This is a genomic window from Nocardioides sp. NBC_00850 (assembly GCF_045207335.1).
Classification (GTDB): Bacteria; Actinomycetota; Actinomycetes; order Propionibacteriales; family Nocardioidaceae; genus Nocardioides.
Window position 1 is genome coordinate 904,450 of sequence record NZ_CP108845.1, and the last position, 103,051, is coordinate 1,007,500.

The 103,051-nt window shown below is 68.3% G+C and carries 109 protein-coding genes (1 of these 109 cut by a window edge); 71 read left to right on the plus strand and 38 right to left on the minus strand.

Annotated elements, in window-relative coordinates:
- From rnpA to OH802_RS04410, 4 genes are all read left to right on the plus strand, one after another.
- Positions 1-233: the 3' portion of a ribonuclease P protein component gene (gene rnpA, locus OH802_RS04395; protein ID WP_406025467.1), read on the plus strand. The gene continues 121 nt to the left of window position 1, outside the view; only the last 233 of its 354 coding nucleotides appear in the window; its start codon lies beyond the left edge, outside the window; it ends in the stop codon at positions 231-233.
- Entirely contained in the window at positions 230-511 is a 282-nt protein-coding gene (yidD, locus tag OH802_RS04400; RefSeq protein ID WP_406025469.1) for a membrane protein insertion efficiency factor YidD, read from the plus strand. The genes rnpA and yidD overlap by 4 nt, the downstream gene beginning before the upstream one ends.
- A 61-nt stretch (positions 512-572) precedes the next feature.
- Complete coding sequence (gene yidC, locus OH802_RS04405; RefSeq protein ID WP_406025471.1) at positions 573-1,562, plus strand: membrane protein insertase YidC; 990 nt, start codon at positions 573-575, stop codon at positions 1,560-1,562.
- Positions 1,559-2,080, plus strand: a complete 522-nt coding sequence (locus OH802_RS04410) for a protein jag (protein ID WP_406025473.1) — start codon at positions 1,559-1,561, stop codon at positions 2,078-2,080. Before yidC ends, OH802_RS04410 begins: the two co-directional genes overlap by 4 nt.
- A gap of 114 nt (positions 2,081-2,194) precedes the next feature.
- Here OH802_RS04410 and OH802_RS04415 read toward each other — a convergent pair whose 3' ends face one another.
- Both OH802_RS04415 and OH802_RS04420 read right to left on the minus strand, forming a co-directional pair.
- Positions 2,195-2,950, minus strand: coding sequence for a L,D-transpeptidase family protein (locus tag OH802_RS04415; protein ID WP_406025475.1), 756 nt, complete (start codon positions 2,948-2,950; stop codon positions 2,195-2,197).
- A gap of 459 nt (positions 2,951-3,409) precedes the next feature.
- Positions 3,410-3,739: a GIY-YIG nuclease family protein gene (locus tag OH802_RS04420; RefSeq protein ID WP_355231294.1), complete on the minus strand. Its 330-nt coding sequence runs from the start codon at positions 3,737-3,739 to the stop codon at positions 3,410-3,412.
- Positions 3,740-4,033: 294 nt separating this feature from the next.
- On the opposite strand from OH802_RS04420, the gene rsmG reads away from it, so the two are divergent.
- From rsmG to OH802_RS04435, 3 genes are all read left to right on the plus strand, one after another.
- The gene (gene rsmG, locus OH802_RS04425; protein WP_406025478.1) at positions 4,034-4,774 is read left to right on the plus strand and encodes a 16S rRNA (guanine(527)-N(7))-methyltransferase RsmG; all 741 of its coding nucleotides are present in this window, start codon (positions 4,034-4,036) and stop codon (positions 4,772-4,774) included.
- An 89-nt stretch (positions 4,775-4,863) separates the two neighbouring features.
- A complete protein-coding gene (locus tag OH802_RS04430; RefSeq protein ID WP_406025480.1) occupies positions 4,864-5,856 on the plus strand; it encodes a ParA family protein in 993 nt (330 codons plus the stop codon).
- A gap of 123 nt (positions 5,857-5,979) precedes the next feature.
- Positions 5,980-7,020 (plus strand): ParB/RepB/Spo0J family partition protein, encoded by a 1,041-nt coding sequence (locus tag OH802_RS04435; RefSeq protein WP_406025482.1) that lies wholly within the window; start codon positions 5,980-5,982, stop codon positions 7,018-7,020.
- A gap of 210 nt (positions 7,021-7,230) precedes the next feature.
- On the opposite strand, the gene OH802_RS04440 is transcribed toward OH802_RS04435, so the two are convergent.
- Positions 7,231-8,547, minus strand: coding sequence for a PLP-dependent aminotransferase family protein (locus OH802_RS04440; protein ID WP_406025484.1), 1,317 nt, complete (start codon positions 8,545-8,547; stop codon positions 7,231-7,233).
- 67 nt (positions 8,548-8,614) lie between these two features.
- Here OH802_RS04440 and OH802_RS04445 point away from each other — a divergent pair, with 67 nt between their 5' ends.
- Both OH802_RS04445 and OH802_RS04450 read left to right on the plus strand, forming a co-directional pair.
- Positions 8,615-9,271, plus strand: a complete 657-nt coding sequence (locus OH802_RS04445) for a GNAT family N-acetyltransferase (RefSeq protein ID WP_355231304.1) — start codon at positions 8,615-8,617, stop codon at positions 9,269-9,271.
- A 157-nt stretch (positions 9,272-9,428) separates the two neighbouring features.
- Positions 9,429-9,602, plus strand: a complete 174-nt coding sequence (locus OH802_RS04450) for a hypothetical protein (protein ID WP_406025487.1) — start codon at positions 9,429-9,431, stop codon at positions 9,600-9,602.
- 50 nt (positions 9,603-9,652) lie between these two features.
- Here OH802_RS04450 and trxA read toward each other — a convergent pair whose 3' ends face one another.
- A complete protein-coding gene (gene trxA / locus OH802_RS04455) occupies positions 9,653-9,982 on the minus strand; it encodes a thioredoxin (RefSeq protein ID WP_271188326.1) in 330 nt (109 codons plus the stop codon).
- 123 nt (positions 9,983-10,105) lie between these two features.
- The gene (gene trxB / locus OH802_RS04460) at positions 10,106-11,080 is read right to left on the minus strand and encodes a thioredoxin-disulfide reductase (RefSeq protein WP_406025489.1); all 975 of its coding nucleotides are present in this window, start codon (positions 11,078-11,080) and stop codon (positions 10,106-10,108) included.
- A 434-nt stretch (positions 11,081-11,514) separates the two neighbouring features.
- On the opposite strand from trxB, the gene OH802_RS04465 reads away from it, so the two are divergent.
- Entirely contained in the window at positions 11,515-12,120 is a 606-nt protein-coding gene (locus OH802_RS04465) for a hypothetical protein (RefSeq protein WP_406025491.1), read from the plus strand.
- A 394-nt stretch (positions 12,121-12,514) separates the two neighbouring features.
- On the opposite strand, the gene OH802_RS04470 is transcribed toward OH802_RS04465, so the two are convergent.
- The 4 genes from OH802_RS04470 to OH802_RS04485 all read right to left on the minus strand — a co-directional run bounded on the left by OH802_RS04470 (position 12,515) and on the right by OH802_RS04485 (position 18,549).
- Positions 12,515-12,664, minus strand: coding sequence for an ATP-binding protein (locus OH802_RS04470; RefSeq protein WP_406025493.1), 150 nt, complete (start codon positions 12,662-12,664; stop codon positions 12,515-12,517).
- Positions 12,665-12,919: 255 nt separating this feature from the next.
- A complete protein-coding gene (locus tag OH802_RS04475) occupies positions 12,920-14,659 on the minus strand; it encodes a hypothetical protein (protein ID WP_406025495.1) in 1,740 nt (579 codons plus the stop codon).
- A 69-nt stretch (positions 14,660-14,728) separates the two neighbouring features.
- Entirely contained in the window at positions 14,729-16,363 is a 1,635-nt protein-coding gene (murJ, locus tag OH802_RS04480) for a murein biosynthesis integral membrane protein MurJ (protein WP_406025497.1), read from the minus strand.
- Entirely contained in the window at positions 16,360-18,549 is a 2,190-nt protein-coding gene (locus OH802_RS04485; protein WP_406025499.1) for a DUF6049 family protein, read from the minus strand. Before OH802_RS04485 ends, murJ begins: the two co-directional genes overlap by 4 nt.
- Before the next feature lie 50 nt (positions 18,550-18,599).
- Here OH802_RS04485 and OH802_RS04490 point away from each other — a divergent pair, with 50 nt between their 5' ends.
- From OH802_RS04490 to OH802_RS04500, 3 genes are all read left to right on the plus strand, one after another.
- Positions 18,600-20,051 (plus strand): CCA tRNA nucleotidyltransferase, encoded by a 1,452-nt coding sequence (locus tag OH802_RS04490; protein WP_406025501.1) that lies wholly within the window; start codon positions 18,600-18,602, stop codon positions 20,049-20,051.
- 126 nt (positions 20,052-20,177) lie between these two features.
- Positions 20,178-22,850 (plus strand): calcium-binding protein, encoded by a 2,673-nt coding sequence (locus tag OH802_RS04495; RefSeq protein WP_406025503.1) that lies wholly within the window; start codon positions 20,178-20,180, stop codon positions 22,848-22,850.
- Positions 22,851-22,924: 74 nt separating this feature from the next.
- Positions 22,925-23,380 carry an SRPBCC family protein gene (locus tag OH802_RS04500; protein ID WP_406025505.1) on the plus strand — a complete coding sequence of 152 codons (456 nt, stop codon included), beginning with the start codon at positions 22,925-22,927 and terminating at the stop codon, positions 23,378-23,380.
- A 15-nt stretch (positions 23,381-23,395) separates the two neighbouring features.
- Here the strand turns inward: OH802_RS04500 and OH802_RS04505 are convergent, their stop codons facing one another.
- Positions 23,396-24,673, minus strand: a complete 1,278-nt coding sequence (locus tag OH802_RS04505) for a helix-turn-helix domain-containing protein (RefSeq protein ID WP_406025507.1) — start codon at positions 24,671-24,673, stop codon at positions 23,396-23,398.
- Between the two features lie 152 nt (positions 24,674-24,825).
- Here OH802_RS04505 and OH802_RS04510 point away from each other — a divergent pair, with 152 nt between their 5' ends.
- Genes OH802_RS04510 through OH802_RS04520 form a run of 3 tightly spaced genes read left to right on the plus strand, consistent with a single transcriptional unit; the run spans position 24,826 to position 27,871 of the window.
- Positions 24,826-25,947 carry a hypothetical protein gene (locus tag OH802_RS04510; protein WP_406025509.1) on the plus strand — a complete coding sequence of 374 codons (1,122 nt, stop codon included), beginning with the start codon at positions 24,826-24,828 and terminating at the stop codon, positions 25,945-25,947.
- Entirely contained in the window at positions 25,944-26,651 is a 708-nt protein-coding gene (locus tag OH802_RS04515; RefSeq protein WP_406025511.1) for an ABC transporter ATP-binding protein, read from the plus strand. The genes OH802_RS04510 and OH802_RS04515 overlap by 4 nt, the downstream gene beginning before the upstream one ends.
- Positions 26,648-27,871, plus strand: coding sequence for an ABC transporter permease (locus OH802_RS04520; protein ID WP_406025513.1), 1,224 nt, complete (start codon positions 26,648-26,650; stop codon positions 27,869-27,871). The genes OH802_RS04515 and OH802_RS04520 overlap by 4 nt, the downstream gene beginning before the upstream one ends.
- A gap of 51 nt (positions 27,872-27,922) precedes the next feature.
- On the opposite strand, the gene OH802_RS04525 is transcribed toward OH802_RS04520, so the two are convergent.
- Together OH802_RS04525 and OH802_RS04530 are read right to left on the minus strand one after the other, a co-directional pair.
- Positions 27,923-29,005 (minus strand): inositol-3-phosphate synthase, encoded by a 1,083-nt coding sequence (locus OH802_RS04525; RefSeq protein WP_406025515.1) that lies wholly within the window; start codon positions 29,003-29,005, stop codon positions 27,923-27,925.
- A gap of 46 nt (positions 29,006-29,051) precedes the next feature.
- The gene (locus OH802_RS04530) at positions 29,052-29,702 is read right to left on the minus strand and encodes a PadR family transcriptional regulator (protein WP_350665392.1); all 651 of its coding nucleotides are present in this window, start codon (positions 29,700-29,702) and stop codon (positions 29,052-29,054) included.
- 562 nt (positions 29,703-30,264) lie between these two features.
- Here OH802_RS04530 and OH802_RS04535 point away from each other — a divergent pair.
- Together OH802_RS04535 and OH802_RS04540 are read left to right on the plus strand one after the other, a co-directional pair.
- A complete protein-coding gene (locus OH802_RS04535) occupies positions 30,265-32,802 on the plus strand; it encodes a transglycosylase domain-containing protein (RefSeq protein ID WP_406025517.1) in 2,538 nt (845 codons plus the stop codon).
- Between the two features lie 12 nt (positions 32,803-32,814).
- A complete protein-coding gene (locus OH802_RS04540) occupies positions 32,815-34,251 on the plus strand; it encodes a glycosyltransferase family 87 protein (protein ID WP_406025519.1) in 1,437 nt (478 codons plus the stop codon).
- Here the strand turns inward: OH802_RS04540 and OH802_RS04545 are convergent.
- Together OH802_RS04545 and OH802_RS04550 are read right to left on the minus strand one after the other, a co-directional pair.
- On the minus strand, positions 34,209-35,261 hold the full coding sequence (locus tag OH802_RS04545; protein ID WP_406025521.1) for an alanine racemase: 1,053 nt from the start codon (positions 35,259-35,261) through the stop codon (positions 34,209-34,211). The two genes, OH802_RS04540 and OH802_RS04545, sit on opposite strands and share 43 nt — an antisense overlap.
- Before the next feature lie 7 nt (positions 35,262-35,268).
- Complete coding sequence (locus OH802_RS04550) at positions 35,269-36,432, minus strand: lipid II:glycine glycyltransferase FemX (RefSeq protein WP_406025523.1); 1,164 nt, start codon at positions 36,430-36,432, stop codon at positions 35,269-35,271.
- Between the two features lie 256 nt (positions 36,433-36,688).
- On the opposite strand from OH802_RS04550, the gene OH802_RS04555 reads away from it, so the two are divergent.
- From OH802_RS04555 to OH802_RS04570, 4 genes are all read left to right on the plus strand, one after another.
- Complete coding sequence (locus OH802_RS04555) at positions 36,689-37,300, plus strand: RNA polymerase sigma factor (protein ID WP_406025525.1); 612 nt, start codon at positions 36,689-36,691, stop codon at positions 37,298-37,300.
- A complete protein-coding gene (locus OH802_RS04560) occupies positions 37,300-37,809 on the plus strand; it encodes a hypothetical protein (protein ID WP_160158716.1) in 510 nt (169 codons plus the stop codon). Before OH802_RS04555 ends, OH802_RS04560 begins: the two co-directional genes overlap by 1 nt.
- A 13-nt stretch (positions 37,810-37,822) precedes the next feature.
- The gene (locus tag OH802_RS04565; RefSeq protein WP_406025527.1) at positions 37,823-39,337 is read left to right on the plus strand and encodes a S8 family peptidase; all 1,515 of its coding nucleotides are present in this window, start codon (positions 37,823-37,825) and stop codon (positions 39,335-39,337) included.
- A 530-nt stretch (positions 39,338-39,867) separates the two neighbouring features.
- Positions 39,868-41,760 carry a CHAT domain-containing protein gene (locus tag OH802_RS04570; RefSeq protein WP_406025529.1) on the plus strand — a complete coding sequence of 631 codons (1,893 nt, stop codon included), beginning with the start codon at positions 39,868-39,870 and terminating at the stop codon, positions 41,758-41,760.
- Positions 41,761-41,980: 220 nt separating this feature from the next.
- Here the strand turns inward: OH802_RS04570 and OH802_RS04575 are convergent, their stop codons facing one another.
- The 3 genes from OH802_RS04575 to OH802_RS04585 form a co-directional block, all read right to left on the minus strand.
- Positions 41,981-42,601, minus strand: a complete 621-nt coding sequence (locus OH802_RS04575) for a DUF5317 family protein (protein WP_406025531.1) — start codon at positions 42,599-42,601, stop codon at positions 41,981-41,983.
- A gap of 394 nt (positions 42,602-42,995) precedes the next feature.
- Complete coding sequence (locus tag OH802_RS04580; RefSeq protein ID WP_406025533.1) at positions 42,996-45,053, minus strand: acyltransferase family protein; 2,058 nt, start codon at positions 45,051-45,053, stop codon at positions 42,996-42,998.
- A gap of 203 nt (positions 45,054-45,256) precedes the next feature.
- A complete protein-coding gene (locus OH802_RS04585; RefSeq protein WP_406025535.1) occupies positions 45,257-46,051 on the minus strand; it encodes a deoxyribonuclease IV in 795 nt (264 codons plus the stop codon).
- Between the two features lie 72 nt (positions 46,052-46,123).
- On the opposite strand from OH802_RS04585, the gene OH802_RS04590 reads away from it, so the two are divergent.
- From OH802_RS04590 to rplI, 7 genes are all read left to right on the plus strand, one after another.
- The gene (locus OH802_RS04590) at positions 46,124-46,444 is read left to right on the plus strand and encodes a metal-sensitive transcriptional regulator (RefSeq protein ID WP_008355454.1); all 321 of its coding nucleotides are present in this window, start codon (positions 46,124-46,126) and stop codon (positions 46,442-46,444) included.
- Between the two features lie 33 nt (positions 46,445-46,477).
- Entirely contained in the window at positions 46,478-46,681 is a 204-nt protein-coding gene (locus OH802_RS04595; protein ID WP_141801970.1) for a heavy-metal-associated domain-containing protein, read from the plus strand.
- 5 nt (positions 46,682-46,686) lie between these two features.
- A complete protein-coding gene (locus OH802_RS04600; protein ID WP_406025538.1) occupies positions 46,687-49,845 on the plus strand; it encodes a heavy metal translocating P-type ATPase in 3,159 nt (1,052 codons plus the stop codon).
- A 103-nt stretch (positions 49,846-49,948) separates the two neighbouring features.
- Positions 49,949-50,236, plus strand: coding sequence for a 30S ribosomal protein S6 (gene rpsF, locus OH802_RS04605; RefSeq protein WP_091044123.1), 288 nt, complete (start codon positions 49,949-49,951; stop codon positions 50,234-50,236).
- 124 nt (positions 50,237-50,360) lie between these two features.
- The gene (locus tag OH802_RS04610) at positions 50,361-50,963 is read left to right on the plus strand and encodes a single-stranded DNA-binding protein (protein ID WP_406025541.1); all 603 of its coding nucleotides are present in this window, start codon (positions 50,361-50,363) and stop codon (positions 50,961-50,963) included.
- Positions 50,964-51,034: 71 nt separating this feature from the next.
- Positions 51,035-51,271 (plus strand): 30S ribosomal protein S18, encoded by a 237-nt coding sequence (rpsR, locus tag OH802_RS04615; protein ID WP_008355445.1) that lies wholly within the window; start codon positions 51,035-51,037, stop codon positions 51,269-51,271.
- A gap of 11 nt (positions 51,272-51,282) precedes the next feature.
- A complete protein-coding gene (gene rplI / locus OH802_RS04620; protein ID WP_141801967.1) occupies positions 51,283-51,735 on the plus strand; it encodes a 50S ribosomal protein L9 in 453 nt (150 codons plus the stop codon).
- Between the two features lie 51 nt (positions 51,736-51,786).
- On the opposite strand, the gene OH802_RS04625 is transcribed toward rplI, so the two are convergent.
- The gene (locus OH802_RS04625; RefSeq protein WP_406025545.1) at positions 51,787-52,362 is read right to left on the minus strand and encodes a DinB family protein; all 576 of its coding nucleotides are present in this window, start codon (positions 52,360-52,362) and stop codon (positions 51,787-51,789) included.
- A 69-nt stretch (positions 52,363-52,431) separates the two neighbouring features.
- Complete coding sequence (locus tag OH802_RS04630) at positions 52,432-53,787, minus strand: MATE family efflux transporter (RefSeq protein WP_406025547.1); 1,356 nt, start codon at positions 53,785-53,787, stop codon at positions 52,432-52,434.
- 612 nt (positions 53,788-54,399) lie between these two features.
- Here OH802_RS04630 and dnaB point away from each other — a divergent pair.
- Positions 54,400-55,689 (plus strand): replicative DNA helicase, encoded by a 1,290-nt coding sequence (gene dnaB, locus OH802_RS04635; RefSeq protein ID WP_406029233.1) that lies wholly within the window; start codon positions 54,400-54,402, stop codon positions 55,687-55,689.
- A gap of 29 nt (positions 55,690-55,718) precedes the next feature.
- On the opposite strand, the gene OH802_RS04640 is transcribed toward dnaB, so the two are convergent.
- Positions 55,719-56,765 carry a ferritin-like protein gene (locus tag OH802_RS04640; RefSeq protein WP_406025549.1) on the minus strand — a complete coding sequence of 349 codons (1,047 nt, stop codon included), beginning with the start codon at positions 56,763-56,765 and terminating at the stop codon, positions 55,719-55,721.
- Between the two features lie 190 nt (positions 56,766-56,955).
- On the opposite strand from OH802_RS04640, the gene OH802_RS04645 reads away from it, so the two are divergent.
- The 3 genes from OH802_RS04645 to OH802_RS04655 all read left to right on the plus strand — a co-directional run bounded on the left by OH802_RS04645 (position 56,956) and on the right by OH802_RS04655 (position 59,144).
- Complete coding sequence (locus OH802_RS04645) at positions 56,956-57,714, plus strand: SDR family oxidoreductase (RefSeq protein WP_406025551.1); 759 nt, start codon at positions 56,956-56,958, stop codon at positions 57,712-57,714.
- A 98-nt stretch (positions 57,715-57,812) separates the two neighbouring features.
- A complete protein-coding gene (locus OH802_RS04650) occupies positions 57,813-58,718 on the plus strand; it encodes an RNA polymerase sigma-70 factor (protein WP_406025553.1) in 906 nt (301 codons plus the stop codon).
- Between the two features lie 45 nt (positions 58,719-58,763).
- Positions 58,764-59,144 carry a hypothetical protein gene (locus OH802_RS04655; RefSeq protein ID WP_406025555.1) on the plus strand — a complete coding sequence of 127 codons (381 nt, stop codon included), beginning with the start codon at positions 58,764-58,766 and terminating at the stop codon, positions 59,142-59,144.
- A gap of 49 nt (positions 59,145-59,193) precedes the next feature.
- Here OH802_RS04655 and OH802_RS04660 read toward each other — a convergent pair whose 3' ends face one another.
- Positions 59,194-59,562 (minus strand): cupin domain-containing protein, encoded by a 369-nt coding sequence (locus OH802_RS04660; RefSeq protein WP_406025557.1) that lies wholly within the window; start codon positions 59,560-59,562, stop codon positions 59,194-59,196.
- A gap of 96 nt (positions 59,563-59,658) precedes the next feature.
- A complete protein-coding gene (locus OH802_RS04665) occupies positions 59,659-60,366 on the minus strand; it encodes a GntR family transcriptional regulator (protein WP_406025559.1) in 708 nt (235 codons plus the stop codon).
- Between the two features lie 121 nt (positions 60,367-60,487).
- On the opposite strand from OH802_RS04665, the gene manD reads away from it, so the two are divergent.
- From manD to OH802_RS04695, 6 genes are all read left to right on the plus strand, one after another.
- Entirely contained in the window at positions 60,488-61,696 is a 1,209-nt protein-coding gene (gene manD, locus OH802_RS04670; protein ID WP_406025561.1) for a D-mannonate dehydratase ManD, read from the plus strand.
- A gap of 6 nt (positions 61,697-61,702) precedes the next feature.
- Complete coding sequence (locus OH802_RS04675) at positions 61,703-63,172, plus strand: mannitol dehydrogenase family protein (protein ID WP_406025563.1); 1,470 nt, start codon at positions 61,703-61,705, stop codon at positions 63,170-63,172.
- 110 nt (positions 63,173-63,282) lie between these two features.
- Positions 63,283-64,656 carry an MFS transporter gene (locus OH802_RS04680; RefSeq protein ID WP_406025565.1) on the plus strand — a complete coding sequence of 458 codons (1,374 nt, stop codon included), beginning with the start codon at positions 63,283-63,285 and terminating at the stop codon, positions 64,654-64,656.
- Positions 64,653-65,699, plus strand: a complete 1,047-nt coding sequence (locus tag OH802_RS04685; RefSeq protein WP_406025567.1) for an L-idonate 5-dehydrogenase — start codon at positions 64,653-64,655, stop codon at positions 65,697-65,699. The genes OH802_RS04680 and OH802_RS04685 overlap by 4 nt, the downstream gene beginning before the upstream one ends.
- The gene (locus tag OH802_RS04690; RefSeq protein ID WP_406025569.1) at positions 65,696-66,709 is read left to right on the plus strand and encodes a sugar kinase; all 1,014 of its coding nucleotides are present in this window, start codon (positions 65,696-65,698) and stop codon (positions 66,707-66,709) included. The genes OH802_RS04685 and OH802_RS04690 overlap by 4 nt, the downstream gene beginning before the upstream one ends.
- A complete protein-coding gene (locus tag OH802_RS04695; protein WP_406025571.1) occupies positions 66,706-67,392 on the plus strand; it encodes a bifunctional 4-hydroxy-2-oxoglutarate aldolase/2-dehydro-3-deoxy-phosphogluconate aldolase in 687 nt (228 codons plus the stop codon). The genes OH802_RS04690 and OH802_RS04695 overlap by 4 nt, the downstream gene beginning before the upstream one ends.
- Here OH802_RS04695 and OH802_RS04700 read toward each other — a convergent pair.
- On the minus strand, positions 67,387-67,989 hold the full coding sequence (locus OH802_RS04700; RefSeq protein WP_406025573.1) for a TetR/AcrR family transcriptional regulator: 603 nt from the start codon (positions 67,987-67,989) through the stop codon (positions 67,387-67,389). The genes OH802_RS04695 and OH802_RS04700 overlap by 6 nt on opposite strands.
- Positions 67,990-68,062: 73 nt before the next feature.
- Between OH802_RS04700 and OH802_RS04705 the strand changes: the two genes are divergently transcribed.
- Both OH802_RS04705 and OH802_RS04710 read left to right on the plus strand, forming a co-directional pair.
- Entirely contained in the window at positions 68,063-68,563 is a 501-nt protein-coding gene (locus OH802_RS04705) for a DUF1992 domain-containing protein (protein ID WP_406025574.1), read from the plus strand.
- 39 nt (positions 68,564-68,602) lie between these two features.
- Positions 68,603-68,950 carry a hypothetical protein gene (locus tag OH802_RS04710; RefSeq protein ID WP_406025576.1) on the plus strand — a complete coding sequence of 116 codons (348 nt, stop codon included), beginning with the start codon at positions 68,603-68,605 and terminating at the stop codon, positions 68,948-68,950.
- Here the strand turns inward: OH802_RS04710 and OH802_RS04715 are convergent.
- From OH802_RS04715 to OH802_RS04725, 3 genes are all read right to left on the minus strand, one after another.
- Positions 68,947-69,387 (minus strand): iron chaperone, encoded by a 441-nt coding sequence (locus OH802_RS04715; RefSeq protein ID WP_406025578.1) that lies wholly within the window; start codon positions 69,385-69,387, stop codon positions 68,947-68,949. The genes OH802_RS04710 and OH802_RS04715 overlap by 4 nt on opposite strands.
- 75 nt (positions 69,388-69,462) lie before the next feature.
- Positions 69,463-70,104 carry a class I SAM-dependent methyltransferase gene (locus OH802_RS04720; RefSeq protein ID WP_406025580.1) on the minus strand — a complete coding sequence of 214 codons (642 nt, stop codon included), beginning with the start codon at positions 70,102-70,104 and terminating at the stop codon, positions 69,463-69,465.
- 16 nt (positions 70,105-70,120) lie between these two features.
- Entirely contained in the window at positions 70,121-70,852 is a 732-nt protein-coding gene (locus OH802_RS04725; protein WP_406025582.1) for an IclR family transcriptional regulator, read from the minus strand.
- A 152-nt stretch (positions 70,853-71,004) separates the two neighbouring features.
- Here OH802_RS04725 and OH802_RS04730 point away from each other — a divergent pair, with 152 nt between their 5' ends.
- From OH802_RS04730 to OH802_RS04775, 10 genes are all read left to right on the plus strand, one after another.
- Positions 71,005-71,565, plus strand: a complete 561-nt coding sequence (locus tag OH802_RS04730; protein ID WP_406025583.1) for a tripartite tricarboxylate transporter TctB family protein — start codon at positions 71,005-71,007, stop codon at positions 71,563-71,565.
- A gap of 4 nt (positions 71,566-71,569) precedes the next feature.
- Entirely contained in the window at positions 71,570-73,075 is a 1,506-nt protein-coding gene (locus OH802_RS04735) for a tripartite tricarboxylate transporter permease (protein WP_406025585.1), read from the plus strand.
- Between the two features lie 34 nt (positions 73,076-73,109).
- Positions 73,110-74,105, plus strand: a complete 996-nt coding sequence (locus OH802_RS04740; protein ID WP_406025587.1) for a Bug family tripartite tricarboxylate transporter substrate binding protein — start codon at positions 73,110-73,112, stop codon at positions 74,103-74,105.
- On the plus strand, positions 74,105-74,788 hold the full coding sequence (locus OH802_RS04745; RefSeq protein ID WP_406025589.1) for a methyltransferase: 684 nt from the start codon (positions 74,105-74,107) through the stop codon (positions 74,786-74,788). The genes OH802_RS04740 and OH802_RS04745 overlap by 1 nt, the downstream gene beginning before the upstream one ends.
- Positions 74,785-75,186 (plus strand): universal stress protein, encoded by a 402-nt coding sequence (locus OH802_RS04750; RefSeq protein ID WP_406025591.1) that lies wholly within the window; start codon positions 74,785-74,787, stop codon positions 75,184-75,186. Before OH802_RS04745 ends, OH802_RS04750 begins: the two co-directional genes overlap by 4 nt.
- Positions 75,187-75,219: 33 nt before the next feature.
- The gene (locus OH802_RS04755) at positions 75,220-76,038 is read left to right on the plus strand and encodes a DUF1932 domain-containing protein (protein ID WP_406025593.1); all 819 of its coding nucleotides are present in this window, start codon (positions 75,220-75,222) and stop codon (positions 76,036-76,038) included.
- Positions 76,035-77,378: a TRAP transporter large permease subunit gene (locus OH802_RS04760; protein ID WP_406025595.1), complete on the plus strand. Its 1,344-nt coding sequence runs from the start codon at positions 76,035-76,037 to the stop codon at positions 77,376-77,378. Before OH802_RS04755 ends, OH802_RS04760 begins: the two co-directional genes overlap by 4 nt.
- 15 nt (positions 77,379-77,393) lie before the next feature.
- Positions 77,394-77,642, plus strand: coding sequence for a hypothetical protein (locus OH802_RS04765; protein ID WP_406025597.1), 249 nt, complete (start codon positions 77,394-77,396; stop codon positions 77,640-77,642).
- Positions 77,639-78,616, plus strand: coding sequence for a cyclase family protein (locus OH802_RS04770; protein WP_406025599.1), 978 nt, complete (start codon positions 77,639-77,641; stop codon positions 78,614-78,616). Before OH802_RS04765 ends, OH802_RS04770 begins: the two co-directional genes overlap by 4 nt.
- A gap of 74 nt (positions 78,617-78,690) precedes the next feature.
- A complete protein-coding gene (locus OH802_RS04775; RefSeq protein WP_406025602.1) occupies positions 78,691-79,401 on the plus strand; it encodes a CPBP family intramembrane glutamic endopeptidase in 711 nt (236 codons plus the stop codon).
- A 4-nt stretch (positions 79,402-79,405) separates the two neighbouring features.
- Here OH802_RS04775 and OH802_RS04780 read toward each other — a convergent pair whose 3' ends face one another.
- The 3 genes from OH802_RS04780 to OH802_RS04790 are packed head-to-tail and all read right to left on the minus strand — an operon-like array spanning position 79,406 to position 81,590.
- Positions 79,406-80,317 carry an NAD(P)H-binding protein gene (locus tag OH802_RS04780; RefSeq protein ID WP_406025604.1) on the minus strand — a complete coding sequence of 304 codons (912 nt, stop codon included), beginning with the start codon at positions 80,315-80,317 and terminating at the stop codon, positions 79,406-79,408.
- Positions 80,318-80,326: 9 nt separating this feature from the next.
- Positions 80,327-80,710 (minus strand): pyridoxamine 5'-phosphate oxidase, encoded by a 384-nt coding sequence (locus tag OH802_RS04785; protein WP_406025606.1) that lies wholly within the window; start codon positions 80,708-80,710, stop codon positions 80,327-80,329.
- 10 nt (positions 80,711-80,720) lie between these two features.
- A complete protein-coding gene (locus OH802_RS04790; RefSeq protein WP_406025608.1) occupies positions 80,721-81,590 on the minus strand; it encodes a helix-turn-helix transcriptional regulator in 870 nt (289 codons plus the stop codon).
- A 141-nt stretch (positions 81,591-81,731) separates the two neighbouring features.
- Here OH802_RS04790 and OH802_RS04795 point away from each other — a divergent pair, with 141 nt between their 5' ends.
- The 4 genes from OH802_RS04795 (at position 81,732) to OH802_RS04810 (ending at position 84,814) form a co-directional block, all read left to right on the plus strand.
- Positions 81,732-82,586, plus strand: coding sequence for an SDR family oxidoreductase (locus OH802_RS04795; RefSeq protein WP_406025610.1), 855 nt, complete (start codon positions 81,732-81,734; stop codon positions 82,584-82,586).
- A 102-nt stretch (positions 82,587-82,688) separates the two neighbouring features.
- A complete protein-coding gene (locus OH802_RS04800; protein ID WP_406025612.1) occupies positions 82,689-83,360 on the plus strand; it encodes an enoyl-CoA hydratase-related protein in 672 nt (223 codons plus the stop codon).
- A gap of 7 nt (positions 83,361-83,367) precedes the next feature.
- Positions 83,368-84,021, plus strand: coding sequence for a TetR/AcrR family transcriptional regulator (locus OH802_RS04805; RefSeq protein WP_406025614.1), 654 nt, complete (start codon positions 83,368-83,370; stop codon positions 84,019-84,021).
- 4 nt (positions 84,022-84,025) lie between these two features.
- Positions 84,026-84,814, plus strand: a complete 789-nt coding sequence (locus OH802_RS04810; RefSeq protein ID WP_406025616.1) for a pentapeptide repeat-containing protein — start codon at positions 84,026-84,028, stop codon at positions 84,812-84,814.
- Between the two features lie 65 nt (positions 84,815-84,879).
- Here the strand turns inward: OH802_RS04810 and OH802_RS04815 are convergent, their stop codons facing one another.
- Both OH802_RS04815 and OH802_RS04820 read right to left on the minus strand, forming a co-directional pair.
- On the minus strand, positions 84,880-85,926 hold the full coding sequence (locus OH802_RS04815; protein WP_378818060.1) for an NAD(P)-dependent alcohol dehydrogenase: 1,047 nt from the start codon (positions 85,924-85,926) through the stop codon (positions 84,880-84,882).
- 32 nt (positions 85,927-85,958) lie between these two features.
- Entirely contained in the window at positions 85,959-86,417 is a 459-nt protein-coding gene (locus OH802_RS04820) for a MerR family transcriptional regulator (protein WP_406025619.1), read from the minus strand.
- A 104-nt stretch (positions 86,418-86,521) separates the two neighbouring features.
- Between OH802_RS04820 and OH802_RS04825 the strand changes: the two genes are divergently transcribed.
- The 9 genes from OH802_RS04825 to OH802_RS04865 all read left to right on the plus strand — a co-directional run bounded on the left by OH802_RS04825 (position 86,522) and on the right by OH802_RS04865 (position 93,091).
- A complete protein-coding gene (locus OH802_RS04825; RefSeq protein ID WP_406025621.1) occupies positions 86,522-86,911 on the plus strand; it encodes a DUF1801 domain-containing protein in 390 nt (129 codons plus the stop codon).
- Positions 86,912-87,022: 111 nt separating this feature from the next.
- Positions 87,023-87,820, plus strand: coding sequence for an ABC transporter ATP-binding protein (locus OH802_RS04830; RefSeq protein WP_406025623.1), 798 nt, complete (start codon positions 87,023-87,025; stop codon positions 87,818-87,820).
- Positions 87,817-88,581, plus strand: a complete 765-nt coding sequence (locus OH802_RS04835; protein WP_406025625.1) for an ABC transporter permease — start codon at positions 87,817-87,819, stop codon at positions 88,579-88,581. Before OH802_RS04830 ends, OH802_RS04835 begins: the two co-directional genes overlap by 4 nt.
- A gap of 40 nt (positions 88,582-88,621) precedes the next feature.
- Positions 88,622-89,395 (plus strand): MerR family transcriptional regulator, encoded by a 774-nt coding sequence (locus OH802_RS04840; protein ID WP_406025627.1) that lies wholly within the window; start codon positions 88,622-88,624, stop codon positions 89,393-89,395.
- Positions 89,396-89,494: 99 nt separating this feature from the next.
- On the plus strand, positions 89,495-89,974 hold the full coding sequence (locus OH802_RS04845; RefSeq protein WP_141801934.1) for an SRPBCC domain-containing protein: 480 nt from the start codon (positions 89,495-89,497) through the stop codon (positions 89,972-89,974).
- Positions 89,971-90,315 (plus strand): ArsR/SmtB family transcription factor, encoded by a 345-nt coding sequence (locus tag OH802_RS04850; protein WP_406025630.1) that lies wholly within the window; start codon positions 89,971-89,973, stop codon positions 90,313-90,315. The genes OH802_RS04845 and OH802_RS04850 overlap by 4 nt, the downstream gene beginning before the upstream one ends.
- Positions 90,316-90,446: 131 nt before the next feature.
- Positions 90,447-91,964 carry a glycerol kinase GlpK gene (gene glpK / locus OH802_RS04855; RefSeq protein ID WP_406025632.1) on the plus strand — a complete coding sequence of 506 codons (1,518 nt, stop codon included), beginning with the start codon at positions 90,447-90,449 and terminating at the stop codon, positions 91,962-91,964.
- A gap of 135 nt (positions 91,965-92,099) precedes the next feature.
- A complete protein-coding gene (locus OH802_RS04860) occupies positions 92,100-92,693 on the plus strand; it encodes a hypothetical protein (protein WP_406025634.1) in 594 nt (197 codons plus the stop codon).
- 11 nt (positions 92,694-92,704) lie between these two features.
- Complete coding sequence (locus tag OH802_RS04865) at positions 92,705-93,091, plus strand: VOC family protein (protein ID WP_406025636.1); 387 nt, start codon at positions 92,705-92,707, stop codon at positions 93,089-93,091.
- Positions 93,092-93,114: 23 nt separating this feature from the next.
- Here OH802_RS04865 and bfr read toward each other — a convergent pair whose 3' ends face one another.
- A complete protein-coding gene (gene bfr, locus OH802_RS04870; RefSeq protein ID WP_141801930.1) occupies positions 93,115-93,603 on the minus strand; it encodes a bacterioferritin in 489 nt (162 codons plus the stop codon).
- Between the two features lie 88 nt (positions 93,604-93,691).
- A complete protein-coding gene (locus tag OH802_RS04875) occupies positions 93,692-93,895 on the minus strand; it encodes a (2Fe-2S)-binding protein (RefSeq protein WP_160026189.1) in 204 nt (67 codons plus the stop codon).
- A 135-nt stretch (positions 93,896-94,030) separates the two neighbouring features.
- Between OH802_RS04875 and OH802_RS04880 the strand changes: the two genes are divergently transcribed.
- Both OH802_RS04880 and OH802_RS04885 read left to right on the plus strand, forming a co-directional pair.
- Complete coding sequence (locus OH802_RS04880) at positions 94,031-95,443, plus strand: flavin-containing monooxygenase (protein ID WP_406025639.1); 1,413 nt, start codon at positions 94,031-94,033, stop codon at positions 95,441-95,443.
- 72 nt (positions 95,444-95,515) lie between these two features.
- A complete protein-coding gene (locus OH802_RS04885; RefSeq protein ID WP_141790972.1) occupies positions 95,516-95,734 on the plus strand; it encodes a hypothetical protein in 219 nt (72 codons plus the stop codon).
- A 73-nt stretch (positions 95,735-95,807) separates the two neighbouring features.
- On the opposite strand, the gene OH802_RS04890 is transcribed toward OH802_RS04885, so the two are convergent.
- Complete coding sequence (locus tag OH802_RS04890; RefSeq protein WP_406025642.1) at positions 95,808-96,479, minus strand: Rid family hydrolase; 672 nt, start codon at positions 96,477-96,479, stop codon at positions 95,808-95,810.
- Positions 96,479-98,062: a flavin monoamine oxidase family protein gene (locus OH802_RS04895; RefSeq protein ID WP_406025644.1), complete on the minus strand. Its 1,584-nt coding sequence runs from the start codon at positions 98,060-98,062 to the stop codon at positions 96,479-96,481. Before OH802_RS04895 ends, OH802_RS04890 begins: the two co-directional genes overlap by 1 nt.
- A gap of 123 nt (positions 98,063-98,185) precedes the next feature.
- On the opposite strand from OH802_RS04895, the gene OH802_RS04900 reads away from it, so the two are divergent.
- Positions 98,186-98,680 (plus strand): GNAT family N-acetyltransferase, encoded by a 495-nt coding sequence (locus OH802_RS04900; protein ID WP_406025646.1) that lies wholly within the window; start codon positions 98,186-98,188, stop codon positions 98,678-98,680.
- Between the two features lie 16 nt (positions 98,681-98,696).
- Here the strand turns inward: OH802_RS04900 and OH802_RS04905 are convergent, their stop codons facing one another.
- Positions 98,697-99,542 (minus strand): NAD(P)H-binding protein, encoded by an 846-nt coding sequence (locus tag OH802_RS04905; RefSeq protein ID WP_406025648.1) that lies wholly within the window; start codon positions 99,540-99,542, stop codon positions 98,697-98,699.
- 91 nt (positions 99,543-99,633) lie between these two features.
- On the opposite strand from OH802_RS04905, the gene OH802_RS04910 reads away from it, so the two are divergent.
- On the plus strand, positions 99,634-100,011 hold the full coding sequence (locus tag OH802_RS04910) for a helix-turn-helix domain-containing protein (protein ID WP_350717688.1): 378 nt from the start codon (positions 99,634-99,636) through the stop codon (positions 100,009-100,011).
- Here the strand turns inward: OH802_RS04910 and OH802_RS04915 are convergent.
- Positions 100,000-100,470, minus strand: a complete 471-nt coding sequence (locus OH802_RS04915; protein WP_406025651.1) for a winged helix-turn-helix transcriptional regulator — start codon at positions 100,468-100,470, stop codon at positions 100,000-100,002. The two genes, OH802_RS04910 and OH802_RS04915, sit on opposite strands and share 12 nt — an antisense overlap.
- A 92-nt stretch (positions 100,471-100,562) precedes the next feature.
- On the opposite strand from OH802_RS04915, the gene OH802_RS04920 reads away from it, so the two are divergent.
- Together OH802_RS04920 and OH802_RS04925 are read left to right on the plus strand one after the other, a co-directional pair.
- Positions 100,563-101,153 (plus strand): dihydrofolate reductase family protein, encoded by a 591-nt coding sequence (locus tag OH802_RS04920; protein WP_406025653.1) that lies wholly within the window; start codon positions 100,563-100,565, stop codon positions 101,151-101,153.
- A gap of 20 nt (positions 101,154-101,173) precedes the next feature.
- The gene (locus OH802_RS04925; protein WP_406025655.1) at positions 101,174-101,569 is read left to right on the plus strand and encodes a TIGR03618 family F420-dependent PPOX class oxidoreductase; all 396 of its coding nucleotides are present in this window, start codon (positions 101,174-101,176) and stop codon (positions 101,567-101,569) included.
- A 13-nt stretch (positions 101,570-101,582) separates the two neighbouring features.
- Here the strand turns inward: OH802_RS04925 and OH802_RS04930 are convergent, their stop codons facing one another.
- Positions 101,583-102,152, minus strand: a complete 570-nt coding sequence (locus OH802_RS04930) for a TetR-like C-terminal domain-containing protein (protein ID WP_406025657.1) — start codon at positions 102,150-102,152, stop codon at positions 101,583-101,585.
- Between the two features lie 47 nt (positions 102,153-102,199).
- On the opposite strand from OH802_RS04930, the gene OH802_RS04935 reads away from it, so the two are divergent.
- Positions 102,200-102,568, plus strand: coding sequence for a VOC family protein (locus OH802_RS04935; RefSeq protein ID WP_355020452.1), 369 nt, complete (start codon positions 102,200-102,202; stop codon positions 102,566-102,568).
- Positions 102,569-103,051 lie beyond the last annotated feature (483 nt).

A 103,051-nucleotide genomic window follows, 5' to 3' on the forward strand; every position in this document is an offset into this window, starting at 1 on the left:
CTGCCGACCGGGAGGGCGAGCCGCAGGTGGGCTTCGTGGTGAGCAAGGCCGTCGGTCCGGCCGTCGTCCGGAATCGCGTGAAGCGCAGACTGCGTCACCAGGCCCGGGAGTCCCTGAGCGGACTCCCGGGCTCTGCTGTGCTTGTGGTCCGTGCGCTTCCTGCCGCCGCCGACGCCGACTACGACGCCCTGGGCGCCGATCTGCGGCGCTGCCTGGAGCGAGTGCTCCGATGAGTACTGCGGTCCGCGTCGTACGTGGCGGTGTCGACAAGTTCAACCACCTGGTCGCGGCCGTCCTGATCGGACTGCTTCACGTGTGGCGGACTCTGATCAGTCCGCTCTACGGCGATGTGTGTCGCTACTACCCGTCGTGCTCGGCGTACGGGCTCGAGGCCGTCAGGACGCACGGCCCCTGGCGCGGGAGCTGGCTGACGGCGCGCCGTCTGGCCCGTTGCGTCCCCTGGGCCAAGACCCGGGGCTTCGATCCCGTACCGACCCCGAAGAAATTTTGAAGAGACCCTGAAGACCTGGTCCGTGTAAGTGCGGACTCCCCAAACCGAGGAGCCTGATTCCGTGGGAGCCATAGGCGATCTGTTCGGATGGATCGCAACACCGCTGTATTACGCCATCTCGGGCATCCTGCTCGTCTGGCAGAAGGCGTTCTCGTACGTCATCCCGTCTGAAGGTTGGCAGTGGGCCCTGGCCATCGTCGGCCTGACCGTGACCATCCGCGCGCTGCTGATTCCGCTGTTCGTGAAGCAGATCAACTCCAGCCGCAACATGCAGCTGCTGCAGCCGAAGGTCAAGGAGCTGCAGAAGAAGTACGGTCACGACCGCGAGAAGCTCGCCAACGAGACCATGAAGCTCTACAAGGACTCGGGCACCAACCCGTTCGCGTCCTGCCTGCCGCTGCTGCTGCAGATGCCGATCTTCTTCGTGCTGTTCCGCATGCTCGAGCACGCCTCGAAGGGTGACGGCAAGGGCTTCCTGACCGACGCGGCCGCGCACGAGTTCGCCACCTCGACCTGGCTCGGCTCGCTGCTCTCCGACCAGTTCACGACCGCCGATCACATGTCGACTCGGATCCTCACCGGGTTCCTGGTCGTGGCGATGATCGCCACCACCTTCCTCACCCAGCGTCAGCTGATGTCGAAGAACATGCCGGCGGACGCCATGACCGGTCAGTACGCCCAGCAGCAGAAGCTCCTGCTCTATGTGCTGCCCGTCGTGTTCGCCGTCGGCGGTATCGCCTTCCCGGTCGGAACGATCCTCTACTGGACCTCCTCCAACCTGTGGACGATGGGCCAGCAGTTCTACGTGATCCGCAACAACCCCGCACCGGGGACGCCGGCGTTCGATGCCAAGCAGGAGCGCGACCGGGAGAAGCGCCGCAAGAAGGGTCTGCCCGACGCGGAGATCGACATCGCCGAGGCCAACGAGGCGGCGGCCGAGAAGCGGCCTGCGAAGCGCACCCAGCCCAAGAGCCAGACCAGGAGCCAGCGGAAGAAGGCCGGCACGAGCGCCGGTCGCTCCACGACCCAGAAGGACGGGGGAACCAAGTGACGACTCAGGATGTGAGCGAGACCGAGACCGAGACTGTGGAGGAGGTCAGCGAAGAGACGCGCCTCAAGCAGCTCGAGCAGGAAGGTGACATCGCGGCCGACTACCTCGAGGAGCTCCTCGACATCGCCGACCTCGATGGCGACCTCGACATGGACGTCGAGGGCGACCGTGCCGCCGTCTCGATCGTCGGTGGCGACCTGCAGCAGCTGGTCGGCCGCCACGGCGAGGTCCTGGACGCGCTCCAGGAGCTGACCCGGCTCGCCGTCTACCGCGAGACCGGCGAGCGGTCCCGCCTGATGCTGGACGTCGGTGGCTACCGTGCCGACCGTCGCTCGACGCTCATGGCGCTCGCCGAGGAGACCGTCGCGAAGGTCAAGGAGTCCGGTGCCCCGGTCTCGCTCAAGCCGATGTCGCCCTTCGAGCGGAAAGTCGTCCACGACGCCGTCGCCGCCGCCGGGCTCACCTCCGAGTCCTCCGGTGTCGAGCCGCAGCGTTACGTGGTCGTCCTGCCTGAGTGACGCTGACACAACAAAGAGATCGCCCCTCGTGCCGTGTGGCACGAGGGGCGATCTCTTTGTTTCACGTGGAACGGGCTGGATCGGTGGTCGAGCTTGTCGAGACCACCGGGGCAGCTAGGACCAGTAGACGACGACCCGGTCACCGACGCGGATCTGGTCGAAGACCCACGCGATCGACGACTTGTTGCGTACGTTCACGCAGCCGTGGGAGCAGCCGTTGTAGCCGCGGGCAGCGAAGTCGGACGAGTAGTGCACCGCCTGGCCGCCGTTGAAGAACATCGCGTACGGCATCGGCGTGTGGTAGATCGAGGAGACGTGGTTGCGGCTCTTCCGGTAGACCTTGAACGCGCCCTCGCGGGTCTTGGTGTCGGAGCAACCGAAGCGAGCATCCATCGCCCGGACGATCTTGCCGGCGCGTACGTAGCGCATCCGGCGGTCGGTCTTGTCGACGCAGAGCACGCGGCCGGTGAGGCAGCGACGGTCGAGGTTGTAGAGCTTGGCATCGGTCGGGGTGCTCGTCACCGAGCGGAGCCGGTCGAGCGTGCGCTGGTTGACCTTGCCGGTGATGGCCAGACGCTGGTTGCGCTGGAAGACCTTCACAGCGCCGGTCGTCTTCGAGCCGTAGTTGCCGGTGACCCGGCCGCTGTAGATGCTCCGCTCCTTGAGGCGCGCCTGGATCTTGCGCACCCCGAGACCGGTCGAGCCCTGCTGGTAGAGGACGGTGTACGCCGTGTGCAGGCCGATCTGCCCGACGGAGGCCGACGGTGCAGTGGCCTGGGCGCTGCTCGGCGCCGCGATCGAGCCCAGGGAGAATCCCAAGGCGAGGATGGTGGTGAGGAAGATCGCCACCGGGGTTCTACGGACGTTCACATCAGCTCCGTGGGTCATGGATGGTGGCCCGGTCGCACGGGCCGCTGGAGTCGCACCCCGAGTGCGACGTTCTACGACTAAGACGTTCGAGCAGCGTGCGCGGTTGCATCAGATTCGCGAGGCTGCTCGCGGACTTTAGCGCACCTGACGCCCCGACGACGCCTTTGGGAACCCTTCTGCGGATTCGTTGGGCTGACGTTCTTCCAGGCGTCTCCAAAGGGGTGTGTTTCACGTGAAACGGGGTGGTCATCGAGCCTGTCGAGATGACCATGCGCGCGTGCAGGACGTGGTCTCGACAGGCTCGACCACCGGGTCGCCTACGACACCGCGCGGGTACACATGTTGTGGTCTCGGCAGGCTCGACCACCGCGGTCATCGAGCGCGTACGTGCGGTGGTCTCGACAAGCTCGACCACCGGTCATCGAGCTTGTCGAGATGACATCGCGCGCGACATGTAGGTCATCGAGCCTGTCGAGATGACCGTTGCTGCGGAGTAGGTAACGGGTGTGGGGTCGTCGACGTGTTGGCCAGGCGTGGGAGTTCGCCGAGCTCTCCTCGGATGAGCGCGAGCCGCTTGGCCCGACCCCAGTTCTGGATCTGTTTCTCCCGCATGAACGCGTGCTCGACGTTGTCGTACTGCTCGTACCAGACGAGCTCCACGGGTAGGCGATGTCGGGTGTACTCCGAACCGAGGCCGACTCGGTGCTCGGTCATGCGGCGTTCGAGGTCTGTCGTGCTGCCGACGTAGAGAGTCCGGTCGGCGCAGAGGAGCATGTATGTGTAAGCCATGTCCTCATCATGAGCGGCACCACCGACAGTCCCGGAGGTCGAGCTCGGCGAGACCTATGTTCATCGGGGTGGTGGTCTCGACAAGCTCGACCACCGGTCATCGAGCTTGTCGAGGTGACTCGGACGTACGCGGGATGGTCTCGACAGGCTCGACCACCGGGGTGGGGTGGTCTCGACAGGCTCGACCATCGGTCATCGAGCTTGTCGAGATGACCGGGACGTACGTGCTGTGGTCTCGACAAGCTCGACCACCAAGAGTTCTTGGTTGTGCGTTTCACGTGAAACAGTTTGTGTGTGAGCGAGGAACGTGGGGACTTGGCGGGTCTGGGCGAGGTGGACCCTCGGGCGGAGAAGGTCTTTCCGGCGGATCGGCTGGAGCTCGCGGAGAGGTATGCCGCCTGGCTGGCCGACGCGGGGGTCGTGCGCGGTCTGATCGGACCGCGGGAGGTTCCGCGGCTGTGGGATCGGCACATCCTCAACTGCGCGGTGCTGGGCGAGGTGATCCCCGAGGGAGTCGCGGTGGCGGACATCGGGTCCGGTGCGGGACTCCCCGGTCTTGTCCTCGCGATCGCTCGCCCGGATCTGCACATCACGCTGATCGAGCCGCTGCTGCGGCGTACGACCTTTCTCGAAGAGGTCGCCGAGGATCTGGGGCTCGAGAACGTGACGGTGCTGCGGGGGAGGGCGGATGCCTTCCACGGCGAGCTCGGGTTCGACGTGGTGACCTCGCGAGCCGTGGCCGGTTTGGGCAAGCTGCTCGACTGGTCGATGCCGTTGGTCGTCCCCACGGGCGCGCTCGTCGCGATGAAGGGGTCGAGCATCGAGGCGGAGATCGAGGAGGCAGACGCGACGTTGAAGAAGTGGGGATGCGCGCCGCCGGCGGTCTCCGAGCTCGGTGTAGGCGTTTTGGAGACGACAACTGTCGCGGTTCGGGTGGTTTGGTCGGATCCCGCACGGGTAGATTGGCCGCCGGTCCCGAAGGGCGGCCAGAAGGGGCCCAAGGGCGGGTCTCGAAAGAAGAAGCGCCGCCGCTGAAGGTGGTCGAGCTTGTCGAGACCACGAGATTTCGGGCGTGAGACGTCATCTCGACAAGCTCGATGACCGAACGATGAGGATGAGGAAACATGCCGTACGACGACGAGAGCGCACAGAACGCCGTTTCACGTGAAACCGACGAACCGGTGTCGATCAGGCTCCGTACGGCCGGGGACATCGCGTCCTTCGAGAACGACTTCGACACGGAGGCGACGCCGCTGGCGGCTGCTGCCGAGCACACGCTCCTGGCGCGTGGTGCGGCGAGCAACCGGCCGCCGTTGCCGCGCCCGGCGAGCACGCGCGTGATCGTCTCCGCCAACCAGAAGGGCGGCGTCGGCAAGACCACCTCGACGGTGAACATCGCCGCGGCTCTGGCGCAGCTCGGCCAGAAGGTTCTGGTCATCGACCTCGACCCGCAGGGCAACGCCTGCACCGCGTTCGACGTCGACCACTTCCAGGGCACCCCGGGGACGTACGAAGTCCTGGTCGAGGGGGCCAGCCTCGAGAACGTCGTGGTTCCGGTCCCGAAGCTCGAGGGTCTCGAGCTGGTGCCGGCGACCATCGACCTGGCCGGTGCCGAGGTCGAGCTCGTCGAGGAGGACGGACGTGAGCAGCGCCTGAAGGAGGCGCTGGCCAGGTCTCCCCGTGTGGGTGACGCGGAGGACCGGTGGGACTACGTCCTCATCGACTGCCCGCCGTCACTGGGCCTGCTCACGGTCAACGCGCTCGTCGCGAGCACCGAGGTGATGATCCCGATCCAGGCGGAGTATTACGCGCTGGAGGGTCTGGGACAGCTCCTCAAGACCGTCGAGATGGTGCGCGCCGCGCTGAACCCGACGCTCAAGGTCTCCTCGATGCTGATCACGATGTACGACGCCCGCACCCGCCTCGCGTCGCAGGTCGCCGAGGAGGTGCGTGAGCACTTCGGTGACACGGTCATGCGCACGTTCATCCCCCGCGCCGTGCGCGTGTCCGAGGCGCCGTCGTTCGGGCAGACGGTGATGACGTACGACCCCGGCTCGCCGGGTGCGCTGAGCTATCTCGAGGCCGCCAAGGAACTCGCCAAACAGGGCGACCAGTGACGATGAAGGACCCGGTGGTCGAGCCTGTCGAGACCACCACAATTGCGACATCAGACGTGGTCATCTCGACAAGCTCGATACACCGCTCGACAAGCTCGACCACCGACAATGGGGGACACAGAAATGAGTAAGCAGCCGCCGAAGCGTGGTCTCGGACGAGGGCTGGGATCGCTGATCCCGACCGCTCCACCCGCTGGCGGAAACGAGTCGGCGGACAGCGCTTCTGTCCAGCCGGACGTCCGTCATTCGGACCTTTCCGCTGGAGCGACTTCTGGCCCATCCCTGGACCCCAGGTCCACCGCCTCGGCGGAAGGCCGCCAGATCGAGAATTCGGATCTGGCGCCCGTCGACGGCGCATATTTCGCCGAGCTGCCGGTCAAGCAGATCCACCCCAACCACGTGCAGCCTCGTCAGGTCTTCGACGAGGACGCGATGGCCGAACTGGTCCATTCGATCAATGAAATCGGCCTTCTGCAGCCGATCGTGGTCCGGAAAGTGGCGGCCGACTCCTACGAGCTGGTCATGGGTGAGCGCCGGTGGCGCGCCACTCAGCAGGCGGGCCTCGACGTCATCCCGGCGATCGTCCGCGAGACCGACGACACCGACATGCTCCGGGACGCGCTCCTGGAGAACCTCCACCGCTCGCAGCTGAACCCCCTCGAGGAGGCGGCCGCCTACCAGCAGCTGCTCAACGACTTCGAGTGCACCCACGACGAGCTCGCCCAGCGGATCGGTCGATCGCGGCCACAGATCTCCAACACGATCCGGCTCCTGAAGCTGTCCCCGTCGGTCCAGCGCCGGGTCGCCGCCGGCGTGCTCTCGGCCGGTCACGCCCGGGCGCTGCTCGCCGTCGACGGCGAGGCCCAGCAGGACAAGCTGGCTCAGAAGGTGGTCGCGGAGGGCATCTCCGTACGCGGCCTCGAGGAGATCGTCGCCCTGGGCGATCCTGACGGCGACGCCTTCGCCACGCCGCGCGTGAGGCGAGCCAAGCCGACTGCTCCTGGGCTCAAGGAGATCTCCGACAAGCTCTCGGACCGCTTCGACACCCGGGTCAAGGTCGATCTGGGCCGCTCCAAGGGCAAGATCACCGTCGAGTTCGCCACCCTGGACGACCTGCGCCGGATCGTCGAGCTGATGTCGCCCGCGCCGGACGAATCCATTTAGGCATTAAGCGCTAAAGCGCTTTGTCGACAAATAGATTTCTCTGGTCCTCGAGCGCAGCCGCCCGGTCATCGAACTTGTCGAGATGCCCCTCGTGACCGGACGAGTGGTCTCGACAAGCTCGACCACCGGGAGTGCCCGGTCATCGAGCTTGTCGAGATGACCTTTGTGCCAGAACGGGTGGTCTCGACAAGCTCGACCACCTCGGCTGAGCTACTGCGTGTTCGTCGAGGGGTGCTCGGCGCCGCGGATGGGGAGACCTGGGATCGGGCCGGTGGCACCGAACGTCTCCAGGAGCTCCATCTCGGCCTCGATGACACCGGCCAGGCGGCGTACGCCTTCTCGGATCCGCTCCGGGGTGGGATAGCAGTAGGAGATCCGCATCGAGGAGGCGCCGAAGCCGTCGGCGAAGAAGCCGGTGCCGGGTACGAACGCGACTCGCGAGGTGACCGCGCGGGGCAGCATCGCCTTGCTGTCGATGCCGGAGGGCAGCGTCAGCCAGACGAAGAAGCCGCCGTCGGGCTTGGTCCACGTGCACGCCGCGGGCATGTAGGCCTCGAGTGCGTCGAGCATGGCGTCGCGGCGCTCGCGGTACATCTCCCGCATCTGCTTGATCTGGCCCTGCCAGTCGTGGTTGGAGAGGTAGGCGGAGACGGCCATCTGGTTGAACGGCGGCGGACAGAGCGTCGCGGACTCCTGGGCGAGGACCAGCTTCTCGCGGATCGCGGATGGGGCCAGCGCCCAGCCGACCCGCAGGCCGGGGGAGAACGTCTTGGAGAAGGAGCCGAGGTAGATGACGCCCGGGTCCTGGGCCCGCATCGCCGGGCGGGGCTCGTCGTCGAAGCCGAGGAGGCCGTAGGGGTTGTCCTCGAGGACCAGGATGTCGTGGCGCCGGCAGATCTCGAGAATCTCGGTGCGGCGCTCGGGCGTCATGGTGACGCCGGTCGGGTTCTGGAAGTTCGGGATCGTGTAGAGGAACTTCACCCTGCGGCCGGAGGCCTTGGTGGACACGATCGCCTGCTCGAGCGCGCTCGGGATCAGGCCGCTGGCGTCGACCTCGGCGTGCACGATGTCGCACTGGTAGCCCTTGAAGACACCGAGAGCACCGACGTACGAAGGAGCCTCACAGATCACGACGTCGCCAGGGTCGCAGAAGACGCGGGTGACCAGGTCGACGGCCTGCTGGGAGCCGACGGTGACGACGACGTCGTCGGGGTGGGCCTCGATGCCCTCCAGGCGCATGACCTCGCAGATCTGCTCGCGCAGGACCGGATCGCCCTGGCCGCCGCCGTACTGCAGGGCGGTCGGGCCCTGGGTCAGGATGAGGTCCTTGATCGAGTCGCCGACCACGTCCAGCGGGAGGCTGGAGATGTTGGGCATGCCGCCTGCGAGCGAGACCACCTCGGGACGGGCTGCCACGGCGAAGAGGGCCCGGACCTCCGAGACCGTCATGCCTGCCGTGCGCGCGGCGTAGCGGTCCGCGTACGGGTCGAGGCGGGATGATGTTGCGCGCTGGGGAAGATCAGTCATGGTGTCACCATCATGAAGGATCGCATACGCTGGTGACAGACCCTTAACCCAGGATCAATGGTGAGACATGGCACGCCGCATCCTGCCCCTGACGCTGGATCTCTTCTCCGAGGTCCCGGCGCCGTGCCGCGCGTGCCTGTTCTGGGAGCGTGATCCAGTCGGCCATCGCCGCGTCGACTCGTCGCAGTCGATCGGGGTCAAGGAGGCGTGGATCTCCGAGGTGCTTCGCGAATGGGGATCGTGCGGCCGGGTGGCCGTGGTGGACGGTACGCCGGCGGGGTTCGTGCTCTACGCGCCGCCGGTCTTCGTTCCGCGGGTCGCCTCCTTCCCGTCCGGACCGGTCTCCGCCGATGCCGTCCTGATGACCACGGTGTGGATCGACCCGCGTCGAGCCGGCGGCGGGATCGGCCGGATGCTGGTGCAGGGAATGGCCCGTGACCTGGTCCAACGCGGTCAGTTCCGGGCGATCGAGGCGTTCGGCGACGTGGGGCCGATGAGCGGGATCCACGGTCGCCGCTGCGCTGCCCCGGCCGACTTCCTCGGACGGGTCGGGTTCAAGACCCACCGGGACCACCCCACCGTCCCGCGGATGCGGATGGACCTGAAACAGACGGTCACCTGGATCGACGACTTCGAGTCCGCCTGGGAGCGGTTGCGGGAGGTCGTACGCCCACGCAGCCACCCGTCGCCTGCCTCCACCGAGCTTCATCGCGACGGCGAGTGAATGTTTCCCGTGAAACGGTGGTCGAGCCGGTGGTCTAGCCGGTGGTCGAGCCGGTGGTCGAGCCTGTCGAGACCACGAACCCTCGCGGTGGTCGAGCCTGTCGAGACCACGAACCCTCGCGGTGGTCGAGCCTGTCGAGACCATCAACCCTCACCCGGTGGTCGAGCTTGTCGAGACCATCAACCCTCACCCGGTGGTCGAGCTTCCGGTGGTCGAGCTTGTCGAGACCACTAAAGCCTCCGCCACAACTGCAGTCTCGCCCGCCGTTTGTGCCAACTCGCCCGCCACAACTGACGTCTCGGCCGACGCAAGTGACGTCTCGATGAAATGACGCTGGCCCGCCACCTCAACAGGTGGCGGGCCAGCGTGTGACAGCTGGTGTCAGCCGATGAACTCCTGCAGCTCCTTGAGGAGCGCGGCCTTCGGCTTGGCGCCGACGATGGACTTCACGACCTCGCCGCCCTGGTAGACGTTGATGGTCGGGATGCCGGTCACGCGGTAGGTGGAGGGGGTGACCGGGTTCTCGTCGACGTTCATCTTGGTGAAGGTGACCTTGTCACCGTGCTCGCCGGCGAGCTCCTCGAGGATCGGGGAGACCTGACGGCACGGGCCGCACCACTCGGCCCAGAAGTCGACCAGGACGGGCTTGTCGGACTTCAGGACCGTTGAGTCGAACTCGGCGTCGGTCACGGCGGAGATGTTGTCAGCCACGATGGGTTTCCTTCTTGGTAGGGACGGTTAGAGGAGGTCTGTGGTCAGAACGCTGGGCCTGTGTCGCACATTCCCGGCGCCCGGTCATCGAGCTTGTCGAGATGACAACCGTAGCCGCGGCGATCAGGCCGAGACGGCAGCCGCCTCGGCGTGGGCCTGGTGGGCGAGGAACTTCTCGGCGTCGAGCGCGGCCTGGCAACCGGTGCCGGCAGCGGTGATCGCCTGACGGTAGACGTGGTCGACCAGGTCACCGGCGGCGAAGACGCCCTCGATGTTGGTGGCCGTGGTGCCGTCCTTGGTGAGGACGTAGCCGTCGTCGTCGAGGTCGACCTGGCCGGTGAGCAGCTCGGACCGCGGGATGTGGCCGATCGCGATGAACAGGCCGGCGCACTCGAGGTCGCGCAGCTCGCCGGTCTTGGTGTCCTTGACGGTGATGCTCTCCACGGAGAGCTCGCCGTTGATGGACTCGACCACGGAGTTCCAGGCGATCTCGAGCTTCGGGTCGGCGAAGGCGCGCTCCTGCATGATCTTGGAGGCGCGCAACTCGTCACGGCGTACGAGCAGGGTGACCGAGGAGCCGAAGCGGGTCAGGAAGAGGGCCTCCTCCAGGGCGGAGTCGCCGCCGCCGACCACCACGATGGGCTTCTGCCGGAAGAAGAAGCCGTCGCAGGTGGCACACCAGGAGACGCCCTTGCCAGAGAGCTCGTCCTCGCGGGGCAGGTCGAGCTTCTTGTAGCCCGAGCCGGTCGCCAGGATGACGGACCTCGCGTAGTGGGTGTCGGTCGCGGTCTTGATGACCTTCACCGGGCCGGTCAGGTCCATCTCGATAACGTCGTCGGGCTCGAGCTCAGCACCGAAACGCTCCGCCTGGGCACGCATGTTGTCCATCAGCTCCGGACCCATGATGCCGTCACGGAAACCGGGGAAGTTCTCCACCTCGGTGGTGTTCATCAGGGCACCGCCGGCGGTCACCGACCCCTCGAAGACGAGAGGCTGCAGTCCGGCGCGGGCGCTGTAGACCGCTGCGGTGTAGCCCGACGGGCCAGAACCCACGACGATCACGTTGCGGGGGTCGGTCGGGGACGACGGGGTCGGCATCTTTGGCTCCTCAGGTGTGGCTGGCGAAATGCACAACAGATCGTAGGCCACGTACATTCCTTGGTCCTGAACGCGGAGACGCAGCACCCTCGGGGGCATGTCTGGACGTACGTGTGGCGATTGCACACTCGGCCAACCGGAGCGGAGTCGGATGTGTACATGGGTGGACAGTCAAGAACCGAGCGCGCCCGACCCGAAATTTTGCAGCAGTCCCAGGCCCGTCGGCACGCGAAGACGGTAGGGAGTAGCCGGGTTGCTCGCCATCGGTATCGCGACAGGACTGCAGCAAGCGGTACCACCATGCGTCCGCGCAGGTTCTGCGCCGCACTGATCACGCGAAAGTGCGTACAACAAGTCTTTTTGCCAGTTATCGTTCCGGGCCACCGGGTCACGGGCGAAACGTTCACCCGACCCCAACTGCATAGGAGGCCATCTTGAGAAGAAAATTCGCGGGCGCGTCGGCACGCCCCGTTGCGGCGCTGATCGCCGCTCTAGTGATGTGTGTTGGACCATCTGCATTTGCACCTGCATCTGCTGTGCCAGTCCAGGTCCCAACAGCCATCGCCTCGGGGGATCCATTTGCTGACTTGGCCGGCGACAGTTTACTGACTGTCAAGGAGGCCTCCGAACGCCTCGAGTCCGGGGGAATCGGGACCATGGCGAACACGAACGTGTATTGTGCCATCCTCGACGGCAGTTTCGGCTGCAAAACTGGCTACAACAATGAGGATGGGCTTGTCGTTGCAGCCGCCTACGAGAATCGCTGGTTCAACAGCCAGAACGACGGATTCGTTGTAATTATCTTCAACCCCAAGTATTCGGTGGGTTGCACCTCCACGACCAGCGACTTTGAGGGCGGGGCAAACTTCGGGTCCGCCTATCAAGACAGGGTTTCGTCCATCAAAACCTTCAGCGGCTGTGACATCAGCCTGTGGTCCCGTAGAGACCTTCAATTCGAGGGCACGTCGTGGATCGATTCGGAGGACGACCTGTCCCCCTCTGGTTGGAACAACCAGGCGCAATCTTTCGAGATCTCGTGACCTCGTAGCGTGAGTGCCCGTCCGCCAGCATCGGACGGGCACGAGCTCTACCAGACGTCGGGCTCCGGACATGCTCGACTCAATGGACCGAGGCGGTGTCCGCTCTCAGCCAAGCGCCAGCGATTCATGGTCCTGCGGCCGAGCGGGTGGCGCAATGTCGCGGCTGCCCGTGAGTGGGTGTATTGAGGTCGAACCGGGAAGATCTGGTCGCGCGGCTACAGGACCTATCGCAATGGCGAGGCGGTCGAGTTCGTCCCGCCGCCGACAACGTATCGCCTGGCCGTGCGGGAGATCAGCAACCGGTGCTATCTCAAGACGAGCGGATCCGTGTCGGCAACGCTCGAAAACGAAGCCGATGCGACGCTCGAAAACGAGGCCACCGGTTCGTCCGTTCCTAGTCTGCCGTGTCTTGGGTTCTGATGCTGGGTAGGGTCTCGATGCCGCGGTTGCGTAGCCGGTAGCTGGCGCCCTTCAGGGTGAGGACGTCGGCGTGGTGGACGACGCGGTCGATCATCGCGGCAGCGACGGCCTGATCACCGAACACGCCTCCCCAGCCGCTGAAGGGTAGGTTGGATGTCAGGATCAGCGAGGTGTTCGTAGCGGCTGCTGACCAGCTAGAACAGGTTCGCCGCGTCTTGCACGAAGGGCAGGTAGCCCACCTCGTCGACGATGATCAGTCCGCAGCGACGTAGCCGGGCCAGTTCGTTGGGAGTCGGCCTAGGACACCAACTCGGCGTACTTCTCAAGTGTGCGTCTGAGGCGCTGCCCTGATGGGAATCTGCTGCTTGCTTGCCATTTTCTAGGCCGTCGGCGTCCCGAAGACTTCGATCTCCTTGACTTCGGTGCGGTAACCGCCGGGGACCTGGGGCAGGCCGGTCATCCATACGAGTACGTAGTTGCCCTCGGGGGCGCCGTCGACCTTGATCTCGCCCTCGGTGCCAACGCTGCCCTTGGCGGCGGGTGCGCCGGTCGGGTCGTTGGTCCACGGGGAGTCGCCGACGTAGATCTCGACGTCGGTGGGCTCCCCGATCATGTTGAACTTCAGGGAGTCGATGGCGTACTCGTCCTTGAGGTTGAGCACCAGCCCGACACCAGGCTTGAGCGAGCGAGGACGGTCGCCGATCTGGTCGTTGTATCGGGCCGTACGCCACGCCAGCCCGTTCGGGTCGCCGTCGACCACGAGGTCGACGAGGTCGGGAGTCTCGGTGGGCGGGACGCCGTGAGGGTCGAGGTCCTTGGCGGCGATGCCCTTGATGGGGGTCGGCTTGGCCTCAGCGGTGGTGTCGCCGCCGTTGTTGCCGGTGCCGGGGTTCTCTGCGGTCGTTTCGGGGTCGTCGCCGATGATGTTCCAGGCGATCGAGCCGGCGATGAGGACGAGCACCACGAGGGCGACACCCATCGCGATGCGGAGCCAGCTGGCGCCGGGCTTGTCGTTGTAGTCCGGCTCCTCTGCAATCGGTACGTTGGCGCCGGTCCACGGGCCCTGCCAGCCGTTGTAGGAGGCATCGGGGGCCACCGGACGCCGGGCGGCGGGAGGAGCCTGCTGCGGGCGCTGCGGCGCCACGTAGCCCGGGGTCTCGTCGGCGAACAGCGGTTTCGACGGGGTCGGGTCCTGCATCGGCGGCGGCGAGGACGGACGCTGGCGCTGAGGGCGTACGGCATCGGGGGCCACGCCGATGGCGTTCGACGCCGCCTGGGCCTCGGCCGGCTCGAGCTCGGTCGGCGCGGCCATCGCCTGGGTCTCCTCGTTGACGGCCGAGGGCCGGTTGAGCGGAGCGGTCGGCTCCCCGGAGAAGCCGGCGAGCGCGGAGTGCAGCTCGGCCGCGGTCAGCGGCGGCATGTCGGCGCCGCTGCCCAGCACCCGGTCGCACAGGTCGTCGAGGGGACGCGGCACACCGGCGCGTACCTGCCGGGGACGGAGCACACGGCCGTGGTCACGCGGCGCGGGAGGCATCGAGGACAGCGTCTCGCCGGCCCACTTGCCGGTCAGGGCGGCGTAGAGGACGCCGACGGCGTCGACACGGTCGCGACGCTGGGAGTCACGCGTGTCGGGGTCGATCCCGTGCAGCGCGGCGTCGACACCGAAGCCGATGACGCGCACCGCGCCGAGGTCGTCGAGCAGCACGGCCTCGGGGTTGAGCCGGCCGTGGGCATGGCCCTGGTCGTGGGCCAGGACCAGCAGGTCGGCGACCTCGGAGGCGATCCAGGCGGCCTGCTGCGGCGGCAGCGGACCACCGGCGGCCAGCGCGTTCTCCAGCGACGCGCCCTCGCCCCACTCGTTGACGACGTACGCAACCTGGTCGGTCTGGGCGGCGTCGAGGACGCGCAGCATCCGGGGGTCACCGACGGCAGCGGAGTTGCGGGCCGCGGCCATCAGGCGCGGCGCTCGCTCGTCGCGGGCGTCGAGGACGTGCACGGCAACCGGGCGGCCGAGCACCGCGTCCTGGGCGCGCCAGAAGCGTCCCTCACGGGACTCGCTCAGCAGATCCGTCAGCTGGTATCTGCCGGCGAGGACGTCGCCTGATTGCGTGAACTCCATATCGGACCCATTCTTTCAGACCGTGCCAGACAGTGAGGAGGCTGTCCGATGGTGGTCAAGGACTGGTGCTCAACGACGCAGCCGTCGGGCGACCTGTTGCACCATCGTGTTCAGCTCCTTGACCTGGGCAGCCTGCGCCCCGAGGAGCAGCATGCCGAGATGTAGCGCCCCGACGATAGCGGCACCGATCAAGGCCAGCACCATCGTCGGCTCGTCGTTGATCATGCCCAGCGCCGTGCGGAGCAGCCATGCGGCGGCAGCGGCGACAGCTGTCACCATGACCAGGCGGGCGAGGAACCCGAGCAGCCCGCGACCGTCCAGGTCTCCGAGCGTGCGCTTCAGCACGACGTACGAGACGACGGAGCCGACCAGGTAGGACAGCGTGTAGGCGGCGGCGAGCGCGGGCGCGGTGTACTCCGCGGAGACGGCCCTGGTCAGCAGCAGCGCGGCGACGATGTTGGTGGTGGCGACCGAGCACTGGATGAAGAAGACGGTGCGGTTCTGCTCCAGCGAGTAGAAGCCGCGCAGCAGCAGGTAGTGGATCGTGAAGAAGACCAGCCCAGCAGCGAAGACCGACAGTGTCGGGGCGTATTGACGGTACGAGTCGGCGCCGGCGCCGTAGCCGAACAGGAGCTGGGCGATGTCCACGGAGAGCACTGGGAGCAGCGCGGCGATCGGGATCACGATGGCGAGCGCGTTGCGCAGCTGCCTGGAGAGCGTACGTCCCAGCTCGGACAGCTCGCCGGCGGCGCCGTACCGCGACAGTAGCGGCAGAATCGCCGTGGCCAGGGAGACCGTGATGATCGAGTGCGGGACCTGGGTGACCAGGAAGCTGTTGGTGTAAACCGTGTAGCCGGAACTGGCCTCCGCACCTTCCGAGGCGAGGTTGACCACGATCGTGTACGCCACCTGGTTCACGATCACGAAGAGCACCGTCCACACGGCCAGCCGACCGGTATGGGACAGACCGGCGCCGCGGAAGTCGAAACGCGGGCGGTAGCGCACGCCGGTCTTGTGCAGCACCGGCAGGAGCAGCAGGAACTGGAGGACGATGCCGAGAGTCGAGCCCAGACCCAGCAGGGCCTCCTGGCCAGTCGTGAACCCACCGGTCGATGCGGGACCGAAGACGAACAGGTAAACCGCCAGGGTCGAGATGGCGATGATGTTGTTGGCGATCGGGGCCCACATCATCGGGCCGAAGCTGCCGCGGGAGTTGAGAACCTGCCCTACCAGCACGAACATCCCATAGAAGAAGACCTGCGGCAGGCACCACCGAGCGAAGTCGATGGCCGACTCCAGTTCGGCCGCGTTCGCCGCGAGGTACCACCCGTCGCCGAGGTAGAGGTTCATCAATAACGGCGCACCGAGCACCAGGACGATCGTGACGACGCCGAGAAAGAGACCCGCCAGCGTGATGATGCGGTTGGTATAGGCCGCCCCGCCGTCTTCGTCCTTCTTCTGCGCCTTTACCAGCTGAGGAACGAGCACCGCGTTGAAGACGCCGCCCGCCAGCAGGATGTAGAGCATGTTGGGGACGGTGTTGGCGATGTTGAAGGCGTCGGCATGCATGCCGTTACCCAGCGCCGCGACCAGGAGCGCGGAGCGGATGAACCCGCTGGCCCGGGAGAAGAGCGTCCCCGCGGCCATCACGGCGCTGTTGGCCAGGACCGAGCTCCCGCCGGACTTCTGCTCGGTGGCTGTCACAACACTCCTGACGTACGTGCTTTCTTGGCTTTCATGATGCGCCGGGTGAGACGAACGGCGATCGCCGCGAACAGTAGCGCGCAGCCGGTCCCGACGAACCACCAGATCACTCCGCTCACCTGCGAGGGGCGGATCGGGACGGAGGCGTGGGCGCCCAGCGGGTTGCCCTTGGTGTCGGTGACGACGATCAGGGCGGTGTGGGTGCCGGTGTCGCGCATGCTCGCGGCGAGGTTGAAGCTGGCCTTGGAGTTGGCGTCGAGCTGGACGGGCTCGGAGGTCGCGACCCGCAGCGACTCGTCGGTGATCGCGTCCAGCCGCACCGTGACGGGCTCGTCGAGCTCGTTGCTCAGGGTGACCTGGAACTCGCCGCCCTTCATGCTGGAGAGGATCACCTTCGGCGGTACGGCCACGGTGACCGAGCTCAGCTCGGAGCTGACCTGGCTGAGCGCGTCGGCGGCCGGGTCGGCGTCGCCCTTGCGGGCGGAGTAGGAGGTCGAGGTCAGCGCCTCGTTGACGATGTCGGACGCGACCTCGTCGTTGTGGGTCAGGATCCGCTGCAGCATCTCGCCGGCGCCGATGAGCTCGTTGGCCGTGTCGATCCGGTCGGTGGAGATCTCGGCCTTCATCTCTCGGCGGGGGTAGCGGAGCTTGTCGGCGGTGATCGATGTCGGCTTGTGCCCGGCGACGGCCTCGTCCAGGGTCGAGGACGAGATCCAGGCGGCCTTGTTCCACGGGGTGACGAACGAGGCAGCGCTCTGTGGAGGGTGCCAGCCGTCGGGAAGGACTGCGATGAGCGGCTTGCCGGAGCCGCGGAGCAGGGCCGCCTCGGCGACGAGACGCTGGCGTACCGAGATCGCGTCGATGGGGTCGTTGGGTCCGGGCCCGCCGGCGGCGGCGCTGGAGGAGGTCACGATCATCTGGTGACCGTCGAGGTCGGCGATGACCGGCGTGGTGCCGCGGAGCATCCTGTCGCTGACCAGGTTGACCGCGCCTGGCTCGAGCAGGTTGACCGCGGCGCGGTCGAGGTAGCCGGTCGGCGGAGCGACGGCCGAGGTCGCCTTGATGCCGAGCTCGGCGAGCGCCTGGGCGGTGTGCTCACGCGCCGTGGCCAGCAGGTCGGGGTCGGTCGTGGCGAGCGCGGACAGGTCCGGATCGGCGTACGGGAGGGCGAGCAGGTTGTGGCCGGCGAGCGCGTCCTCGAGGCGACCCAGCCAGACCGTCGCGGCCTTCTGCGCGGCCTCGGCCTCCTCGTCGAGCGCCTTCTCGGCGTCGGTGTCGGTGCTGGGCGAGGGGCTCGGCAGCAGCGCGGAGGCCGAGGGCGAGGCACTCTGGCTGCCGCTCTCCTCCGGCTCCTCCTCACCCTCGTCCGTCGGCGCCAGGTTGCGGGCGGGATTGCCCTCGGCGAGGTTGCGTACGGCATCGATCAGCGCGGGGTCGATGGCCCAGGTCAGATCGGGCATCTCGGCGCCGGTCTCGAGCATCCGGAAGAGGCGTCCGCCGACGCCCAGGTCGCGGGTCCAGCCCGGGAGGTAGTTCACGCTGCCGTCGCCGTTGTAGACCACGCTGCGCCGCAGCGGCATGACCAGGGACACCTTCTCGGCCTTGGCCTTCTTGTTGGGCTCCTTGACCAGCGGCAGGAAGGTGCGTGCCCGACCGTCGGCGGTGTTCGGCGTGGTGGAGCCGAGCGCGTGGACCCCGAACCAGTAGACCCCGGGCTCGGTGACATCCAGCAGCTTGCGCGGCACCGAGAGCGACCACGAGTAGGTCTCGCCGGGCGCGAGGTCGGGGATCGCTGCGTACGTCCCCTCGGTCACGATCCGCTCGCCGACCAGCGAGTCCGCGGGCATCTCGGCGGCCTCGGCCAGCTCCTCGGAGGTGGTCATCGGCGTGTCGCCGACGAACGGGTAGACCTTGACGCCGTGCCACTCCTCATCGGTGGTGTTGGTGACCTTGCCGCGGAGGGTGATCCGGCCCTTGGTGCGGCCGTCGAGGCTGACCGTGTCGAGCTCGTCGATGCTCATCGCGAGCGGGTCGGGCTCGGCGGTCTCCTCCGCGGCCCGGGCAGGCGCGGCCAGCGTGGTCGCGGACAGCATCAGCAGAAGGGGTGCCAGCAGCACCAGGACGAGTGCGGCGGTGACTCGCCCACGTGGCCGTGGCGGCCTCGCCTGATGCTGGCGGACTGGCATGACTTCGAGAATATCTTTCAGGGGGTGCGGTCCTCGTAGACTGCGGCGTTGTGTCCGACAGCCAGCTTCCCCCGATCAGCGTCGCCGATGTTCAGCGATCGGTGACTGCTGAACTGGACCGTATCGCACCGGTCATCGACTCCCTAGGTGAGGTCTTCGCTCGCTCGGGCTTCGAGCTGGCGCTCGTCGGCGGCCCGGTCCGCGACGCGATGCTCGGCCGGCCGCACAACGACCTCGACTTCGCCACCTCGGCCCGCCCCGAGGAGACCGAGAAGATCCTGCGTACGTGGGGCGAGGCGCTGTGGGACATGGGCCGCGACTTCGGCACCATCGGCACCCGCAAGGGCCCGTGGCAGATCGAGGTCACCACCTACCGCTCCGAGGCCTACGCCGCCGACTCCCGCAAGCCCGCGGTGGCCTACGGGACATCGCTGGCCGACGATCTCGTACGCCGCGACTTCACCGTCAACGCGATGGCGGTGCGGCTTCCTGGCCGTGAGGTCGTCGACCTCTACGGCGGCGTCGTCGACCTGGCGACCCGGGTGCTGCGTACGCCGGGGACGCCGGAGGCGTCGTTCTCCGACGACCCGCTGCGGATGATGCGGGCGGCACGGTTCGCCGCCCAGCTCGGTTTCACGGTCGCGCCCGAGGTCGTCGCCGCGATGAAGGACATGGCATCGCGGATCTCGATCATCTCCGCCGAGCGGGTCCGCGACGAGCTGGTGAAGCTGATCTGCGCGCCGTACCCGCGGCGTGGCCTCTCGCTGCTGGTCGAGACCGGTCTGGCCGAGCTGGTGCTGCCCGAGCTGACCGCGCTGCGGATGGAGCGCGACGAGCACAACCGGCACAAGGACGTCTACGAGCACACGCTGACCGTGCTCGAGCAGTCGATCGACCAGGAGGCGCGTCTCGGTGGGGGCCCCGACTTCGTGTCGCGGTTCGCGGCGCTGATGCACGACGTCGGCAAGCCGCGCACCCGAAAGTTCCACGACGACGGGACGGTCTCGTTCCACCACCACGACGTCGTCGGCGCCAAGATGACCCGCAAGCGGATGAAGGCGCTGCGCTTCTCCAACGACGAGATCGAGGCGGTCTCCTCGCTCGTCGAGCTGCACCTGCGTTTCCACGGCTACGGCGACGGTGAATGGACCGACTCCGCGGTCCGTCGTTATGTGAGGGATGCCGGAGACCAGCTCCAGCGGCTCCACGTGCTCACCCGCGCCGACTGCACCACCCGCAACCGCCGCAAGGCCGACCGCCTCGCCCGCACCTACGACGCCCTCGAGGCCCGCATCGAGCGGATCTCCGAGGAGGAGGAGCTCGCCGCCCTCCGTCCCGCGCTCGACGGCAACCAGATCATGTCGCTCCTCGACATCCCTCCCGGGCGCGAGGTCGGGGCGGCGTACAAGTTCCTCATGGACCTACGCCTCGACGAAGGAATCCTCTCCGAGGACGAGGCCGCCAAGCGGCTCCTCGACTGGTGGTCCGAGCGTTCAGGATGACCCGTTCGGGCTATGTCCACGGGGGCATCTCGGCAATACGTTGAGCAGTCGCGCAGCCGTCGATCACCGAAGTGCGTGCGTCCCACCCTGATCCGGCTCGGAGGCCTTCTCGTGTCACGCCCTCGCATGTCGATGTACGCCGCGCTCGTGCCGCTCGGTGTCGCCGCCATCAGTTTCGTCCTCACGTCCCCGGCCGGTGCCGACGATGTGTCGCAGAGCACCTGTGCGGGCCTGGCGGTAACCGTCGACCTGAGTCAGGAGGGCGCGGCACCGACAGAAGGCGACGATGTCATTCTCGGCACGCCGAACGTCGACACCATCCATGGTCTCGGCGGCGACGATGTCATCTGTGGCCTCGGCGGAGGCACGGGCTCCACGACTCCGCTGAATATGGACCTGATCTACGGCGATGCGGGGAACGATCGGCTCATCGGATCCCCGGGCAATGACGCGTTGCTCGGTGGTCCCGGAAGCGACAAGATTGAAGCCGGATCCGGCGGAGACCTGTTCTATCCGGGGATGGGTGACGACACGATCACCGTTGAAGGCTCCGGCATGGCCGACCGAGTCCTCTATTCCGACGTGCCGGTCGGAGTCCGCGTCGACACCGCATTGTGTGGCGCTCAGATCGGTTCAGTGGCGACGTCCCAAGACACCGGTGCGGGCATGGACAGCATCCCGTGTTCGGTCACCCATGTGACAGGAAGCCCGCAAGATGATCACCTCGCTCGTCGAGACAACGTCCACGAGATGCTTTCAGGCGGGCTCGGTGACGACGTCCTCTACGGCGCGGACATGGTGGATCCCGAGTGGGTCACGAATGGCTCCTACTTCGGCGGGGAGGGCGCTGACACGCTCGACTTCAGCCGGGTCGACCATCCTGTGGAGCTGATCGCAGAGCCTCGGTCGGAGACCATCTATTACCAATCCGGTGCAGGGAAGATCAATGTCAACGATGTCGAGAACCTCGTCGGATCCCCGGCAGCCGATCGTCTTTATGCAGGGCCAGAGCCCGCGGTTCTCGACGGTGGCCCAGGAGATGACTGGCTCCGCGGTGGCCCTGCCGTAGACACGTTTGTGGATCCGACGGCAAACGTCGTCTCCGGAGCGACGACGGCAGTCACCATCGACGGCACCGTCGGCACCTTCAGCAGCGGGGACGCATTCACGGTGGCTCCAGGAGTCAAGGTCTGGGGATCCGGTGGCAACGACGTCATCTACTCGGGGCGGCTGTGCACTGTTCACGGCAATAGCGGGGACGACACGTTCGTGATCGATGCCGCAGTCGCGCCCGATTGCGCGCCCGGCGAGCAAGGAAGTCTCACCGGTGGCGACGTCGGGGATCGGCTCAGCCTGGCCGGTCTGACTGAGCCGGCGACGTACGCCTTGGGCGACGCTGCTCTGACCACTCCGACGAAGACCATCGCCATGCCGGCGGTCAAGGGCCTCGCGCTGGTCGGCACCCGCTTCGATGACATCCTCAGCGGTGACGCCGAAGACAACACGATCGATGGCGGACCGGGAAACGACGTCATCCGAGGTGGTGCGGGCCAGGACACCGCGTCGTATGAGTCGGCCGGGGCAGGTGTCACGGCCTCGGTGACGAAGGCGACTGGGGGCGGTGGCAGCGACACGATGGCCGACATCGAGAACCTGACCGGAAGCCGCTATCGCGACAACCTCACCGGTGACGCATTGGCGAATGTGTTGCGTGGCGGCGACGGCGACGATCTGCTGTCGGGTGGTGTGGGTGCAAACATGATCAGCGGTGGCGTCGGAAACGACACGGTGGTCAGCGGAAACGGCGATGAGAGCCTGGCGTGCGACACCGGGACCGACACTGTCTCGTACGCCACCGCCGGATCATCGATCAGGTTCACCGACGCGAGTCCCCATTCGGCGTTCAACGTCACTGGTGGTGGCGGCAACGACCGAGCGTTCAGCTGCGAGAACGTGACCGGCTCGAGCTTCAACGACCAGATCACCGGCAACGGCGGTAGCAACGTGCTGAGCGGTGGCGGTGGCCATGACACCATCAACGGTGGTGGAGGCGCAGACACGGTGTCTGGTGGCGACGGCAATGACACGCTCTACGGCAGTACGGGCAATGATCGGGTGCTCGGTGGGACGGGCAACGACAACCTTCGTGGCAACGCTGACAACGACGCGGTCGACGGCGGCAGCGGAACCGATACCGCCTTCTACGACTACGCGACGGGCCGAGTCACGGCTTCGATGAGCCGCGCCACTGGTGGCGGCGTCGGTAGCGACACGGTGGCAGGCGTCGAGAACATCACCGGTGGCGGGTACGCGGACAATCTGACGGGCAACGGCGCTGCCAACGTGATCGTCGGCGGCGCCGGCAACGACACGCTGGTCGGTGCCGGGGGCAACGACAGGTTGCTCGGCGGCAGTGGAAGCGATGTCCTGCGCGGCGATTCCGGCAACGACTCGGTCGATGGCGGATCAGGCACTGACAGGGCGAGCTTCACCACTGCGACCGGGCGTGTCACCTCGACCATGACGTCGGCATCCGGCGGGGCCGGTTCGGACAGGATGTCCGCGATCGAGAACGTCACCGGCGGTGCGTACGCCGACCGGTTGACCGGTAGCGGCGCCGCGAACATGATCCAGGGTGGCGGGGGTGCCGACTATCTGTACGGTGCCGGCGGCGCCGACAGGCTCTACGGCAACGGGAGCGACGACCGTCTGTACGGCGGCACCGGCAGCGACTACGGCGACGGCGGGACCGGACGTGATGTCGCGTACTCGATCGAACGTCGCCGGAACATCCCCTGACCGAACGGTTCCGGCCCGGTTGACATCTGGTCGCATACTGTCCATCGAGCCATACTGACGGTACGGTTCCGCGTATGACGACGATCACAGATCTCGAGGCAACGACCGCCATCAATGCGACCCCGGCTCAGGTGTGGGCCGCGATCACGGACCTGCCGCGGATGGCTTCGTGGAGCCCGCAGGTGGTGAAGACCGTGGTGTTCGGCCAGGTCAAGGACGGCACTCGCTTCTTCAACATCAACCGTCAGGGCTGGAAGCACTGGCCGACCAATGCCAAGGTCGTACGCTTCACGCCCCACTCCGACTTCGCGTTCCGAGTCGCCGAGAACACGACGATCTGGTCCTTCCAGATCGAGGAGGCCGCTGAAGGGTCCCTGGTCACCCACCGCCGCGAGACCCCGGACGGCATCTCAGCGCTCTCCCGCTCGCTGACGAATGCGGTGCTTGGCGGTCAGGAGAAGTTCACCGAGGAGCTGCGTACGGGCATGGCCACGACGCTCGCCAAGCTCAAGGCCGACCTCGAGGGCTGATCCGATCGGCAGCGGTCAGGTGCGGGCGTTGGTGGTCCACCGGTAGACGGTGCGCTGGCTGACGCCCAACTTGGCAGCCACATCCGGCACCCGGGCGCCGGCGCGGACCAGGACCCTGGCGGCCTGGGCGTTGTCGTTTGGCAGATTCGCGAGCAGGTCGTCGATCTCATCAGGGAACGTGTCGGGGTAGTCCATCGCCGGCTCGGGGTCGGGGATGTTCTCGGGGAACGGGATCCGGTCGAGCAGGGTGCCGTCGGCCTCGGCAGGCTTGGTGGCGGTGCGGCCGTTGCTGAACTCGGGGGCCATCCCGGCGCCCGGGGCGACCTCGGCGGCGGTGCGGGCGGCCTCGGTCACCCGGCTCGAGACCCGCGGGCGCGTATCGGTGGTGGCGAGGGCGGAGGCCATCTCGCGGGTCCGGATCTCGCGTGGCGGCTGCACCTCACGGGGCATGTCGGCGAGGTCGTTCGGCACCGGCTCGTCGTTCGGCTCGTCGTGCTGCTCGGGCGGCTCGGTGATCTGCTCGGCAGAGACCCGCTCCACCACGGGCACGCTGAGCGCCTCGTGGATGTCGGGCAGGGTGATCGGGAGCCGGTCGGCCTGGCGGGTGCCCTCGGCGACGGCGGCGAAAGCGTCGACCCACTGGGTGATCTGGTCGCGCATCGCGCCCGGCGCGACCGACCGCAGCGCCACCGCCTCGGCGCGCCAGTAGCGCTTCTGCGCGCGCTCCAGCTTCCGGCGGGAGGAGGCCGTACGCTTCCGCACCGCCGTGTCGCGAGCCCGGCGCCACTCGACGCGGGTGGCCAGGAGGGCGTGCATCCGGGCGCCCATCCGCAGGTCGGACCAGGAGCGTTCCATGGCGAGGTGGCGGTCACCGACGAGCGCGAGGTGCCACATCAGAGCCGCCAGGAGCGGCACGATGAACCGGAACGCGGCGGCGGTGGCGGCGTGGCCGAGGTGGATCTCGTGCCAGCCGGCGAAGAACCCGGACGCCGCAGACAGCAGCCAGGTCAGGGTCAGCAGCGTCTGAGCCGGCCGGTCCTGCTGGGCCGCCTCGCGGGCCATCAGAGCGACGGTGACCAGCGAGAGCTCGAAGACGCCGGCGAAGGCATAGGCGTTGATCGCGCCCATGGCGAGCACGTCCCGCCCGAAGCCGACCATGGCGACGTACGCGGCGGCCGTCGAGATCAGCGCGACCGAGACCGCGCCGAAGAGGATGAGGCCGCGACCCCCTCCTGTCGAACTCCTGCCGGTCGGGGTCGTCCGTTCGTGGGTCGTGTCGTTGTCGGGACGCATCGTGGGGGTCTCCCGTGCCTGAGGCGATCGATCGTTCGGGTCCCGGAGTCTAGGGGATCAAACACGTGTTCGAGACATACGTGGATGGAGTGTTGACAAGCCCGGTGGAAATTCGGCGGCCGCGACCCAGATCACAGGGCTACAGTCCGTTCATGTCGAAGACGGCGGTGCGCCGCGTACTTTTCAAGTCGTTCTGGGCCGTGATCGGCCTGGTCATCGCGGTGAGCCTCTTCAAGCTGGCGTTCACCGGCTCGACGCAGGATGCCGACGGGGCGCCACTGACGCCGACCGGGAAGATCCCGCCGGAGGAGGTCGTCGTCGAGAAGGGCACCATCTCCAACGCGCTCACGGTCGACGGGACGATCGTGATCGACAAGCCGGTCTCCGCCACCAGCTCGGTCACCGGCGTGCTGGCGCACAGGTTCGCCGAGACCGGCGCCAAGGTGAAGAAGGGCGACAAGCTCTTCCAGGTCCGCGCCGAGGAGGAGCCCGCCGAGGCCGAGCCCGCCGAAGAGCCGGTCGAGGAGGAGCCCGGGAACGTCGATGACGCCGCCGGCGACGGCGATCGCGACGACGCACCGGTCGAGCCGCCGACGCCCAAGCCCGTCTATCACTGGTACACGGTCGTCGCGCCCGCCACCGGCATCGTCGGCAACTACGCCGCCGAGCTGATGGGCGAGGTGACCGAGGACGGGGTGGTCGTCTCGATCCGTCCCACGACCTTCCACGCGGTCGGCGCGATCTCGCCGCTGGACCGCTACCGGCTGGCCAGCAACCCGGACCGGGCCACGGTGACCATCGAGAGCGGCCCGAAGCCGTTCACCTGCACCGACCTGAGCATCGGCGACGCGGCGACCGAGACGATCACCAGCGACGAGCCCGAGGGCGAGATGATGGAAGGGGAGCCGGGAGCCGAGGGCGACTCGGGGGCAGGCGCCCGGATCAGCTGCCTGGTGCCGGAGAAGGTCACCGTCTTCGACGGTCTGACCATGACCATGGCCATCGACGCCGGCAAGAGCGACGGCGACGTCGTCACCATCCCCGTCACAGCAGTCACCGGTCTGGTCGGCGACGGCGCCGTCTGGGTCGTCGGTGAGGACGGAACCCCGACCGAGCAGCCGGTCAAGCTCGGTGTCACCGACGGCAAGCTCGTCGAGGTCACCAGCGGGCTGAAGGCCGGCGACTCGGTCCTGCGGTACGTCCCGGGCTCGAAGGAGTCTGGCGGCGGGATGGGCGATGGGATGACCGAGGAGATGCCGGCGGGGGAGATGTGAGCGCGGAGGAGCTGCTGAGGCTCACCGGCGTGGCCCGCACGGTCGAGCTCCCCGACGGCGAGGACCTGCACATCCTGACCAGCGTCGACCTCGACGTGAGCCGCGGCGACCATGTCGGCATCGTCGGCCGCTCCGGCACCGGCAAGTCGACGCTGCTGAACCTGCTAGGCCTGCTGGACCGGCCCACCGGCGGCACCCTGGAATGGGCAGGTCGCAATGTCACCGACATCAGCAACCACCAGGCCGCCCGGATCCGCGGCCGGGACGTCGGGTTCGTCTTCCAGCAGTTCAACCTGCTGCCGGGGCGTACGGCCCTGGAGAACGTGATGGCCCCGCTCCTGTACGCCTCGGGCAAGGAGTTCTGGCAGCGGCGCCGGATCGCGGCGACGATGCTCGACAAGGTCGGTCTCGGCGACCGGCTCGACGCGATGCCGCAGTTCCTCTCGGGCGGTGAGCAGCAGCGCATCGCGATCGCCCGCGCCCTGGTCCGGACGCCGTCGGTCGTGCTGGCCGACGAGCCGACCGGGGCGCTCGACGTCGAGACCGGCGCGATGGTGATGAAGCTGCTCGACCAGGCGACGTACGACTCCGGCGCGGCGCTGATCACGATCACCCACGACCAGAACGTCGCCGCCCTGGCCAGGCGGCGGTTCCGGCTCGCCGAGGGACGGCTGCACCCACTGACCGAGGAGGCAGCGGCGTGAGAAGCAACCTGGCGCGTCTCGTCACCGGCCTGGCCGCCTCGACCGTCGAGGCATGGCAGGAGCTGCGCATCCACCGGCTCCGGGTGCTGTTGTCGCTGGTCGGGGTGGCGGTGGCCGTCGCCTCGATCACCGCGACCGTCGCGGCCGGCCAGATCGCGAAGCAGATGTTCACCGAGTCCTACGAGGTCGACGGACGGCCGGCGCACATCTCGGTCATGGCCTACGACCCCCAAAGCGGCATGCCGCTCTCCGTCGAGCGGGTCCGGCCCGCGTTCCAGACGGTCGCGGAGCGGTTCGACGTGAAGTACGCGTCGGCGAGGATCTCCGCCTACGACATCAAGGCGACCACCGCGAGCAGCAGCAAGCGGGTCGAGCTGATGGGGGTCGACCCTGCGTATGCTGCCATCCACCGGGTCGTGGTGCCGCAGGGCCGCTGGCTGCAGGCCTCGGACGAGGAGCGCCTCTCCCCGGCGCTCGTGGTCGACGAGACGTTCCTGAAGAAGCTCGGTCTGCGGGGCACGCAGCTGCCGACGTCGGTGGACCTGAAAGGCCAGGGGATGTCGGTGACCGCCACGATCATCGGCGTCACGAGCCTGCGGGGCTACGGCACGCCACGCGCGTTCATGCTGGCCGACTCGCTGGAGCACTGGCAGGCCGGAGCCCCCACGGACGCCAGCTACGAGATGTGGGTGCCGATCGACGGCGCCGACGAGCTCGCCGGCGAGATCGGCATGGCGATGCGCGCCGAGCTCCCGGGACTCCAGGTCGATGCCCAGCGCGACGACTACATGGCGTGGGGCGGTGAGGACCCGATCGGCCCGATCAAGTGGGTGATCATCGGGATCGCCGGGATCATCCTGCTGCTCGGCGCCCTGAGCCTGCTCAACATCGCCCTGGTCACCATCCAGCAGCGGATCCGGGAGATCGGGATCCGGCGCAGCTTCGGGGCGACCACGGGGCGGGTGTTCTTCTCGGTGCTGATGGAGAGCGTCGTGGCCACCGTCGTCGCTGGCGTGGTCGGCGTGCTCCTGGCCGTGGCCGCCGTCAAGAACCCGCTGGTGCAGAAGTATGTCCTCCAGGGCATCGACGACGTCCCGCCCTTCCCGCTCTCGGCGGCGTTCCTCGGCCTCGCCGTCGCCCTCGCGGTCGGCGCGATCGCGGGCATCCTCCCGGCGATGATCGCCGCGCGGGTGAAGATCATCGACGCGATCCGCTTCTGAAATGCGACTGCCCCGGGTGCCAGGCACCCGGGGCAGCTCAACAGCAGAGGGTCACTCGCCGCGGATGAACGCCTCCAGCTGAACGCGACCCTCGGTGTCCTCGATCTGAACCGGCGGGCTCTTCATGAGGTAGGCCGAGGCCGGGATGATCGGGCCGCCGATGCCGCGGTCCTTGGCGATCTTGGCGGCACGGACGGCGTCGATGATGATGCCGGCGGAGTTGGGGGAGTCCCAGACCTCGAGCTTGTACTCCAGGTTGAGCGGGACATCACCGAACGCGCGGCCCTCGAGCCGGACGTACGCCCACTTGCGATCATCGAGCCACTGCACGTAGTCGGACGGGCCGATGTGCACGTTCCGGCTGTCGATCTTGTCGGCCAGCTCGCCGGTCAGGTTCGACGTCACGGCCTGGGTCTTGGAGACCTTCTTGGACTCCAGGCGCTCGCGCTCGAGCATGTTCTTGAAGTCCATGTTGCCGCCGACGTTGAGCTGGTACGTACGGTCCAGCGCGACGCCGCGGTCCTCGAACAGCTTGGCCATGACGCGGTGGGTGATGGTGGCACCGACCTGCGACTTGATGTCGTCACCGACGATCGGGACGCCGGCGGCCTCGAATTTCGCGGCCCACTCGGGGTCGGAGGCGATGAAGACCGGCAGCGCGTTGACGAAGGCGACGCCCGCGTCGATCGCGCACTGGGCGTAGAACTTGTCCGCCTCTTCCGAGCCGACCGGAAGGTAGGAGACGAGGACGTCGACCTCCTTCTCGCGAAGGATCGAGACCACGTCCACGGGGTCGAGGCCCGACTCGGAGATGGTCTGCCGGTAGTACTTGCCCAGACCGTCGAGCGTGGGACCACGCTGGACCTCGACGCCCTTGAACGGGACGTCGGCGATCTTGATGGTGTTGTTCTCGGAGGCGTTGATCGCCTCGGAGAGGTCCTTGCCGACCTTCTTGTCGTCGACGTCGAAGGCGGCGACGAACTCGACGTCAGAGACGTGGTAGTCGCCGAACTTGACGTGCATGAGGCCCGGGACGCTGCCCGCCGGGTCGGCGTCCCTGTAGTACTCCACACCCTGGACCAGGGAGCTGGCGCAGTTGCCGACTCCCGCGATTGCTACACGAACCGAACCCATTCGGGGCTCCTTCCAATACTCCTGGCCGTCACCGGCCAGGAGGTCATCACTCGTTCTCTTGGCTGCTCTGCGCTGTGCGCGAGACGTCCGCTTCGTCGCGTACGCCATCGTCATCCCCCAGATCCCCCCGACCCGCTGCCTGCTCGTCGTTCGCAGGCCTGGGGTTGCGTTCGGCGTCGATCAGAGAGGAGAGCCATCGGACCTCCCGCTCGACCGACTCGACGCCGTGACGCTGAAGCTCGCGGGCGTAGGAGTCGACCTCTTTCTGGGTCATGGCAAGCTCGCGTTGAACCCGGTCGAGCCGCTCCTGGAGCCGGCTGCGACGTCCTTCGAGGACGCGAAGCCTGATCTCCATGTCGGTGCGACCGAAGAACGCGAACCTGATGTCGAAGTTGTCGTCCTCCCAAGCCATCGGACCGACCTCGGACATGAGCTGGGTGAACTCACGCTCTCCGGCAGGCGTCAGCTGGTAGACGATCCGCGGCCGCCGGGTCACCGGCGTGACGGACTGCGCCTCCTCTTCGATGAGGTGCTTGCGCAGCATCTTCTTCAGAGCCGGGTAGAGCGAGCCGTACGACAGCACTCGCCCCCAGCCCAGCATCAGGTTGAGCCGCTTGCGCAGCTCGTAGCCATGCATAGGCGACTCGTGCAGCAGCCCAAGGACTGCCAACTCGATCGTCTCTGCGCGACGTGCCATACGACCTATCGTACCGATATATCCGTGATGGCAAATAGAGACCTAAGTCTTGTCTGATTACGTCTGAAGAGACCACTTCGATGCAACCGTCACCGAACTGTTGACGTCGGGTGACTTGGGGCGCGCTGGGCGTGGATGCGGGAGCGCTAGCGTCGATTGCGTACGCTGATGGCTGCCGTTCACCTACCCGAGGAACCACCCGGGGAAGTCAGGCAAGCGTCGCGCGTCAGGTTGATGGGATTCCCTCGGGGGGATTCAGCGACGTCGGGGGATTGTCAGTGTCAGCCCGTCCGGTCACGTGCCGGGCAGTCACAGGAGCAGTGCAACACCCGTGAGCGACCCATCCGGCGGCTTTTCTCAAAGGCCCAGCCCCCGTAGCGCCAGTCCCCGTCGATCCAATCTCGGTGGGCAGCAAGGACGACCCCAGGGCGGACCGCGCCCACCGCAGGGTGGTCCGGGCGGTCGTCCGCCGGCACCGCGCCGCCCCCAGGGCGGTCCGCAGGGTTCTCCGCAGGGCCAGCCATCAGGCGGCCGTCCTCAGCCCCGTGGCGCCCAGCGCCCGATGCCTCCCGGTGGTCCCCGTCCCGGGCAGCGCCAGCCCTACCCCGGCCCCCGTCGTCCCGGCGAGCCGCCGGTCGACCGCCTCGGCCAACGGCCCGCGGGTCCCGATCAGGGTGGTCCCGGTCGCCAGAAGCGTGACCCCAAGGCCGCCTTCGGCGCGGCGTTGGACCGGTTCAACGACCCGGAGGTCGACAAGAAGGGCCTGGCGGTCCGGATCGGCAAGGCCGCGGCGATCTTCGCCCTGGTCATGGCGCTGATCGGCAGCGCGGCGGTGATCATCTCCTACAACATGATCTCGGTCCCCAGCGCCAACGCGGCGTTCCAGGCCGAGTCGAGCTTCGTCTACTACGCCGGCGGCAAGAAGGAGGTCGGCCGTTTCCAGGCGGGCGACCAGAACCGTGACGCGCTGAGCGTGGACGAGATGCCCGCGCTCGTGAAGGACGCGGCCGTGGCCGCCGAGGACCGCAGCTTCTACGAGAACAACGGCATCGACCTCAAGGGCATCGCGCGCACGCTCTTCTCCAACGCCACCACCGGCAGCCAGGGCGGCGCCTCGACGATCACCCAGCAGTACGTCAAGAACCTCTACCTGACCCAGGAGCGCACCTACTCGCGCAAGGTCAAGGAAGCGGTGATCTCGCTCAAGATCAGCCGGCAGAAGTCCAAGGACGAGATCCTCACCGGCTACCTCAACACCGTCTACTTCGGACGCGGTGCCTACGGCGTCCAGGCCGCGGCGAAGACCTACTTCCGCAAGTCGGCCCAGGACCTCGACATCAAGGAGGCCGCAGCCCTCACCGCGATCCTCAACAACCCGAACGGGTTCGACCCGGAGAAGGCCGGCGCGGACGCCGGTGGCACCGAACTGTTGGGCCGCTATCAGTACGTCCTCAAGGGCATGGGCGAGCTCAAGGCCCAGGGCAAGGCGCTCAGCGACTACGACGAGGCGACCCTCGAGAAGGCGAAGGCGGCGCTGCCCAAGTTCCCCAAGCCGAAGGGCGACAGCCGTCTCGGTGGCCAGAAGGGTCACGCGCTCACTCTGGTGAAGAACGAGCTGAAGTCCCTCAAGAACGAGAACGGCGAGCCCCTCTTCACCGAGGAGGAGATCGACAGCAAGGGACTGAAGGTCACCACCACGCTCAGCGCGAAGGCGATGAAGGCCGCGGAGGATGCCGTCAGAGACGTACGTCCTGAGGACAAGAAGGCGGTCAACGCCAAGCACCCGGAGAACGAGCTGCACGTGGGCGCCGCCACGGTCGATGTGAAGACCGGTGCGCTCAAGGGCTTCTACGGCGGCCAGGACTACCTCGACTCCCAGATCAACTGGGCGGCCTCGGGCGGCATGGCCGGTTCGACGATGAAGCCGTTCACGCTCGCCGCGGCGCTCGAGGCTGGCTACTCGCTCAAGGACACCTGGACCGGTGAGGGTGGTCTGGAGTACGCCGGGGGTGGCACGGTCCGAAACTCAGGTCAGAGCGACGCGGACCCAACGGGTCACAGTTACGGCAAGCACATCACCGGGATCAAGGCGATGGAGGAGTCGGTCAACACCTCCTTCGTCCAGATGTCGGCCGCGCTGCCCAACGGCAGCGAAGATGTCTACGACATGGCGGTCAAGGCCGGCCTGCCACCGGACGAGCAGCACGCAGAGAACGCGCCTGCCGACTACCGCTCGATCCCGGCCTACTCGGTCGACTTCGACCCGAACAACTATCTGCTCACGCTGGGTCGTCAGGCGATCAGCCCGATCAACATGGCCAACGCCTACGCGACCATCGCCAACGGCGGCGTGCGCAACACCGTCCACCTCGTCTCGAAGGTGGTCAACGCGGAGGGCGAGGTCGTCTACGAGTGGGACCAGCGTGACGGCGAGGAGCGGGCGATGTCCGAGGACGCCGCCGACGACACCTCCTACGCCCTGCAGCAGGTCGTGAAGGACGGCACCGGCCAGACGGCCGGCGTGATCAACCAGCCGGCCGCCGGCAAGACCGGCACCGCGACCAACCAGAACGACGACGTCTCGTCGGCATGGTTCGCGGGCTACACGCCCCAGCTGTCCACCGCAGTCATGTACGTTCGCGGCAAGGGCTCCGGCAAGCTGGACGGCTGGCTCGACTCCTATTTCGGAGCCGGGTACCCCGCCGAGACGTGGGCCAAGATCATGGGCACGCTGACCGACGACCTCGACCTCGAGGAGTTCCCGGAGCCGGCCTGGATGGACGGCGAGGCGCCCCAGGACGGTCACGAGCCGTCGCTGACCACCACCCCGACGCCGACTCCGACGCCGTCTGAGGACTGCTCCAAGAAGGACGAGCGCAAGGGTCTCTGCATCCCGATCGAGGAGCCTGAGGAGACCCAGAGTCCCACGGACGGCGCCACCGATGGCGAGCCGGGCGCGACAGCGACCCCGGATGAGCCCGAGGCGACCGACCCGACCGTCACCGAGACCGCGTGTGACTGGTTCGGCGACTGCGAGTCGTCCTCCCCGCCGGCTGATGGCAATAATGGGGGCGGCAATGGCGGAACCACCACCGAATAGGGCACTACTTTCGTGACAGATGGTCCAGTGACCGCCCCGGCGGCGGAGGATCCGGTCGTCAGGACCGCCTCCACCGCGGTGGGCGGTCCTCTCGGCGGGCTCGCGCACGGCCGACGGCGCTGGTTCAGCGCGGTCGGCCTGGTGCTGCTCCTGACCGCGCTGACCTTCGCGATCGGGATGGTCTCCAAGCAGACCTGCTACAACGCCACCTGGACCAACGGCGACACCAGATACACCCACTTCTGCTACTCCGACCTGCCCTATCTCTACGTCGACCGGGGCCTGGCCGAGCACGAGTGGCCCTACTCCTCCGATCCCGAGGTCCGGGCGCGCTACCAGCAGGTGATGGAGTATCCGGTCGGCATCTCCTACTACGCCTGGGCCACGTCCCACGTCACCGACTGGCTGACCGACACCCCCGACGAGGACGAGCGCCATCTCGTGGAGACCTCGAGCTTCTGGGGCCTGCCCGGCATGCACCACGAGATCCGGGTCTTCATCATCGTCAACGTGATCGGCTTCGCGGTCGCGGCGCTGCTCTCCGCCTGGTTCCTGGCGCGTACGCACCGCCGACGGCCCTGGGACGCGGCCGCGTTCGCGCTCGCTCCGGTGCTGGCGGCGACCGGGATCATCAACTGGGACATGTTGGCGGTCGTCTTCGTGGCCGGCGCGCTGTGGGCGTGGTCGCGCGACCGGCCGCTGCTGACCGGCATCCTCATCGGGCTCGGCTGCGCGACCAAGCTCTACCCGCTCTTCCTGCTCGGCGGGCTCGTGGTGATCTGCGTCCGGCGCCGCCGCTACTACGACCTGGCGGTCGCCGCCCTGGCGACGGTCCTCGCCTGGGTGCTCGCCAACCTCCCCGCGATGGCCACCGGCCTGGAGGAGTGGAAGGTCTTCTGGAGCTTCAACTCCGAGCGCGGCCCCGACCTCGGTTCGCTGTGGCTCGTGTTCCAGCAGGCCACCGACGCGACGATCTCGGCACAGACGGTCAACCTCGTCTCCTGGGCCTTCTTCATCGCCTGGTGCAGCGGCGTACTCATCATCGGTCTGACGGCCCATGAGACACCGCGGCTGGCGCAGCTCGGCTTCCTGATCGTCGCCGGGTTTCTCCTGGTCAACAAGGTGTATTCACCGCAGTACGTCCTGTGGCTGCTGCCGCTGGCCGTACTCGCCGTGCCGCGCTGGCGTGACCAGCTCATCTGGCAGGCCGGTGAGCTCTTCTACTTCGTCGCGGTCTGGTGGTATCTCGCCGACCTGCTGGCCAGCAGCGGCGGTGACCAGCCCGTCTACTGGTTCGCGATCATCGCCCGGGTCGCCGCCGAGATCTACCTGATCGCGGTCGTGGTCCGAGAGATCTATGAGCCGTGGCGCGATCCGGTCCGGTGGACCGAGGCCCGCGCGGAGACTCAGGAATCCAGGACGATCTCGTCGAACGAGGTCGCGGTGTAACGCACCCGCACCTCGAGCTCCTCGCCGACCTCCGGCACACGCGCGCCCGACGGAAGCATGAGCATCGACTCCTGCATGTGCGGCGGCTCGGCGAACCAGAGCGCCTTGCCGTCGAGCGTGTACGGCGAGCGCGACTGCCCCATGGCGTCGAGCCCACCGCGGGCGACCGCGAGGGCCCGGGAACGCAGGTGGGTGTCGCCCAGCGGCGCCTCGAGCCCGATCCCGTGGGCGGTGCCGCCGGAGGCGACGACCAGATGACCCGCGCGCATCGCGGTGCGGCCGCGGTAGCCGTAGGAGTATCCCCGCTCGAGCGGGTGCACGTCCTCGACGGTCGCGGTCACGGTGAGCGCGCCGCGGTCACCGAGCCAGAGCGCGGTGCCGACGCGGGGCCGGAAGGTGATGTCGCCGTAGGCCGCGCGCAGCTGGGCGAGCTCGTTGGCGCTCAGGTGGGAGACCCACACCGTCTTCGCCTCGGCACCCACGACGGCGTCCATCTGGGCGCGTACCTCGGCAAGCGAACCGCCGTCGAGGCCGAAGTGCATGGTGATGCCCTCGAAGCGGGCGTGCTCACGGGCGACCGTGGCGGTCGGCCACAGGTCGCTCGGCGTCATCCCGTGGCGCCGCATCGAGGTGACCAGCTCGAGGATGACGCGCGCGCCGGGCTGGCGCTCCAGCAGCAGCGGAAGGTCCTCGGGGCGGCTGATCGTGTGGATCACCCTGTCGGCGATCTCCGGGTTGATCTCGGGCGAGTAGGGCCGCCACGGGGTCAGGACGTAGATCGATCCGCTGAACCGGGTCGCGACCTCCCACACCTCGTTGTAGGTGCCGACCGCGAGCGTGTCGACGCCGGTGCCGAGGCTGGTGAGCCACTCGGTCTGGTGGGCGAGCTTGCGCAGGGTGAGGCCGTAGCCGTTGCCCTTCGCCACCGGGACCAGGCCAGGCGTCGCCTCGGCGAAGGTCTGGACGTGCTTGCGCCAGCGATCGGCGTCAACGGTCAGTTTCAGCGGCATACGGAGATCAGCGCCTCTTCATGTAGACATCGAAGGCCGTGTAGATCGGCTTGTTCAGCGGCAGGTCCCACTCCCCGGCGTACTCCACCGCCTGGCCACCGGTGCCGACCTTGAACTGGATCAGCCCCACGTGGGAGTCGTCGGTGGAGAGCGTCGGAGTGATGCCGCGCAGGTCGTAGGTGGTCGCGCCGGCGGCCATGGCGTCCTGGATCATCGCCCACTGGAGGGCGTTGGAGCCACGTACGTCTCGCTTCTCGGTCGAGGAGGCGCCGTAGGAGTACCAGGCGTACTGACCGACGCGGACCATGATCGTGGCGGCGACCAGGTCGCCCTCGTGCCGCGCCAGGAAGAGCTTGATCCGCTCCGGGTCCTCGTTCGACATCGCCCAGAACATGGTGCTGAAGTAGCTGCGCTGCCGGGGCGTGAAGTGGTCGCGGGCCGCGGTGTGGACGTAGAGATCGTGGAAGGCGCTCAGGTCACCCTCGAAGTCGCCGTCCGCCGGGTCGACGGGGGAGGCGACGGTCACCTCGACGCCCATCTTGGCGGCCTTCTTGATGTTGCGGCGCCAGAGCTGGTTCATCCCCTTGAGGACCTCGTCCTCGGTCTTCGGGGTGCCGTCCTCGTGGGCCAGCGGAATGACGAAGTTGTATTGCGGCTGCCCTGCGCCGAAGCCGTCCTCGGGGGACTGAAGCCGCCAACCCGCCGCCCTGAGCTGCGAGACGACGCGCGCGCCGGTGGCGTCGCGATGTGTCGGGGTGAGCTGGTTGAGTCGTTGCACGGTGTCGTCGGCGATGCCGTCCTTCACCTGCGCCGCGCTCCAGGTCGCCGTGGTGACCGGCGGGCCGATCCGGATGCCGAAGGCACCGTTCTTCTTCAGGTACGCCGCCAGCGGATCCAGCCACGGAGCGAGATCGCCCGACCAGTCGATGCTCGGACCTTCCGGCAGGTAGGCGAGGGTGAACCGCTCCAGCTTCGGGACCGGCCGGTGCAGCACCAGCGCGGCGCCGACGAGGGCTCCGCCCTGCAGGCTGTCGAACCATCCGATCGACTCCGAGCGCCACTCGGTCTTGACCCTGGCCCACGACGGGGTCTGGAGGAAGCTCACGCTGGGTTGCTTCTCGATGAAGGCGAGATGCTCCGCAGCGGTGATGGGGCGCACGGTGAGACTCACCCGCAGAAGGCTACCCGCTCCGGCGGTAGGGTCGAATCCGCCCCAATGTGGGGACAATCGGCGGCAATCGCGCCGCTCCCTAGTGAGTCATGCCCGCTGAGCCGCTATTGTCGGCGACCAGATGTATCACGGCTGGCGCCTGGGCCTCCTTATAGTCGTGACAGCAACTATGACCACCACGATGGCGCGCCCGCGCGTCGTCTGGCCCCCCAACGGCTCGCCGCCGATGCGGAGGCCGCCGGTCGAGGAGGGGACTGTGACACGGGTACCACGGGGGATCGGTCATGCCGACGCACCCGTGACCGTATGGTCCCGGGCCACGGCCGACTTCGACCGCTGGCTCAGCGGTGACTCCGCCGCTCTCGACGAGTTGGTCGCGACGATGACCCCCGTCCTGTGGCAGGTCGCCCGCTCCTACCGGCTCACCCAGGAGCAGGCCGAGGACGTCGTCCAGAACACCTGGCTCACCTTCGTACGCAAGCACTCCTCGATCCTCGACACCGCGGCCGTCGGCGCCTGGCTCACTCTGACCACGCGCCGCGAGGCCTGGCGGGTCGCGAAGCGATCCGGGCGTGACGTACCTGTGGAGGACGAGGCGCTCGAGTCCCGCGTCCCGACACAGCGCTCGGCGGAGTCGCTGGTCGTCGAGGGCGACCGCAACTCCCTCATCTGGGCGGCCGTGGAGGGCTTGCCCGAGCGATGCCGGCGGTTGCTGCGTGTGATCGCCTTCTCCGACCGGCCCGACTACGCCGGCCTGGCCGAAGAGCTCCAGATGCCCATCGGCAGCATCGGCCCCACCCGCGGCCGCTGTCTCGGGAAGCTGCGGGACGCACTTCGGGCTGTGCTCGATGAAGGGGAGGTGTCGTGATGGGTCGCTCGGAGGAGCCCACTCGCGAAGAGCTGTTGGGTCTGGTTCGACAGGCTTATGTTGCCGGTGATCCGGTTCCTGGTGGCCTGATCTCCCGGATGCAGGCGGCCGCCGCCGGCGCCGCCGAGGAGTCCGGGCTCGGTCTCGACCTGGAGCTGATGCTCCTGGTGGAGTCCTCGGGTGCCGAGGCGGCCGGAGTACGCTCCGCCGCCCCTGCCTCCGCCCGCTCTGCCTACACACTGCGCTTCGCGCAGTCCGGCGTCGACGTGCTCGTACGCGTCGCATCCGACACCGACACCACCGCCCGCCTCGACGGCTGGGTGGTCCCCGGCTCGCCCATGACCGTCCGCGCCGTCCGCGCCGACGACGTCCGTACGCCGATCGTCGCTGTCACCCTCGGGGCCTCGGGTCGCTTCGAGCTCACCTCGTTGCCCGCCGGCCTCATCCGGCTCCGCTTCGAGCCCGCCGACGGTTCGTCCGCCTTCCTGACCCCCACGTTCGAGATCTGACCCAGGAGTAACAGTGCGTCCCAAGCGTGAGCCCCGACTGTCGGTGCCGTACAGGTCCGACGCCCGCATCCTCGACCCGACCAATGCCGTGGCTGTGGACGGCGTCACTGCCGGTACCACGATCTACTCCTCGACCACGCTCCTGATCTCCAAGTCGGTCGACTTCGAAGACACGTTCCGGCGGATCAAGAACATTGCTCGGTCTCTGCATTGGCGTGTCGACGCCGAGCCGGAGCCTGCGCACGCCGTTGACCTCCGTTTCGGTGTCCGGCGAGTCAGCCTCGGAGTGGTCCCTGGAAAGGCAGTTGCGGCCCCGGACGCTTGGACGCTCCTTCAGTTTCTGCGCGCTGAAGGAGAAGACGGCGCGCAAGGGGTGAGCTTGGAGCACGTTCTCGTTCCGGTGCCGCTCAATGACCCGCACCCGCTCAATGACCCGCACCCGCTGAACGACCCGCACCCGCTAAACGATCCCCACCCCCTCAACGACCCGCACCCGAGCTCCGGGTACGACCCGTTGGGAACAGGCGGTCGTCAACCGGTAGCGTACGTCGGCTCGGCTCCTTACCGACGAAGCGATGATGACCTTGACGGCCGGTCGCGACCCGTGGTGGCCGTTCTCGACACGGGGTGCGGCCAGCACCCGTGGCTCGACTTCGTCGATCGGGACGTACGCCTCGGCGACCATCAGATCGGATGGCCCTCAAGTGTTCCGGACTCGGAGATCGACGGCGACCAGGTTGGCGGACTGGACGGGCTGATTGATCCGATGGCGGGTCACGGCACCTTCATCGCAGGCCTCGTTCATCAGGCATGTCCCAACGCCGACATCTATGCGTGGCGAATCGTTCCGCCGAATGGCCCCGTTGCCGAGTACGGCTGGCTGACGGCCCTCGCTCAGATTGCTGACCTGGTGCACCTCTATCGCCAAGGGGATCCGCGTGGGCGTCGGATCGACGTGCTCAGCCTGTCGATCGGTTACTACCACGAGACTCCCGAGGATGCGCTCTTCGATCCGATGCTTCACGAGATCCTTGCCGATCTTGCGGCCAACGGGACGCTGGTCGTTTGCTCCGCCGGCAACGACGCGACATCGAGGCCGAACTTCCCCGCAGCCTTTGCGCCATGGAGCGAGGGAGAGGGTCCTTGCTCGGCGTCGGACAAGGCGTTGCCGATCGTCTCAGTGGGAGCCCTCAACCCCAACGGGACGGACGCGATCTTCAGCAACGCTGGACCGTGGGTGCGTGCGTACGACATCGGGGCTGGAGTCGTGAGTACCTTCCCCGCCAGCTTCGACGGCGGTTATCAAGCGAGCGTCGCATCCGAGTTCTCTGGTCGAAGGCGGGAGACGTTGGATCCTGACGACTTCGGCGGCGGATTCGGAACCTGGAGCGGTACGTCGTTTGCGGCACCGTTGCTCGCCGGCCGAATTGCTCAGCACCTCTTTGACAATGGTCACCCCGGGGATGTCACGCAGGACATCGATCGCGCCTGGGCCGCCATCGAAGTCCTCACTACGCTCAAGCAATGACTTCCGACGATCCGGACGAGCTGCACAAGCAGGGCGTCGCGGCGCTCAGGTCAGGCGATTTCGACAGCGCGAGGGCGCTCTTGGGACGAGCCCTGAGTCTCGCAACCGCTCCTGAAGTCCTCGCTCGGATCGAGTCGTCGCTGGCGTACCTCGAAGTCGATGACTCCAACCTGAGCGTGGCGTTGGAGAAAAGTGATCGAGCGCTTGAGTTCGACGTTGAGGGCTCCACACGAGGTGTACTTCTCGCGCAGCGTGCCCTGCTCTTACGGCGGGCCGGCCGTGCGGCGGAAGCATTGGAGACCTTTGGCGACGCCATCTCATCACTCGAAGGTCTCGACCTGGCCAAGGCTTACCTCAACCGAGGCACGGTTCATCTAGATCGCAATGACATTGTGCGAGCCATAGAGGACTTTGACTCGGCTGCAGATCGATACCGATCAGTTGGCGAGCAGGTTTTGGCTGCGCAAGCAGATCACAACCGGGCGTACGCACTGTTTCTTTCGGGCGACCTTCCAGGGGCACTTGCCTTGATGGAGGCTGCCTATCGCCTATTGGCCGATGCCGGATATCTGGTGACGGCGGTGTGCAACGCGGACCGGGCCGAGGTGCTGATGGCGGCGGGGCTGACCCGGCAGGGTGGCGAGATGCTTAGGCAAGCGGCCGAGGCGTACGGATCGAAGGGGCAGCGCCAGCGGCAGGGGGAGGCAGAGCTGGCGCTGGCGTCGCACCTGGTTGCGACCGACCCGGCCGAGGCGAAGCGTGTGGCGCGCTCCGCGCTGGGATGGTTCGAAGAGGCCAAAGCGCCAGGGCTGGCGTTGCGGGCGCGGGCCGTGGCGTTCGAGGCGGCGGTGACCGCCCGCGAGGATCCGAGTGAGGACGGCGAGGCGCTGGCGGGTCCGCTCGAGGAACAGGGCCTGAATTGGCCGGCGCTCCGGGTGCGCTTGCAGGCCCGGCTCGCGCGCATTCGTTCGGCTGAGAACGCTGGCCTACCGACGAGACCGGCGAGCGGCCGGGTCATCGGCCCGGTCCCGCCGGAGGCGCCCATCGACATCCGTCTGCTGGAGCGAGAGCTCCGAGCCGAACTGGCGGTAGCCGCGGGACGAGCCGTTGCTGGGCTCCGCGAGCTTCGGGCCGGGCTCGACGACTTCCATCTGTGGCAGAGCTCGTTCGGCAGCCTGGACCTGCAGACCAACGTCGCCGGACACGGACGCACGTTGGCCAGGCGCGGCTTGGAGTTGGCCGTCGAGTCCGGCGAGACCGACGCGCTCTTCGAGTGGTCGGAGCGATCGCGGATGGTGGCCTCGCGGGTCCAGCCAGTGCGGCCACCGTCCGACCCCCAGCTCGCCGCCGACCTGGCCGAGCTTCGCGGTGAGGTGACGCCCGAGCGCGAGGCCGAGCTGCGTGAGCAGATCCGGCAGCGGGCCTGGCGGGTCAAGGGGTCGGGCCAGGTCTCTGAGCCGATCTCCTTGCCTGACCTGCGCGAACGCATCGGCAACCATGCGCTCGTCGCCTATGTCGTCGCCGCCGGACGGATCGTCGCCGTCGTCGCGACCGACGACTCGTCCACCCGGATCGATCTCGGCGAGCAGGCTGCGCTTGGGTCCCTGCTCGGCGGCCTGTTGCCCGACCTCGACGTCGCTGCGACCGACCTCCCGGGCCCGCTCGGCGCCGCGGTGCGGGGTGACCTCACCGCTCGGCTCCAGCAGCTATCCGATCTGCTCGTCGCCCCGGTTCTCGACAGGATCGGCGACCGTCCTGTCGTCCTGACTCCCTCCGCCGTTCTGGCGACGGTGCCGTGGACGTTGCTGTCCGGCTTCACCGGCCGACCGGTGACGGTTGCCCAGAGCGCCACCGCGTGGCTGAGTCGCGCCGACACCCCGCTGCGAGCCACGACGGCCGGGTTCGTCGCAGGGCCGCGGGTCATGCGAGCCGCCGACGAGGTCACCAAGAGCGCCACCGCCTGGTCGACCGCGCACACGCTCATCGGCGCCGACGCCACCGCGACAGCGGTCTCCGCGCTGGCGGCCGAGGTCGACGTACTTCACCTGGCCGCCCACGGCCACCACTCCGCCGACAACCCACTCTTCTCGGGTCTCGAGCTCGCAGACGGGACCTGGTACGGCTACGACATCGACGGCCTCTCCGCCGTACCCGACGTCGTGCTCCTCTCCGCCTGCGAGGTCGGACGTTCGACCATCCGTTGGGGCGAGGAGCTGATCGGGCTGGTCGGAGCCTGGTTGCATGCCGGTGCCCGCGCTGTGATCGCCTCGCCTGCCGTCGTGGCCGATGAGGCAGCGTACGAGGTCTTCAGCCGTCTCCACGGCGCCCTCGCGAAGGGCCTGGCCCCGGCCGAGGCCCTCGCCGAGTCCCTTCCTGCAGCAACCGCGGACGCTCCGCCGGCGCCGTTCGTCTGCTTCTCGTAGGTCGAGGCTACGAGGATCGGCGTCGTGGTGGGCAAGGACCTTTTGGCCCCGCCCACCCGACGTGCTGCTCTAGTTGGGCTCGTTGTGTGGGGCTGCGAGGGCGTAGATCGCCAGCGCAGTTGGCACGATCGTGGCGCCTGCGAGGTACATACGTGCCTTCAGGTCGTCGAACTTCATTGGTTCCTCCTCTCGTGGGGTAGAGATGGAGATCGGTGCGAGATCACACCGACGGCTGGACGGACCCGTCACTGGCGTTGACTGGACCTGACACTGCCTCGGCGCGGGGCCGAGAGCAGGCGACGATCAGCAGCACGAGGCCGAAGAACAGAAAGACGTCTCCGATGCTCAAGACCTTCATCAGCACGGGGACCGGGATCAGGTCTGCGAGCGGGGTCCAGAACGGCGACACGTCCTCGAGGCGGATGTAGCCGGGCGCATCGGTGGCCAGATCCGCGTGGGTGTAACCAGCAATACGTGCCCCGGAAATGCTGTACGGCATCGCCCCGAGGAACGCGATCGGGATGGCGTTCGACATTGTCCCGAGCGGGATCAGCGACAGCGCCCAGCGACCCGTTGCCTGATTCCCTAGCGACCGGTTCAGCCAGGAGAAGGTCAGGGCGACGACGATGATGAAGACGGCGTATATGCGCCGCTCGGTGGCCTCCGGAACCTGATCCGGCCACCAGCCGCGGTAATGCACGAACTGGAGTGCAGCAGCGATGGCGATCAGCCACGTACCGCGGATTCTCTTCAGTGACAGCGCGACGTTCGGGCGGGCGACGATGATGAGACCGACGATTGCTGGCAGCACCATCAGCGTGAGCATTCCTGGGCCGGGCATGCGAAGCAGGCTAGTGGCGTTGCGCCGCACCCGGGGGAGGAACGAGGCAACTCGTCTCGGGCTGGCGGAGGTGCTGACGGTCGGCCTGAGCACGGCGGCGAGAAAATTCTTGAAGACCTTGTATCAACAGGTCTGCCGCGTACTCCTTGGGACTGTCCGGACCGAGATTCGGGGGAATTCGGTTCGGACGCTGGCGCCGCCGCCTTGGGGGAGGCAGGCGGTTTCGGGGCCGCAGCGTGGGTTGGGCAAGAGGGGGATGCCCAACCTGCGTCGGCCCGAGACGTGGGCCGGGCGGGGCGGTGAGGGGATTGACTGCCCCGCCCGGCAACTTTCGATTCTCCCGCTCCGGAACCGCTACGGCAATGGTTCCGTCAGCCCAGAACTGAAATGTGTTCTAGGCGGAACGGTCGAGACGGCCGAGGCGCTTCCCGAGCGCCGGGGTGACCCGGTCGACCCAGGTCGCGGTGATGTGGGAGTCGTCGTAGTAGGTGACGACGTCGCCGACGACGAGCGGGCAGCGCTCGGAGCAGACCAGGTCGACGATGTCGACGTACGCCGCCTCGGTCCCCTTGAGCGCGTCCTGGGTCACCTCGTTGGAGTCGACCTCGGTGCCGTCGGCCTTCACCACGCAGTCCTCGAGGAGGTTGCGGGCGTCGGAGAGGCACTCCCCGGGGTCGTTGTCGACGGAGGGGACGTCGGCGAAGACGCGTACGTCCGGAGTGATCCTCTCGAAAGCACTGACGCCGTGGCGCACGCCCTCACGCCACTGCTCCTCGGTCGAGACGCCGTCGCGTTCCTCCATGTCGAGCATGCCGCGGGCGCCGACGACGATCGTGTCCGGGTTCAGCTCGGTGATCTGCTCGTTGGTCCACTTCCGGAAGTCCTCGCACTCGGCGACGGTCATCTTCGAGGACTTCTGCTTCACGCCGTACGCGGCGCAGCCGAGCTTCACAAACGGGACCAGCTTCACGTGCTGGCGCTCGGCGAGGGTGTCGAGGGCGGGCAGCCACATCCCGATGTGGGAGTCGCCGACGACTGCGACGGTGCGATCGGCCTTGCCATCGCCGTAGATGCAGTCGCCGTCGAGCTTCGTCTCGCCGTAGCCCGCATAGCAGTAGCCACCGCGCTCGGCCCACGAGTCGGTCGCGTCGAACTCGACCTCGGGCGGCAACGGAGCACCCTCCTCGGCGGCCTCGACGGTGGTCTTCAGTACGCCGGTGACCGGCTTGTCGTCGGTCTCGAGAACGTCCGGGTTCTCCTGGAACCATTCCTCTGCGTTGGCCTTGGCGACGTCGACCTGATAGCCGGCGTACGCCTGCGAGCTCGTGCCCGCGACCAGTGCGAGGGCAGCGGCGGCGGGCCAGAGGGCGAGCGCGCGACGGCCCTTGGTGAGATGCGGGAGCTTGTGGCGCTGGAAGGGCATCTCGATCCAGTGGTAGCTCGCCGCGGAGGCGGCCAGGATGAGCGCCATCATGATCAGCAGCTGGCGTACGCCGCCGCCGGGGATCGCCTCGGGGGCGAGGATCAGGATCGGCCAGTGCCACAGGTAGAGGCTGAACGAGATGTCACCCAGGTAGCGCAGCGGCTGCTTCGAGAGCAGCCAGCCGGTCGGGGTGGCGGGGCCGGCGACCAGGAGCGCGACCGTGGCGAGCACCGGGACCAGGGCGTGCCAGCCCGGGAAGTGAGTGGCCTCGCTGAAGTTGGCGGTGGCGTAGACGAGGGTGCCGACCCCGGCGACGCCGAGGGCTGCCGCGGCGAGCCGACCGGTCCGCGTCGCGCTCGTCGCGACCTGCAGGCGACCCGCGAGGCAGGCGAGCAGGGCGCCGGCGGCGAGCTCGAACGCCCGGGCGGGGGTGGAGAAGTAGGCCGTGGTCGGGTCGACGCTGGTGGCGTGCAGCGACCAGGCGAGGCTGACCACCGCAACGAGCGCGGCGAGCGCGGTGATCGCGCGACGCCGGTGGTGCTTCGGGATCCAGAGAGCAACGGCGAGCACCAACAGCGGCCAGACGACGTAGAACTGCTCCTCGACCGAGAGCGACCAGTAGTGCTGGAACGGGGAGGGCGCGGCGTTGTTGAAGTAGTCGACGGCCTCCTTGGCGAAGTGCACGTTGGCCAGGAAGACCGCCGCCCAGCCGGCGTCGCCCGCGATCTGGTCGGTGCGGGTCTGGGGCAGGACGATCGCGCTGTAGGTGAGTACGACCAGCATCGTCGCGGTCGCCGCCGGCAGGATCCGGCGGGCGCGGCGGGCGTAGAACTGGCTGATGCTGACCGTGCCGCTGCGGTCGGTCTCACGCAGCAGCAGGGTGGTGATCAGGAACCCGGACAGGACGAAGAAGACGTCGACTCCGACGAACCCTCCCTCGAACCCCGAGAGCCCCGCGTGTCCTGCGATCACCAGACCGACAGCGACGGCACGGAGACCTTGAACATCGGCGCGCCAGTTCGAACTCATTCGGAGGACGATATGTCAATGGCCCTGTTGGGTCATAGCCGACGGTCCCACTGGGCGGTCCAATTCTCAGCCGAATCTTCAGTTCTGGCGAGCGAAACCGCAGCTGTGGCGAACGAATCTTCGGTCGTGGCGGACCAATGTGCTGATTCGTCCGCCAGAACTCAAGACTCGGCTGACAGAAGTGAAGATTCGGTGAGAATCGGTCAGAGTCGGTCGCGGAGCCAGGCGAAGTCGCTCGCGTGCTCTGCGGCGCCGCCCGGGGTCTCGCAGATCACCGGGGCGCCGGCGTCGCGGACCACGCCGGCCAGCAGGTCGGGGTCGATGCGGCCGGCGCCGAAGTTGGCGTGGCGGTCGGCGCCGGAGTCGAACTCGTCGCGGGAGTCGTTGCAGTGGACCAGGTCGATCCGGCCGGTGATCTTGCGTACGTCCTCGACGACCGTCTCGAGCGGGTTGCCACCGGCGTGGGCGTGGCAGGTGTCGAGGCAGAAGCCGACGTTCTCTGCGCCTTCGGCGGTGGAGATGGCTTCCCAGACGCCGGCGATCCGGTCGAGGTAGCGCGCCATCGCGTTGTCGCCTCCCGCGGTGTTCTCGATCAGGAGCGGGACCTTGATGTCGGTCGCCTCGATCGCCTTACGCCAGTTGTCGAAGCCCTTCGACGGGTCGTCGTCCTTGTTGACGTGGCCGCCGTGGACGATCAGGCCCTTGGCGCCGACCTCGGCCGCGGTGTCCATGTGCTGCTGGAGGAGCTTGCGGCTCGGGATCCGGATCCGGTTGTTCGTCGTGGCGACGTTGATGATGTAGGGCGCGTGGACGTAGAGATCGACACCCTGCTCCTCCGCGCGGGCCTTGAGGGCGGCTGCGCCGTCGGCGTACGTCACCACCGGGCCCTTGTAGGACTGGGGATCGCCCAGGAAGAACTGCACCAGCCTCGCGCCGCGCGCGGTCGCCTCGGCGACGGGGTCGGTCTGGTCTACGTGGGCACCGATCGCAACAGCCATGGGCCCAGTCTAGGACGCGGCACCGACATCCTTCGGCTTGACTTCATACCTTACGGGGGTATGGTAGGCGGCATGGACGAGCACACCGGGCCCGAAGGCCACGCGGATCACGGATACCTCCACAACAAGAACAAAGAGGCCTATCTCAAGCGCCTCAAGCGCATCGAAGGTCAGGTGCGCGGGCTGCAGCGGATGGTCGAGGACGAGGCCTACTGCATCGACATCCTCACCCAGGTCTCCGCTTCGACCAAGGCGCTCCAGGCGGTCGCTCTCGGACTGCTCGACGAGCACCTCGGTCACTGCGTCGCCGGCGCGGTCCAGAACGGTGGCGCCGAGGCCGACGAGAAGCTCGCCGAGGCCTCCGCTGCCATCGCCCGCCTCGTCCGGTCCTGATTGTCAACAATCCAACAACCCAGAGAGACTCTCATGAGCACCCAGAACTTCACTGTCGTCGGTATGACCTGCGGACACTGCGCCTCCTCCGTCACCGAAGAGGTCACCGAGATCGCCGGCGTGAGCAACGTCGACGTCGACCTGGCCTCGGGCAACGTCACCGTCACCGCCGCTGAGCCGATCTCGGACGACGCCATTCGTGCGGCCGTCGAGGAGGCCGGCTACTCGCTGGCCTGATCATGATGACCCCCACCGCCGCGAACCCGACCGAGCAACAGCTCGAGATCGAGGGCATGACCTGCGCGAGCTGCGTGCGCCGCGTCACCAAGGCCATCAGCCGTGTCGAGGGTGTCGAGGACGCCAACGTCAACCTCGCCACCGAGACCGCCCTCGTTCACTTCGACCCCACCCGCACCGACCTCGCCGAGATCAGCGCCGCCATCGAGAAGGCGGGCTACCAGGCTGTCCTGAGATCGTCGACTGTCGACAATCCACAGGAGCCTGAGGTCGAGGGCGACCGGGACGTACGCCGCGAGACAGAGCTCGTCCAGCTCAAACGGCGGTGGGTCACGGCCCTGGCGGTGGGGCTCGGCCTGATGGCGTTGATGTACGTCCCGCTCCCCGTCGACGCCATGGAGCCGGTCATGTCGATCGTGCTCGTGGTCGCCGCGGTCACGCAGTGGTGGGCGGGCCGTGACATCTACGTCGCGGCGGTTCGAGGCGCACGCCACGGATCGGTCGACATGAACACCCTGGTCACGCTCGGCACCGGCATCGCCTTCGCCTACAGCGCCTTCGTGACCCTGTGGATGGGGCAGGCCGAGGCGTGGGGCCTGCCGCTCCACCTCTACTTCGAGACCGCCCTGGTCATCGTCGCGCTGGTGCTGATGGGCCGCTGGCTCGAGGCCCGCGCCAAGTCGCGTACGGCCGATGCGGTCAAGGCCCTCGTCGGTCTGATGCCGGAGACGGCCACGGTGATCCGCAACGGCCGTGACGTCACGGTCCCGGTTGCGAACCTGCAGGTCAGCGACCGGATTCGCGTACGCGCCGGGGAGAAGATCCCGGTCGACGGCCGCATCGTCGCCGGGGCGTCCTACGTCGACGAGTCCATGCTCACCGGTGAGAGCGACCCGGTGCGGAAGACCGAGGGCGACATCGTCATCGGCGCGACGATCAACCAGACCGGCTCGTTCGAGATCGAGGCGACAGCGGTCGGCGCCGAGACCACGCTGGCGCAGATCATCGCGATGGTCGAGTCGGCCCAGGGCTCCGGCACCAAGCTGCAGCGCCTCGCCGACCGGGTCTCGGCCGTGTTCGTGCCTGCTGTCCTCGTCGTCGCAGCGCTGACCTTCATCGGTTGGCTGGTCCTCGGCCCCGACGCCGAGCGTCTGACCAGTGCCGTCACCGCAGCCATCGCGGTCCTCATCATCGCCTGCCCCTGCGCCCTCGGCCTGGCCACGCCGGCCGCCGTCATGGTCGGCGCCGGCCGCGCCGCCGAGCTCGGCGTACTCGTCGGCTCGGGCGAGACCCTGGAGCGCGCCCGCTCGGTCACCGCCATCGTCTTCGACAAGACCGGCACGATCACCCACGGCAAGCCCGAGGTCTCCGACATCACCCCGGCTCCGGGCTGGACCCACGACGAACTGGTCCGGATCGCCGCAGCCGCCGAGACCGGCAGCGATCACCCTCTCGCCACCGCCCTTCGAGCGCGCGCCGGGGCCTCGTCCGACGCCGTGGACGTGCAGGTCTCGGCGTTCGAGGCCCACCCGGGCCGCGGGATCAGCGCGTACGTCGACGGGCGCCGGGTCGTCGTCGGCAACTCGGCGATGCTGGCCGAGGAGGGCGTCGACGCCACCGACAACGGCTCCGTCCTGATCGCGGTCGACGGTGCGTACGCCGGGTCGATCCGGGTCGCGGACCAGGTCCGCGACGAGGCGAAGGAGACGGTGCGCCTGCTCGAGGACTCGGGCGTCGAGGTGCACATCCTCAGCGGCGACGCCGCCGCGACGGTGGCGAAGGTGGCCGACGAGGTCGGCGTACGTCACGCCGCCGGCGGTCTGCTGCCCGAGCAGAAGCTCGCCCGAATCCAGCAGCTCCAGGACGAGGGCAAGGTCGTCGCGATGGTCGGCGACGGGATCAACGACGCCCCGGCGCTGGCCCAGGCCGACGTCGGGATCGCGATCGGCACCGGCACCGACGTCGCCCTGGCCGCCTCCGACATCACCCTCGTCGGCGGCGACCTCCGCGGCGTGGTCACCGCGCTGGCGCTCTCCCGCCGCACCGTCGCGACGATCAAGCAGGGCCTGTTCTGGGCGTTCGCCTACAACGTGCTCCTCATCCCCGTCGCCGCGCTCGCCCTTCTCGACCCGGTCCTCGCCGGCGCCGCGATGGCGATGAGCTCGGTCAGCGTGGTCACCAACGCGCTGCGCCTGCGTGGCTTCCGCCGTCCCGAGACGCCCGAGGCGTACGCCGGCCGGGGCTTCGTCACCCGCGTTCGCGACGGTGGATATCTCCTGGTCACGGCCGTGATCGCGATCTCGATCGGGGCCGGCCTGACGTACCTGTCACGCACCGAGCCGGCGCAGCGCGGGATGAACGGCATCCTGGAGTGGGCGCAGGGGATGAGCCCGATGCGGCCGTCGATGACGGAGATGCACGAGGTCGACATCGCCCCCGTCGCCTCCGCCGAGTCGGGCATCGACGTCGCGATCACGCGGCGCGAGGGCGGGCTCCGGTTCCTCGTCACGGACGCCGCGACCGGTGATCCGGTGACCGACCTCGGTCGCACCCACCAGGCCTGGATGCACGTCATCGTGACCAGCCAGGACCTCTCCTGGTTCCGCCACCTCCACGCCGAGCCGACCGGCCGTCCGGGCGAGCTCGAGACCGACGTGACCTTCCCCGCCGGAGGCACCTACCGCGTCGACACCGAGTTCCGCCGCCGGGCCGACATGGCCGATGTGCTCGACCGGCAGCAGCTCACCGTCGAAGGTACGCAGCCCCCGGCCGTTCCGCTGGAGGCGAGCCCGAGATCGTCGACTGTCGACAATCTCACCGTCACGCTCGAGGGCACGCCCGTTGCCGACCAGCAGAGCGACCTGCACTTCGGGTTCGAGGACAGCACCGGGAAGGTTGTCGACGATCTACAGCCCTACCTCGGCGCGGCCGGCCACGTCGTGGTCATGAGCGCGGACGGCGAGACGTTCGTGCACGGCCACGCCGAAGGCGACGAGCTGGCGGTCCCCGGCGCCTCGTTCGGGCCCGAGCTCGGGCTCCACCTGGACGTACCGAAGGCTGGTCTCTACCGCCTCTGGGCCCAGTTCCGGCTCGGCGACGGCGAGGTGATCACGGTGCCGTTCACGGTCGAGGCCGTGGATTCGGCCACCGAAACCGCTGGTTGATACCCTGACTCGTCCCTCTCCACAGACGGAGATGGGACATCGCATCAGCCCTCCTGCCATGGAGAGACCATGGCCGCCGAGTCCGTAGGAGGTGGAGAACGCTATGCGCGCCTATGAAGTAATGGTGATCCTCGAGCCCAGCCTCGATGAGCGCACCGTCGCCCCGACCCTTGACAAGTTCCTGAAGGTCGTCACCACTGATGGTGGCACCGTCGAGAACGTTGACGTCTGGGGCCGCCGTCGTCTGGCCTATGAGGTCAACAAGAACGCCGAGGGCATCTACGCCGTCGTCAACCTGACCGCCGAGCCCAAGACCGTTCTGGAGCTCGACCGCCAGCTTGGCCTCAACGAGCAGATCCTGCGTACGAAGGTCATCCGTCCGTCCAAGTGACGCGGATGTCACCGTCGGTAATTGTCGGTGCGGGGTCCTATGTTTGGACCCACACGGCCAGTTCACATTTATTTGGAACTCCTGAACCGACACCGACACCCAGATCAGACTCAAGGGAGATCTCATGGCAGGCGACACCGTCATCACCGTGATCGGCAACCTCACCGACGACCCGGAGCTTCGCTTCACGCCGTCGGGTGCAGCCGTTGCCAACTTCACGATTGCTTCGACGCCCAGCAGCTTCAACCGCCAGACCAACGCGTGGGAGGACGGGGAGACCCTCTTCCTGCGCTGCTCGATCTGGCGCCAGGCTGCTGAGAACGTCGCCGAGTCCCTGCAGCGCGGCATGCGTGTCGTCGCTCAGGGTCGCCTGAAGTCGAGGTCCTACGAGACGCGTGAGGGCGAGAAGCGCACTGTCTTCGAGCTCGAGTGCGACGAGATCGGTCCCTCGCTCCGCTACGCGACCGCCAAGGTCACCAAGGCCAGCCGCCAGTCCGGCGGCCAGGGTGGCGGCGGCGGTTACAACCAGGGTGGCGGCGGCGGTGGCTACAACCAGGGTGGTGGCTATGGCGGCCCCCAGGGTGGTGGCGGCCAGCAGGCTCCGGCCGGTGGCAACGACCCGTGGGCCTCGCCGGCTCCGCAGCAGCCCGCCAACGCGGGCGGCGGCGCGCCGGCCAACGACCCGTGGGCGACCCCGGGCGTGGGCAACGACGAGCCTCCCTTCTGATCAACAGATCCACATTCCGAATCCCTCAACCATTCCGGCGCTCGCCGGGCTTCTAGAAAGGAAGCACCACAATGGCCAAGGCAGTGATTCGCAAGCCTAAGAAGAAGGTTTGCCAGTTCTGCAAGGAGAAGGCGACCGGTGTCGACTACAAGGACGCCACCCTCCTCCGTAAGTTCATCTCCGACCGCGGCAAGATCCGTGCCCGTCGCGTGACCGGCAACTGCGTCCAGCACCAGCGCGACGTGGCCATCGCCGTCAAGAACGCGCGCGAGGTTGCTCTGCTGCCCTACACCTCCACCGGTCGCTGAGGAGGATCGACATGGCTACCAAGATCATCCTTCAGCAGGAGGTCACCGGGCTGGGTTCCGCCGGTGACGTCGTCGAGGTCAAGGACGGCTACGCCCGCAACTACCTGATCCCGCGTGGCGACGCCATCCGTTGGTCCCGCGGCGCCGAGTCGCAGGCCGACTCGATCAAGGCTGCGCGCTCGGCTCGCTCCGTGCGCGACGAGGCTCACGCCGCCGAGATCAAGGGCAAGCTCGAGGCCAACACGGTCAACGTGAAGGTCCGCTCCGGCAAGGACGGCCGCCTCTACGGCGCCGTCACCGCCGCCGACATCGCCGCCGCGGTCTCCGAGACCACCGGCGAGTCGATCGACAAGCGCACCATCGCGCTGGGCAACCCGATCAAGGCGCTCGGTGCTCACGAGGTCTCCGTCAAGCTCCACGACGAGGTGTCCGCCAAGCTGGCCCTCAACGTGGTCCCCGCTTGATCTAGGGATTCACTCAGGCCCGCCTCCTCAGGGAGGCGGGCCTGTTCGTTTTCAGAACTTGTTCGCGAGGTCGGTCAGCTTGGCGACGTACGCCGGCCAGTCGTACGCCGGCGGGACGTTGTCGCCGGGCTTGCGCCAGCCGACGGCGCCGTCGGCCTCTTCCCGGAGGATGTCGGCCTGTCCGCCGTGACCGGCGAGGTCGGCGAAGAGGTGCACCAGGATCTGGTGGAGGGTGACTTCCTCGTTGCCCCAGTGCGGCACATGGCCGATGGCGTCCAGCGGCAGCGCCTCGACCGTCTCGTCACCGTGGGCGATGACCCGGCGGTAGAGGTCGATGATGCCCTCGATCGTTTCGTCCTCGGTGGCATACCAGTCCGCCTGCGGGTCGATGTCGAACCGCTCGTCCGGGATCAGCTCCTCGGGATGCGGGAACGGACGCCCGAACGTGTCCCCGAGATAGACGGCCTCGACCCCGGTGACGTGCTTGATGATGCCGAGAAGGTTGGTGCCGGTCGGCGTACGCGGCAGCCGCGCGTCCCGCTCCGAGAGGCCCTCGACCTTGGAGATCAGCGCCTCGCGGCGAGCGTCGATGTACGTCTTCAAGGTGGTCTTCGGGTCGGTCGCCATGGGACGACCTTGGCGTGCGCCCGGGCTGGGCACAAGTGAGTATGTGGGACCGATGCCTAGAAACGGGGCTCAGGCGCCGGTGACCAGCCAGCGGTCGCTTCGCGCACGGAGCGTCAGCACCACGAAGCGGGCGCCCATGAAGCCGACCGCGAAGGTGATCCACACCCACACCAGCCCGCCGCCGAGGGCGACGGCCAGCGCGACGAGCGGGACATAGGCGACGAGGGTCCAGACCCCGCCCCAGGCCAGGTAGCGCCCGTCGCCGGCGCCGATGAGCACCCCGTCGAGCACGAAGACGACGCCCGCGATCGGCTGGGCGATCGCCGCCACGATCACCACCGGCACCAACAGCTCCCGCACCGCCTGGTCCTCGGTGAAGAGTGCGCCGAGGAACGGGGACAGAGCAGCCAGGAGTACGCCGGCCACGACTCCGATCACGACGCCCCACCACACCATCCGGGCCGTGATGGCCCGGGTCTCCCGGGTGTCGCCGGCCCCGAGCGACCGCCCGGTCAGCGCCTGCGCGGCGATCGCGATCGCATCGAGCACGAACGCCAGGAAAGTCCACAGCGTGAAGGCGATCTGGTGGGTCGCCAGGGCGACGGCCTGGTCGCCGACGGCGAGATGGGTGACGGCGTACGTCGTGACCAGCAGCGCCATGCGCAGCGTCAGCGTGCGGACCACGAGGGCCACGCCGGCCCGCGCGGAGGCCCGGATCCCGGGCGCATCCGGGCGCAGCGGCACGCCTTGGCCGCGGGCGGCCCGCACCACGACGTACGTCAGCATCCCGGCCGCCAGCACCTGCGCGATCACCGAGCCGATCGCCGAACCGGCGATGCCCAGCCCGGCGCCGTAGACGAGGGCGAGGTTGAGCACGATGTTGAGTACATTGGCCACGACCGCCGCGACCAGCGGCGTCTTGGTGTCCTGCAGTCCACGGAGCACGCCGGTGGCCGCGAGCATCACCAGCAGCGGTGTCACCCCGAGGACGGCGATCCGGAGGTAGGTGGTCGCGGGGCCGACGACCTCGTCGCCTGCGCCGACCGCCCGGCTGAGCGGCTCGGCCAGGACCATCACCGGGATCGTGACGACGACCCCGATGATGACTGCGAGCCAGATCCCGTCGATGCCCTGCCGGAGCGCCCCGGCGGTGTCGCCCGCGCCGATGCGGCGGGCGACCGATGCTGTGGTGCCGTACGCGAGGAAGACGCAGAGCCCGACGATCGTCTGGAGTACGACGCCCGCGACACCGAGGCCGGCGAGCTCGCGGGTGCCGAGGTGGCCGACGATCGCGGAGTCCGCCAGCAGGAAGAGCGGCTCGGCGACGAGGGCCAGAAAGGCGGGGATCGCGAGCCGCCAGATCTCCTTGTCGAGGCCTCGGCGGTCGGTCTTCGAGTAGCTCTTCGCATCCGCCCGGCTCGTCACGGTCTCAAGGTTAAACACCGTCGGCGCGAGGCGTTGTTCAGGGCAGGTGGAAAACCTGTGGAAAACGTCGTTGCGGCGCTATGTCGACAAAACGCCCAAGGGGGTACGACGATCTCGGCGGAGAATCCCGGCGGGGTGCCGACTTTCTTTCGTCCACAGCCTATGGATTGTAAAGTTGCAGGTCAGGCCGACTTTACCAATCCTGTGGAACCAGTTATGCACAGGCACTTCCCCAGGCTGTTCACATTGACCAGGGTGTCGTCCACCGCTATCCCCTGGTTATCCCCAGGGCCTGTGGATAACCCTCTGTCGCCGATGTGGTCTGCGACGTAGGGTCGCGGAGACTTGAGGGTGTCGTCGACGGTCGGCCCAGAACTGTGTGAGCAGAACTGTCGGTGCCCACCCGTAGCGTGGGACCGAATCGACCGAGATCACGCCGCGACGATCCGCAGACCACGGAGGGGCAAGGGAATGAGCGTCACTGAGACCGGCTCGATGGGCGGTCCGGGCGACTTCCCGGAGCCGCCGTTCGAGGAGTGGGGCGACGGCCCCGCGGCGTACGAACCGGGCAACGCCCCGCGCGCGGTCAACGACCGCACGCCACCGCAGGACATGGCTGCCGAGCAGGCTGTCCTCGGCTCCATGCTGATCTCGAAGGACGCCATCGCCGACGTCTCCGAGACGCTGCGCGGCACCGACTTCTACCGCCCGACGCACGAGACCATCTACGACGCGATCATCGACCTCTACGGTCGTGGTGAGCCCGCCGACATGGTCACCGTCGCCGACGAGCTGCGCCGCAAGGCGGAGCTGGAGCGCATCGGTGGCGCCCCTTACCTGCACACCCTCGCCTCCAACGTCCCGATCGCCGCCAACGCGGGTTACTACGGCGAGATCGTCCGGGAGAAGTCGGTCCTGCGCCGGCTGGTCGAGGCCGGCACCAAGATCGTGCAGATCGGCTATGCCGGCGAGGGCGAGGTCGACAACATCGTCGACGAGGCCCAGGCCGAGGTCTTCAAGCTCACCGACAAGCGCTCGGGTGAGGACTACTCCCCGCTCGCCGACATCATGGACGGCGTCCTCGACGAGATCGAGGCGATCTCCAACCGCGAGGCCGGTCTCTACGGCGTACCCACGGGCTTCGCCGACTTCGACGAGCTCACCAACGGCTTCCACGGCGGGCAGATGATCATCGTCGCGGCTCGACCCGCGATGGGTAAGTCGACCCTGGCTCTCGACTTCTGTCGCGCGGCCTCGATCCACAACAACCTGACCAGCGTCTTCTTCAGCCTGGAGATGAGCCGCTCCGAGATCACCATGCGTCTCCTCTCGGCCGAGGCCAAGGTGCCGCTCAACCACATCCGCAACGGCAACATGTCCGACGACGACTGGAACAAGCTGGCCCGCAAGATGGGCGAGGTCTCCAGCGCGCCGATGTTCATCGACGACAGCCCGAACATGACGATGATGGAGATCCGGAGCAAGGCCAGAAGGCTCAAGCAGCGCCACGATCTCCGGCTCATCGTCATCGACTACCTCCAGCTGATGAGCTCCGGCAAGAAGGTCGAGTCCCGTCAGCTCGAGGTCTCTGAGTTCTCCCGTCAGATCAAGCTGCTGGCCAAGGAGCTCGAGGTCCCGATCATCGCGCTGTCCCAGCTCAACCGTGGTTCCGAGCAGCGCGCCGACAAGCGCCCGGCCGTCTCCGACCTCCGTGAGTCGGGCTCGCTGGAGCAGGACGCCGACATGGTCGTCCTCCTCCACCGCGACGACGTCTACGAGAAGGAGTCGACCCGCCCCGGCGAGGCTGACGTGATCATCGCCAAGCACCGCAACGGCCCCACCCGAGACCTCGTCGTCGCCTTCCAGGGCCACTACAGCCGTTTCGTCGACATGGCCCACTGACTCCGGCGAGGACCCGCCAGAGCCGCGCTTCAGTTGCGTTGCTCGAGTGGCACGTACTCGAAGGACGGACCGGCGGTGGTCTTCCCGTCACCGGTCGGCATCTTCATCAGCGCCATCGCCTGCTTGCGGAGCCCGAACATGGCGCCGACAGCGTCCTGCATCTGGCTGGGATCGCCGTTGAAGGCCTGCTCGAGCAGGTAAAGAACCAGGCTGTAGGTCTGGTTGAACTCCTCTTGGGCGACGCGGATGGGGCTGCCCTTCGGATAGTCCGCGGTACGCGGGTTGGGCCGCATCGGCAGGACACCGTCGAAGTCGATCGAGATCTCCTTGCCGGTCGGTCCGGACTGCGGTGTGTCGCCGGTCTGGTAGCGGCGGCCCAGGCGGAGCTCCTGGAACCTGTAGTAGTGCGCGACCTCGTCCCGGTCGGGGTGGAAGACGTCGCGATCGCCGTCCCACACGTTCGTACGCGCAGCACCCTCGCCCTGCTCGACGATCTCCGCCAGCGCGGCCGACGCGGACTTCAGGTCGACGACCGGCAGCACCCCGCCGCCTCCACCCCTGAGGTGGAACTCGCCGATCTGCCGTGCCGGGTCGCCGCTGAACACGTTCTCCTCGCCCAGCTGGTCGCACAGTGTGCGCAGGCCAGCCTCGATCGCGGCGTAGAACTGCCCGATCGTCTGATACTCGTCGCTCTGCGCCGGCGCGTCCACGGATGCCGGCTCCTCGATGCGTAGGAACAGGTCGAGCGCTTCGGGGCCGAACGGGACGAGATGGACGTGGACGGACCGGTCGCCGTGGGGCAGCGGATGGGGGTACGCCGGCAGCAGCTCCGGCGCGTCCAGCTTGGGAGAGCCGCCGACGGCGTTGAGCAGGTTCGCGGCCAGCGCCAGATGGATCATCTCCTCGGCAAGGACCGTGCCGACGACCTGGGCGGCCTCGGGGTTGCGGGCCGGGTCCAGGGAGTAGAGCGCGCACAGGTAGGGCGGAATCGTCGCGTGCTCGAGCTCGATCGCCCACTGCAGGTGGCGGCGGAGATCGTCGATCGTGTCGATGGCGTGGGCGCCTTGGGTTTCCATGAGGTACCTCGGTTCGTCAGGTCGGTGTCTCCAGTCAGGACCGGACCGGCCCTCGGTTTGTGACGAAGACCGGAAGAGGACGGCCGATCGCATCCGCCGCCGGACCTTCTGTCACAAACCGCAGGCCTGTCCGGTCCTGACTGGTGAGCGACGTTCCGGATCGGCCGGGGCGCGAGATGGAAGGAACACCATGAAGATCGTCGTGATCGGCGGAACTGGCCTGATCGGCTCGAAGCTCGTCCGGAAGCTGGCCGAGCACGGCCACGAAGCGGTGCCCGCGTCACCCGACTCGGGCGTGAACACCCTGACCGGCGAAGGGCTGGCCGAGGTGTTGGAGGGCGCTGAGGTCCTGGTCGACGTCTCGAACTCGCCCTCGTTCGCCGACGATGCCGTGCTGCACTTCTTCCGTACGTCCACCGGGAACCTCCTCGCCGCCGAGGAGGAGGCCGGGGTCGGACACCACGTCGCGTTGTCGGTGGTCGGCACCGAGCGCCTCGCCGAAAGCGGCTACTTCCGCGCGAAGATCGAGCAGGAGAGGCTGATCAAGGAGTCCGGACGGCCGTACTCGATCGTGCACGCCACGCAGTTCTTCGAGTTCGTGGGCAGCATCGCCCAAGCGGCTACCGAGGGAAACACGGTCCGTCTCTCGGATGCGCGGATCCAACCCATCGCAGGCGAGGACGTGGCCGCCGCGGTTGGCCGAGTCTCCGTGGGTACGCCGCTGAACGGCACTGTCGAGGTGGCCGGCCCCGAGCAGTTCGGTCTCGACGAGCTGATCCGCACCGGGCTGAGCTACCGCGGTGACGCCCGCGAGGTCGTCGCCGACCCGGAGGCGCGCTACTTCGGTGCGCTGCTGGACAAGGACATGCTCCTGCCGGGTCCCGACGCGCAGTTGTCGGACACCCGGTTCGCCGACTGGCTGCCGCTGAACCCGCCGCCGGCGAAGTGACCACGAGCGATCACGATCGTCGTGCGGCGGCACTCTGAGAGCCTCTAGAGTTTGGCTGGTGCCGGACGGCGATCGAGAGATGACGGTGGGGGCGTGGGATGACGGATTCCGAGGTGCGTGAGCTCGGTGACGCGGAGGATCTCGAGGCGGCCACCGCTGTCTTCACCCAGGTGCGGCCGCGCCTGTTCGGGATTGCGTATCGCATGCTCAGCAGCGTCACCGAGGCCGAGGACCTGGTGCAGGACGTGTGGCTGCGCTGGCAGGCGTACGACCGGTCCACGGTGGTCAACCCGGAGGCGTTCTTGGCGACCACCACCACCCGGCTGGCCATCAACGTCCTCCAGTCGGCGTGGAAACGGCGCGAGACCTACATCGGGCCGTGGCTGCCCGAACCGGTCGACACCGGGTCGGACCCGTACCTGGGTGCCGAGCGGGCCGAGGCTCTGCAGTTCGCCTCCCTGCTGCTGATGGAGAAGCTCACCCCGAGCGAACGCGCCGCCTACGTCCTGCGAGAAGCCTTCGAATACTCCTACGCGCAGATCGCGGACATCCTGTCCTCGACCGAACCAGCCGTACGTCAGCTGGTCAGCCGGGCACGCAAGCACATCGCCAGCGAGCGGCGGGCGCCGGTGGCCGTGGAAGAGCAGCGGGAGCTGCTGACCACGTTCCTCACCGCTGCCCGCGCCGGCGACCTGACCGCGTTGGAGCGGCTCTTCACACCGGATGTGACCAGCCTGTCCGACGGCAACGGCCGGACGGGTATCGCCCGTACGCCGCTCGTCGGCGCGGAGCGGGTGGCGAAGTTCCTCAAGGCGATCTCCACCTGGTTCTGGGACGGCGTCGAGGTGCGCTGGACGACCACGAACGGACAGACGTCTGCCGTGCTCGTCCGCGACGGCTCCGCGTACGGCCTGGTCACCGTCGGCGCCACTGCCGAAGGCATCGATCAGGTGCTCTGGCTGGTCAACCCCGAGAAGAACAAGGGCGTGTCCGCCGCAGGCTGAGTCGCCGATGGACACACCTGCGACCGCGAGAGAACGGGGCACGATGTGCGCACATCCTGGGGTCCGCTCGATCGACACGACCTGGTCGTCCGCAGGTTCGCCGAAGCCTGTGGCAGGGGAGACGTCACCGCGCTCACCGCCGTCCTGGGCGTCGAGGTCGTCGGCACCTGCGACTCCGGTGGACTCGTACCCGGCCCTGACGAGCCTCTGCACGGTCAGGCGGAGGTCGCCCGCTTGGTCACGACGCTGTGCAGGCGGGCCGGTGTCGACCTGGCCGTCGAGTCCGTCAACGGCCGCGCCGGGCTGGTCCTGCGCCGTGGCTCTCGTGCTGTCGCGGTCATCGGCGCGGAGACGGCCGGGTACGAGATCGCGACGCTGTGGATCGTGCTCAATCCGACCAAGCTGGGCGACTGGCATCGCAGTTGACCGGGCCCGTACGGCGCACGCCGTACGGGCCCGGTCAGTTCAGTTCAGTTCAGCTCCGCGACCATCCCTTCGCCTGGAGCTCCTGCTCGGACACGAACTCGAGCATCGGCTTGCCCGGATCGCAGAGCATCGTGACGGTGAACCGCACCGGGATGTCGTCACGGCTGTTGCCGTCCTGGTAGTGGATGACGTCCCCGCCCGGCTCCCAGAACGCCTCGCCGGCACGGACGACCCGCGGCGGCTCGCCCTCGAGCTCGAACACCATCTCGCCCTCCAGTACGTAGCCGAAGGCCGGTCCGGGGTGGCGGTGCGGCGGGGTGCCGGGGTCGCCCGGCGGGTACTCGATGACGATCGTCATCGCGTGCGCCCCCTCCGGGATGAAGGGCGGTTTCGCTTCCTGAAGCACGGTCAATGACATGGGAGTCCTCCTCGATGAACGGTGCACCCGATAGACCGGACAGCGAGGCGATCTGTGACTCCTGAGAGCGACGGCTACGCCGCGGCGTGCCCCGAATCACTCCCAGACGGCCACGCTGCGCCTGACAGGCACCTTGCCGTCGTCGGTGACGAAGAGTTCCGGCGAGCGCTGGCGGACCTTCTCGATGTCCTCGAAGACGAGCCGCAGGTGGACGCGCATCGCGTCGCGTGCCGCGCTGAGGTTGCCGGACCTCACCGCGTCGAAGATCTCCCGGTGCTGCACGACGAACGGTTGTGGGCTCGTCTCGTAGAGCCCCAGCCGGCGGGCTCGGTCGAGGTGGCCCTTGGCTGCTACGACAGTGGACCATGCGCGCCCGTGGCCGCTCAGGCGCAGCAGCCCGTGGTGGAAAGCCTCGTCGAGGTTGAAGAACTCCTCGTTGTCGATCGAGGGCGATGACTGGCGCGCGAGGTTGGTCTCCAGGTCGGCGACGATGTCGGGATCGAGCTGGTCGGGGACATCGTCGAGAGCGGCGAGCTCGACGGCCTCGCGGAGGAACTGCGCGTCGGTGACGCTCTCCTGATCCACCCGCGAGACGAAGGAGCCCACCTTCGGGAAGACGCGGACCAGACCCTCTTCGGCGAGCAGGATGAGGCTCTCGCGAACCGGTGTGCGGCTGACTCCGAGAGCAGCCGCGAGGTCGTTCTCGGACAGCGGAGTGCCGGGCGGCAGCTCCAGAGTCAGCACCTTGCGTCGCAGCGTCTCGTAGACGATCCGCCGGTTGGACCGCTTGGTGGCTTCCCCCATGCCCTCAGTCTATGGCCATCGATGCCCACTGACACACATGTGACGGTTGACACAGCCTGGATGGCAGTGCTTGTATACAAGTACTGCACACAACGGGACGAAGGAACGAGAGAGGTTGTCCATGGCCAAGATCGAGCGTGCCGAGGTCTTCATCGCCTCCCCAGGCAGGAACTTCGTCACCCTGAGGATCACCACCTCCGACGGAGTCACCGGCTTGGGCGATGCGACGCTCAACGGTCGCGAGCTGGCCGTCGCCAGCTATCTCCGTGACCACGTGGTGCCGCTCCTCATCGGGCGTGACCCCGACCGCATCGAGGACATGTGGCAGTACCTCTACCGAGGTGCCTACTGGCGGCGCGGCCCGGTCACGATGACGGCCATCGCCGCGGTGGACACCGCCCTGTGGGACATCAAGGGCAAGATCGCCGGCCAGCCGGTCTACCAGTTGCTCGGCGGCCGGTGCCGGGACGGCGTGATGGTCTACGGCCACGCCAGCGGGGCCGACGTACCCGCCCTCATCGACGACGTGGCGCGCTTCCGCGACCAGGGCTTCAAAGCGATCCGGGCGCAGGCGGCGGTGCCGGAGATCGGGGGCTCCTACGGCGTACGCAAGGGCAGTGTCTACGAACCGGCCGCCACGTCGCTACCCGACGAGCAGCCCTGGTCCACCGAGGCCTACCTCGACTTCGCCCCCACCTACCTCGAGGCGGTACGCGACCGTTTCGGGTTCGACTTCCACCTGCTCCACGACATCCACCACCGGCTGAGCCCGATCGAGGCCGCACGGTTCGGGAAGAGCGTCGAGGACTGTCGACTGTTCTGGATGGAGGACCCCACACCCGCAGAGCACCAGGATGCCTTCCGGCTCATCCGGCAGCACACCACGACGCCCATCGCTGTGGGGGAGGCGCTCTCCTCGATCTGGGATGTGCAGCACCTCATCACGGAGCAACTGATCGACTACGTACGCACGACCGTGGTCCACGCCGGCGGCATCACCCACCTGCGCAGGATCTTCGACCTGGCCGCGCTCTACCAGGTCCGCACCGGTTCCCATGGTGCCACCGACCTGTCCCCGGTGACGCTGGCCGCAGCCGTGCACGTCGACCTCTCCGTACCGAACTTCGGCATCCAGGAGTGGATGCCGCACGTGCCGGAGACCATGGAGGTCTTCCGCAGCACCGTCTCCTACTCCGACGGCATGCTCGATGTCGCGGAGGCGCCCGGCCTCGGTGTGGAGTACGACGAGAAGGCGGCCGACCGGTTCCCCTACGACCCGCGCTATCTACCCGTAGCGCGTCGCCTCGACGGCTCCGTCCACGACTGGTGACCTGACGTGGACCGCCTCTCCCTGCGCACCCTCGCCCGGCTCGCCCCTGAGCAGCGCCCGCGCGTCGACCCCCGCGAGTTCAAACCACGGATCCTCCATTTCGGACTGGGCGCCTTTCACCGGGCCCACCAGGCGGACTACACGGAGGAGACCGCCGCCCGCTCCGGTGACGGCCGTGGCATCGTCGCGGTCGTGCCCCGCCAGGCAGGTCTGGCGGACCAGGCAGCGGCGCAGGACGGACTGTTCTCGCTCACGACGCTGGCCGCCGACGCCCGCCCTGCGCGTGTCGTCGGCTCGGTCGTGGAGACCCTCGACATGCAGCGTCGGGGAGGGGCGGTCGATGCCCTAATGGCCGCTCCCGAGCTCGCGACCGTCACGATCACCGTCACCGAGAAGGGCTACGCCCGCCGTCCCCGCGGGGGCCTGGACCGCAGCGCCCCGGGTATCGAGCAGGACCTCGCCGCCACGGCTGGCGACGGACCGATGACCACGGTCGTAGGGCGGCTGGCCTCCGGGCTGCTCGAGCGGTTCCGCGGCTCGGGCGCCGCCATCGACCTGGTCTCCTGCGACAACACCGCGGACAACGGAGCCGCGCTGCGCGGGGTGCTCGGAGACTTCGTACGAGCCTCGAGCTGGCCCGAGCGCGATGCGCTGCTGGAATGGTTCGACTCTTCGGTCGGCTGCCCCGACACCGTCGTCGACCGGATCGTGCCGGCCACCACGTCGGCCGATCTGGACGCCGCCTCCAACGCGCTGGGCCTCCGCGACGACCTCGCCGTGGTCGGGGAGCCCTACCGTCAGTGGGTCCTGGAGGACGCCTTCCGAGGTGACCGCCCGCAGTGGGAGCTCGCGGGAGCCCTCTTTGTCGACGACTTACGTCCCTATCAGCAGACCAAGCTGCGCCTGCTGAACGGCGCCCACTCCGCGCTCGCCTATCTCGGTCTCGCTGCCGGCCGAGCGACCGTGGCCGACGTGATGGCCACCGACTGGGGCGAGCGCCTGGTGCGCTCGCTCGGCGACGAGGTGGGCCCGACGATCGCCGGCGGCCCGGACAAAGAGGAATACGCCCAGGCACTGGTGACCCGTTTCGCCAACCCCGCTGTCCGGCACCGCCTCCAGCAGATCGGCAACGACGGCTCATTGAAGGTCGGCGAGCGCTGGCTGCCCGCGCTACGGCAGCTCCGCACCGCCGGGGCTTCCGCCACCACCCTGGAACTGGCCCTCGCGGCATGGGTCAACGCGACCCGGCCTTCGGCAGACAGCTCCTCCCCCCGAGGCTCCGCGGCGCTCCGGTTCGGCACCACCGACCCGGCCGCTGCCGCACTTGCGGCGTGCTGGGGCGCCGGCGACCTGACGACGGTCGTCGCGCGCCTCCTACGCACCATCGGTGCCGACGACGTCGCCGAGGACCCGGCGATCGTCGACGCGATCACCTCCCGTCTGCCCGCTCTGGCGGCTGGACGCATCGAGATCTGAGGAATCACCACCCGGTCTACGGCTTAGACCGCGACATCCCCACGGGCGATCCGCCCCCCGGGTCGACCACGCGACCGCAGCGACGGTCCAGAATGCAAGGAGTACTACCGATGGTGGACACAGACATGACGCCGGAAGGCATAGCGACCAAGCGCTCGACCCGGGACCTCACCCGGGCGGCCGTCTCCGGCTGGCTCGGCACGGCCATGGAGTTCATGGACTTCCAGCTCTACTCACTGGCCGCGGCCATCGTCTTCAACCAGATCTTCTTCCCCGACGTGAGCCCGGCCATCGGCCTCATCGCGGCGATGGCCACCTACGGGGTCGGGTACGTCGCGCGGCTCGCTGGGGCCATCTACTTCGGGCGGATGGGCGACCGCATCGGCCGCCGGCGGGTGCTGTTCCTCACCATCGCCCTGATGGGCGCCTCGACGACCCTGATCGGTGTCTTGCCGACGTACGCCCAGGTCGGCCTCATGGCCCCGATCCTGCTGGTGGTCCTCCGGCTCATCCAGGGCTTCGGCGCCGGCGCCGAGATCGCCGGCGCGACGGTGATGCTTGCCGAGTACGCGCCGCCGAAGCGCCGCGGTCTCGTCGCCTCACTCGTCTCGCTCGGGACCAACTCCGGCACCCTCGCCGCGACCGCTCTGTGGACCGTGCTGCTGGCGGTGCTCTCTGAGGAGCAGCTGCTCTCGTGGGGTTGGCGCATTCCCTTCCTGCTCAGCTTCGTGCTGATGCTGTTCGCGGTGTGGGTGCGGACCCACGTCAAGGAGAGCCCGGTCTTCGACGCGCGGCCGGACGTCGTGGACGGTGTCGCACTCTCCAAGGCGGAGGTGCAGGAGGTGGCCGACAAGAGTGTCCTCGAGGCCGCCCTCAAGCAGCGCAAGGGCAAGGCCTTCGCGCTCGCGCTTGCCCTCCGTTTCGGCCAGGCTGGCAACTCGGGCCTGATCCAGACCTTCCTGGTCGGCTACATCGCCACCACCCTCCTGCTCGACAAGGAGGTCGCGACAGAGGCGATCATGTACGGCTCCATCGCCGGCTTCGCGACCGTGCCGTTGGTCGGCGCGCTGGGCGATCGGTTCGGTCGCCGCACGATCTACATCGCGCTCTCCCTGGCCACCATCGTCTTCGCCTTCCCGATGCTCCTGCTCGTCACGGGCGGTACGACCGCGGGCCTGATGTTCGGCATGATCGCCGGTCTCAATCTGGGCGTTCTCGGCCTCTTCGCGCTGGAGAGCGTCACCATGGCCGAGCTGTTCGGCGCACGCACCCGCTTCACCCAGCTCGCGCTGGCCAAGGAGATCGGCGGGATCCTGGCCACCGCCATCGGCCCGGTGATCGCAGCCTCTCTCACCGCGGCCACGGGCAGCTGGTGGCCGATCGCGGCGATGCTCGTCGTCTACTCCACGATCACCCTCGTCGCCGCGGCTGTGGCTCCGGAGACCCGCGGCCGCGACCTGGTCCGACTGGAGGACGCGGCGTGAAGGCCGTGGTCGTCCACGCCGCCGGCGACGTCCGCGTCGAGCAGCGGCCCGACCCTCGGCCCGAGCCTGGTGAGGTGGTCGTGGCGATGGAGTGGGGCGGGATCTGCGGCTCCGACGTGGCCTACTGGCGCCACGGTGCCTCCGGCACCGCGGTGCTGAAGCAGCCGCTCGTGCTGGGCCACGAGGTGGCCGGCCGGATCGCGGCCTTGGGCCGGGGCGTCACCGGGGTCGAGGTGGGCCAACCGGTGACTGTCCACCCCGCCAGCCCCGCTGCAGGCTCGGAACTGCCGGCCCGGCTGGCGGGTTGGACCAACCTCCACTCCCGCGTCCGCTATTTCGGTTCGGCGGCCTTCGACCCGCACACCGAAGGAGGCTTCAGCCAGTTCCGCGCTGTGCCTGTCGGCCAGCTGCGACCGCTCCCGGACGGTGTCTCCACCCAGCAGGGCGCACTGGCGGAACCGCTGGCCGTGGCGCTGCACGCCGTCGGTCGCGCTGGCGACCTCACCGGCCGCGATGTCGTGGTCAATGGCACCGGGCCTATCGGTGCGCTGGTCGTCGCCGCGGCGAAGCACCGCGGCGCCCGCTTCGTCACGGCGATCGACGTCTCCGACACCGCCCTCGCCGTGGCCAAGGAACTCGGGGCAGACGAGGTGCGCAACCTCGCTGCGGGCGACGCCCTCCCCGAGGACGCCGAGCTCGTCTTCGAGGCCTCCGGCGCGGCTGCTGCTCTCGGCGGCGTTCTTCGTGCCACGGCTCGCGGCGGAACGTTGGTCTCGGTCGGCAACCTGCCCGGCTCTGCGGTCCCGGCCGTGCTCGGCGATCTGGTCACGCGCGAGATCACGTGGATCGGCTCGTATCGGTTCGTCGAGGAGATGACCGACGCCCTCGACGCCCTCGCCGGTGGGCTCGACGTCTCGGCATTGGTCACTCACCGCTTCGACCTCGCGCACGCTGAGGAGGCGCTCGCCACCGCCGCCAGGCAGGACAGCGGCAAGGTGCTGCTCCGTCTCACCGACGGTTCGTCCGACGGGGATGCCTCGTGAGCCGGCCCGCCCACGTCGTCACCCTCGGGGAGACCATGGGGCTCATCGAGCTGGAGACCTCGGCACCCATGACGACCAGCATCGGGCAGTCGCTCCGCTTCGGCGGGGCAGAGTCCAACGTGGCGATCGGACTGAGCCGGCTCGGCGTACGCTGCACCTGGCTGAGCCGGCTCGGCGACGACGCCCTCGGTGAGTACGTCGAGGGGCAGCTCACCTCGGAGGGCGTCGTCGTCCGAGCGGCGAGGGATCCGCAGGCCCCCACCGGCCTGATGCTCAAGGAGATGAACGGCGGTCGGCCCGTCCGGGTCCGCTATTACCGAAGCAGCAGCGCCGCCTCTCGACTGAGCGTTGCCGACATGGCGGAGGCCGGCAACCGGGCCGCGATCGAGACCGCCGACGTACTCCACGTCAGTGGGATCACAGCCGCGCTCGGCCCGGGCCCCGCAGCCACCCTCGCCCGCGCCATCGAACTCGCCCGGGCGTCGGGCACGACCGTGTCCTTCGACGTCAACCACCGGGCGTCGCTGTGGTCCGACGAGCAGGCGGCTCCGGCCCTTGCTCGCCTGGTCGCCGCGGCGGACCTGGTCTTCGCCGGCCAGGAGGAAGCCGCGCTGGTGCTTGGCACGGTCGCGGGGGAGGCCTCGTTCGAGCGTGCGGAAGAGCTGGCCCGCGAACTGCGGAGCCTCGGCCCGGCCACCGTCGTGATCAAGCTCGGTGCGCTCGGAGCGCTCGCGGTGACCGGCGACGCGGTTCATCGGGCACCCACCGTGCCGGTCGACCCGATCGATCCCGTCGGCGCCGGCGACGCATTCGTCGCCGGCTATCTCGCGGAGCTCGTGTCCGGCCGTCAGGAGGTCGAGCGACTGGCCACCGCGAACCGCACCGGCGCGGAGGTCTGTTTGGAGCGTGGCGACTGGGAGGGTCTTCCGACCCGGGCCACCTTGGCCGGGCCGCTCAGGCCCCCGCGAGCGATGGCCGCCGCTGCCGGACGAGCGGAGGTCGTGCGATGACCGCACCACCCGCTGACTCCCTCCCGGTCGCCGACAGGTCGGCACTCGGCGTGCTCGCCCGCTGCCCCGTCGTACCTGTGCTCGTCATGGACGACCCTGGCGACGCGGTGCCGCTCGCGCACGCACTGCTGGCCGGGGGCGTCACAGTGGTCGAGGTGACCCTGCGGACACCTGCCGCGGAGGAGACACTCCGCCGGATGGCAGCCGTCTCCGGCCTGCTCGCGGGCGCAGGCACAGTGATCACGCCCGCTCAGGTGGACCTCGTGGCCGCGGCGGGTGCCGGGTTCGTGGTGAGCCCGGGACTGTCGGTCGAGGTGGTCGACCGCTGCCTCAGCCACGGGCTACCCGTCATCCCCGGGGTGGGTTCGGCGACCGACTCGATGGCCGCGGTCGCGCTCGGGCTGGAGGCCGTGAAGCTGTTCCCGGCCGACCTGCTCGGCGGAACCGCGGCGATACGCGCCCTCGCCGGACCGTTCCCCGACCTACGTTTCCTGCCGTCGGGCGGCATCGGTCCTGACACCATGGCCGACTACCTCGACCTACCTTCCGTCGGTGCCGTCAGCGGCTCGTGGATCGTCGAACCCGAGCTGATCCGTCGCCAGGACTGGCCCGAGGTCACCCGCCGAGCTCGAGCCGCCCTCCGGGTGGCGGCCGACGCAGGCTGGGTCGGTCGGCCGTCATGATGCAGGCGAGAAGAGCCTGTCCAGGTGCTGGTCGATGGCCGCGAGCGCGGCCTCGGGTTTGACCACGCCGAGCTCCAGCAGGGGCGTGAATCCGGTCAGCGAGAGGATGAGGTCGGTCTCGATCGCAAGGTTGCGGTCGGCGGAGATGTGCCCATCGGCCATCGCCTCTCGGATGAGACGCTCGACCATGTCGCGCCCCTCGCGCAGGCCGACGCCGGCCACCTCGCGCAGCGCGGGGTCGTGCAGCGCCTCGAGGACGTACGCGGCGTTCATCCGGCTGGTGGCGCGCGCATCGGGGTGCAGCGGGAGCATCTCGGTGAGCACCACCCGGAGCACGTCCCGGGGGTGTGGAGGCTGCGCGACCCCGGTCAGGCCGCGCGCGACCCGGTCTGACATCTGTTCGGCGGCGAACTCCATCGCGAAGGTCAGCATCGCGGTCCGGGACGAGAAGTAGTGCTGAAGCTGCCCGAGAGAGACATCCGCTTCGCGGGCGACCTCGCGCATGGTCGCTCGTGGCCAGCCCTGTTGCTCGACCACCCGCCACAGCGCGTGCGCGATCGCTTCTCGTCGCTCGCGGTGGTCGACCTGCTTCGGCATCGCCGCCTCCTTTCGGTTTTCAATACGCGTGACATAATACAGATGACTTTTATCCGCTGTCGACGGAGGGATGGTGACGAGCGTGCAGCCCCACGACCCGTACGCCTTCGCGATCGACGACGCCATCGCCGTCGCTCTGCTCGCCGACTTCCAGGTCCGGAAGGCGATCGCACGTGGCGACTTCGACGACCTGCCCGGCAGCGGTGAGCCGATCGACCTACCGGACCAGCACGATCCGGAGTGGTGGATCAGGAGCCTCATCGAGCGTGAGCACGTTGCGCTGCTTCCGCCGTCGATCCAGCTCCGCAAGGACGACGCCGCCCTGGACGGGCGCCTGGATCAGCTGGCAGACGAGAAGGCCGTAGGTCGCGAGATCGACGACTTCAACGCACAAGTGATCCGCGCCCGCTATGAACCTCCGGCGGGGCCGCCGCTGATCACGATGCCACGCGACCCCGACACCACGGTGGCCGAATGGGCCGCCCGCCGCGCGGCGCGAGAGAGGAGACCTCGCGAACCGACAGCCACGGATGATCGGCGAAGCCGTCGGTTCCGGCTCTTCCGTCGCCGCTGAGCGCCTCGGTGAGCGCCATGCGTTCGATACGCTCCCTCAATGGCCGACCTCGATGCCGTCGAAGACCGGATCTGGGCGCTCCTGGCCCGTTACCGCAACGAGCTCGAGGACGCGACGATCTACGGGATGCCGTCGTTGCGCTGGCCGGGTTCGGGCGCCCATGACTACTTCGCGGCGGTCAAGCGGAGCGCGCAGAAGGTGAGCCTCTACGCGATCGCCGTCGACACCTGGCCGGAAGCGCTCGAGGGCTCATCGGACGCGTTCCGCAAGCGGCGTACGGGCAAGGCGACCTTCTCCTTTCCCGCGTTGGACGAGGAGATGGCCGCCGAGCTCGAAGGGTTCCTGGAGCGGCTCTACCGGCGCTACCGCGAGCATCACGCCGGCTAGCGGACTGCCCGCTTCACCAGCTCGGTGAGCTTCTCCTCGACGGCCGGGGTCATCGACGTGACTGCGAAGACGGTCGGCCAGATGTCGCCGTCGTCGAGGTTCGCCCACTCCTGGAAGCCGACCTCGGCGTAGCGCATCTTGAACTTCCCGGCGCACTTGTAGAAGACCACGACCTTGCCGTCGGAGTTGGCGTAGGCGGGCATGCCGTACCAGGTCTTCGGGGCGAGGTCGGCCGCGTGCGTGGTGACGATCCGGTGGAGCGTCTCGCCGATCGCGCGGTCGTTGTCGTCCATGGCCTCGATCTTCTCGAGGCAGTCAGCGAGGTCGGCCTCGGCCTTCTTGCTGCCGGTGCCACGCTTGGCGGCCGTCCGGCGCTCGGCGGCGGCCTCCTTCATGGCCGCCTTCTCTTCCTCGGTGAACGTGGTGCTCTTCGCCATCGGTCTTTCCTTCCTGTCGGGTCCGTTGAGACGAGCCTACGGAGGCAGAGGCTCCGTACGCTTCTTCGTTCCTGATCAGTCCGAGAGAGGTTTCCCGGCGAAGACGATCGCGCCCGGGACCTCGTCGTCGGGCCGCATGAGGAACTCGGCCTCGATGTCGAACCCCGCCCCGCGCAGCCACCGGGAGATCTGCTCGGGCGTACGCCGGTGACTGTCGACGTTGATCGGTCGCCCGGTGTAGCCGGTGGTCGAACGCCGGATCTCGTCGCCGACGTGGAACCCGACCAGCACCGAACCACCGGGCCGCAGCACCCGCCGGAACTCCTCGAACACGCCGGGCACCGCCGCGTCGGGGATGTGGATGACCGACCAGAAGGCGAGTACGCCGCCGAGAGACCGGTCCGCCAGTGGCAGATCGGTCATCGACCCGACCTCGAACCCGAGATCGGGATGGTCCTGCCGGGCGATGGCGATCATCTCGGGGGAGAGGTCGATCCCGAACGCGTCGACTCCGAGGTCGTGCAGATGCCGGGTGACGTACCCCGGCCCGCAGCCGACATCGGCCACCGGCCCGCCCTCGCGCACAGCCTCCGCGAACACCGCCAGGCCGGCGCGGAGGTACGGACGATCGTCCAGCAGGCCGCGCACCTTCTCGGCGTAGCCGGCGGCATCGGTGTCGTACGACTCGCGGGTCTCGTTCAGCCAGTTGTCGGGCATCGGAAACGACTCCAGTTCAGCCCAGGCGTGAGGTGAGGGCACCGGCGGCCTGGCGCACCTCGTGCCCGAGGGGAGTGGGGTCGGCGAATGCGGGGTTGTTGGTCTGCCCGGCGACCTGGATCGCCGCGAGACATTCGCCATCAGCGCTGATCAGAGGAGCCGCGACGGAGGCCGCGCCGACCACACGCTCGTCGTGAGAGGCCACCCAGCCTCGTCGACGGATCTCCTCGAGCTCGTTCCGGAAGTCGTCGGGGGAGATCTGGGTCCCGTCGGCGCGGGTGAACTCGTTGACGCCGTCGAGCGCTGACTCGAGCTCGTCCGGATCCATGTACGCAGCGATGACCTTGCCCGCACCGAGGTGCAGCGGGAGCCGCTCGCCGATCGGGAGGACATAGCGCAGCGGGTCGTTGCCCTCGACCCGGGCGATCACGGCGCGGGACGAGCCGGCGCGCACGAACACGGACGCAGTGAGTCCGGTGGCGGCGGCGAGCTGCTGCAGGATCATCGGCGCCGTGGCGGCCAGTCGGTTGGTGGCCAGGTAGGCGTGGGCTCCGAACAGCATCGCGACGCCGGTGCGGTAGCCGGTGCCGTCCTGCTCGACGCGCCCACGTGCCTCGAGTGTGCTGAGGATGCGCTGCGTCGTCGCGACGTGCAGGCCCGCTCGGCGTGCGACCTCGCTCAGCCGCAGTGGCGTACGTGTCGCCTCGAGGACCTCGAGGACGTCGATGGCTCTCTCCAGAGAGCGCATCGTGCTTGACGGTTTCTCCTCGCTCACGTGCCTCCTCCGTTTCGTCGCGACGCATCGAATCCTCGCACCCCCGAGCACGCGGGCTTGACAGGGTGACGGCCGTCACGGATAGTTCCTCATGCCGTGATACACCTTATCACAGAATGAGAAACATGAGCGACAACACCAACATCTCCGCCTCTACGGCGGCCAGCGGTCCAGCGACCGTCGACGAGCACCGGCGGCCGGTCCTGTCGCTGCTCGTCGCAGCGCTCGTCGTCGCGATCGGAGCCGCCGCGTTCATCGGCTCGCGCTCCCTCGGCTACTGGGACGACCTGGGGCCGGGCCCTGGGTTCTTCCCGCTCTGGCTGGGCGTGCTCCTGGTCGTGCTGGGGCTCGTCTGGTTCGGCCAGGAGCTGCGAGCACGACTCCGCCCGGAGATCCCGAGCAAGCCGGCTGTCGAGGAGGAGACTCCCGAGTACTCCCTTTCGACCGTGCTGGCCATCCTGGTGAGCCTGTGCGTGCTCGCCGCCTGCCTCGAGCCGGTCGGCTACCAGGTCAGCATGCTGGTCTTCCTGCTCTTCCACCTGCTGGTGGTGGGGCGCCGGGGGCCGCTGCAGTCGCTGGTCATCGCGGTGATCGGAAGCTTCGGCGTCTTCTACGCCTTCACCCGGCTGCTGACGGTTCCGCTACCGGTCTCCAGCATCCCGTTCCTGCGCGACCTGGGGCTGTGAGGTCATGGATTCCTTCACCGCACTCCTCGACGGCTTCGCCTCCGCACTGACGCCGCAGAACCTGCTCTTCGCCCTGATCGGCTGCCTGCTGGGCACGATCCTGGGCATCCTTCCGGGCATCGGGTCGACCGCCGGCATGGCGATCCTGATCCCGCTCACCCTGACGATGGACCCGGCGAGCGCGATCATCATGCTGGCCGCGATCTTCTACGGCGGTGCGTACGGCGGGACGATCACGAGCGTCCTGCTGAACATCCCGGGCGAGGGCGAGTCGGCGATCACCTGCATCGACGGCTACCAGATGACCTTGCGTGGCCGCGCCGGAGCGGCCTTGGCCACGGCGGGGATCGGCTCGTTCATCGGCGGGACGATCGCCACCCTCGCGCTCGTCCTGGCAGCGAAGCCGCTCTCGGAGCTCGGCCTGCGTATCGGGCCTCCGGAGTTCTTCTCCCTGGTGCTCATCGGCCTGGCACTGCTTGTCGGCCTGGTGGGGCGATCGGTCCTCAAGGGGCTCATCTCGGCCTGCCTGGGGCTGCTGATCGCGATGGTCGGCATCGACCCGGTGATGGGCCTGCCGAGGTTCACCTTCGACCAGCCGCACTTCTTCGACGGCATCAGCTACGTACCGGTCCTGGTCGGCATCTTCGGGCTCGGTGAGCTGCTCGCCACCAGCGGTGGCGCGGCCCCCAAGCCCACGGCCCCGACTCTTCGCCAGCTGCTCCCGACGAGGACCGACCTGCGCCGTGCGGCGCCCGCGATCGGACGAGGCGCGTCGATCGGCACCGTCATCGGTCTCATCCCGGGCGTGAGCTCGGCGATCTCGTCGCTGCTGGCCTACAGCACCGAGAAGAAGGTCTCCCGGCACCGCAAGGAGCTCGGCACCGGCGCGATCGAGGGTGTGGCCGCTCCCGAGACCGCCAACAACTCGCACAGCAACGCCGCCTTCATCCCGCTCTTCACCCTCGGGATCCCGGCCTCGCCGGCGATCGCGGTGCTGATGGGCGCCTTCCTCCAGAACGGGCTCACCCCGGGACCGCAGCTCTTCACCGAGGCACCGGATCTGGTCTGGACGGTCATCGCCAGCCTGTTCGTGGGCAACCTGCTCCTGCTGGTGCTCAACGTCCCCATGGTCGGGCTGTGGACCCGGATCCTCGCGATCCCCTACTCGGTCCTGCGCGCGGTGATCTTCGCCTTCATCGTGATCGGCTCGTACGCCGTCAACAACAGCGTCATCGACATCTACGTGATGGTGTTCTTCGGGCTCGTCGGCTTCGTCTTCCGGCAGGTCCACCTGCCGCTCGCGCCCCTGGTCCTCACGCTCATCCTCGGCCCGTTCATCGAGAGCGCACTGCGGGAGTCCCTGCAGATCTCCCAGGGCGACTTCGGGGTCTTCGTCGACCGTCCGCTGTCGCTGGTGTTCCTGCTGGTCGCCCTCGCGATCCTCGTCGCCTCCGTGTTCAGCGCCGGACTGAAGAGAAAGGCAGGGCTGCCCACCGACGCCGAAGTCTGACCCAACCACCTCTTCACGACGAAAGGTCATCACCATGAACCGCGCACCTCGCGCACTCACCCTCGCCGGCATCGGGCTCGCGTGCCTCTCGCTCGCAGCCTGCGCCCAGTCCGCAACCAGCGCCTCGACCGGCGACTACCCGGCCAAGCCCATCGAGCTCGTCATCGGGTACGAAGCCGGGGGCCCGACCGACATCGGTGCTCGCATGCTCGCCAAGGAGCTCGAGGACAAGCTCGACGCCACCATCACAGTCGTCAACAAGCCCGCGGCGAACTCCCAGGTCGCCTACACAGCGCTGACGCAGGCCGAGCCGGACGGCTACACCATGGCCGCCACCACCTTCCCCTCGGCGATCATGACCGTGCTCGACGAGAGCCGGAAGGCATCGTACGAGCGTGACAGCTTCGCCCCCGTGGCACTTCAGGTCGTCGACCCCACCGCGGTCGCGGTCGCGCCCGACAGCGACATCAAGACCCCGAAGGACCTGGTCGAGGCCGCCAAGGCCGAGCCCGGCAAGCTGCGCGCCACCACGACTGGCGTGGCGAGCAACGAGCACTTCGCCCTCGCCAGCCTGAAGGAGGTCTCCGGCGCCGACCTCGCCCCGGTGCACTTCGCCGACGGAGGCACCGCCGCCACCACCGCGTTCCTGGGCGGCAACACCGAGGTCCTGCTCACCAACGTGAGCGACCTGCAGCCGCTGGCCGACTCGGGCAAGGTTCGCATCGTCGGCGTCATGGACGCCGAGCGCGCCCAGTCTCTGCCCGACGTACCGACGTTCAAGGAGTCCGGCTACGACGTCGAGATCTCCTCCTCGCGCGGCTACTCCTTCCCGGCGGGCACGCCCGACGAGGTCGTCGACGAGATGTCCACCGCCATCGGCGAGGTGATGGAGGACCCGGCCTTCCAGAAGAAGATGACCGACGCCGGCCTCGCCCCGTCCTACCTGGACGCCGATGAGTACTCCGCCTACTGGGACGAGACCGAGAAGACCTTCGGTGACCTGTTCCCGCTGGTGAAGGCGGACAGCTGATGACCGACAGCATCATCGCCGACCAGCAGTTCAACCCTGGCGGTCGCCTCGCCACGGCCCGGCCCGAGCGCCCCGACGAGGTCCTTCTCGACCGCTTCCGCCGTCTCCCGACGGCCAATATCGGCGACGCCATGGATCGGCTGGGCTCGGTCGACTCCGTCATCGCGCCGGCCTGGCCGGGCGCCAGCATGGTCGGGACCGCGTTCACCGTTTGGACCCGCCCAGGCGACAACCTCGGCATCCACGAGGCGCTCACGCAGGTCGAGCCCGGTGAGGTGATCGTCGTGAGCGGCGGCGCCGACGAGTCGCGCGCCCTCATCGGTGAGCTCATCGGCGGCAAGGCCAAGGCACGCGGCGTCGCCGGGTTCCTCCTCGACGGTGCCGTCCGCGACGCGGAGGGGCTGGCCGAGTACGACATGCCAGTCTTCGCCCGCTCCCGCACGCCCGCCGGCCCCTACAAGGACGGCCCGTACGCCCTCTCTGTCGACGTCGCCGTCGCCGGTGTGGTCGTACGCCCCGGCGACATCATCGTCGGGGACGCGGACGGTGTCGTCGTGGTTCCGCTCGAGTCCGCGGCTGTGATCGCGGACCGGGCCGAGGCCAAGTTCGCCGCCGAGGAGGCGACCCGCCGAGCGATCGAGGCTTCCCTGGGCCTCGTCGGCCCCGAGGGGCAGCAGCCATGACGATCCTCGTGGGCTACATGCCCGGCGGCGCCGGCGAGCGGGTTCTCGCCGGCGCCGTCCGGGAGGCCCGGACCCGTGGCGGCTCCCTCGTGGTCGTGAACTCCTCGACGGGCGGCGCCTACGCCGACCGAGGGCTCGTCCCAGCCGCGGAGCTCGAGGCCGTGCGGCAGCGACTGGCCGACCAAGGCCTCGAGGTCGAGGTACGCCAGTACGCCGAGGCCGTCTCCGTCGCCGAGACCCTCATCGACGAGGCGGAGAGAGTGAGCGCCGACCTCGTTGTCGTCGGCCTCCGCCGCCGCTCGCGCACCGGGAAGTTCCTCCTCGGGAGCACGGCTCAGACCGTGCTGCTGCGCGCCCCCTGCGACGTCCTGGCCATCCGGATTCCCGCAGACGACTGATCCCTGATCCTCCCCAGCACCGAAAGTTCGACGATGTCACACAGCACAATCTCCGACAGTCCGCTCCAGGATGCCCGCGTGGCGATCCTCGGTCTCGGCGAGGTGGGCCGCATCTACGGCACCGCCCTCGCCGATGCCGGCCACCGGGTGACCGGCTTCGACCCCTACCTCCAAGAGGCGCCGGCGGGCGTCGAGGTCGCGGACACGCTGGAGGGAGCGGTCGCGGATGCGCAGCTCGTGGTCACCCTGACCGCGGCCTCCGCGAGCCGCTCGGTCGCCGAGGCGGCCGTCGCCGCGCTGGCGCACGATGCCGTCTACGCGGACTTCACCTCTTCTGGCCCGACGGAGAAGCGGGCGTTGGCCACGGTTTTCGAGGGGCGTGAGGACGTACGCCTGGCCGACGTCGCCATCCTCGGTCCGGTCATCCAGCTGGGCACAGCCACGCCACTGATGGCCGCCGGACCGGCGGGCGATGCGGTGGCGGCGCTGATGCGACCGCTGGGGACGCCGGTCGAGGTGGTGGGTGGCGACCTCGGCGACGCCATGGCGCACAAGCTGCTGCGCAGCGTCTTCATGAAGGGGCTCGCCTCGGTCGTCGTCGAGGCGGTCGGTGCCGGTCGCGGTGCAGGGATGGAAGAGTGGGTCCGTGGTCAGATCGCGGGCGTTCTCGCCGGGGACGGACAGGCGGTCATCGACCGCTTCCTCACCGGAACGGCGAAGCATGCCGCCCGGCGGGCGGCGGAGATGCGCTCGACCAGTGCCTACCTCTCCGACCTGGGGGTTCACGCCGAGATGACCGACGCCTCTGTGGCAGCGATGGAGCGGATGGCCGCTGACGGGATCCGGTCGTGATCGGCGTATGGGCGCTCGGCGTCTACCTGGCGGTGATCCTGGCCTGGACGACCGTTCTGCGCCGCAACGTGGGTGAGGCGATGGTGGTGGGGTTCGTCGTCGCCGCGGTGTTCAACGGCAGTCAGTTCCTCAGCGCGGGCTGGGACGCCCTCTACGCCGCGCTCATCGACGAGATCGTCTACGCCACCGTCATCTTCGTCTTCATGGGCTACGTCCTGGAGAAGGCAGGCGTCACCCACCGGATGATCGATCTGCTCGACGCCCTGATCGGTCATCGCCGCGGCGGTCCGGCGTACGTCTCGACTGTTGCCTCCGCGGGGCTCGGCAGCATCGTCCACAACCAGGCGGCGATCGCCGCCACCGTCGGGTCGGTGACGATCCCGTGGATGGAGCGCACCCGCGTCGACCGCACCACCGCCGCCACGATCGTGGCCGGCAACGCGGGCATGGGCATCACCTTCCCGTTCAGCGCCTCGATGTTCGTCCTGGTCGGCTCGTCGGTCGGCGGTGCCCTCGTCGACATCGAGTCGCTGATCGTGCCGCTGCTGATCGGTGGCCTGTGGTGCGTGCTGCACCGTCTGATCGTCACCTACCTGCTCGTACGCCGCTCCACGAACGGGAGCGGTCCGACCGTGTCGCGGAGCGGCCGTGACGTACGGGCCGCCTTCTCCAACGGCTGGCCGACGCTGCTGTTGTTCGCCGGGATCGCGATTCCGATCGTCCTCACCACCGGTGCTGTCGCCGAGGCGCTCACCGAGCGGATCGACACCGATGTGACCGAGGCGCTGAGCCCGATCTTCTGGATGCCGGTGATTCTCATCCTGATCGGTCTGTTCCTCGGCCGCGACCGGCTGCCGCGCAACAGCAGGGGATGGGTCGAGCTGATCGGCAGCTCGGCTCCGCGGTTCGGGGTCGTCGGGCTGACGGTCCTGTTCGCGTTCTCGGGTGCGAACGCGCTGGCGACGACCGGGCTGCCCGAGCAGCTCGCCGGGCTGCTCGGTGGCCTCGACCTGCCTGTGTGGCTGCTGGCGCTCGTCATCGGGATCATCGTCGTCGCCGTCGCGGCCCCGCTCTCGAGCACTGCCACGATGGCGGCCGTCGGCGTGGTCGGTGTGGCCGCGCTCGCGGCCGCGGGGGTCCCGGCGACCACCGCAGCGGTTGCCGTCCTCATCTTCTCCTCCTGCGAGGCCGCCGTGCCGCCGGGCGGAGCGCCGCTGTACGTCGCCTGCGGGATCGCCGGCGTCGACCCGCTACACACCTTCCGCAGGATGCTCGTCTACTACGCACTTCCGCTGCTCGGCATCGGCGTACTCGTGGCTTCTGGCATCCTGCCGGTCTGAGAAAGGGACGGAACCATGACCCAATCGATCCTCCGCACCGTCTTCACCGCGTCACTGGTCGTCGCGCTGCTCGGCGGTCTCGCGCTCATCGGCCTGCAGGCCGTGGGGCTGGCTGTCGGCAGCCAGGCGCTCGTCGTCGGCCCCAACGGCCCGTTCAAGACGATCCTGTGCGTCGCCGCCTCGATCTCGGCCGTCACGGCCTACCTCCTCACCCACGTCGGCTCCGAGGCAACGGTGCGCGACGACGCGGAAGCAACGAGATGACCACGCACGACCGCCCGAGCAGGGCCGAGCTCCACGACCGCCCCGGGACGCTTCGAGGCACCTCCTGGGAGCTCTTCGAGGACCCGTGGCGTGGCACGCCGTCCTTCGCGGACGAGGAGAGCGTGGTGGCCGCGGCCGGTCTCGTCCAGCTGGGCGAGACCTTCGGGCTGGACTACCCGATCAACGCGTTCATGCCCGGGATGTCCAAGGCCAGGAAGCCTGCCGAGCACATCATCTACGGCAACCACCCGGCACACCGCGACGACTATCTCGACGGCTACTACCTCCAGTCCTCGACCCAGGTCGACGGGCTGCGGCACCGGCGGGCCGACGACGTCGGGTTCTACGCCGAGACCGCCGACGAGCTGATCATCCCGGGGACCGAGGAGATCGGCATCCAGGTCTGGGCCGATCGCCCCATCGTCAGCCGGGGCGTCCTGGTGGACATCGCCGGTCTGCTCGCCCGGCGCGAGGAGACCCTCGATCACGAGGCCGGCCAGCCGATCCCGTACGAATACATCGACCACGCTCTCACCGCGCAGGCGATCGAGCTGCGTGCCGGTGACATCGTCATGCTCCACACCGGGTGGTGCGAGTGGTTCCTCGAGCTCACCGCCGAGCAGAAGCTGGCCCAGCAGGCCCTCGGCCGCGCCACCGGCATCGAGCAGAGCGAGGAGGTCCTCGACTGGGCCTGGGACTCCGGTCTCGCTCTGCTCGCGGCGGACACGTTCGCGGTCGAGTGCCTGCCGCCCGTGCCCGGCTCGCCCTTCGTCCAGTCGGCGCCGAACGACCGCGGCATGATGCACCAGGAGTTCCTGGCCAAGCTCGGCATGCCGCTCGGTGAGCTGTGGCGGCTCGGGCCGTTGGCACGCCGCATGGACGCGCTGCAGAGGTGGGAGGCCTTCCTCAGCGTCAAGCCGCTCAACGTCACCGGCGCGACCGGCTCACCGGCGAACGCCATCGCGATCATCTGACGGCTCTTCCGGTGCGCGTCGCATGCCGGCCACGTACGTTGGAACGCAGCCGTCACCGGAGCGAGGGGAGTGCCGTGCGCAGCTGGGTGCGCAGGTCGTTGTGGGACGTCGTCCCGCGAGACCACCGTCAGAGCGACGCCGGCCTGCGGCGCCGCCAGGCGATCACGGTCGGCTTCGGGGTGCTCGGCGCGTTGGTGCTCGGCGTCTCGCTCCGCATCGAGCCGGGCAGCGCCTGGTTCTATCCGGCGACCTTCGCCCTGGCTGGAGTCTGGGCGATCGGCGCCTTCGCGTCCGGGCCGCTACATCTCGGACGGATCGGCGCCTGGCCCCGGCAGGAGAGGCAGCCCGAGCAGCGGCTCGTACGCCCGGTGCTGCCGCCGATCCTGCTCGGCCTCGGTCTGGCCGGGGTCTTCGTGATCGGCGGTCTCGTCGTGCGCGAGATCCCGTGGCTGGACCGGCAGGTGCGCTCGGTGCTCGACTTCGCCGACCAGGGCTCGCTCCCGATCCTGGTCGTGGTGACCGCCGTCAACGGGGTGGCGGAGGAGCTGTTCTTCCGCGGCGCGGTCTACGCCGCCCTGCCTCGCCACCCGGTCGCCTGGACGTCGGTGGCCTACGTGATCGCGACCCTCGCGACCGGCAACGTGATGCTGGCCTTCGCCGCGATCCTGCTCGGGGTCGTGGTCGGCCTCGAGCGGCGTGCGTCCGGCGGCGTACTCGCGCCGATCCTCACCCACTGTGCGTGGTCGCTGTCGATGCTGCTGGCGCTGCCGCTGCTCTTCGGCTGAGGTCTCAGACCCCCTTGCCCTCGGCCAGCCGCTCGGCCAGGGCACGTCGCACCGCCTCGCGGTAGGGCAGCGGCTCGCCGGGCACGACCTCGAGGATGCGCCGGTCCTGCGCGACCACCTCGGTGCTCATCGAGTCGATCAGGTTGCGCCCCGTGGTCAGGTCGATGTCGGTCACCAGCGCCAGCCAGTACGACGACAGCCGCGGCGTCAGCACCGGCACCGGGACGACAGGGATCGTTCGGCCGGTGGCCACCTTGGAGGCGACGGTCAGCATGTCGAGGTACGTCATCGCCTCGGGACCGCCGATCTCGAAGACCTCGCCGACCGCGTCCTCGTGGTCGATGACACCCGCGAGATAGCGGATCACGTCGTCGACGGCGATCGGCTGGGTCCGGGTGGCGGTCCACCTCGGCACCACCATGGCGGGAAGGTTCTTGACCAGCTGCCGGGTCAGCTCCCAGGAGACGCCGCCGTGGCCGACGACGATCGCGGCCCGCAGCACCGTGACCGGGACGCCGGCCTCGCCGAGCAGGGCCTCGACCTCGCGGCGAGAGCGCAGGTGAGGAGAGAGGTCCCCGTCATCGTCGCCGAGGCCGCCGAGGTAGACGATCTGGCGCACCCCGGCCCGAGCTGCGGCGGCCCCGAAGGACCGTGCGGCCCGGGCGTCGCGCTCCTCGAAGTCGTCGTGGTCGAGCGAGTGCACCAGATAGACCGCCACGTCGACCCCGTCGAGCGCGGCCGACAGGGTGGCGGGGTCGTCGACGTCGGCGCCCACCGGCTCACCGGAGCCGTCGTAGTCGTCCGGGCGCCGGGTCATCGCACGCACCGTGGTGCCGCTTCGGGTCAGCTCCGCGACCAGCCGCCGACCGATGAAACCGGTCGCGCCGGTGACGAGCACGGTGGGCGAGGTCTCCATGGGTCGAGCCTACGGACGCGCCGGGTCGACCGGTCGGCAGTCCTGCCCGCAACCGTCCTCGGGAACGGGTCCAGAGGCGTGCGATGCCGGCCGGTGCAGCACGGCGCCGGTCGGCGTCACGAGGACATCGGATCCCTCGACACGGCCGGTGCCGTCGACGATCAGCGCGTGGTCGCGCGGCGTGAGCGGGGCGTACGTCAGCGTGAGCACCGGGTTGGTCGCGAGGTTCGCACGGGTGCCGCCGCCGGGATCCGAGATCCGCAGGGTCGAGCCCTCGACGACCGGATCCACGACCACGACCTTGATCCGCTCGCCCGCGGTGGTCAGCAGGAAACCGCTGCCGAACCGCTCGAGGGTCGAGGCGAGATCGGGCAGCGCGACCGGGATGCTCATGTCTCTCACCCTAGTTCGCGGCGAGGACCGCGAGAGCTGCTTCGGTCGACGAGCCGGGTTCGGGAAGGTACGTCACCAGGTTGGTGCTGCTGCCCGGATCGACCGATAGCGACTCGAACGGCAGGTCGAGGTCGCCGACCACGGGATGATGCAGCTTCTTCACCCCGGTCGTGTGGATGCGTACGTCGTGCGCAGCCCAGCGCACCCGGAACTCCTCGCTGCGGGTGCTGAGCTCGCCCACCAGATCGGAGAGCTCGCGGTCGTAGGGGTTGCGGCCCGCCTCTGCGCGAAGCAGGGCGACGGTGTCGTCAGCGGCGTGCTCCCACTCGCGGAAGAAGGTGCCGGCGGTCTCCTCGAGGAAGACCATCCGGGCGGTGTTCACCGGCTCGCCGGCGTCGTACCACGGGGAGAACACCGCGCGACCCAGCGAGTTGACGGCCAGCACGTCGAGGTGTCCGTTGAGCACCATGGCCGGCACGCCGTTCATGGAGTCCACCAACCGATCGATCGTCGGACGTACACCCCTGGGTGCCGAGGACCGGCGGCGCCTGGCGACCTGCGCCGGACCGCCCGCGGTGCGGATCAGGTCCATGAGATGCGCACGCTCGGCCGCGTTGAGCTCGAGCGCCTGGGCGATGCCGTCGACGACGCTCTCCGAGACCCCGGTGGCATCGCCGCGCTCCAGCCGGATGTAGTACTGCGGCGAGACGCCGACGAGGAGGGCGGCCTCCTCGCGACGTAGGCCGGGCACTCGCCGCCGCTCACCTCCGTAGCTCGGAAGACCCGCCTGATCAGGGGTGATCCGGGCACGACGCGTGCTCAGGAACTCCCGGATCTCGGCTCGCGCCGCATCGCGGCGACTGGGCACGTCGGAGGTCATGCCCTCCACTGTAGGAGCCTGCGAGCCCGGGAGAGGGTCACTGCCGGTGACCCTTCCGAGCGGGCCTTCTTGCGACCCTTCCGCGCTGGTTCAGTGATAGGTGGCGCCCAGCAGGGAGCCGACGAACGAGAGGGAAAGCGCATGACAGGGAAGAACAAGAAGAACGTCTGGCTCGTGACGGGTGCGGGCCGCGGCCTGGGCGTCGACATCACCCGCGCAGCCCTGGCCGCCGGGCACGCGGTGGTCGCCACCGCACGGAACCCGAAGAGCGTCACCGAGGCGTTGGGCGAGCACGGCGATCTGCTGCCCGTCGCCCTCGACGTCACCGACCCGGCAGCGGCCGAGGCCGCCGTCCAGGAGGCGGTCGAGCGGTTCGGTCGCCTCGACGTACTGGTCAACAACGCCGGCAGCTTCCAGGCCGGCTTCTTCGAGGAGATGACGCCCGACGCGTTCCGCTCCCAGATCGAGACCACCTTGTTCGGCCCGATCAACCTCATCCGAGCCACCCTGCCTCAGCTCCGCCTGCAGCGAGACGGCCTGGTGATGACGATCTCCTCCACCGCAGGCATCGCGCCGGCCGGCGACTTCCTCACCGCGTACGCCGCCTCGAAGTTCGGTGTCGAGGGGTTCATGGAGGCGCTCGGTCCGGAGATCGCTCCGTTCGGGATCCGGACCATGCTCGTCGAGCCCGGCTTCTTCCGCACCGAGCTGCTCACCCCGCAGTCCACCCACTACGCCGCGCCGTCGATCGCGGACTACGCCGACCGCTCGGCCGCGACCGTGGAAGCCTGGCGAGGCATGGACGGCAAGCAGAGCGGTGATCCCGCGAAGCTCGCCGACGCGCTCGTTCGGCTAGCGGCTCTCGACGAGCCTCCGCTGCGCTTCGCGGCCGGTGCCGACGCCGTGGAGACCTTCGAGACCAAGGCTCGTACGTTGCAGGAGCAGGCCCACGCACACCTCGACCTCTCCACCAGCCTCTCCCGTGAGGTCGGGTGATCTGTGCCACCGCGGCTCTTTTTAGAGCATCGCTCTGTTACTCTCGGTGGCCTACACCCAGGCCCGGCGTGGACGCGGGTCATGACTTGAAGGAGCAGCATCGTGGTCACCATCTCCAGCGACGGACCGGTATGGACACTCGACCTCGGGGACGACGAGAACCGCTTCTCGCCCGACTGGCTCGAGGCGGTCGGCTCGGCGCTCGACCAGATCGAGTCGACGACCGAGCCGGCGGTGCTGGTCACGATCGGCGGCGGCAAGTTCTACTCGAACGGGCTCGACCTGGAGTGGCTGGGGCAGAACTTCGACCAGCACGACACGTACGTCGCCCGGGTCGAGGACCTCTTCGCGCGCATCCTCACCTTGCCGGTCCCGACGGTCGCCGCGGTCAACGGACACGCGTTCGGCGCCGGCGCGATGCTGGCGATGGCGCACGACTACCGCGTGATGCGTGAGGACCGCGGCTACTTCTGCTTCCCCGAGGTCGACATCCACATCCCCTTCACAGTGGGGATGAATGCCCTCGTCACCAGCAAGCTGACCCCGCGCACGGCGCTCGACGCGATGGCGACCGGGCGGCGCTACGGCGGAGCCGACGCCACGGCCGTGGGCATCGTCGACGCCACCGCCTCGTCGGAGAAGCTGTTCGAGGCGGCCGCAGGCTTCGTACGCGATCTGGCGGGCAAGGACCGCGCCACCCTCGGCACGATCAAGGCCCGGATGTTCGCGGACGTCGTCACGGCGCTCGGCGCCGGCAACGACGACCCTGCCTGATCCCGGCATGGGACGTCCACGGCAGTACGACCTCGACGACCTTCTCGCGCATGCCCGGGATCTCTGGATCGGGCGAGGCGTCGACGGCCTCACGATCCGAGCGCTGAGCGCGGCGTCGGGTGCGTCCAACGGGGCGGTCTACCACGCGTTCGGGTCGCGCGACGGCCTCCTGGCCCGGGTCTGGGCCGAGGAGGCCGGCCGCTTCCTCACGTTCCAGCGCGACCGTGTGGCGGACGCGATGCGCGAGGGCGATGCGACCGAGGCCCTGGTCGCAGCTGCGCTCGCCCCCGCGGCGTATGCGAAGGACAACGAGGACGGCGCCCGGCTCCTGCTGGCCGCGACCGCGGACGATCTGCTGACCTCGGAGCTCGACGAGGAGGGACGTACGCAGCTGCTCGGGCTCCAGAAGGAGCTCGGTGGGCTCCTCGTCGAGCTCGCCTCGGCGCTGTGGGAGCGGCGCGATCGTGCCGCGGTCACGGTCGTGCGCCACTGCGTCGTCACCCTGCCCGGGGCACTGCTGCTGAACGCCGACCGCATCACCGACCCGCTTGCCCGGCACGCCCTGGAGCACGCGGTCCGTGGCATCGCGGCCGCGTCGCCACCGGACCGGCCGAGCGCTACGCCCAGGATCGCGTCCACGGCAACGCCCGCGGGAGGATGAGGAGGTGACCCGTCCCGACTCCGCGTACCGCTCTGACTGCTCCCGTTGCGTCGGCCTGTGCTGCGTCGCGCTGTCCTTCACCCGCTCGGCGGACTTCCCCGAGGACAAGGCGGCCGGCGATCCGTGCCGTCACCTCGGCCCCGACTTCGGTTGCGGGATCCACGACCGGCTGCGCGACCGCGGGTATACCGGGTGCACGGTCTTCGAGTGCTCCGGCGCCGGTCAGCAGGTCACGCAGGTGACCTTCGGCGGTGCGGACTGGCGTACGGAGCCGGACCTGCGGCAGAGCATGTTCGACGTCTTCGACGTGATGCGGCAGCTCCACGAGATGCTCGCCCTGCTCGAGGAGGCGGCATGGCGCGGCACCGCGACCGACCTCTCCGAGGCGACCGAGCTGGTGTCAGCGGCGACGGGCGGCGCTGCCGAGCAGGTCCTCGCCACCGACATCCCCGCGCTTCGCGCGGTCGTCGGGAATGCGCTCCGGCAGGTGAGTGCGGAGGTACGCCGACCCGCGGGCCCTGCGCTGAGCGGTGCCGACCTCGTCGGCCGGGACCTGCGCAGGCGAGACCTGCGGCGCGCCGACCTCCGGAGCGCTCTCCTGATCTCCGTCGACCTTCGCGGTGTGGACCTGGCCGATGCCGACCTGCTCGGCGCCGACCTCCGCGATGCCGCGGTCGCCGGTGCGGACCTGTCCCGAGCGCTCTTCCTCGGCCAGGCGCAGGTCAACGCCATGCGTGGGGACGCGAGCACGCGCCTGCCGGACGGCCTCGCCCGCCCCGCGCACTGGAGATAGGCCGAAATGGCGAGAGCGGCAGCCGGACCTGGATCCGGCTGCCGCTCTCGAATGGTCGTGACGGATCAGGCCAGTGTGGCCGTGTCGATCACGAAGCGGTAGCGCACATCGGAGGCCAGGACCCGGGCGTACGCCTCGTTGATCTGGTCCGCCGAGATCACCTCGACCTCGGAGCCGATGCCGTGCTCGGCGCAGAAGTCGAGCATCTCCTGGGTCAGCGCGATGCCGCCGATCATCGAGCCGGCGAAGTTGCGCCGGTTGGTGATCAGCGAGAACACGTTGACGCTCAGCGGCTCCGCGGGCGCGCCGACGTTGACCATCGTGCCGTCCACGGCGAGCAGGCCGAGGTAGGCGTCGAGGTCGATCTTCGCGCTGACGGTGTTCACGATCAGGTCGAACGAGCTGGCCAGCTGCTCGAAGGTCGCCGGGTCGGAGGTGGCGTAGTAGTGGTCCGCGCCAAGGCGCAGCCCGTCCTCCTGCTTCTTCAGCGACTGCGAGAGCACGGTGACCTCGGCGCCCATCGCGTGGGCGATCTGGACGCCCATGTGGCCGAGGCCGCCGAGTCCGACGATCGCGACCTTCTTGCCGGGGCCGGCGCCCCACTTCTTCAGGGGCGCGTACGTGGTGATGCCGGCGCACAGCAGCGGCGTCGCGGCCGCGGCATCCATGCCCTCGGGCACCTTGAGCGCGAAGTGGGCGTCGACGACGACGTGGGTCGAGTAGCCGCCCTGGGTGAACGAACCGTCGCGGTCCTTCGCGGCGTACGTCCCGACGCCGCCGCCGGGGGTCGAGCAGTGCTGCTCGTCGCCGTTGCGGCAGTTGTCGCACTCGCGACACGAGTTCACGAAGCAGCCGACGCCGACGCGGTCACCGACCTTGTGGTTGGTGACCGACGAGCCGACCTCGGTGACGCGGCCGACGATCTCGTGGCCCGGGACGACCGGGAACGGCTGCGGGCCCCAGTCACCGTTGACGGTGTGGATGTCGGAGTGGCAGATGCCGGCGAACTCGATCGCGATGAGGACGTCGTTGGCGCCCACCTCACGGCGCTCGATGGTGATCGGGGCCAGCGGCTCGCCGGCGGAAGGGGCTGCGTACGCGTTGACGCGCATGGGTGTCTCCTGGGTCTGAGATGGGTGGTGGATCAGTGGTTCTCGCGGCTGCGGATCTGGTCCGCCAGGGTGTGTGCCTGCGCGCCGATCTCCTCGGCGCGGACCTGCTCGCCGGCGGCGACAGCTCGCCAGTAGTCGGTCTTGAGACCGACGTACGCCCGTCGCAGCTCGAGGTTCTCGGCCTCGCGGGCGAGGTGAGCGGCGTGCTCGGTGAGCATGTCGATCTGCTCGGCGGCACCTTCGCTGCCGAGGCGACTGTTGGTGACGTACGTCCTCATGTCGTCGATCGAGAGGCCGATCGCGGCCAGGCAGGCGACGCCGGTCAGCTGGTCCAGGTCGGTCTCGTCATAGACCCGGTGGCCGCTGCTGGCGCCGCGGCTGACCGGCGAGATCAGCCCGATCGTCTCGTAGTAGCGCAAGGTGCTGGCCGGCAGTCCGGTCAGCGTCGCCACCTCTCGGATCGTGTACGTCCGAGTCGTTGATGCAGTCACACCAAAGACGCTAAGAACTTCAAGTACTTGAAGTCAAAGGGATGATTTATCGACATGTGTATTTGGCTTGCCGGGCGCCCGCAGCCCGGGCGTACATTGCGATCATGGCCATCCGCACCCATGCCGGCGTCGACAGCTACCTCGACGGTCTGCCGGAGTGGCAGCGCGACATCTGCCGCGATCTGCGCGAGATCATCCACGACGCCGACCCGGAGATCGAGGAGACGATCAAGCGGACGGTCCAGCCCTACTTCGTGCTGCAGGGCAACGTGTGCGCGCTGCTCGCCACCAAGGACCACATCAACCTGTTCCTCTACGACCCGACGGTCCCTGACCCGGCCGGGATCATCAACCAGGGTCACGGCAACGCCACCGGGCGTGCCATCCAGATCTACCGGGACGACCCGATCGACCGTCCGGCGCTGACCGAGCTGCTGCGCGCCATCGTCGCCAACAACCGTGCCGGTGGCTGGCGCCGCCTGCAGAAGGACTGACCGCGCGACCAGCGCATTTCGCGCTCCTGTCGGGTCCGATCAGGCCCAGCGGAAAAAGATCCAAACTTCCGCTTGACCTTGACCCAGCGTCAACCCTCGACGCTATTCGACATGAACCCGACACCAGCAATCCAGATCGCCGGACTGGCCAAGTCCTACGGCGACGTACACGTCCTCCAGGGCGTCGACATGAGCGTCGAGAAGGGGAGCATCTTCGCCCTCCTCGGCTCCAACGGCGCAGGCAAGACCACGACCGTGAAGATCCTGGCCACGCTGCTCAAGGCGGACGGTGGCCAGGCGACGGTCAACGGCTTCGACGTGGCGACTCAGGCCAACGACGTACGTAGGTCGATCAGCCTCACCGGCCAGTTCGCCGCCGTCGACGAGATCCTGACCGGTCGCGAGAACCTCATCCTCATCGCCAAGCTGCTGCGCGAGAAGGACCCGGGCGCGGTCGCCGACGAGCTCCTCGCCCGGTTCTCGCTCACCGAGGCCGGCAACCGCAAGGTGGCGACGTACTCCGGTGGCATGCGCCGCCGGATCGACATCGCGATGAGCCTCATCGGCAACCCGCCGGTGATCTTCCTCGACGAGCCGACCACCGGTCTCGACCCGGAGGCCCGGATCGAGGTGTGGCAGGCGGTCAAGGAGCTCGCCGAGAGCGGCACGACGGTCCTGCTCACCACGCAGTACCTCGAAGAGGCCGAGCAGCTCGCCGACCGGATCGCGATCCTCCACGAGGGCCGCATCATCGCCAACGGAACCCTCGCCGAGCTCAAGGCGATGTTCCCGCCGGCCAAGCAGGAGTACGTCGAGAAGCAGCCGTCCCTCGAGGAGATCTTCCTCGCCATCACCAGCAAGTCCAACGGCAAGTCCGCCAGCACGAACAACGTGAAGGAGTCACGATGACCACCCGATTCTTCGGCGACACCGCCGTCCTGCTCGGCCGTTCCCTGCGACACATCGGCCGCAGCCCCGACACCATCGTCACCACCGCCATCACGCCGGTCGCGATGATGCTCATGTTCGTGTACGTCTTCGGCGGCGCGATCGACACCGGCTCCCAAGAGAGCTACGTCAGCTATCAGCTACCCGGCATCCTGTTGATCACCATCGCCTCCGGCATCGCCTACACCGCCTACCGTCTGTTCCAGGACAAGAACGGCGGCATGTTCGACCGGTTCCAGTCGATGCCGATCGCCCGGTCCGCGGTGCTGTGGGGTCACGTGCTCACCTCGGTGGTCGCGAACATGATCTCGCTGGTCGTGGTGGTGCTCGTCGCCCTGCTGATGGGCTTCCGCACCGGCGCGAGCGTGCTCGACTGGCTCGCGGTCGTCGGAATCCTGGCCCTGTTCACCCTCGCGCTGACCTGGCTCGCGGTGATCCCGGGACTGACTGCCGGCACGGTCGAGGGAGCCAGCGCGTTCTCCTACCCGCTGATCTTCCTGCCCTTCCTCAGCTCGGCGTTCGTGCCGACCGACACCATGCCCGGCCCGGTGCGAGCCTTCGCCGAGCACCAGCCGGTCACCTCGATCGTCGACTCCATCCGGGCGATCTTCGCCGGTCAGCCGCTGGGCAATGAGCTGTGGATCGCACTGGCCTGGTGCGTCGGTCTCCTGGTCGTCGCGTACGTCCTGGCCACCGCTGCCTACCGCCGCAAGTTCGCCTAAACCACGCGACAAACCCGGGTGTTCCCGCCACTATTCGGGGATGCTCACGATCAGCCAGGTGGCTGCCGCCGCCGGAGTCACCGTCCGGGCAGTGCGTCACTACCACGCCAAAGGTTTGCTGGTGGAGCCCGAGCGCGACCACTCGGGCTACCGACGCTACGACGCAGCTGCCGTCGTCGACCTGATCAAGATCCGCATCCTCGCCGACGCCGGCGTCCCGCTCTCCCGTGTCAAGGAGCTGCTGGACGCCGGCGACGACGATTTCAAGAAGGCTGTGGCCGAGATCGACAAGCGCCTCCGTCTCGAGATCCGCGAGCGACAGGGCCACCGCGAGCGGATCGCCCGGCTCGTCCACGGAGACGGGCTGGCCCTCCCGCCCGAGGCGGTCGCCTATCTGGAACGGATGCGGGAGCTCGGCATCCCGCAGCGGATGATCGACGGCGAACGCGACGCCTGGATCCTCGTCGCGGCCCAGCAGCCACAGAGCATGGAGGCCTTCATCCGCAGCAAGGTCGGCCAGCTCGACGACCCTTCGGTCGTGGAGACCTACCAGGAGCTGGATGCCATGCTCGACTGGCTGCCCGGCGACCCCCGCCTGGAGGCCATGGCCGACCGGATCGTCTCGCAGCTCGAAGCGATCTCTCCCGAGGACTGGGCCGCCTACGTCGAGGACGACCAGGCCATGCCCCCCGAGCTCGTCTCCCTGCTCGACGCCATGTTCGTCGAGCAGGTCCCCGTCGCCCACGACCTCATGCGCCTGGTCGAGAAGCGCGGCTACACCGGCTGGACCAAGCTCGAGCGGATCCAGAAGTAGAGGGCGTACGCCGCCGGGTCGGATATGCAACTAGAAGGTTGCAGATGGGTCGTTGAAGTGCAACACTGAGGTTGCACTTCCGCTACCCGAGGAGGACCCATGGTTCACAGCACCGAAGAGCTCGCCGAGCTCGACAGCATCCGACGCCAGATCGACATCGACGCCAGCGCCGAGAAGGTCTGGTCCCTGATCACCCGCCCGGGGTGGTACGTCAACGACGGCACCGTCCTCGACGACCCGGACACCCGCGTCGAGACCGCCGATGACGGCACCGAGGTCGCCGTGGTCACCCACCCGACGATGGGCGAGTTCCGGTTCCGCACGATCGAGCTCGATGAGCCGCGCTACGCCGCGTTCCGCTGGCTCGGCACGCCCTACCGCGACGCCACCGAGGGCACGCTGGTGGAGTTCCGGATCGAGGAGAACCCGGCCGGCGGCGTGACCCTCGAGGTCCTGGAGAGCGGCTTCTCCACCCTGTCCGAGGACCCCGCGGTCTGGCTCAAGGAGCGCGAGGGCAACGACAACGGCTGGGCCCAAGAGCTCGAGGCGGCCAAGACGTACGTCGAGGCGCGCGCGTGAGCGCGACGCCCACCCTTCCCGAGATGTGCGCGGCGCTGGGCGACCAGACCCGCTGGGACATCCTCACCCGGCTGGGGCAGGAGACCATGTCCGCCTCCGCCCTGGCCCGGGTGCTCCCGGTCAGCCGCCAGGCGATCGTCAAGCATCTCGACGTACTCTCCGAGGCCGGCCTCGTCACCGCCGAGCGCCGCGGCCGCGAGATCGTCTACGCCGCCCTCGGCTCCCGCCTCAACGCCCTCGCCCACGAGCTCGACCGCATCGGCAACGCCTGGGACACCAGACTTCGCGCCCTCAAGTCACTCGCCGAGTCGCCGGACGGCGGGCATCCCGACGGCCGATAGCCGAACCCGCCGGGCGGTGCGCTCGGCGGAACCGGCACCTACCAGATGTTGATCTCGCGTTTCGTTCCCTCCGAGGAGGAAGGTGGGGAGGTAGGAACGTTTTCGACCCAGACACGGAGAGGAACGATGACATGCCCGACTACGTCGCAGCCATCGACCAAGGCACCACGAGCACCCGCTGCATGATCTTCGACCACGGCGGCAAGGAGGTGGCCCGCCACCAGTTGGAGCATCAGCAGATCCTGCCGAAGGCCGGCTGGGTCGAGCACAATCCGGTGGAGATCTGGGAGCGCACCAGGGCGGTGATCCAGATCGCGCTCGGCAGCAAGGGCCTGACGGACAAGGACATCGCCGCGCTCGGCATCACCAACCAGCGCGAGACCACCGTGGTGTGGAACAAGAGGACCGGACGGCCCTACTACAACGCGATCGTCTGGCAGGACACCCGCACCGACCGGATCGCCTCCGCCCTCGACAAGGACGAGCGCGGCGACATCATCCGCCGCAAGGCCGGGCTGCCGCCCGCGACGTACTTCGCCGGAGGCAAGATCCAGTGGATCCTGGAGAACGTCGACGGTGTCCGCGAGGCCGCGGAGAGCGGCGATGCCATCTTCGGCACCACCGACACCTGGATCGTCTGGAACCTGACCGGCGGTCCCAGCGGCGGCGTACACGTCACCGACGTCACCAACGCCAGCCGAACGATGCTGATGGACCTCGAGACCCTCGACTGGGACGAGGAGCTGCTCGGCTTCTTCGACATCCCGCGCCAGATGCTCCCCGAGATCCGGCCCTCCTCCGATCACAACGCCTACGGCACCACGCTGGAGAACGGCCCGCTCGGCGGCGAGATCCCGATCACCGGCATCCTCGGCGACCAGCAGGCCGCCATGGTCGGCCAGGTCTGCCTGGACGCCGGCGAGGCCAAGAACACCTACGGCACCGGCAACTTCCTCCTCCTCAACACCGGCCAGGAGCTCGTGCGCTCCCAGAACGGCCTCCTCACCACGGTCTGCTACCAGTTCGGCGACCAGCCACCGACGTACGCCCTGGAGGGGTCGATCGCCGTCACCGGCTCCGCGGTGCAGTGGCTGCGTGACCAGCTGCGGGTGATCAGCAACGCCACGCAGGTCGAGGCCCTGGCCAAGGAGGTCGAGGACAACGGCGGGGTCTATTTCGTCCCGGCCTTCTCCGGTCTCTTCGCCCCCTACTGGCGCTCGGACGCCCGCGGCGTGATCGTCGGCCTGTCCCGGTTCAACAACAGCGGCCACATCGCCCGCGCGGCCCTGGAGGCGATCTGCTACCAGAGCCGTGACGTCGCCGAAGCGATGGAGAAGGACTCCGGCGTACGCCTCGAGGTCCTCAAGGTCGACGGCGGCATCACCGCCAACGAGCTGTGCATGCAGATCCAGGCCGACGTCCTCGGCGTCGAGGTCAGCCGTCCTGTCGTCCCCGAGACCACCGCGCTCGGTGCCGCCTACGCGGCCGGGCTCGCCGTCGGCTTCTGGAAGGACACCGACGAGCTCCGCCAGAACTGGAACGAGTCCAAGCGCTGGAAGCCGGTCTGGAGCGAGGAGCAGCGCGAGACCGGGTACGCCGGCTGGCGGAAGGCCGTCGACCGCACGCTCGACTGGGTCGAAGTCGACTGACGGCGTCGCTTCAAAAACGCCTGTTTGGGGTATGTGCGGGGCGACCCTTCAGACGTACGTTGCGAGAGGGCCTGGCCGGGGCCCGGCAACAGCCTCGACCGGTCCGTTGGCACACCAACGACCGAGGAGGCAGCAATGTTCATTCAGATGATCCAGGGTCCCTGCACCCGGCAGGACGAGGCCCACCAGTTGCTCGACGAGTGGCGGCGTGACCTGGCGCCGAGCGCGACCGGGTGGCTGGGCGGCACCTACGGATTCACCGACGACGGCCAGCTCGTCGGGGTGGTCCGGTTCGAGTCACGCGAGGCGGCGATGGCCAACTCCGACCGTCCCGAGCAGGGGGAGTGGGCCGCGAAGATGGCCGAGGTCATGGACGGGCCGATGGAGTTCCACGACTGCGACGACGTCACGCTGCTGTTCGACGGCGGCTCCGACGACGCCGGGTTCGTGCAGATCATCCGCGGCCGCGTCGACGACCCGAGCCGGCTCAAGGCGATGATGACGACCGACACCACCCAGCTGCACGAGATGCGCCCCGAGATCCTCGGCGGCACCCTCGCGATCGAGGCGGACGGCAGCTTCATCGAGACCGTCGCGTTCACCAGCGAGGCCGACGCTCGCAAGGGCGAGCAGGTCGAGCCCCCGGAAGACGTACGCCGCGAGCTCGACTACGCGATGCAGGGCGCGACCTACTACGACCTGCACCGCCCCTGGTTCGAGAGCGCCTGAGGAGGCCGACGATGTTGACCGACAGCAGTGTGAGGGCGAACATCCCGGCCGCCGACCTCGGCCGGGCACGCCGTTTCTACGCCGACAAGCTCGGGCTCGAGCCCAGCGAGGAGAGCGAAGGCTGGCTGGTCTACACGACAGCCGGTGGCACGTCCTTCCACCTCTACGAGACCGAGCAGGCGGGCAAGGCCGGGCACACGATCGCCCAGTTCCACGTGGCCGACGTCCACAAGGAGACCGAGGACCTGCGCGCCAAGGGGGTCAGCTTCGAGCACTACGAGATGCCCGGACTGACCTGGGACGGTGACGTCGCCGGCATGGGCGAGGCCGGTCACGCAGCCTGGTTCAAGGACAGCGAGGACAACATCCTCTGCATCGACGACGCGGTGCCTGCCTGAGGGGGAACAAGGAGGGGCCTGGCTCAGCCGGGTCCCTCGCCCGCACCGACGTGCTGGGCCAGGTACGCCTGGAGGCCCACGCGATCGATCGCGTCGAGCTGGGACTCGAACCAGTCGGCGTGCTTCTCCTCGTCGCGGACCATCTCCTCGAAGACGGCCGCGGTGCCGTGGTCGCCGAGCTGGTGGCACTCCTCGCCGCCCGCGTTGAACTGCGCGACCGCGGCGCGCTCGCTCGCCAGGGCCAGCGAGAGCATCTCTTCGGCGGTCTCGCCGACCTGGATGGCGTTGAGGCGCTGCACGTTGGGGTGGCCGTCGAACATCAGGATCCGGTTGATCAGGTCGTCGGCGTCACGCATCTCGTCGATGGAGAGGTCGTAGAAGACCTTGCCGAGCTTGGGCAGACCCCAGTTGTCGAGCATTCGAGCGTGCAGGAAGTACGTGTTGGTGACCGTGAGCTCGAACGTGAGCGCCTCGTTGAGGAGCTCGACGACGCGTGGATCGACTGGCTGCATGACGTACCTCCGGTAACGGGATCTGTCCCGATACTCGCACGGCACCCCGGGAGTGAGGACAGACTCAGTTTGTGACCGGTTGCGTACGTCAGCTCGCGGCGCCGTCGGCCACGAGGTGCGAGCACTCCTGCTCGAGATGCTGGCTGACCAGCTTCTTCACCGAGAAGATGCACGAGCCGCAGTCCTGAGCGGCTCCCGTGGAGCGGCAGATCGCGCTGACCGTGCGCGCCCCGTCGGCCAGCGCGGCATCGACGTCACGGTCCGTGACGACTCGGCACTGGCAGACGATCATGGGTTTAGGTTAGCCGAACCTAATCGCGATGACGAGCGGGCGTCCAACTTCTTACCTTTCGGTCCTGTCGCCGAGATTCACATTCTCCCGGTATGGTCCAGGTCACACCGTCGCTCCCTGCCCTCGGAGGATCTCTTGCGCATCGCAGTCATCGGCACCGGCTTCGGCGGCCTGGCCGCCACGATCGAGCTCAAGAAGCGCGGCCACGACGACATCGTCGTGTTCGAGAAGGCCGGAGACGTCGGCGGTGTCTGGCGAGAGAACACCTACCCGGGTGCCGCCTGCGACGTACCTTCCAGCCTCTACTCCTACTCCTTCGAGCCCAACCCGCACTGGCCCCACAAGTTCTCCCGCCAGCCCGCGATCCTCGACTACATCCACCGGGTCGTCGACAAGTACGACGTACGCCGCCACATCCGGTTCCACACCGAGGTGACCGCCGCCCACTGGGACGACGAGTCGAAGACCTGGCAGCTCGAGCTCAGCACGGGGGAGACGGAGACGGTCGACCTGTTCGTCCCCGCCGTCGGCCAGCTGTCCCGGCCGTCGATCCCGAGCATCCCCGGCGCCGACACGTTCCGGGGAGATGCCTTCCACTCCGCCGAGTGGAACCACGACCTGAGCCTCCACGACAAGCGGGTCGCGGTGATCGGCACCGGGGCCAGCGCCATCCAGTTCGTGCCCGAGGTGCGCAAGGACGCGGCGCAGGTGCTCCTCTTCCAGCGCTCGGCGCCCTACATCGTCCCCCGAAAGGACTTCGAGCGCACCGACGCCGCGAGCCCGATCCCGCAGCTCCTCAACCGCGCGAAGATCTGGGTCCAGGCCGAGTGGCTCACCACGTCCTTCCACGTCAAGCCGTTCGGTGCGGTCATGCGGGCCTGGTCCAAGCGCCACATGAAGGCGCAGACCGCGGCGAAGCCGGGGCTCTTCGAGAAGGTCTGGCCCGACTACCCGTTCGGCTGCAAGCGCATCCTCTTCGCCGACGACTACCTGCCGGCCCTCGCCCAGCCCGACGTGGACGTGATCACCGACGACATCGTCGAGATCACCCCGACCGGCGTGACGACCGCCGACGGACAGCACCACCAGGTCGACGCGATCATCTGGGGCACCGGGTTCAAGGCCACCGACTTCCTCGCGCCGATGACGATCACCGGCACCCAGGGCCGCGACCTGCACACCCATTGGAAGGACGGCGCCCACGCCTACCACGGCATGACCGTCCCGGGCTTCCCCAACCTGCTGATCATGTACGGCCCCAACACCAACACCGGTGGTGGCTCGATCATCTTCTTCCTGGAGACGCAGGCCCGCTACCTCGGCCGGTACGCCGACCACGTCGCCGACGCCGGCCCGCTCGAGGTGCGGGCGGAGGTCGAGGAGGCCTACGACGCGCGGATCCAGGACAAGCTGGCCGACAGCGTCTGGAGCAAATGCACCTCCTGGTATCGCGAGCGGAACGGCCGCATCACCACCAACTGGCCCAGCATCTCGGCCCATTACCGCCGCAGCGCCAGCTACGACAAGGCCGACTACACGCCGGCCTGAAACGATCTGATAGGCCATTGTGACCAACCTGTGCATTCCCTTATTCGTGTATGAGGCCACATACTCGAAGGGATGACTACCTCAACCCCCCGGCGGCGACACTTCGCCGCGAGTCCTTTCAAGGCAGATCCCGAGCCGGTCATTGAGCAGTTCGAGTCAGGGGACCTGGTTTCCCACGACTCCTTCGGCCTGGGTCGGGTCGTCAACAAAGAAACGGCCGCAGTCACTGTCGACTTCGGTCCCCGACTGGTGCGTATCGCCAGCCCCTTCCCCAAGCTTTCCAAGCTCTGACCACCGTCTGAGCTGCACGAGAATCGCCCTCCCCGAGCACTGCTCGGAGAGGGCGATCTCGTTTGTGAAGGGCCTACCTCCGTTTTGCCGGATAGGCCGCGTCGACCTCCACCTCGACGAGCCATCCGTCGACGGGCAGATTCTCGATCTCGAGCGCGAACCGCGACGGCCGGGCGGGGTTGACGACCATCGGTGCCGCCGGCGCAGCTGTGCCCAGCGGCACCGGGATCGCCTCGCCGGTCGAGACCGACGTGTTCGCGAAGAACTGCCGGTAGGCCCGGTTCCAGCCCGCGAAGTCCATCTTCGCCTCGCCCGCGGGGTTCTGCAGGAAGACGCGCATCGTGATCACGTCGTCGTAGGAGAGGCCGGCCGCCTCGAGGTTCTCCCCGATCCGGCGCAGCACGTTGATCCCCTGGGCCTCGGTGATGGTCACCCCCGGCGGCAGCTCACCACCCGGGAACACCGCGGTGTCGATGTAGGCCGCCTCGCCGCTCGCCCCGGTGTTGAGCCGGGAAGGACCGAGCCCGCTGGTCTTGTAGATCGCGGCCTCCGGCCCGATCGCGACGCCGTTGGCGATCGACGGGTTGTCCTGTCCCACGGGCAGCACGGAGATCGTCTCCCCGCCACGCGGCGGGCGGTGCCCATGAGAAGCGGCCGACCACGTGCTCCCGGCGACCGCCGCCGTCGGAGCGACCAGAGCCGCGGTCAACCCGACCACGGCCAGCACCTTCGTACGCGGCGACATCATGCCGTCACCCGCGCGTGCAGCTTCTCGACGGCTGCCCGGGCGGCAGTGATCGCTCCGTGCTGCCAGGCCACGGAGTGACTGAGGTGGTCACCGGCGAAGTACGTGTTGCCGGTGGCGTCCAGCAGCCGCGTGTAGAGCGGATCGGTGTCTGCCGTCGTCGAGTACGCCCAGGCCCCCTCGGAGAACTTCTGCGACTTCCAGTCCTGGCTGTAGGAGGCGGTGATGCCCTCGCCATAGACGTCCCCGAAGATCTGCTTGCCCATGTCCACCGCCCGCGAGAGCCGCTGGGCGGGGCTGAGCGCACCGTAGGTGTCGGCCGCGCTACCGGTGTTGTAGTAGCCGATCATCGTGCCCTTGTCCCCGTTGAACCCGTACGACGGGTGCCACATGTTGCGCAGGTCGAGGCGGGTGTTGGTGATGCCGCCGTAGATCCGGAAGTCCTCCTCCCACCAGCGCCGGTCGTACTCGATCCCGATCTTGCCGGCGTTCGAGGGCCCGAAGGACTTCAGGCTCGCGGTGATGTCGGCGCCGAGGTTGTGCTGGACCTTGGCCGCGATGTTCGGCGGCATGCAGTTGATCGCGAAGTCAGCCTTGATGGTCTCGGTCCTCCCGCGAGCCTTGTAGGCCACCGAGACGCCGGTCGAGGTGTTGTTCCACTCGACGACCTCGGCCCCGTAGCGGATGTTGCGCGCCCCGACGGCCTGGGCGAAGGCGGTGGGGATCGCGTCCATGCCGCCGACCGGCTGATACATCATCATCGCCTGGTCGTAGCCGAACTCGAAGGAGAAGTACTGACCCAGCCCGGCGGCGAGGACAGCGCTCATCGAGTTCGGGGCGACCTCGGTGCCGGACTCCTGCCCGGCCCCGGGCTCGACCGTGTAGCCCGCGCGGCTGGAACCGGTGTAGGCGTACCCCTCCGCCTTGGAGCCGAGGTCGCCGAAGTTCCTCAGGAAGGCGATCAGCGCCTCCTTGTCGGCGGCGGTCAGCTCCTCGTCCAGGGCACCCTTGTCGGTCGCCTTCGCGAGCAGCTCGGAGACATAGCCGTACGTGTCCGCCTTCGCCTGACGCATCTGCACCGCGCCGATGCCGTGGTCGCCGGGGTAGTAGAGCAGTGCGTTGGCGTTCTGGTTGGTGAACGCCTCGATCGGGACGCCCAGCTCCTTGCAGTAGTCGAGCGTGATGTGGCTCTGCGGCAGCCGCCCGGGCCCCGCGTTCATGTACTGACCCTTGGAGAACCCGGCCACCTGCGTGACCCCGTTCAGATCGGTCACCCGGGTGCCGCCGCGCACGGTGAAGTTGCGACCGCCCGGTCGCTCGCGCCCCTCGAGCACGGTGACCTTGTAGCCGCCCTTGAGCAGCTCGTACGCAGCGGTGAGCCCGGCGATGCCGCCGCCGAGGATGACGACCGACTTGCTGCCGGCCCGGGCGAGATCGGATGGCTTGGGAGGAGTGAAGCTGGGGGTCTCCGCGGCGTGAGCCGAGGTGAGCCCGAGAGCACCCATGCTGTGCAACATGACTCCCGCGCCGCCGGCGAGGCCGACGTTGCGCAGGAAGTTCCGACGTGACTGAGTCTGAGTCATGTGGGGGTATCCAATCTGTTGGGGACGCCCCGAAACGTAGGAAGCCTTTGTTGCACCGCGATTGCGATTGCGTCTCACTGGAATGCGCATTCCCGAACTGGCGAGTAGTCCTAGGATCGACCCGTGACCGTCACCATCCGCGATGCAGCTCCCGCCGACGTACCCGAGATCCTCCGCCTCGTCCACGCCCTCGCCGTCTATGAGAAGGAGCCCGACGCCGTCGAGGCCACGGAGACCGACTTCACCGCGGCGCTCTTCCCGGAGTCCGGCACCCCGACCACCCGCTGCCTCATCGCCGAGCTCGACGGCACGGTCATCGGCATGGCGGTCTGGTACGTCACCTTCTCCACCTGGACCGGCCGCAACGGCATCTGGCTCGAGGACCTCTTCGTCGACCCGGCCCACCGCGGCGCCGGCGCCGGCAAGGCCCTCCTCGTACGCCTCGCCGAGATCTGCGTCGAGAACGACTGGCGTCGCCTCGAGTGGTGGGTGCTGACGTGGAACGAGCCGTCGATCGCCTTCTACCGCTCCCTCGGCTCGGTCCCGCAGAACGAGTGGGAGGTCCACCGCATCGACGGCGCCGCGCTGAAGGAGCTGGGCGCCGCCGGCGGTAGCTGACCTCGGGCCCCCGACCTCAGACCCCGTACGCAGCGGCGAACCGCCGCGCCCACTCTCCGAAACCGCGGGCCGGCCTGCCGAGCACCTCCTCGACGTGCGGGCTGACCGCCTGCTCGTCGGCGGCCGGGTGCCCGAGGATGGCGAGCGTCCCCTCGACGACGGCCGGCGGCATGAACTCCAACATCTGACTCTGGGCCTCCTCCGGGGTCAGCTCGACGAACTCCAGCGGACGCCCGGTCGCCGCGGCGATCTCCTCGACCCGCTCCCGTGGCGTGGTCGCGGTAGGACCGGTGATCTCGTACGTCCGCCCGGAGTGACCGTCCTCGGTCAGGGTCGCCGCGGCGACCTCGGCGATGTCGAGAGGGTCGACCACCGGAAGCGCGACATCTCCGTACGGCGCGTGGACGGCGTTCGTCTCCTTGATCATCGGCACCCAGGCGAGCGCGTTGCTCGCGAAGCCGCCGGGACGCAGGATCGTCCACTCCATCGCCGAGCCCCGAACCGCCTCCTCGAGCTCGGCGAGCGGTGCGTGCGACGGCGTCCCCGGCCGGGTGCCGACGGCCTGCGAGGAGAGCAGGACAACGCGGCGTACGCCTGCCGCCTCGGCATGCTTCATCAGTGCCCGCCCGTCGACATGAGCGCCGGCGCCGCTGACGATCAGGAACAGCGCGTCGGCGCTGGCCAGCGCCGGCGCCAGGGTCGTGACGTCGGAGAGATCGGCCACCGCGGTGGCGACTCCCGGCCGGGTCGGCAGCGGCGCCGACATCCCGCGCGAGACGGCGGTGACGGTGTGCCCGGCGTCGGCCAGCAGCTCGACGAGCGGTTGCCCGACATTCCCCGTCGCTCCGGTGATGACGATCATCGAGGTCTCCATTCATGGGTAGTGATCTGGGTGCGGAACGACGTTAGATCCCTCGATACAGTGGGTTCCCCAAGGTAAGTATTGGAGCGATATGACCTGGCGTCCGAGCACTGACGAGCCGGTGGCGGCCTGTCCGATCACCCCGGCGGTCGAGCTGATCTTCAGCCGATGGACCACCCCGATCCTGTGGACGCTGCACGAGTTCGGCACCCAGCGTTTCGTGGAGCTGGAGCGCCGCCTCGGCACGATCTCCTCGAAGGTGCTGACCCAGCGCCTACGCCAGCTCGAGCGCGACGGCCTCGTCGAGCGCCGCTACCACGCGGAGGTGCCACCCCGGGTGGAGTACGACATCACCGACCTCGGCCGCAGCCTGCAGCCGGTCTTCGCCGCCGTCGGCAACTGGTCGGAGGCGAACATGCCCGCCGTGGAGACGGCGCGGCAGGCCTACACCGGTCCGCTACCCCGCTGAGGCCGGCTCCGGGGCAGCCCCTGGCCCGGGCAGCACATCGATGTCGTCGGCATGCATCGGCTCGCCGCAGTGGGAGCACCGCAGATCGACCCGCCCGATCTCCCCGCACGCGTGATGCCGGTAGAGCACCGGCGGCCCGGCCTCGCCCGCGAGCCACTTGTCACCCCAGCCGACCATCACCATCAGCACGTCGACGAGCTCGCGCCCCTTCTCCGTCAGCACGTACTCATAGCGCGGCCGGTTGTCGTACGCCTGCCTCTCCAGCACCCCGTGCTCGACCAGATGCCCGAGCCGCTCGGTCAGCACCTTCCGTGAGATTCCGAGATCCGCCTGGATCTGGTCGAAGCGGTTCATGCCCACCCAGATGTCGCGCAGCACGAGAGGCGACCACGGCTCACCGATCACATCGAGCGTCCTCGCGATCGAGCAGGCCATGTCACCGAAGTTCGTACGTTGCATGACCCGAATCTACCATTTGGGGTTCCCTGAGGGAACTCTGAGTGTTACGGTCGCCGAGTCTCTTCAAGAAACTCCAACCTCAGGGAGCGATCATGAGCAAGGTCCTCGCAGCACTCTCGGTCTCCGTCGACGGCTTCATCACCGGCCGAGACCCCGGCCCCGGGCGCGGCCTGGGGGACGGTGGCGTCCTCTTCGAGTGGTACTTCGACGGCGACACCCCCAGCCAGGTCTTCGACGGCTTCAAGCTCTCCGAGCCGAGCGCCCGCGTCTTCGACGCCCTGGCCGCACGCGACGGGGTCAGCCTCGCCGGCCGCAACACCTACGACGACTCCGGCTGGGACAAGGGAAGAGCGCCGCATCCCACCGCTCCGCTGGTCGTCCTCTCTCATCGTCCCGCTCCCGCGACCCACGACCGCCAGACCTTCGCCTCCACCATCGAGGACGCGATCGCCCTCGCCAAGGAGCAGACCGGCGGCAAGGACGTCGGACTCATGGGCGGCGGCGTCGTGACCGAAGCGCTGAGGGCCGGCCTCGTCGACGAGATCGTCCTCCACCAGGTCCCGGTGCTCCTCGGCTCCGGTCGCCGCTTCTTCAACGAGCTCCCCGAGCACATCTCGCTCGAGATCGTCGAGGTCGTCCCCGCGCCCGGCGTCACCCACCTCCACTACCGCGTCGTCCGCTGACCGCAGCAAGGAGAAGACCGATGATCAACCCCGACGTACGCCCCTTCCTCGAGGGGACCGCCCTGGCCCATGTCGCCACGATCGGACCCGACGGCGCCCCGCGCACCTCCCCGGTCTGGATCGGAACCCACGGCGACCACGTCGTCTTCCTCACCGGAAACCGCGGCCGCAAGTACCGCAATCTCCACACCGACCCGCGCATCGCGCTCTCCCTGGCGCCGCAGGAGAACGACTTCATGCCGGTCATCCTCCGCGGCCGCGTCGTCGGCTGGGTCGAGGACGAGACCCGCTGGGGAATCATCGACGAGCTCGCCACCCGATACACCGGCGCGCCCTACCCCCGCGATGTCGACGCGTACGGCGACCGTGCCGTCGCCCTGATCGACCTCGACTACCAGCACATCGGCGTCGGCTGACCCGGCTGCCGGATCACTTCTCCCCGAGAACGGTCGCCACCAAACCCTCGACTTCCTCCGTACGCAGCGGCACCGGCGTCATCAGCCGTCTATAGAACACTGCTCCCGCCAGCGCTTCCGCCGCCCGCTCCGGATCCCCGACATCCTGCCCCGCCGCCCGCAGCCGGGTGAGCGCATCGACCAGCCGCGTACGCCGCTGCGCGCTGTAGCGGTGGTGGAGCTCCCGCAGGCCCGGGTCACGCTCGGCCCCGTCGAGCACGGCGGGGAGACAGTCGGACATCAGTGACGACTGCATGGCTGAGGCGAGATGGGCGACGATCGCGACCACATCGCCTCGCGGGTCCTGTCCGCCGGCCTCCGGGCGCGGCTGCACGTTGAGCGTCTCCATGGCCGCGGCGACCAGGCTGAGCCGGTCGTGTCCCAGTCGATAGATCGTGCTCCGGGCGACGCCGGCACGTGTTGCCACCCCGTCGATGCTGAATCCGCCGTATCCCCGCTCGGCGAGCTCCGCGAGCGCCGCTTCGAGCACTCTTTCCCGGCTGCGCACCACTCGGGGATCCGTACGCCCTTGACGAGAAGCCATGCGAGGAGCCTACTATGCAACAGTAGTGTTGCAGAGAGGAGAGACAGATGATTCCAGGATTCCGCTACATCGTCGACGACATCACTGCCGCCGTCGCCTTCTATCGCGAGCTCGGGTTCGAGGACGTCGGTCCGAGAGCCGGTGGCTTCGCGATGCTCGAGGGTCACGGGCTGCGACTGATGCTGAACACCCCTGGTGCCGGCGGCGCAGGGCAGGCCGCCGACGACGGCAAGGTTCCGAGCCCCGGTGGCTGGAGCCGTATCCAGCTCGAGGTGGCCGATGTCGACCAGGAGCTCCGGCGTCTGAGTGAAGCCGGCGCTCGGGTACGCACCAGCCGCATCGATGGCCGGGGCGGTGCCCAGGCCGTGATCGAGGACCCGGCCGGCAACCCGGTCGAGCTCTTCGCCCCCGCCTGACCGGCGGGTCACGAGGCCCCTGGTGCCGGGTGGAGCAAACGGCCCATGGGCCTTGTCTCGGGGGTCTAGAGTGGAGCGCAGAACATCGCACGAAAAAAGTTGCCCTGGCGATTTGAAACGGCGTCAGGGTGTGTGTAGTGTTCTCCGAGTCGCCAGGGTGCGGCGGGAAGCAAGCGCGAGTCTTCGGGCGGGCTTCCGGCCCCGGAGCGGCCACCTCCACTCTTTCGAGCATCGCTCGATCCAGGGTGTTCTGGCAGCGGGTCTCAGGATCTGCCGAAGAACTCAAGATCTGATTCACGTCAGATCGTCATGGCTGTGTAGGTGTGGATATTGCTTTTATCCGAATGCGGTGTGAATACGCCGAATTGGACAACAAAGCGAGATCCGATAAAGTCCTCCAGGACGAGGCAGAAACACAGCTGCTAAACCAGGGAAAGCGCGGAACGCGCCGAATTGGGAAAGCGAAAGTGAGTCTGCTAAAGT

Bases quoted from the DNA above. Each gene is read 5' to 3' on its own strand.
- OH802_RS04485 (WP_406025499.1), bottom strand. From the start codon at position 18,549: ATGCCAGTCCGCCAGCATCAGGCGAGGCCGCCACGGCCACGTGGGCGA.
- OH802_RS04805 (WP_406025614.1), top strand. From the start codon at position 83,368: ATGGGACGTCCACGGCAGTACGACCTCGACGACCTTCTCGCGCATGCC.
- OH802_RS04575 (WP_406025531.1), bottom strand. From the start codon at position 42,601: ATGCCCGGCCCAGGAATGCTCACGCTGATGGTGCTGCCAGCAATCGTC.
- OH802_RS04645 (WP_406025551.1), top strand. From the start codon at position 56,956: ATGAAGATCGTCGTGATCGGCGGAACTGGCCTGATCGGCTCGAAGCTC.
- OH802_RS04840 (WP_406025627.1), top strand. From the start codon at position 88,622: ATGCTCACGATCAGCCAGGTGGCTGCCGCCGCCGGAGTCACCGTCCGG.
- OH802_RS04790 (WP_406025608.1), bottom strand. From the start codon at position 81,590: ATGACCTCCGACGTGCCCAGTCGCCGCGATGCGGCGCGAGCCGAGATC.
- OH802_RS04765 (WP_406025597.1), top strand. From the start codon at position 77,394: ATGACCCAATCGATCCTCCGCACCGTCTTCACCGCGTCACTGGTCGTC.
- OH802_RS04475 (WP_406025495.1), bottom strand. From the start codon at position 14,659: ATGGAGTTCACGCAATCAGGCGACGTCCTCGCCGGCAGATACCAGCTG.
- OH802_RS04495 (WP_406025503.1), top strand. From the start codon at position 20,178: ATGTCGATGTACGCCGCGCTCGTGCCGCTCGGTGTCGCCGCCATCAGT.
- OH802_RS04535 (WP_406025517.1), top strand. From the start codon at position 30,265: ATGCCTCCCGGTGGTCCCCGTCCCGGGCAGCGCCAGCCCTACCCCGGC.
- OH802_RS04595 (WP_141801970.1), top strand. From the start codon at position 46,478: ATGAGCACCCAGAACTTCACTGTCGTCGGTATGACCTGCGGACACTGC.
- OH802_RS04440 (WP_406025484.1), bottom strand. From the start codon at position 8,547: ATGACTGATCTTCCCCAGCGCGCAACATCATCCCGCCTCGACCCGTAC.
- OH802_RS04830 (WP_406025623.1), top strand. From the start codon at position 87,023: ATGAACCCGACACCAGCAATCCAGATCGCCGGACTGGCCAAGTCCTAC.
- trxB (WP_406025489.1), bottom strand. From the start codon at position 11,080: ATGCCGACCCCGTCGTCCCCGACCGACCCCCGCAACGTGATCGTCGTG.
- OH802_RS04590 (WP_008355454.1), top strand. From the start codon at position 46,124: ATGGACGAGCACACCGGGCCCGAAGGCCACGCGGATCACGGATACCTC.
- OH802_RS04740 (WP_406025587.1), top strand. From the start codon at position 73,110: ATGAACCGCGCACCTCGCGCACTCACCCTCGCCGGCATCGGGCTCGCG.
- OH802_RS04825 (WP_406025621.1), top strand. From the start codon at position 86,522: ATGGCCATCCGCACCCATGCCGGCGTCGACAGCTACCTCGACGGTCTG.
- OH802_RS04585 (WP_406025535.1), bottom strand. From the start codon at position 46,051: ATGGCTGTTGCGATCGGTGCCCACGTAGACCAGACCGACCCCGTCGCC.
- OH802_RS04560 (WP_160158716.1), top strand. From the start codon at position 37,300: ATGGGTCGCTCGGAGGAGCCCACTCGCGAAGAGCTGTTGGGTCTGGTT.
- OH802_RS04545 (WP_406025521.1), bottom strand. From the start codon at position 35,261: ATGCCGCTGAAACTGACCGTTGACGCCGATCGCTGGCGCAAGCACGTC.
- OH802_RS04720 (WP_406025580.1), bottom strand. From the start codon at position 70,104: ATGCCCGACAACTGGCTGAACGAGACCCGCGAGTCGTACGACACCGAT.
- OH802_RS04680 (WP_406025565.1), top strand. From the start codon at position 63,283: ATGGTGGACACAGACATGACGCCGGAAGGCATAGCGACCAAGCGCTCG.
- OH802_RS04650 (WP_406025553.1), top strand. From the start codon at position 57,813: ATGACGGATTCCGAGGTGCGTGAGCTCGGTGACGCGGAGGATCTCGAG.
- OH802_RS04430 (WP_406025480.1), top strand. From the start codon at position 4,864: ATGCCGTACGACGACGAGAGCGCACAGAACGCCGTTTCACGTGAAACC.
- OH802_RS04835 (WP_406025625.1), top strand. From the start codon at position 87,817: ATGACCACCCGATTCTTCGGCGACACCGCCGTCCTGCTCGGCCGTTCC.
- OH802_RS04715 (WP_406025578.1), bottom strand. From the start codon at position 69,387: ATGGCGAAGAGCACCACGTTCACCGAGGAAGAGAAGGCGGCCATGAAG.
- rpsR (WP_008355445.1), top strand. From the start codon at position 51,035: ATGGCCAAGGCAGTGATTCGCAAGCCTAAGAAGAAGGTTTGCCAGTTC.
- OH802_RS04600 (WP_406025538.1), top strand. From the start codon at position 46,687: ATGACCCCCACCGCCGCGAACCCGACCGAGCAACAGCTCGAGATCGAG.
- bfr (WP_141801930.1), bottom strand. From the start codon at position 93,603: ATGCAGCCAGTCGATCCACGCGTCGTCGAGCTCCTCAACGAGGCGCTC.
- OH802_RS04890 (WP_406025642.1), bottom strand. From the start codon at position 96,479: ATGTCGCCGCGTACGAAGGTGCTGGCCGTGGTCGGGTTGACCGCGGCT.
- OH802_RS04875 (WP_160026189.1), bottom strand. From the start codon at position 93,895: ATGATCGTCTGCCAGTGCCGAGTCGTCACGGACCGTGACGTCGATGCC.
- rpsF (WP_091044123.1), top strand. From the start codon at position 49,949: ATGCGCGCCTATGAAGTAATGGTGATCCTCGAGCCCAGCCTCGATGAG.
- glpK (WP_406025632.1), top strand. From the start codon at position 90,447: ATGCCCGACTACGTCGCAGCCATCGACCAAGGCACCACGAGCACCCGC.
- OH802_RS04665 (WP_406025559.1), bottom strand. From the start codon at position 60,366: ATGGGGGAAGCCACCAAGCGGTCCAACCGGCGGATCGTCTACGAGACG.
- rplI (WP_141801967.1), top strand. From the start codon at position 51,283: ATGGCTACCAAGATCATCCTTCAGCAGGAGGTCACCGGGCTGGGTTCC.
- OH802_RS04750 (WP_406025591.1), top strand. From the start codon at position 74,785: ATGACGATCCTCGTGGGCTACATGCCCGGCGGCGCCGGCGAGCGGGTT.
- OH802_RS04660 (WP_406025557.1), bottom strand. From the start codon at position 59,562: ATGTCATTGACCGTGCTTCAGGAAGCGAAACCGCCCTTCATCCCGGAG.
- OH802_RS04915 (WP_406025651.1), bottom strand. From the start codon at position 100,470: ATGCAACGTACGAACTTCGGTGACATGGCCTGCTCGATCGCGAGGACG.
- OH802_RS04695 (WP_406025571.1), top strand. From the start codon at position 66,706: ATGACCGCACCACCCGCTGACTCCCTCCCGGTCGCCGACAGGTCGGCA.
- OH802_RS04845 (WP_141801934.1), top strand. From the start codon at position 89,495: ATGGTTCACAGCACCGAAGAGCTCGCCGAGCTCGACAGCATCCGACGC.
- OH802_RS04725 (WP_406025582.1), bottom strand. From the start codon at position 70,852: ATGCGCTCTCTGGAGAGAGCCATCGACGTCCTCGAGGTCCTCGAGGCG.
- OH802_RS04435 (WP_406025482.1), top strand. From the start codon at position 5,980: ATGAGTAAGCAGCCGCCGAAGCGTGGTCTCGGACGAGGGCTGGGATCG.
- OH802_RS04780 (WP_406025604.1), bottom strand. From the start codon at position 80,317: ATGGAGACCTCGCCCACCGTGCTCGTCACCGGCGCGACCGGTTTCATC.
- OH802_RS04935 (WP_355020452.1), top strand. From the start codon at position 102,200: ATGATTCCAGGATTCCGCTACATCGTCGACGACATCACTGCCGCCGTC.
- dnaB (WP_406029233.1), top strand. From the start codon at position 54,400: ATGGCTGCCGAGCAGGCTGTCCTCGGCTCCATGCTGATCTCGAAGGAC.
- OH802_RS04925 (WP_406025655.1), top strand. From the start codon at position 101,174: ATGATCAACCCCGACGTACGCCCCTTCCTCGAGGGGACCGCCCTGGCC.
- OH802_RS04745 (WP_406025589.1), top strand. From the start codon at position 74,105: ATGACCGACAGCATCATCGCCGACCAGCAGTTCAACCCTGGCGGTCGC.
- OH802_RS04500 (WP_406025505.1), top strand. From the start codon at position 22,925: ATGACGACGATCACAGATCTCGAGGCAACGACCGCCATCAATGCGACC.
- OH802_RS04510 (WP_406025509.1), top strand. From the start codon at position 24,826: ATGTCGAAGACGGCGGTGCGCCGCGTACTTTTCAAGTCGTTCTGGGCC.
- yidD (WP_406025469.1), top strand. From the start codon at position 230: ATGAGTACTGCGGTCCGCGTCGTACGTGGCGGTGTCGACAAGTTCAAC.
- OH802_RS04895 (WP_406025644.1), bottom strand. From the start codon at position 98,062: ATGACTCAGACTCAGTCACGTCGGAACTTCCTGCGCAACGTCGGCCTC.
- OH802_RS04865 (WP_406025636.1), top strand. From the start codon at position 92,705: ATGTTGACCGACAGCAGTGTGAGGGCGAACATCCCGGCCGCCGACCTC.
- OH802_RS04640 (WP_406025549.1), bottom strand. From the start codon at position 56,765: ATGGAAACCCAAGGCGCCCACGCCATCGACACGATCGACGATCTCCGC.
- OH802_RS04710 (WP_406025576.1), top strand. From the start codon at position 68,603: ATGGCCGACCTCGATGCCGTCGAAGACCGGATCTGGGCGCTCCTGGCC.
- OH802_RS04625 (WP_406025545.1), bottom strand. From the start codon at position 52,362: ATGGCGACCGACCCGAAGACCACCTTGAAGACGTACATCGACGCTCGC.
- OH802_RS04905 (WP_406025648.1), bottom strand. From the start codon at position 99,542: ATGATCGTCATCACCGGAGCGACGGGGAATGTCGGGCAACCGCTCGTC.
- OH802_RS04735 (WP_406025585.1), top strand. From the start codon at position 71,570: ATGGATTCCTTCACCGCACTCCTCGACGGCTTCGCCTCCGCACTGACG.
- manD (WP_406025561.1), top strand. From the start codon at position 60,488: ATGGCCAAGATCGAGCGTGCCGAGGTCTTCATCGCCTCCCCAGGCAGG.
- OH802_RS04530 (WP_350665392.1), bottom strand. From the start codon at position 29,702: ATGGCACGTCGCGCAGAGACGATCGAGTTGGCAGTCCTTGGGCTGCTG.
- OH802_RS04580 (WP_406025533.1), bottom strand. From the start codon at position 45,053: ATGAGTTCGAACTGGCGCGCCGATGTTCAAGGTCTCCGTGCCGTCGCT.
- OH802_RS04860 (WP_406025634.1), top strand. From the start codon at position 92,100: ATGTTCATTCAGATGATCCAGGGTCCCTGCACCCGGCAGGACGAGGCC.
- OH802_RS04785 (WP_406025606.1), bottom strand. From the start codon at position 80,710: ATGAGCATCCCGGTCGCGCTGCCCGATCTCGCCTCGACCCTCGAGCGG.
- OH802_RS04930 (WP_406025657.1), bottom strand. From the start codon at position 102,152: ATGGCTTCTCGTCAAGGGCGTACGGATCCCCGAGTGGTGCGCAGCCGG.
- OH802_RS04910 (WP_350717688.1), top strand. From the start codon at position 99,634: ATGACCTGGCGTCCGAGCACTGACGAGCCGGTGGCGGCCTGTCCGATC.
- OH802_RS04815 (WP_378818060.1), bottom strand. From the start codon at position 85,926: ATGCGCGTCAACGCGTACGCAGCCCCTTCCGCCGGCGAGCCGCTGGCC.
- OH802_RS04570 (WP_406025529.1), top strand. From the start codon at position 39,868: ATGGAGGCTGCCTATCGCCTATTGGCCGATGCCGGATATCTGGTGACG.
- OH802_RS04770 (WP_406025599.1), top strand. From the start codon at position 77,639: ATGACCACGCACGACCGCCCGAGCAGGGCCGAGCTCCACGACCGCCCC.
- OH802_RS04730 (WP_406025583.1), top strand. From the start codon at position 71,005: ATGAGCGACAACACCAACATCTCCGCCTCTACGGCGGCCAGCGGTCCA.
- OH802_RS04445 (WP_355231304.1), top strand. From the start codon at position 8,615: ATGGCACGCCGCATCCTGCCCCTGACGCTGGATCTCTTCTCCGAGGTC.
- OH802_RS04795 (WP_406025610.1), top strand. From the start codon at position 81,732: ATGACAGGGAAGAACAAGAAGAACGTCTGGCTCGTGACGGGTGCGGGC.
- OH802_RS04420 (WP_355231294.1), bottom strand. From the start codon at position 3,739: ATGGCTTACACATACATGCTCCTCTGCGCCGACCGGACTCTCTACGTC.
- OH802_RS04920 (WP_406025653.1), top strand. From the start codon at position 100,563: ATGAGCAAGGTCCTCGCAGCACTCTCGGTCTCCGTCGACGGCTTCATC.
- OH802_RS04700 (WP_406025573.1), bottom strand. From the start codon at position 67,989: ATGCCGAAGCAGGTCGACCACCGCGAGCGACGAGAAGCGATCGCGCAC.
- OH802_RS04755 (WP_406025593.1), top strand. From the start codon at position 75,220: ATGTCACACAGCACAATCTCCGACAGTCCGCTCCAGGATGCCCGCGTG.
- OH802_RS04505 (WP_406025507.1), bottom strand. From the start codon at position 24,673: ATGCGTCCCGACAACGACACGACCCACGAACGGACGACCCCGACCGGC.
- OH802_RS04610 (WP_406025541.1), top strand. From the start codon at position 50,361: ATGGCAGGCGACACCGTCATCACCGTGATCGGCAACCTCACCGACGAC.
- OH802_RS04525 (WP_406025515.1), bottom strand. From the start codon at position 29,005: ATGGGTTCGGTTCGTGTAGCAATCGCGGGAGTCGGCAACTGCGCCAGC.
- OH802_RS04885 (WP_141790972.1), top strand. From the start codon at position 95,516: ATGACTACCTCAACCCCCCGGCGGCGACACTTCGCCGCGAGTCCTTTC.